Source organism: Shinella sp. GW835-FHT14H05 (assembly GCF_058793575.1).
On sequence record NZ_JBXAFY010000003.1, the window covers coordinates 452,475 to 567,817 of the forward strand.

At 62.4% G+C, this 115,343-nt stretch carries 104 protein-coding genes and 1 pseudogene (2 of these 105 cut by a window edge); 68 read left to right on the top strand and 37 right to left on the bottom strand.

Translation table 11 applies throughout. The annotated features are described in order from the left end of the window. The 5 genes from AC1Q6Z_RS13300 to AC1Q6Z_RS13320 all read right to left on the bottom strand — a co-directional run. Positions 1-146, bottom strand: partial view of an SDR family oxidoreductase gene (locus tag AC1Q6Z_RS13300; RefSeq protein WP_492648162.1) — the 5' end (the start) only. It extends 619 nt beyond the left edge of the window; the window shows 146 of its 765 coding nt (coding positions 1-146); it begins with the start codon at positions 144-146; its stop codon lies beyond the left edge, outside the window. A 1-nt stretch (position 147) separates the two neighbouring features. After that, positions 148-876: an SDR family oxidoreductase gene (locus tag AC1Q6Z_RS13305; protein ID WP_439630264.1), complete on the bottom strand. Its 729-nt coding sequence runs from the start codon at positions 874-876 to the stop codon at positions 148-150. 17 nt (positions 877-893) lie between these two features. Next, a complete protein-coding gene (locus AC1Q6Z_RS13310) occupies positions 894-1,988 on the bottom strand; it encodes a glycerol dehydrogenase (RefSeq protein ID WP_492648163.1) in 1,095 nt (364 codons plus the stop codon). A gap of 32 nt (positions 1,989-2,020) precedes the next feature. Beyond that, positions 2,021-2,791: an SDR family NAD(P)-dependent oxidoreductase gene (locus tag AC1Q6Z_RS13315; protein ID WP_492648164.1), complete on the bottom strand. Its 771-nt coding sequence runs from the start codon at positions 2,789-2,791 to the stop codon at positions 2,021-2,023. A 237-nt stretch (positions 2,792-3,028) separates the two neighbouring features. Then, entirely contained in the window at positions 3,029-3,739 is a 711-nt protein-coding gene (locus tag AC1Q6Z_RS13320) for a GntR family transcriptional regulator (protein WP_492648165.1), read from the bottom strand. Between the two features lie 121 nt (positions 3,740-3,860). On the opposite strand from AC1Q6Z_RS13320, the gene AC1Q6Z_RS13325 reads away from it, so the two are divergent. The 18 genes from AC1Q6Z_RS13325 (at position 3,861) to AC1Q6Z_RS13410 (ending at position 23,267) form a co-directional block, all read left to right on the top strand. Then, positions 3,861-4,949, top strand: coding sequence for an Ldh family oxidoreductase (locus AC1Q6Z_RS13325; protein WP_492648166.1), 1,089 nt, complete (start codon positions 3,861-3,863; stop codon positions 4,947-4,949). A gap of 60 nt (positions 4,950-5,009) precedes the next feature. Next, positions 5,010-6,365, top strand: coding sequence for an ABC transporter substrate-binding protein (locus tag AC1Q6Z_RS13330; protein ID WP_256116657.1), 1,356 nt, complete (start codon positions 5,010-5,012; stop codon positions 6,363-6,365). Between the two features lie 145 nt (positions 6,366-6,510). Further along, entirely contained in the window at positions 6,511-7,410 is a 900-nt protein-coding gene (locus AC1Q6Z_RS13335) for a carbohydrate ABC transporter permease (protein WP_492648167.1), read from the top strand. Between the two features lie 10 nt (positions 7,411-7,420). Further along, positions 7,421-8,281 carry a carbohydrate ABC transporter permease gene (locus tag AC1Q6Z_RS13340; protein ID WP_256116660.1) on the top strand — a complete coding sequence of 287 codons (861 nt, stop codon included), beginning with the start codon at positions 7,421-7,423 and terminating at the stop codon, positions 8,279-8,281. Positions 8,282-8,285: 4 nt separating this feature from the next. Continuing rightward, positions 8,286-8,528, top strand: a complete 243-nt coding sequence (locus tag AC1Q6Z_RS13345) for a hypothetical protein (protein WP_256116661.1) — start codon at positions 8,286-8,288, stop codon at positions 8,526-8,528. Continuing rightward, positions 8,528-9,637 carry an ABC transporter ATP-binding protein gene (locus AC1Q6Z_RS13350; RefSeq protein WP_492648168.1) on the top strand — a complete coding sequence of 370 codons (1,110 nt, stop codon included), beginning with the start codon at positions 8,528-8,530 and terminating at the stop codon, positions 9,635-9,637. Before AC1Q6Z_RS13345 ends, AC1Q6Z_RS13350 begins: the two co-directional genes overlap by 1 nt. Positions 9,638-9,641: 4 nt before the next feature. After that, positions 9,642-10,736: an ABC transporter ATP-binding protein gene (locus AC1Q6Z_RS13355; RefSeq protein WP_492648169.1), complete on the top strand. Its 1,095-nt coding sequence runs from the start codon at positions 9,642-9,644 to the stop codon at positions 10,734-10,736. Continuing rightward, a complete protein-coding gene (locus tag AC1Q6Z_RS13360) occupies positions 10,733-12,394 on the top strand; it encodes a GMC family oxidoreductase (protein ID WP_492648170.1) in 1,662 nt (553 codons plus the stop codon). Before AC1Q6Z_RS13355 ends, AC1Q6Z_RS13360 begins: the two co-directional genes overlap by 4 nt. Positions 12,395-12,405: 11 nt before the next feature. Beyond that, complete coding sequence (locus AC1Q6Z_RS13365; protein ID WP_492648171.1) at positions 12,406-12,933, top strand: 2,4'-dihydroxyacetophenone dioxygenase family protein; 528 nt, start codon at positions 12,406-12,408, stop codon at positions 12,931-12,933. Continuing rightward, positions 12,911-13,702 (top strand): SDR family NAD(P)-dependent oxidoreductase, encoded by a 792-nt coding sequence (locus AC1Q6Z_RS13370; protein WP_492648172.1) that lies wholly within the window; start codon positions 12,911-12,913, stop codon positions 13,700-13,702. The genes AC1Q6Z_RS13365 and AC1Q6Z_RS13370 overlap by 23 nt, the downstream gene beginning before the upstream one ends. An 8-nt stretch (positions 13,703-13,710) precedes the next feature. After that, the gene (locus tag AC1Q6Z_RS13375) at positions 13,711-14,706 is read left to right on the top strand and encodes a zinc-binding dehydrogenase (protein ID WP_492648173.1); all 996 of its coding nucleotides are present in this window, start codon (positions 13,711-13,713) and stop codon (positions 14,704-14,706) included. A 29-nt stretch (positions 14,707-14,735) separates the two neighbouring features. Continuing rightward, positions 14,736-16,172, top strand: coding sequence for an aldehyde dehydrogenase (aldA, locus tag AC1Q6Z_RS13380; RefSeq protein WP_492648174.1), 1,437 nt, complete (start codon positions 14,736-14,738; stop codon positions 16,170-16,172). A 48-nt stretch (positions 16,173-16,220) separates the two neighbouring features. Continuing rightward, the gene (locus AC1Q6Z_RS13385) at positions 16,221-16,994 is read left to right on the top strand and encodes an SDR family NAD(P)-dependent oxidoreductase (RefSeq protein ID WP_492648175.1); all 774 of its coding nucleotides are present in this window, start codon (positions 16,221-16,223) and stop codon (positions 16,992-16,994) included. Positions 16,995-17,427: 433 nt separating this feature from the next. After that, complete coding sequence (locus AC1Q6Z_RS13390) at positions 17,428-18,615, top strand: sugar ABC transporter substrate-binding protein (RefSeq protein ID WP_492648176.1); 1,188 nt, start codon at positions 17,428-17,430, stop codon at positions 18,613-18,615. A 132-nt stretch (positions 18,616-18,747) separates the two neighbouring features. Beyond that, positions 18,748-20,232: a sugar ABC transporter ATP-binding protein gene (locus tag AC1Q6Z_RS13395; protein WP_492648177.1), complete on the top strand. Its 1,485-nt coding sequence runs from the start codon at positions 18,748-18,750 to the stop codon at positions 20,230-20,232. Between the two features lie 15 nt (positions 20,233-20,247). Beyond that, on the top strand, positions 20,248-21,291 hold the full coding sequence (locus tag AC1Q6Z_RS13400; protein WP_256116679.1) for an ABC transporter permease: 1,044 nt from the start codon (positions 20,248-20,250) through the stop codon (positions 21,289-21,291). A 14-nt stretch (positions 21,292-21,305) separates the two neighbouring features. After that, a complete protein-coding gene (locus AC1Q6Z_RS13405; protein ID WP_492648178.1) occupies positions 21,306-22,199 on the top strand; it encodes a sugar phosphate isomerase/epimerase family protein in 894 nt (297 codons plus the stop codon). A 126-nt stretch (positions 22,200-22,325) separates the two neighbouring features. After that, complete coding sequence (locus tag AC1Q6Z_RS13410; RefSeq protein WP_492648179.1) at positions 22,326-23,267, top strand: bifunctional helix-turn-helix transcriptional regulator/GNAT family N-acetyltransferase; 942 nt, start codon at positions 22,326-22,328, stop codon at positions 23,265-23,267. Positions 23,268-23,342: 75 nt separating this feature from the next. On the opposite strand, the pseudogene AC1Q6Z_RS13415 reads toward AC1Q6Z_RS13410, so the two are convergent. The 3 genes and pseudogenes from AC1Q6Z_RS13415 to AC1Q6Z_RS13425 form a co-directional block, all read right to left on the bottom strand. Then, positions 23,343-26,429 (bottom strand): annotated as a pseudogene (locus AC1Q6Z_RS13415) (efflux RND transporter permease subunit). Then, entirely contained in the window at positions 26,426-27,502 is a 1,077-nt protein-coding gene (locus AC1Q6Z_RS13420) for an efflux RND transporter periplasmic adaptor subunit (protein ID WP_492648180.1), read from the bottom strand. The pseudogene AC1Q6Z_RS13415 and the gene AC1Q6Z_RS13420 overlap by 4 nt, the downstream one beginning before the upstream one ends. Positions 27,503-27,589: 87 nt before the next feature. Continuing rightward, complete coding sequence (locus AC1Q6Z_RS13425; protein WP_492648181.1) at positions 27,590-30,226, bottom strand: glycosyltransferase family 39 protein; 2,637 nt, start codon at positions 30,224-30,226, stop codon at positions 27,590-27,592. 241 nt (positions 30,227-30,467) lie between these two features. Between AC1Q6Z_RS13425 and AC1Q6Z_RS13430 the strand changes: the two genes are divergently transcribed. The 9 genes from AC1Q6Z_RS13430 (at position 30,468) to AC1Q6Z_RS13470 (ending at position 41,458) form a co-directional block, all read left to right on the top strand. After that, the gene (locus AC1Q6Z_RS13430; protein ID WP_492648182.1) at positions 30,468-30,614 is read left to right on the top strand and encodes a MipA/OmpV family protein; all 147 of its coding nucleotides are present in this window, start codon (positions 30,468-30,470) and stop codon (positions 30,612-30,614) included. Positions 30,615-30,713: 99 nt separating this feature from the next. Beyond that, the gene (locus tag AC1Q6Z_RS13435) at positions 30,714-31,469 is read left to right on the top strand and encodes a response regulator (RefSeq protein WP_435265559.1); all 756 of its coding nucleotides are present in this window, start codon (positions 30,714-30,716) and stop codon (positions 31,467-31,469) included. Next, positions 31,466-32,854, top strand: coding sequence for a HAMP domain-containing sensor histidine kinase (locus AC1Q6Z_RS13440; protein WP_492648183.1), 1,389 nt, complete (start codon positions 31,466-31,468; stop codon positions 32,852-32,854). The genes AC1Q6Z_RS13435 and AC1Q6Z_RS13440 overlap by 4 nt, the downstream gene beginning before the upstream one ends. A 515-nt stretch (positions 32,855-33,369) precedes the next feature. After that, complete coding sequence (locus AC1Q6Z_RS13445) at positions 33,370-34,518, top strand: patatin-like phospholipase family protein (RefSeq protein WP_305111206.1); 1,149 nt, start codon at positions 33,370-33,372, stop codon at positions 34,516-34,518. A gap of 48 nt (positions 34,519-34,566) precedes the next feature. Then, positions 34,567-35,421, top strand: coding sequence for a DUF3313 domain-containing protein (locus tag AC1Q6Z_RS13450; protein WP_256116695.1), 855 nt, complete (start codon positions 34,567-34,569; stop codon positions 35,419-35,421). A 123-nt stretch (positions 35,422-35,544) separates the two neighbouring features. After that, positions 35,545-36,771, top strand: coding sequence for an efflux RND transporter periplasmic adaptor subunit (locus tag AC1Q6Z_RS13455; RefSeq protein ID WP_492648184.1), 1,227 nt, complete (start codon positions 35,545-35,547; stop codon positions 36,769-36,771). After that, complete coding sequence (locus AC1Q6Z_RS13460) at positions 36,771-39,836, top strand: efflux RND transporter permease subunit (RefSeq protein WP_492648185.1); 3,066 nt, start codon at positions 36,771-36,773, stop codon at positions 39,834-39,836. The genes AC1Q6Z_RS13455 and AC1Q6Z_RS13460 overlap by 1 nt, the downstream gene beginning before the upstream one ends. A gap of 173 nt (positions 39,837-40,009) precedes the next feature. Next, positions 40,010-40,627, top strand: coding sequence for a methyltransferase family protein (locus tag AC1Q6Z_RS13465; protein WP_492648186.1), 618 nt, complete (start codon positions 40,010-40,012; stop codon positions 40,625-40,627). Positions 40,628-40,735: 108 nt separating this feature from the next. Further along, positions 40,736-41,458 carry a response regulator transcription factor gene (locus AC1Q6Z_RS13470; RefSeq protein ID WP_435265551.1) on the top strand — a complete coding sequence of 241 codons (723 nt, stop codon included), beginning with the start codon at positions 40,736-40,738 and terminating at the stop codon, positions 41,456-41,458. A 199-nt stretch (positions 41,459-41,657) separates the two neighbouring features. Here the strand turns inward: AC1Q6Z_RS13470 and AC1Q6Z_RS13475 are convergent, their stop codons facing one another. Further along, positions 41,658-42,506, bottom strand: coding sequence for a MipA/OmpV family protein (locus AC1Q6Z_RS13475; protein ID WP_492648187.1), 849 nt, complete (start codon positions 42,504-42,506; stop codon positions 41,658-41,660). Between the two features lie 188 nt (positions 42,507-42,694). Between AC1Q6Z_RS13475 and AC1Q6Z_RS13480 the strand changes: the two genes are divergently transcribed. The 10 genes from AC1Q6Z_RS13480 (at position 42,695) to AC1Q6Z_RS13525 (ending at position 53,534) form a co-directional block, all read left to right on the top strand. Continuing rightward, on the top strand, positions 42,695-44,110 hold the full coding sequence (locus tag AC1Q6Z_RS13480; protein WP_492648188.1) for an ATP-binding protein: 1,416 nt from the start codon (positions 42,695-42,697) through the stop codon (positions 44,108-44,110). 47 nt (positions 44,111-44,157) lie between these two features. After that, entirely contained in the window at positions 44,158-44,556 is a 399-nt protein-coding gene (locus tag AC1Q6Z_RS13485) for a ribosomal maturation YjgA family protein (RefSeq protein ID WP_492648349.1), read from the top strand. Between the two features lie 86 nt (positions 44,557-44,642). Next, positions 44,643-45,665 (top strand): LacI family DNA-binding transcriptional regulator, encoded by a 1,023-nt coding sequence (locus tag AC1Q6Z_RS13490; RefSeq protein WP_492648189.1) that lies wholly within the window; start codon positions 44,643-44,645, stop codon positions 45,663-45,665. 168 nt (positions 45,666-45,833) lie between these two features. Then, on the top strand, positions 45,834-46,847 hold the full coding sequence (locus AC1Q6Z_RS13495; RefSeq protein ID WP_492648190.1) for an SIS domain-containing protein: 1,014 nt from the start codon (positions 45,834-45,836) through the stop codon (positions 46,845-46,847). 89 nt (positions 46,848-46,936) lie between these two features. Beyond that, the gene (locus AC1Q6Z_RS13500) at positions 46,937-48,262 is read left to right on the top strand and encodes an ABC transporter substrate-binding protein (protein ID WP_492648191.1); all 1,326 of its coding nucleotides are present in this window, start codon (positions 46,937-46,939) and stop codon (positions 48,260-48,262) included. Positions 48,263-48,277: 15 nt separating this feature from the next. Next, on the top strand, positions 48,278-49,243 hold the full coding sequence (locus AC1Q6Z_RS13505) for a carbohydrate ABC transporter permease (RefSeq protein WP_492648192.1): 966 nt from the start codon (positions 48,278-48,280) through the stop codon (positions 49,241-49,243). Further along, positions 49,240-50,100, top strand: a complete 861-nt coding sequence (locus AC1Q6Z_RS13510) for a carbohydrate ABC transporter permease (protein WP_492648193.1) — start codon at positions 49,240-49,242, stop codon at positions 50,098-50,100. Before AC1Q6Z_RS13505 ends, AC1Q6Z_RS13510 begins: the two co-directional genes overlap by 4 nt. 1 nt (position 50,101) lies before the next feature. After that, positions 50,102-50,965, top strand: coding sequence for a PfkB family carbohydrate kinase (locus AC1Q6Z_RS13515; protein WP_439615556.1), 864 nt, complete (start codon positions 50,102-50,104; stop codon positions 50,963-50,965). 2 nt (positions 50,966-50,967) lie between these two features. Then, entirely contained in the window at positions 50,968-52,371 is a 1,404-nt protein-coding gene (locus AC1Q6Z_RS13520) for an NAD(P)/FAD-dependent oxidoreductase (RefSeq protein WP_439615555.1), read from the top strand. Positions 52,372-52,418: 47 nt separating this feature from the next. Further along, the gene (locus AC1Q6Z_RS13525) at positions 52,419-53,534 is read left to right on the top strand and encodes an ABC transporter ATP-binding protein (RefSeq protein ID WP_492648350.1); all 1,116 of its coding nucleotides are present in this window, start codon (positions 52,419-52,421) and stop codon (positions 53,532-53,534) included. A gap of 42 nt (positions 53,535-53,576) precedes the next feature. Here the strand turns inward: AC1Q6Z_RS13525 and AC1Q6Z_RS13530 are convergent, their stop codons facing one another. Continuing rightward, positions 53,577-54,791: an NADP-dependent isocitrate dehydrogenase gene (locus AC1Q6Z_RS13530; protein WP_492648194.1), complete on the bottom strand. Its 1,215-nt coding sequence runs from the start codon at positions 54,789-54,791 to the stop codon at positions 53,577-53,579. Between the two features lie 48 nt (positions 54,792-54,839). Further along, positions 54,840-55,514: a FadR/GntR family transcriptional regulator gene (locus tag AC1Q6Z_RS13535; protein ID WP_256116715.1), complete on the bottom strand. Its 675-nt coding sequence runs from the start codon at positions 55,512-55,514 to the stop codon at positions 54,840-54,842. A 249-nt stretch (positions 55,515-55,763) separates the two neighbouring features. Here AC1Q6Z_RS13535 and AC1Q6Z_RS13540 point away from each other — a divergent pair, with 249 nt between their 5' ends. The 5 genes from AC1Q6Z_RS13540 to AC1Q6Z_RS13560 are packed head-to-tail and all read left to right on the top strand — an operon-like array spanning position 55,764 to position 59,872. Further along, positions 55,764-56,753 carry an ABC transporter substrate-binding protein gene (locus tag AC1Q6Z_RS13540; protein WP_439630184.1) on the top strand — a complete coding sequence of 330 codons (990 nt, stop codon included), beginning with the start codon at positions 55,764-55,766 and terminating at the stop codon, positions 56,751-56,753. Then, positions 56,753-57,595 carry an ABC transporter permease gene (locus AC1Q6Z_RS13545; protein WP_256116720.1) on the top strand — a complete coding sequence of 281 codons (843 nt, stop codon included), beginning with the start codon at positions 56,753-56,755 and terminating at the stop codon, positions 57,593-57,595. The genes AC1Q6Z_RS13540 and AC1Q6Z_RS13545 overlap by 1 nt, the downstream gene beginning before the upstream one ends. A 1-nt stretch (position 57,596) precedes the next feature. Next, a complete protein-coding gene (locus AC1Q6Z_RS13550; protein ID WP_256116721.1) occupies positions 57,597-58,403 on the top strand; it encodes an ABC transporter ATP-binding protein in 807 nt (268 codons plus the stop codon). 6 nt (positions 58,404-58,409) lie between these two features. Beyond that, complete coding sequence (locus tag AC1Q6Z_RS13555; RefSeq protein WP_439617364.1) at positions 58,410-59,162, top strand: ABC transporter permease; 753 nt, start codon at positions 58,410-58,412, stop codon at positions 59,160-59,162. Further along, positions 59,162-59,872, top strand: coding sequence for a fumarylacetoacetate hydrolase family protein (locus tag AC1Q6Z_RS13560; RefSeq protein WP_492648195.1), 711 nt, complete (start codon positions 59,162-59,164; stop codon positions 59,870-59,872). Before AC1Q6Z_RS13555 ends, AC1Q6Z_RS13560 begins: the two co-directional genes overlap by 1 nt. 419 nt (positions 59,873-60,291) lie before the next feature. Here the strand turns inward: AC1Q6Z_RS13560 and AC1Q6Z_RS13565 are convergent, their stop codons facing one another. Beyond that, positions 60,292-61,479, bottom strand: a complete 1,188-nt coding sequence (locus AC1Q6Z_RS13565; RefSeq protein WP_492648351.1) for an MFS transporter — start codon at positions 61,477-61,479, stop codon at positions 60,292-60,294. An 85-nt stretch (positions 61,480-61,564) separates the two neighbouring features. Here AC1Q6Z_RS13565 and AC1Q6Z_RS13570 point away from each other — a divergent pair, with 85 nt between their 5' ends. The 8 genes from AC1Q6Z_RS13570 (at position 61,565) to AC1Q6Z_RS13605 (ending at position 70,379) form a co-directional block, all read left to right on the top strand. Further along, positions 61,565-61,888 (top strand): ArsR/SmtB family transcription factor, encoded by a 324-nt coding sequence (locus AC1Q6Z_RS13570; RefSeq protein WP_256116725.1) that lies wholly within the window; start codon positions 61,565-61,567, stop codon positions 61,886-61,888. Between the two features lie 219 nt (positions 61,889-62,107). Then, the gene (locus AC1Q6Z_RS13575; RefSeq protein WP_256116726.1) at positions 62,108-62,905 is read left to right on the top strand and encodes an IclR family transcriptional regulator; all 798 of its coding nucleotides are present in this window, start codon (positions 62,108-62,110) and stop codon (positions 62,903-62,905) included. Between the two features lie 152 nt (positions 62,906-63,057). Then, a complete protein-coding gene (locus AC1Q6Z_RS13580) occupies positions 63,058-64,431 on the top strand; it encodes an MmgE/PrpD family protein (protein ID WP_492648196.1) in 1,374 nt (457 codons plus the stop codon). 73 nt (positions 64,432-64,504) lie between these two features. Beyond that, on the top strand, positions 64,505-65,695 hold the full coding sequence (locus AC1Q6Z_RS13585; RefSeq protein WP_492648197.1) for a mandelate racemase/muconate lactonizing enzyme family protein: 1,191 nt from the start codon (positions 64,505-64,507) through the stop codon (positions 65,693-65,695). 20 nt (positions 65,696-65,715) lie between these two features. Continuing rightward, positions 65,716-66,213: a VOC family protein gene (locus AC1Q6Z_RS13590; RefSeq protein WP_492648198.1), complete on the top strand. Its 498-nt coding sequence runs from the start codon at positions 65,716-65,718 to the stop codon at positions 66,211-66,213. 43 nt (positions 66,214-66,256) lie between these two features. Beyond that, positions 66,257-67,963: a thiamine pyrophosphate-binding protein gene (locus AC1Q6Z_RS13595; protein ID WP_492648199.1), complete on the top strand. Its 1,707-nt coding sequence runs from the start codon at positions 66,257-66,259 to the stop codon at positions 67,961-67,963. Positions 67,964-67,985: 22 nt separating this feature from the next. Continuing rightward, positions 67,986-68,939 carry a ketopantoate reductase family protein gene (locus AC1Q6Z_RS13600; RefSeq protein WP_492648200.1) on the top strand — a complete coding sequence of 318 codons (954 nt, stop codon included), beginning with the start codon at positions 67,986-67,988 and terminating at the stop codon, positions 68,937-68,939. Between the two features lie 129 nt (positions 68,940-69,068). Next, positions 69,069-70,379 carry an MFS transporter gene (locus AC1Q6Z_RS13605; protein WP_492648201.1) on the top strand — a complete coding sequence of 437 codons (1,311 nt, stop codon included), beginning with the start codon at positions 69,069-69,071 and terminating at the stop codon, positions 70,377-70,379. Positions 70,380-70,571: 192 nt separating this feature from the next. Here AC1Q6Z_RS13605 and AC1Q6Z_RS13610 read toward each other — a convergent pair whose 3' ends face one another. The 4 genes from AC1Q6Z_RS13610 to AC1Q6Z_RS13625 form a co-directional block, all read right to left on the bottom strand. Continuing rightward, on the bottom strand, positions 70,572-71,498 hold the full coding sequence (locus AC1Q6Z_RS13610) for a dihydrodipicolinate synthase family protein (RefSeq protein WP_492648202.1): 927 nt from the start codon (positions 71,496-71,498) through the stop codon (positions 70,572-70,574). Between the two features lie 132 nt (positions 71,499-71,630). Then, positions 71,631-74,180 (bottom strand): HWE histidine kinase domain-containing protein, encoded by a 2,550-nt coding sequence (locus AC1Q6Z_RS13615; protein ID WP_492648203.1) that lies wholly within the window; start codon positions 74,178-74,180, stop codon positions 71,631-71,633. Beyond that, positions 74,167-74,652 (bottom strand): biliverdin-producing heme oxygenase, encoded by a 486-nt coding sequence (locus AC1Q6Z_RS13620; protein ID WP_256116737.1) that lies wholly within the window; start codon positions 74,650-74,652, stop codon positions 74,167-74,169. Before AC1Q6Z_RS13620 ends, AC1Q6Z_RS13615 begins: the two co-directional genes overlap by 14 nt. A gap of 482 nt (positions 74,653-75,134) precedes the next feature. Next, positions 75,135-76,124 carry a zinc-dependent alcohol dehydrogenase family protein gene (locus AC1Q6Z_RS13625; RefSeq protein ID WP_492648204.1) on the bottom strand — a complete coding sequence of 330 codons (990 nt, stop codon included), beginning with the start codon at positions 76,122-76,124 and terminating at the stop codon, positions 75,135-75,137. 101 nt (positions 76,125-76,225) lie between these two features. Between AC1Q6Z_RS13625 and AC1Q6Z_RS13630 the strand changes: the two genes are divergently transcribed. Beyond that, entirely contained in the window at positions 76,226-77,122 is an 897-nt protein-coding gene (locus AC1Q6Z_RS13630; protein ID WP_492648205.1) for a LysR family transcriptional regulator, read from the top strand. Between the two features lie 110 nt (positions 77,123-77,232). Here AC1Q6Z_RS13630 and AC1Q6Z_RS13635 read toward each other — a convergent pair whose 3' ends face one another. The 5 genes from AC1Q6Z_RS13635 to AC1Q6Z_RS13655 form a co-directional block, all read right to left on the bottom strand. Continuing rightward, the gene (locus AC1Q6Z_RS13635) at positions 77,233-77,640 is read right to left on the bottom strand and encodes a cupin domain-containing protein (RefSeq protein WP_492648206.1); all 408 of its coding nucleotides are present in this window, start codon (positions 77,638-77,640) and stop codon (positions 77,233-77,235) included. Between the two features lie 11 nt (positions 77,641-77,651). Next, on the bottom strand, positions 77,652-78,683 hold the full coding sequence (locus AC1Q6Z_RS13640; protein ID WP_492648207.1) for an aldehyde dehydrogenase family protein: 1,032 nt from the start codon (positions 78,681-78,683) through the stop codon (positions 77,652-77,654). A gap of 2 nt (positions 78,684-78,685) precedes the next feature. Next, the gene (locus AC1Q6Z_RS13645) at positions 78,686-79,765 is read right to left on the bottom strand and encodes an Ldh family oxidoreductase (protein WP_492648208.1); all 1,080 of its coding nucleotides are present in this window, start codon (positions 79,763-79,765) and stop codon (positions 78,686-78,688) included. Positions 79,766-79,833: 68 nt separating this feature from the next. After that, positions 79,834-81,003: an alpha/beta hydrolase family protein gene (locus tag AC1Q6Z_RS13650; RefSeq protein ID WP_492648209.1), complete on the bottom strand. Its 1,170-nt coding sequence runs from the start codon at positions 81,001-81,003 to the stop codon at positions 79,834-79,836. Between the two features lie 25 nt (positions 81,004-81,028). Next, complete coding sequence (locus AC1Q6Z_RS13655; protein WP_492648210.1) at positions 81,029-82,108, bottom strand: Ldh family oxidoreductase; 1,080 nt, start codon at positions 82,106-82,108, stop codon at positions 81,029-81,031. A 390-nt stretch (positions 82,109-82,498) separates the two neighbouring features. Between AC1Q6Z_RS13655 and AC1Q6Z_RS13660 the strand changes: the two genes are divergently transcribed. The 9 genes from AC1Q6Z_RS13660 to AC1Q6Z_RS13700 all read left to right on the top strand — a co-directional run bounded on the left by AC1Q6Z_RS13660 (position 82,499) and on the right by AC1Q6Z_RS13700 (position 91,051). Next, on the top strand, positions 82,499-83,746 hold the full coding sequence (locus AC1Q6Z_RS13660; RefSeq protein WP_492648211.1) for a LysR family transcriptional regulator: 1,248 nt from the start codon (positions 82,499-82,501) through the stop codon (positions 83,744-83,746). A gap of 223 nt (positions 83,747-83,969) precedes the next feature. Further along, a complete protein-coding gene (locus AC1Q6Z_RS13665; RefSeq protein WP_492648212.1) occupies positions 83,970-84,938 on the top strand; it encodes an amidohydrolase family protein in 969 nt (322 codons plus the stop codon). Positions 84,939-84,967: 29 nt separating this feature from the next. Beyond that, entirely contained in the window at positions 84,968-85,771 is an 804-nt protein-coding gene (locus AC1Q6Z_RS13670; RefSeq protein WP_256116750.1) for an ABC transporter ATP-binding protein, read from the top strand. Positions 85,772-85,789: 18 nt separating this feature from the next. Then, complete coding sequence (locus AC1Q6Z_RS13675) at positions 85,790-86,650, top strand: ABC transporter permease (RefSeq protein WP_256116751.1); 861 nt, start codon at positions 85,790-85,792, stop codon at positions 86,648-86,650. Between the two features lie 102 nt (positions 86,651-86,752). After that, complete coding sequence (locus tag AC1Q6Z_RS13680; protein WP_435269641.1) at positions 86,753-87,784, top strand: ABC transporter substrate-binding protein; 1,032 nt, start codon at positions 86,753-86,755, stop codon at positions 87,782-87,784. Positions 87,785-87,864: 80 nt separating this feature from the next. Then, complete coding sequence (locus AC1Q6Z_RS13685; RefSeq protein WP_492648213.1) at positions 87,865-88,809, top strand: substrate-binding domain-containing protein; 945 nt, start codon at positions 87,865-87,867, stop codon at positions 88,807-88,809. Between the two features lie 28 nt (positions 88,810-88,837). Further along, entirely contained in the window at positions 88,838-89,857 is a 1,020-nt protein-coding gene (locus tag AC1Q6Z_RS13690; RefSeq protein WP_492648214.1) for an amidohydrolase family protein, read from the top strand. Between the two features lie 14 nt (positions 89,858-89,871). Further along, positions 89,872-90,726 carry an HpcH/HpaI aldolase family protein gene (locus AC1Q6Z_RS13695; protein ID WP_492648215.1) on the top strand — a complete coding sequence of 285 codons (855 nt, stop codon included), beginning with the start codon at positions 89,872-89,874 and terminating at the stop codon, positions 90,724-90,726. Positions 90,727-90,817: 91 nt separating this feature from the next. Beyond that, complete coding sequence (locus tag AC1Q6Z_RS13700) at positions 90,818-91,051, top strand: hypothetical protein (RefSeq protein WP_492648216.1); 234 nt, start codon at positions 90,818-90,820, stop codon at positions 91,049-91,051. A gap of 133 nt (positions 91,052-91,184) precedes the next feature. Here AC1Q6Z_RS13700 and dinB read toward each other — a convergent pair whose 3' ends face one another. Then, positions 91,185-92,273: a DNA polymerase IV gene (dinB, locus tag AC1Q6Z_RS13705; protein WP_492648352.1), complete on the bottom strand. Its 1,089-nt coding sequence runs from the start codon at positions 92,271-92,273 to the stop codon at positions 91,185-91,187. Between the two features lies 1 nt (position 92,274). Further along, positions 92,275-94,344: an ATP-dependent helicase gene (locus tag AC1Q6Z_RS13710; protein WP_492648217.1), complete on the bottom strand. Its 2,070-nt coding sequence runs from the start codon at positions 94,342-94,344 to the stop codon at positions 92,275-92,277. A gap of 220 nt (positions 94,345-94,564) precedes the next feature. Here AC1Q6Z_RS13710 and AC1Q6Z_RS13715 point away from each other — a divergent pair, with 220 nt between their 5' ends. Then, positions 94,565-94,822 carry a hypothetical protein gene (locus AC1Q6Z_RS13715; RefSeq protein WP_492648218.1) on the top strand — a complete coding sequence of 86 codons (258 nt, stop codon included), beginning with the start codon at positions 94,565-94,567 and terminating at the stop codon, positions 94,820-94,822. A gap of 172 nt (positions 94,823-94,994) precedes the next feature. Here AC1Q6Z_RS13715 and AC1Q6Z_RS13720 read toward each other — a convergent pair whose 3' ends face one another. Next, a complete protein-coding gene (locus AC1Q6Z_RS13720) occupies positions 94,995-95,951 on the bottom strand; it encodes a GlxA family transcriptional regulator (RefSeq protein WP_439617387.1) in 957 nt (318 codons plus the stop codon). A 123-nt stretch (positions 95,952-96,074) separates the two neighbouring features. On the opposite strand from AC1Q6Z_RS13720, the gene AC1Q6Z_RS13725 reads away from it, so the two are divergent. The 3 genes from AC1Q6Z_RS13725 to AC1Q6Z_RS13735 all read left to right on the top strand — a co-directional run bounded on the left by AC1Q6Z_RS13725 (position 96,075) and on the right by AC1Q6Z_RS13735 (position 99,761). Next, positions 96,075-96,884, top strand: a complete 810-nt coding sequence (locus tag AC1Q6Z_RS13725; RefSeq protein ID WP_492648219.1) for an SDR family NAD(P)-dependent oxidoreductase — start codon at positions 96,075-96,077, stop codon at positions 96,882-96,884. A 78-nt stretch (positions 96,885-96,962) separates the two neighbouring features. Then, on the top strand, positions 96,963-98,231 hold the full coding sequence (fabF, locus tag AC1Q6Z_RS13730; RefSeq protein WP_492648220.1) for a beta-ketoacyl-ACP synthase II: 1,269 nt from the start codon (positions 96,963-96,965) through the stop codon (positions 98,229-98,231). Positions 98,232-98,567: 336 nt separating this feature from the next. Beyond that, the gene (locus AC1Q6Z_RS13735; protein ID WP_492648221.1) at positions 98,568-99,761 is read left to right on the top strand and encodes a TCR/Tet family MFS transporter; all 1,194 of its coding nucleotides are present in this window, start codon (positions 98,568-98,570) and stop codon (positions 99,759-99,761) included. Between the two features lie 21 nt (positions 99,762-99,782). Here AC1Q6Z_RS13735 and AC1Q6Z_RS13740 read toward each other — a convergent pair whose 3' ends face one another. From AC1Q6Z_RS13740 to AC1Q6Z_RS13800, 13 genes are all read right to left on the bottom strand, one after another. Further along, positions 99,783-100,511: an esterase family protein gene (locus tag AC1Q6Z_RS13740; RefSeq protein WP_492648222.1), complete on the bottom strand. Its 729-nt coding sequence runs from the start codon at positions 100,509-100,511 to the stop codon at positions 99,783-99,785. Continuing rightward, a complete protein-coding gene (locus AC1Q6Z_RS13745) occupies positions 100,508-101,467 on the bottom strand; it encodes an acetylxylan esterase (protein ID WP_492648223.1) in 960 nt (319 codons plus the stop codon). Before AC1Q6Z_RS13745 ends, AC1Q6Z_RS13740 begins: the two co-directional genes overlap by 4 nt. Positions 101,468-101,529: 62 nt before the next feature. After that, the gene (locus tag AC1Q6Z_RS13750; protein WP_492648224.1) at positions 101,530-101,763 is read right to left on the bottom strand and encodes a tautomerase family protein; all 234 of its coding nucleotides are present in this window, start codon (positions 101,761-101,763) and stop codon (positions 101,530-101,532) included. A 138-nt stretch (positions 101,764-101,901) separates the two neighbouring features. Beyond that, positions 101,902-102,063 carry a hypothetical protein gene (locus tag AC1Q6Z_RS13755; RefSeq protein WP_256116771.1) on the bottom strand — a complete coding sequence of 54 codons (162 nt, stop codon included), beginning with the start codon at positions 102,061-102,063 and terminating at the stop codon, positions 101,902-101,904. A 164-nt stretch (positions 102,064-102,227) separates the two neighbouring features. After that, positions 102,228-103,415 carry a saccharopine dehydrogenase family protein gene (locus AC1Q6Z_RS13760; RefSeq protein WP_492648225.1) on the bottom strand — a complete coding sequence of 396 codons (1,188 nt, stop codon included), beginning with the start codon at positions 103,413-103,415 and terminating at the stop codon, positions 102,228-102,230. A gap of 42 nt (positions 103,416-103,457) precedes the next feature. Further along, on the bottom strand, positions 103,458-104,963 hold the full coding sequence (locus AC1Q6Z_RS13765) for an aldehyde dehydrogenase family protein (protein WP_492648226.1): 1,506 nt from the start codon (positions 104,961-104,963) through the stop codon (positions 103,458-103,460). A gap of 175 nt (positions 104,964-105,138) precedes the next feature. Then, a complete protein-coding gene (locus AC1Q6Z_RS13770) occupies positions 105,139-105,486 on the bottom strand; it encodes a cupin domain-containing protein (protein ID WP_064333342.1) in 348 nt (115 codons plus the stop codon). A 29-nt stretch (positions 105,487-105,515) separates the two neighbouring features. After that, positions 105,516-105,878, bottom strand: a complete 363-nt coding sequence (locus AC1Q6Z_RS13775; RefSeq protein WP_492648227.1) for a cupin domain-containing protein — start codon at positions 105,876-105,878, stop codon at positions 105,516-105,518. Next, positions 105,871-107,163, bottom strand: coding sequence for a nucleotide disphospho-sugar-binding domain-containing protein (locus AC1Q6Z_RS13780; protein ID WP_492648228.1), 1,293 nt, complete (start codon positions 107,161-107,163; stop codon positions 105,871-105,873). The genes AC1Q6Z_RS13775 and AC1Q6Z_RS13780 overlap by 8 nt, the downstream gene beginning before the upstream one ends. Positions 107,164-107,176: 13 nt before the next feature. After that, complete coding sequence (locus AC1Q6Z_RS13785) at positions 107,177-108,229, bottom strand: ABC transporter ATP-binding protein (protein ID WP_492648229.1); 1,053 nt, start codon at positions 108,227-108,229, stop codon at positions 107,177-107,179. Then, positions 108,226-109,017 (bottom strand): ABC transporter permease, encoded by a 792-nt coding sequence (locus AC1Q6Z_RS13790; RefSeq protein WP_492648230.1) that lies wholly within the window; start codon positions 109,015-109,017, stop codon positions 108,226-108,228. Before AC1Q6Z_RS13790 ends, AC1Q6Z_RS13785 begins: the two co-directional genes overlap by 4 nt. After that, complete coding sequence (locus AC1Q6Z_RS13795) at positions 109,014-109,814, bottom strand: ABC transporter permease (protein ID WP_492648353.1); 801 nt, start codon at positions 109,812-109,814, stop codon at positions 109,014-109,016. The genes AC1Q6Z_RS13790 and AC1Q6Z_RS13795 overlap by 4 nt, the downstream gene beginning before the upstream one ends. 166 nt (positions 109,815-109,980) lie before the next feature. Beyond that, a complete protein-coding gene (locus tag AC1Q6Z_RS13800) occupies positions 109,981-111,039 on the bottom strand; it encodes a polyamine ABC transporter substrate-binding protein (protein ID WP_492648231.1) in 1,059 nt (352 codons plus the stop codon). Between the two features lie 203 nt (positions 111,040-111,242). Between AC1Q6Z_RS13800 and AC1Q6Z_RS13805 the strand changes: the two genes are divergently transcribed. The 4 genes from AC1Q6Z_RS13805 to AC1Q6Z_RS13820 form a co-directional block, all read left to right on the top strand. Beyond that, a complete protein-coding gene (locus AC1Q6Z_RS13805; protein WP_492648232.1) occupies positions 111,243-112,184 on the top strand; it encodes a GntR family transcriptional regulator in 942 nt (313 codons plus the stop codon). A gap of 5 nt (positions 112,185-112,189) precedes the next feature. Continuing rightward, on the top strand, positions 112,190-113,479 hold the full coding sequence (locus tag AC1Q6Z_RS13810; RefSeq protein ID WP_492648233.1) for a glycosyltransferase: 1,290 nt from the start codon (positions 112,190-112,192) through the stop codon (positions 113,477-113,479). A gap of 17 nt (positions 113,480-113,496) precedes the next feature. Beyond that, positions 113,497-114,978, top strand: coding sequence for an aldehyde dehydrogenase family protein (locus AC1Q6Z_RS13815; RefSeq protein WP_492648234.1), 1,482 nt, complete (start codon positions 113,497-113,499; stop codon positions 114,976-114,978). Between the two features lie 183 nt (positions 114,979-115,161). Beyond that, positions 115,162-115,343: the 5' end (the start) of an AGE family epimerase/isomerase gene (locus tag AC1Q6Z_RS13820; RefSeq protein ID WP_492648235.1), read on the top strand. It continues 1,060 nt past the right edge of the window; the window shows 182 of its 1,242 coding nt (coding positions 1-182); the start codon lies at positions 115,162-115,164; its stop codon lies beyond the right edge, outside the window.

Here is a 115,343-nt window from a genome sequence, read left to right on the forward strand (position 1 = left end):
GGATCGCGGTCGAGCAGCGCGACGCGCGCCTTCTTCGCCGCGAAGGCTTCGGTGATTGCCCGGCCGATGCCGGTCGCCGCACCCGTGACCACCACGGTCTTGCCGCTGAAATCCAGCAGGTCGTCGAAGGAGGGGGTATCCGTCATGTCAGAATTCCTGGCCAGTATGGGTGATCGTCATCTCCTGCAGATTGACGTCCTGCGGAAGCTGGTAGGCAAAGAGCATGGTGCGCGCGATGTCGTTGACGTCGAGGCCGCCATCCAGCTGCTTGCGGCCGTTGTCCCAGAATTCGTAGGCGTTCTGGTGGGTGATGGTCTTGTCGATCTCCGACTTGGCGACGCCCGGCGAGATGACCATGACGCGCACCCGGTGGGCCGACATCGTCTGGCGCATACCTTCGCTGACAGCATGCACGAAGTGCTTGGTGCCGCCATAGACGTCATGGTGCGGATAGACCTTTCGGCCGGCAATCGACGAGACGTTGATGATCGTGCCGTGCCGGCGTTCCTTCATGCCAGGGGCGACCGCATGCATACCGTTCAGCACGCCGAGGCAGTTGATATCGACGAGATCGCGCCATTGTTCCGGGTCCTGCTCGTCGAGACGCGCGAGACGGGAGATGCCGGCATTGTTGATCAGGCAGTCGACCGGGCCGAACTTCGCCTCGCCCTCGGCGATCGCTGCGACCAGCGCCGCGTGATCGCGCACGTCGGCGTTGACGGCCAGCGTATCAGGAAGCCCCATCGCCTCGATCAGCTCGGGGCGACGGGCGATGAGGAGCAGCGGATAGCCGGCGGCGGAAAAGACCCGGGCGGTTTCCTGCCCGATGCCGGCGCTGGCGCCGGTGATCATCACGAGGGGTTTTCTGTCGGTCATGACTTACCTCCCGCCACTCAAGCGATGCTGCGCGAAAAGGCGTCGAGCGCCAGGATCGCATCGCGGACCGCAGGCACGGTGATGGTGACGGGCGTGGCATAGATGATGTTGCCCGGCCGGCAGGCGGCCTCCGCAACACGCTCGATCTTAGCGGGCACGTCTTCCACGATGCCGAGGTCGGAAAGCTTCGTCGGCAGGCCGACGCTACGGCAGAAGCGGATCATCGCCTCGATTTCGGCGTGCTCGCGGTTCTCCAGCATCAGCAGGCAGAGTGTGCCGAAGGCGACCTTTTCGCCGTGGAAATAGCCGTGGATTTCTTCGAGCACGGTCAGCCCGTCATGGATGCCGTGCGCGGCCGAGCAGCCGCAGTTCTCGAAGCCGAGGCCGGAAAGCAGCGTGTTCGCCTCGATGATGTTTTCCACCGCCTGGGTCAGCAGCCCGGCCTCGACGGCGATCTTCGCCTTGACGGCATCGCGCATCAGCACGCTCTGGCAATGCCTGGCGATTGCCATACCGGCTTCCGTGGTCGGAAAGCCGCCGGCGACATAATTGTTCGTGCGCGATTCGATGTTGGAGCGCGCCTCGAACCAGGTCGAAAGCGCATCACCGATGCCGGCGACAAGGAAGCGCGCGGGTGCTGCCGCGACCAGCGCGGAATCGACGACGACGACATCCGGATTGCGGGGCAGGCGGAGGGAATCCTCATAGACTCCGTGTTCCGAATAGCGCACGGCAATCGCGCTGCAGGGCGCGTCGGTCGAGGCAATGGTCGGTGCGATGACGGTGCGCGCACCGGTGTTGATGGCGACGATCTTGGCGGTATCCGCCGTCTTGCCGCCGCCGACGCCGACGAGCACGTCGCTGCCATGCTCGATGGCGATTGACCGCACACGCTCGATTTCAGACGTGCAGCACTCGCCGCCGAACCGCTCGAAGCGGATGTCGAGGGCGTCGCCGGCGCTCTTGCCGATGCGCTCGCTGAGCGTGTCGAACAGCACGCGGTCGATCAGCACGAGGGCGCGTTTGCCGAGCGGTGCCAGGTAGCTCGCCAGCTTGTCGATCTCGCCTGCGCGCTGGATATATTTGTTCGGACCGCCGAATGCGCGTGCCATTCAATTGCTCCCGTATCTCTTTGCTGTGAAGGTCAGTGGATGGTGTAGCCGCCGTCGATGGTGAGCACCGAGCCGGTGACGTAGCTGGCGGCATCGGAGGCGAGGTAGAGCACGGCGGTCGCCACTTCGCTCGGCTTGCCGGTGCGGCCCAGCGGCGTCATTCCGAGCCAGATCTTCGACCATTCCGGATCGTCCAGCCCGCCTTGCGTCATGGCGGTTTCGATATAGCCGGGCGCCACTGCATTGATGCGGATGTTGTTCTTGGCGAATTCGCCGGCCAGCGACTTGGTCAGCATGTGCACACCGGCCTTGCTGGCATTGTAGGCGACCTGGTTCTGCGGAAGATTGCTGATATAGCCGGAGATCGAGCCGATATTGACGATCGAGCCGCGCCCCGCTGCAACCATCGTCTCGATGGCCGCCCGGCAGCACCAGAAGAGGCCGGTGAGGTTGGTGTTGATCACCTCGTCCCAGGTCTCTGGCTTGACGTCGAGGCTGTCGCCATGGCGCGCGATGCCGGCATTGTTGACGAGGATATCAAGCCCGCCAAGCTCGGCGGCCGCCTGCTTTACGAGCGCCTGGGCGGCGCTCTCGCTGGAAATGTCGGCGGGCAGGTAGAGTGCTTCGATGCCCTTGCCGGCCAGGTGCCGCACCGCTTTTTCACCCTCGTCGCGAGAGCGCGCGGAGATGGCGATGCGTGCGCCGGCCTCCCCAAGCGCTTCGGCGCAGGCAAGCCCGATGCCTCGACTGCCGCCCGTCACCAGCGCGACACGACCATCCAATCTGAAAAGCTCAGCGTACACGATCCCCTCCCGGTAGCGCCCTCCTTGGCGCCTCTAAAAATGTAGTTTAGCTACCTTGACAATCGAGTGTCAATCCGAAAATCTATGCCTCAGGGATGGAATTTACCGAAATCAAAAGGAAGTGCGACCTAATTCGCGCCGTGATTTCGATAAAATGTAGCTTAGCTACGGGAGGGCAGCAAAATGGGTGTGCAGCCGCGCTACCGTTTTCGGTCGGGCGACGTGGGTGGCAATGTGTCAGCGGCGCGTCGTTCGGCGCCGTCCCTTGGCCGGCGTCACGGCGGCTTCCGCCTCCCGCGCCGTCACCGCAGCCAGATAATGTTCCCGCGTCGCCTCGATGTGCTGGCCCATGAGGTTCACGATGGCCTCGTCGTCTCCTGCCGCGACCAGCTCCGCCAGCCGCACATGCTCGTCGAACGAGGTGGCGTTGAGCGAGGGAGCGAGCGACAGGCGGTTGCGCAGGGCCTGCACCCGGAAGGCGATCAGCTCGTAGGCCTCCATGAGATAGGCATTGTCGGCCAGCTCGAAGAGCACCCGGTGGAAGCCGCCGTCGAGCGTGCGGTAGAGCTCCGCGTCGTTGGCGTCGAGCGACTTGCGCATCTTCTTGACGATGTCAGCCCACTGCTTGGCCAGCGCCCGGCGATCGGTCGCAAGCGCCATGCGAAGGGCGGCGAGTTCCAGCACCTCGCGCAGTTCGGAGAGTTTTCGGACCTGGTTTGCATCCATGTCGAAGACGAACGAGCCGCGCTGTGGATGCACCTCGATGAGACCTTGCCGCTTCAGCACCATCAGCGCCTCGCGAACGGGCGTCTTGGAGACGCCGAGCTCGGTGGCGAGTGCGATTTCGGAGAGCGGTTCGCCGAGCTGGAACACGCCGCGCACGATGCGGTTGCGTATTTCCTGCGCCGCCAGGTCGGTCAGCGACGGACCGCGGTCGAGTGTATTCATAGGGTCTCCCTTCCTTGCAGGGGTCGACGCAGGTTCACCGAGCCCCTCAACTATTTACACTGAGATATTAGATATGATACGCCAATTCTCGTCGTCTGCAATCTCCTAGGTTGGGTCCGATATGTCCGTCCAGACTCTAGTTGCCCCCGATTTGCTCCAAGCGCGAGTCGAAACTGCGCTGCGCAACGCCGGCGCGTGCGAAGCGTCCGCCACTGCCGCGGTGCGGGCGTTGATGCATGCCTCGCGCATCGGGGTCGACAGTCACGGCGTGCGTCTGGTGGTCCATTACGACAAGGTTCTGCGCGGCGGACGGGTCAACGGAACGCCGAACATCACGGTCCGCAAGACGGCGGCTGCGACGGCGATTGTTGATGGCGACAATGCGCTTGGCCACCATGCCGCCTATGTCGCGATGGACACGGCGATCGGGCTGGCGCGCGACAGCGGCATCGGTGCGGTCGGCGTCATCAATTCCTCGCATTTCGGTGCGGCCGGTGCCTATGCGCGGGTCGCCGCGGAAGCCGGTTTGATCGGCTTTGCGACCACCAATTCCGATAGCGTCGTGGCCCTCTTCCAGGGCCGCGAAGCCTTTCATGGCACGAACCCGTTGGCCTTTGCGGCACCCAGCGGCGGTGAAAAGCCCTGGCTGCTCGACATGGCGACCTCGTCGATCCCGCTGAACCGGCTGCTGCTTTATAAGTCGCTCGGTGTGCAACTGCCGCAGGGCGTGGCCGTCGACGAGGCGGGCGCGCCGACCACCGATCCGGCTTCGGGCAAGACGCTCCTGCCGCTCGGCGGCGTGGATTTCGCCTTCAAGGGGGCAGCGCTTGCCGGCGTCGCGACGCTGCTGTCGGCCATTCTTCAGGGCATGACGCTCGATCATGCCTTTATCCCCATGGTCGGCGGCGACGATTATTCGACGCCGCGCCAGATGGGGCATTTCCTTCTCGCCATCGATCCGGACCGTTTTGGCGGCCGGGACGTCTTCCATGCCGGCATGGCCGCCTATCTGGCGGCTTTGAGGAGCGCGCCGGTGCAGGAAGGCGGCGAGATTCTGGCGCCCGGCGACCGCGAATGGCGGGTCGAAGTCGAGCGTCTCGTGGCCGGCATTCCGGTCGATCCCGATACCGCGGCGTTCCTGGAACTGCCGCGGAGCCCGGCCGGACCGGCCGGACATTCCAAGGAGCCCGACATTCCAAGGAGAACGTAAGCGCATAGCCAATCACGCGCCGGGGCAGGGAGCCCACGGCCGTCAACCGGGAGGAATGAAATGAAATCCATGCTGAAAAAGGGTTTGCTGGTCGCAGCGCTGATGACCTCGACGGCGCCGGTCGCCATGGCGCAGGAATGCGTCGATGCTGACCGCGTGCCGATCACCTGGTCGACGATCGCCGGCTTCTACACCGATGCCATGGCGAACCTCGTCGCCGGCTTCGAGGCGAAGAACTGCGTCAAGGTCAATGTCGTCAACATCGACAACTCGCAGCTCTACAACAAGCAGGTCATCGAGATGGTCGGCCAGACCGGCGCCTATGACGTCGTGACGCTGGAAACCTCCGAAAAGGCCGAGTTCGCCGAAAACGGTTTCATCCTGCCGATGACGGACTACTTCGCCGACAAGAAGGCGCAGCTCGACGACGTGGCGCCGACGCTCGCAGCCCTCACGACGCAGTACAAGGGCGATGTCTGGGGCCTGCCCTACTACACCTACACGGCCGGCTACATCTATCGCGCCGACCTGTTCGAGGATGCGACCGAAAAGGAAGCCTTCAAGAAGCGCTTCAACTACGATCTGGCCGTTCCGACCACCTGGGCGCAGCACCGCGATATCGCCGAATTCTTCACGCGCAAGGCCGGCGAGAACCTCAAGGGTGAAGCGCTTGCCAAGGATTTTTACGGCGTCGGCCTGATGGCCGGTCCCTTCCCGGAAATCCAGGACGAGATGTCCGGCGTGCTCTGGTCGCAGGGCGCGGACTGGCTGACGGACGAGGGCAAGGTGCCGGTTGACGCGGTCGAAAAGGCGATGAACGACTATCTGGCGCTGATGAAATTCGCCCCGCCGGCGGCCCTCACCGTCACCTATGACGGCGTGATGAACCAGATGAAGGACGGGCAGATCGCCCAGACCTATTCCTTCTTCCTCGATCAATGGCCGAATGCCGTGACGACCGAAACCAGCGTGCCGGGCGCCAAGATGGGCGTTGCCGAAGCGCCGGAGAAGAAGGCCTATATCGGTGGCTTCCTGCTCGCCGTCTCCGCATCGTCCGCCCATCCGCAGGAGGCGATGGACTTCGTCGCCTATATCGGCGGCCATGACGCGCAGATGGAGTTTGCCAAGGCGGGCGGTACGTCGACGCTGATGAGCGTGCTCTCCGACCCGGCCTTCGCCGCGCCGGAAAGCCGCACGAAGACCGGCCACTTCTCGACGCTGCTGAAGATCTTCGATTCCATGAAGGGCTTCCGCTCGAACCTGTTCGACACGCCCTTCGGCGCGAAGATCTACAACACGATGCAGATCCCGCTGCAATCGGCGGCTGCCGGCCAGATCGACGCCCGCGCGGCGGCCGAACAGCTCGCAGCCGAAGTCGAGAAGATTTGCGGCGGCCCGTGCCCGATCGGCAAGTGATCGAAGCATCGATCTAAGCTTTGCATGGTGGGCACCCGCCCACCATGCAGTTTGATTTGAAAGGCGGGTTTGCCCGCCCAAAAGTTTCTTCTGGAGGAGTTTGATGTCGCAGTCGCTATCCGTGTCGGCGTCGCAGGAAAAAGGCGTGGCGAGCCCAACCGCCATGTCCGATCGCTGGTTCTCGATCCTTCTTGTCGTGCCTGCGATGTTGGTCATCCTTGTCTTCGCGCTGCTGCCGCTCGCCTATGCGCTCGACGTGTCCTTCCGGTTCGCGGACCTGACGCGCGGCCGCATCGGCGATTTCGTCGGGCTCGACAACTACCGGACGGTCCTGCATGACGGCGCCTTCTGGAGTTCCGTCTGGGTCACGCTGAAATTCACGCTGACGGCCGTCACGCTTGAAATGGTGCTGGGCATCGCCATCGCCTTCCTCATCCACGGCGCAACCGTCGGCAAGGGCGTCATCCGCAGCCTGATGATCCTGCCGCTGGCCACTTCGGCGGCGGTGACGGGCCTGTTCTGGCGCTATCTCTATGATCCGCAATTCGGGCTGATCAACTACTTCCTCGGCCTCATCGGCCTGCCGGAACCCAACTGGCTTGGCGACTATACGATCGCGCTCTGGTCGGTCATCCTGTTCGACGTGTGGCAGTGGACGCCCTTCGTGGCGCTGATCGCGCTTGCGGGTTTGCAGGCGCTGCCGAAGGAGCCGTTCGAGGCGGCCGAACTCGATGGTGCCAGCACCTTCCGCGTGCTGCGCACGCTGACCTTCCCGATGCTGAAGCCGGTGCTGTTCCTTGTCCTCGTGCTGCGCACCATCGATAGCGTGCGCCTCTACGACGCGGTGGCCGTGCTGACGCGCGGCGGGCCGGGCACGGTGACGGAAACCATGACCTTCTATCTTTACCGCACGGGGCTGAAGCTGTTCCGGATGGACTATGCCTCCACCATGGCGATCTTCTTCCTCTACGCCATGCTGGTCGCAAGCCTCTTCGCGCTTCGCCCGCTGCTCACCCAATTTTCGTCGCGCGCATCCGAAGGCTGAGGAGATCGCCATGCTGCAACGTGAATCAAGCTTCCCGAAAGAAGCGCTCCGCTACGGCCTGATCGTCATCGTGCTCGGCTTCATCGTGTTCCCGATCGCCTGGATGATCATCACGTCGTTCAAGCCGGCCGATGCCATCATGGTGTCGCCGCCGCGCTTCCTGTTCACCCCGACGCTGGATAATTACGTCCACGCGATCTACGACAAGAACTTCCTGTTCTACATCAAGAACACGCTGTTCATCTCCGTCGCCTCGACGATCATCGTCGTCATCACCGGTTCGCTCGCCGCCTACAGCTTCGCGCGCTACAATGTCGGCGACGGCCATATCCTGTTCTTCATCCTGTCGACCAAGATGTTCCCGGCCATCGCCGTCATACTGCCCTACTTCCTGATCTTCCGCGAAGTCGGCAGGACGGGGGCCGGTAAGTTCCTCGGCATCGGCCTCGACCAGCCGGGCGCGCTGATCATCTCCTATACGGTGTTCAACCTGCCCTTCGCCATCTGGCTGCTGGTGTCATTCTTCCAGGATATCCCGCGTGAACTCGAACATTCCGCCCGCCTCGACGGCCTGTCGCGGCTGAAGGTGCTGGCCAAGGTCGTCTGCCCGCTCGCCGCCCCCGGCATCGCGGTCACCGGCGTCTTCACGCTGATCTTCAGCTGGAACGAGTTCCTGTTCGCCTACATCCTGACCCGCAAGGCCGCGAGCACCGTCACCGTGGGCGTGGAATCCTTCTTCACGCTGCAGGGCATTCTCTGGGGGCCGGTTGCTGCGGCCGCCACCATCAGCGTCCTGCCGATGCTGGTCTTCGTGCTCGCCATGCAACGCTACATGGTGCGCGGCCTCACCTTCGGCGCTGTGAGAGGATAAGATCATGAGCTTCAGTCAAGGCTGGGATACCGGCTTCCGCGTCATCCTTCTCTATGTCGGCGTCGTCTTCGTCTGGCTCGGCTTCATCGAGCCGTATTTCGCCAGCCAGTCGATGTCGGTGGTCATCATGAACATCGTTGCTTTCGTGATCTCGGCGGCTTTCGTCGTGCGCGCCCGCAGCCGCTTTATCGCCGAGCGCCAACAGGCGGAGGCGGAAGTTGCCGCCCTCATGCAGGAGGACGTCTGATGTACGAACTGAAATCGGTCCACAAGCGCTATGGTCTCGCCAAGGTCGCCCTTCGTAAGATCGATCTTACGGTGCGCGACCGCGAATTCCTTGTGATCTACGGGCCCGCCGGTGCGGGCAAGAGCACGCTCCTCAACATCCTCGCCGGCATCACCAAGCCGACCAGCGGCGACGTGCTGCGCAACGGCATCTCCATTCTCCGCGTTCCGCCGGAAAAGCGCGATGCGGCGATGGCCTTCGAAAACTATGCGCTCTATTCGCATCTCTCGGTCGGCGAGAACCTGGCCTTTCCGTTGAAAGCCCGCGGCATCGGTCGTGCGGAAGTCGAGGAACGGGTCAAACGGATCTCCGGCATTCTGGGCATCGGCCACCTGCTCGATCGGCGCCCCGGCTTCCTCTCCGGCGGCCAGCGCCAGCGCGTGGCACTCGGCCGCGCGATCATCCGGCCGGCGGACATTTATCTGCTCGACGAACCGGTCGGCCATCTCGATGCGAAGCTTCGCCACAAGATCCGCGCCGAACTGAAGGCGCTCGCCGAGGACTTGTCGGCGACCGTCGTCTTCACCACGACGTCGTCACGCGAGGCCCTGGCACTCGGCGACCGGGTTGCGGTGCTGAATGCCGGCAAGCTGGAACAGCTCGGCAAGCCGGCCGATCTCTATCACCGCCCGGCAAACGCCTTCGTCGCCTCCTTCGTCGGCGATCCGCCGATGAGCTTCATTTCGGTGCAGCCGCGGCGCCATGATGGCAGGGTCGATTTTGTGACGGCGGATGGCATGCCGGTCGCCTCGCTTGCGGCCGAGGCCGTCAGCGACCTCAACGAGGAGGTCGGCTCGAAAATCCAGGTCGGCTTCCGCTCCAACGAGGTGCGGATCGCCCGGGAGGGTGATTCCTATGCGCTGCGCGGCCGCGTCGATGTCATCGAGAACCTCGGCTACATGAAGATCGCCCTTGTCGGCATCGGCAATGACCAGGTCTCCGTCTCGGTGCCCGCCGGCACGTCGCTTGGCGTGGGCGAAACGGTCGCCATCGCCTTCCCGCGCGATGCCGTCCACTTGTTTCAGAATGCCCGGGCGGTCACGCACGCCACGCCTTCCGCAGGAGTTTGACCCCATGGCCTCCATCAAAGCCGAAAGACTCGTCAAGCGCTATGGCGCCGTCCAGGCCGTGCATGGCATCGATTTCGAGATCGCCGATGGCGAGTTCGTCGCCATCCTCGGCCCGTCCGGCTGTGGCAAATCCTCGACCATGCGCATGATCGCAGGTCTGGAGACGGTCACCGAAGGCTCGATCTACTTCGACGGCAAGCGCGTCAACGATGTGCGCGCCCGCGACCGCAACGTCGCGATGTCCTTCGAATCCTACGCGCTCTACACGACCATTTCGATCTACGAGAACATCGCCTTCCCGCTGCGCTCGGCCAATGTCGATAGCAAGGAGATCGATCGCCAGGTCCGCGACATTGCCGACAAGATGGAACTGACGGCGCTGTTGCACCTGAAACCCAAGGGCCTTTCCTCAGGCCAGGCGCAGCGTGTGGGTCTCGCGCGCGCGCTGGTTCGCAAACCCGAAGTGTTCCTGCTCGATGAGCCGATCTCGCATCTCGACACGCGCCAGCGTTATCGCATGCGCCGCTTCATCAAGAGCCTGCACCAGAAATTCAACTACACGATGATCTACGTCACCCACGATCAGGAGGAGGCCTTGGCGCTTGCAGACCGGGTCATGGTGATGAGCGACGGCGAGATCCAGCAGATGGCGGTGCCGGATGAGGTCTATGCGCGGCCGAAGAACGCCTTCGTCGCCGGCTTCGTCGGCGAGCCGCCGATCAACTTCTTCGATTGCCGCGTGGCGGCGGCGGACGGCGGCTGGTCTATCGAGTTCGAAGGGCGCAAGCTTGCCTTGCCGCAGCGCCTGCATGCGGCGGCACAGGATATCGGCGACGGCGGGCTTGCCGCGATCCGCCCGCACTTCCTGTCGATCGGCGGCGACAGCCCGCTGCGCATCGATGGCAAGGTCTTCATCACCGAGGAATTGCAGGACCAGAACCTGATCTTCGTCGATGTCGGCGAGACGCGCTTCACGCTGGTCGCCCACCCGTCGGTGACGCCAAAGCGCGGCGAGGCGGTGCCGGTGTCGATAGATCCGGATCACCTGCTGCTGTTCCCGCGCTCGCAGGCCGGCAAGGTGGAGAGTATCGTCGCATGAGCTACGACCACATCGTCGTCGGCGGGGGAACGGCGGGCTGCCTTGCGGCGGGCAAGCTTGCGGGCGAGCACGGCGCGCGCGTGCTCGTGCTGGAAGCCGGGCCGGACGATCGCAACCCGCTGATCCGCATGCCGGCCGGCTTCGTGAAGCTGCTCGGCGTCGAGAAATATATGTGGTTCTACAAGTCCGTGGCGCAGGCGCGGCTCGGCGGCCGCAGGCCCATCGTGCCGCAGGGCCGGGTGCTCGGCGGCGGCTCGTCGGTCAATGCCATGGTCTATATGCGCGGCCAGCCGGCGGACTATGACGGCTGGGCCGACGAGATCGGCGATGAGCAATGGTCTTACGATGCGCTGCTGCCCTACTTCACCGGCATGGAGGACAATGCGCGGTTGAACGACGACTATCATGGCGTCGGCGGCCCGTGGAAGGTCTCCGATCTTGACCACATCTGCGAACTCTCCCGCGCCTTCGTGCTGGCTGCGCAGGGCGTCGGCCTGCCGCACAACAGCGACTTCAACGGCCGCAGCCAGCGTGGCGTCGGCGCCTATCAGGTGACGACCCGCGATGGCCGGCGCTGCTCCGCGGTCGATGCCTTCCTGCGCCCTGCCATGGCGGGCGGCCGGCTAGAGGTGAAGACCTCCTGCCTCGTGCATTCGCTGATCATCGAGAACGGCCGCGCCGTCGGCGTGCGCTATTCGCAGGGCGAGGGGCGGACGGTGGTGGAAGCCCGCTGCGACGGCGAGGTGCTGCTTGCCGCCGGTGCCATCGCGACGCCGAAGCTGCTGATGCTCTCCGGCATCGGCCCCGCCGATCATCTCAAAACCCACGGCATCCACGCGCTCGTCGATCTGCCGGGCGTCGGCGCCAATCTTCAGGACCATACCGAGACGCCGGTCGTGGCACTCTGCAATGGTCCCTACGGCTATTACGGCCATGATCGCGGCTGGAAGCAGATGCGCAACGGCCTCGAATATCTCATCAACCGCACCGGGCCGGTGACGTCCAATGGCGTGGAGGCCGGCGCCTTCTTCGATCCCGACGATCTCTCCAACGATCCGAAGATCCAGCAGTTCTGCGTGCCGACCGTCTATCTCGACAAAGACCATACCGACCAGCAGGCAAGCCACGGCCTGACGCTGAATTCCTGTGTGGCGAAGCCGAGGTCGCGGGGCTCGGTGCAGCTTGCCTCCGCCGATCCGAAGGACCAGCCGCTGGTCGATCCGAATTATCTGGCCGATCCCGAAGACCTGCGCCTGTCGATCGGCGGCGTGCGCCGCGCCCGCGAAATTCTTCAGCAGGAACCGCTGCGTTCGATGATCGCGCGCGAAATCTTCCCCGGCCAGGACAAGATGTCCGATGTGGATCTCGCCGAACATGCGAAGCGCTTCGTCAAGACCGTCTATCACCCGGTCGGCACCTGCCGCATGGCGCGCGAAGGCGACGCCGGTGGCGTGCTTGGTGCCGACATGCGGGTGCGCGGCGTCGAGGGGCTTCGGGTCATCGATGCCTCCGCGATCCCGACCATCATATCCGGCAACACGAACGCAGCCGTGCTGGTCGTCGCCGACAAGGCGGTGGAATTCATCACCGGCGCAAAACGCCGCCAGCCTGCGGGCATCGCGCCACGGCGCGAGCCCAGCACCCTCCAGACAGCCTGAGGAAGACGCCGATGCCTCTCATGAAGACCGATCCCAACCCACGCATGCCCTACCAGTTCCCCATGCCAAAGGAGTCGCTGCCGGATATCGTCATTCCGGACGCCATTCCCCTCGACGACCGGGTCTGGGTGCCGCAGGGCACCAATGTCTGGTTCCGCCCGCTCTGCCTCAACCGCTCCGCAGGCTACTGGATGAACCTGTTGAAGGTGCGCAAGTCCGGCGTGCTGAGCCGCCACCGGCATCCGCAGGCGGTGCACGGCTTCGTGCTGAAGGGCCGCTGGCATTATCTGGAACATGACTGGGTCGCCGAAGAGGGCGGTTACGTCTTCGAACCGCCGGGCGAGACGCACACGCTGGTGGTCCCCGACGATGTCGAGGAGATGATCACCTTCTTCCAGGTCAACGGCATCATGTATTACGTCGATGCCTATGGCGAGCCGCTCGGCTTCGAGGACGTCTTCACCAAGATCGACATGTGTCGTGCGCATTACGAGGCGGTTGGGCTGGGAGCGGATTATGTCGACCAGTTCATCCGCTGACGGGCGGACCAGCGCGATCGGCAACCCCGCCGCCTACCTGCGCCCCGGCCTGTTCGAGGGCCGTCAGGTGCTGGTGAGCGGCGGGACTTCCGGTATCGGTGCCGCGATCTGCCAGGCCTTCGTCGCGCTCGGTGCGGACGTGGTGGCAACGGGCGTCACCGACGCCGAGATCGCCGCCGCCGGAGACCGGCCCGAGATGAAGGGCGTGCTCTTCGCCACGCTCGACGTGCGCGACAAATCGGCCGTCCATGCCCTCGTGGCGGGCTTGCCGCGGCTTGACCATGTAGTGAACTGCGCCGGCGTCATCCGCCGCAATGACGAGCTTGAGCCGGACGTTTTCGCCGAGGTCGTCGACATCAATCTCAACGGCTCGATGCGCGTCTGCGCTGCCGCCCGTCCGCGCCTTGCGGAAACCGGCGGAACGATCGTCAACACCGCCTCCATGCTGTCGTTCTTCGGCGGCGGGCTTGTGCCCGGTTATTCGGCTTCCAAGGGCGGCATCGCGCAGCTCACCAAGTCGCTGGCGATCGCCTATGCGGCCGATGGCATTCGCGTGAATGCGATCGCGCCCGGCTGGATCGCCACGCCGCTGACCAAGGGCCTGCGCGAAAACGCGGAGCGCAATGCGGCTATCGTCGCCCGCACGCCGCTCAACCGCTGGGGCGAACCGGCCGAACTTGCCGGCGGCGTCCTTTATCTCTCCTCGCCGCTTGCGAGCTTCGTTACCGGCAGCGTGCTGGTTATCGACGGCGGCTACCTGATCACATGAGGCACCCTATGAAGGCGATTGTTGTTTCCGATGCACAGGCCCGGCTTGACGATGTGGTCCTGGCCGACCTGCCGATCCCGGAGCCCGGCCCCGGCCAGCTGCGCCTCAAGGTCATTGCCGTCTCGATCAACCCGGTCGACTGGAAGCTGGCGCTCGATCACAAGCCGGAATGGACCTATCCCCATGTGCTGGGGCTCGATGCGGCCGGCATCATCGATGCGGTCGGGCCGGGTGTCGAAGGCTGGACGGTCGGCGAACGGGTGGTGGTGCACAACAACCTCTGGAAGTCCGGTGTCTTTGCCGAATATTGCCTGGCACCGGCGCACGCGACATCGCGCCTGCCGGAAGGCATCAGCTTTACCGACGCGGCCGCGGTTCCCTGCGCCGGCTACACCGCGTATCAGGCCCTCTTCCGCAAGGCGCGGATCGAGGCGGGACAGACCGTTCTCATCCAGGGCGCCAATGGCGGCGTCGGTGGTTTTGCGACGCAGCTCGCCCATCAGGCGGGCGCGAAAGTGATTGCGCTGACGCGGGCCGAGCACTTCGATGCCGTGCGCGCTTTCGGTGCCGATATCGTCTTCGATTATCGCGATCCGGACCTGCTGCAAAAGGTGAAGGCTGAGACGGAAGGCGGCTACGGCGTGGACGTCATGGTGGAGGTGGCCAACCCCGGCGATGCCCGCAAGTCGCTCGCTTTCGTGCATTATAACGGGCATCTCGTCTCGGTCGATCCGCTGCCCGTCATGACCGACGTGCCGTCCTATACCTATGCCGCCTCCATCCACGAGATCGGGCTCGGCGGCGCCTACAATGCCGGCCACGTGCCGACGCAGCGGGATTTCGCCCGCATGGGCGACGACCTGATGGTGCGGCTTGCGGCGGGCAAGCTCGATCCGATGGTGGAGGAGATCGTCACGCTGGAAGACATTCCGGACGCCTTGCAGCGCCTGCGCGCTCGCGCGGTGACGGGCAAGATCGTCGCCCGCGTCGCGCCGGATGCCTGATGACAACACAGCACTACGGGAGGAAAGACATGCCCAGGAACACCCATTACATCGACGGCCGGTTTGTCGAGGACAGCGCTTCCGACCGCATCGCCGTCTATAACCCGGCAACCGAGGAGCAGATCGCGGAAATTCCCGATGCGTCGGCCGAGACCGTCGACGCCGCCGTGGATGCGGCGCGCAAGGCACAGCCCGCCTGGGCCGATCTGCCGCCAATCGAGCGGGCTGGTTACGTCAAGTCGATCGCCAGCAAGATTCGCGACAAGGTCGATGTGCTGGCCGAGACGATCTCCCGCGAGCAGGGCAAGACGCTTGGTCTTGCGCGCGGCGAGGTGCTGGGCATGGCCGGGCTGATGGACTACATGGCCGAGTGGGCACGCCGCATCGAGGGCGAGATCATCGCCAGCGACCGCAAGGGCGAAACGATCTACCTGAACCGCGTGCCGATCGGCGTCGTCGCCGGCATCCTGCCCTGGAATTTCCCGTTCTATCTGATCGGCCGCAAGCTCGCGCCGGCGCTGGTGGCGGGCAATACGATCGTGGTGAAGCCGAGCGAAGAGACGCCGCTCAATGCCTTCCTCTTCGCGGAAATCGCGGATGAGGTGGGCCTGCCGAAGGGTGTGTTCAACATGGTCTCGGGCCGTGGCCGCACGACGGGTGTAGCACTTTCCGGCCATTCCGGCATCGATCTCGTCAGCTTCACCGGCAGCGTGCCGACGGGCGTCGCCATCATGGAGGCGGCGGCGAAGAACCTGACGCGGGTCAATCTGGAACTCGGCGGCAAGGCGCCGGCCATCGTGCTGAAGGATGCCGATCTCGACCTCGCGGTGGAAGCGATCACGGCGTCGCGCATCATCAATACCGGACAGGTCTGCAATTGCGCCGAACGCATCTTCGTCGAGCGGCAGGTGGCGGACGATTTTACCGAACGCTTCATCAAGCGCATGGCGGCCGTCACCTATGGCGATCCGCTGACGGAACGCGATGTTGATATGGGGCCGCTGGTCAATGCGGTACAGCTTGGCAAGGTGGAGGCCATGGTCGACCGGGCGCGGCAGGCGGGCGCTACCGTGGCGCTTGGCGGCCAGCGTGCTGACCGCAACCGCGGCCACCACTATGAGCCGACGGTGCTGACGGGCTGCACGCCGGACATGGAAATCATGCGCAAGGAGATTTTTGGCCCCGTCGCGCCGATCGCCGTGGTCAACGATGCCGACGAGGCGGTCTACCATGCCAACGACACCGAATACGGCCTGACATCCTCGCTCTACACGCAGGATCTCAACAAGGCGATGCAGGTCACGCGGCGCTTGCAATTCGGCGAGACCTATATCAACCGCGAGAACGGCGAGGCCTATCAGGGTTTCCACGCCGGCCGCAAGAAATCCGGCATCGGCGGGGCGGACGGCAAACACGGCTTCTACGAATATATGGAGACGCAGGCCGTCTACATCCAGCACGGGTGAGGGTGGCGGCGAGGCACGGGCCGCGACCTGCGGCCGGAAAGGAACGGTATGTATCTTCAGAAATTCGATCTGTCCGGCCGCGTGGCGGTGGTCACCGGCGCCGGGCAGGGGATCGGGCTCGCCTGCGCCGAGGCGCTCTGCGAGGCGGGCGCGCATGTCGTGATCACCGACATCAGCACTGAACGCAGCGAGGCCGGCCGCGCGACGCTGGCCGCCAAGGGCTATTCCGTCGAGGCTGACGTGATCGATATCGGCGACAGCGCGTCGGTCAATGCGGTGGCGGACCGGCTGGCAGGTGCCGGCCGGGCGGCGGATATCCTCGTCGCCAATGCCGGCATCGCCCAGGCGGGCGTGCCTGGGGAGGACCTGTCGGATGCCGACTGGGAGCGGATGATCAACATCAACCTCAATGGCGCCTTTCGCTCGTGCCGCGCCTTTGGAAAACACATGTTGGCGAAGGGCAAGGGATCGATCGTCACGATCGGCTCCATGTCCGGCAGCATCGTCAACCGGCCGCAGCAGCAGGTTCACTACAATGCGGCAAAGGCCGGCGTGCATCATATGACCCGCTCGTTTGCCGCCGAATGGGCGACGCGCGGTGTGCGGGTGAATTCCGTGGCGCCGACCTATATCGACACGCCGCTCCTGACCTTCGCCAAGGAGGACAAGCCGATGTACGAGCAATGGCTGGACATGACGCCGATGCACCGGCTCGGCCAGCCGGACGAGATCGCCGCGATCGTGCTGTTCCTCGCCTCCGACGCCTCCAGCCTGATGACGGGTTCGATCGTCACCGCGGATGCCGGTTACACCTGCTGGTAAGGCCACAGCCAGGAGCCGTCGCGCTGCCCGCGCTGCGATTTCATGGCGCGGGCACAAAATTTGCCGAAGCTTTCGGTCTTGAATCATTATCCTGACATGCTATACGTACAACATGACAAATTAGGCCTTTAGCCTGCGTGGTCCGTAGCTGGACAGAGCCAGCGCGCAAGAATTTGATGCGCCTCGCACCTGAAGAGAATTAAGTAGCTTAACTACATTATAGCGCGGCCGATTGGTTGAATCCGATCCGCCGCGGCGCCGGTTTTGCGCGAAATTCACCAAAAATCACGCAAGTGAGTGTGATTATAATCGCAAAAAATGTAGTTGAATTACTTTATCGCTTTGTCTAGCATCCAATCAACGTGAGGGGTGGGAGCGCCGATCGGCGCCCATTGCGCACGTTGGAGGAGATTTTTTCGACAGGGAGGGAGCTATGTTCAAGACGCTCGCAAAAGCATCATTGTTTGCTGCGGCCGCGACTGTTGCACTCTGGCCGGCACTGGGTGCCGCGCCGGCCGTGGCACAGGAAGGCGACAATATCGACATCACGATCGGCTGGGTGCCGCCGGACATTACCGGCGTCTTCAAGACCGCGACGAACTTCTTCGAACTGGCCGCGGCGGACGCCAACAAGAATGGCTTCAACGTCACGGTCCTGACCAAGTCGCCGACCAGCCCCACGGCCTTTGCCGAGCAGGTCAGCATCATCGAGGACATGATCCAGCGCAAGGTCGATCTGATCGCCGTGTCGCCGGCCGAAGTCGCGACCGTCAAGCCCGCGCTCGTGCGCGCCACCGAAGCCGGCATCCCGGTCATCATCGTCAACCTGCTGGAACCGATCGACGGTGTGAACGTCTCGTCCTATATCGGCTTCGACAACACGCAGGGTGCCGAAGTCAGCGCCTATTCGGTCGTCGATTATTTCGGCGGTCCGGGCGTGCTCGGTGCTGGCGAAAAGGTCACCGTCGAGCCCGGCGCCTATCTCGACCTGAAATTCTGGCAGGATCTCGCCGGAAAACTTTCCGATGAGGACAAGGCCAAGATCAAGGCGCGCGGCGCCATCATCGAGGGCGTTGCCGGCGGCTTCTTCTCGACGGCCCGCCTCAACGGCTTCCGCAAGGTGCTCGAACAGTTCCCGGGCATCGAGATCGTCGGCGGCACCTGTGCCGGCGACTGGAACCGCGAAAAGGGCACGCGTTGCGCCGAGGATATCCTTCAGGCCAACCCGGAAAACCTCGACTTCATCTGGGCGGCATCGAACGAAATGGGCCTCGGCGCCATGCTCGTCGCCGGCTCCAGCGGTCGTCTCGAAACCGTGCAGGACGGCGCGAACATCGGCGACAAGAAGGTGGCAGTCTTCACCAATGACGTGACGCCGGAATCGGTCGACCGCATTGCCGAAGGCAAGATGATTGCCGAAACGACCCACGGCTTCGCCGATTGGGGCTGGTTCGGCACCAAGTTCGCCGTCGAGCTCGCCTGCGGCCTCGAAGTGCCGAAGACCTTCGATATCCGCCCGCGCACCGTCTACGAGGCGAATGCCCGCAACTTCTACCCGGAGCCGAAGCTCGAAGCGATCAACTGGAAGACCATCCGGACGAATTGCAAGAAAGCCAACTAAGGTTTCTCCCAGGACGCGGGGCGCATCTTTTCGTGGAGAGGTGCCCCGCGCCGCCGTTCGCCTGCGAGGCGGGGCGCGGTGTCAGGAGATGAAGCGGCACGCTCGGTGCCGGTTGAATGGTAGTCGAGGCGCATGGACCAGCACGAAATCCTTCTGAAACTCGAAAATATCGAGAAGCGTTTTCCTGGCGTCGTGGCCTTGAAGTCGATCTCGCTCGACGTGCGCGCGGGCGAAGTGCAGGTGCTGCTCGGCGAGAATGGTGCCGGCAAATCGACGCTGATGAAGATCCTCGCCGGCGAACATGCGCCGACCGCCGGAGACATCGAGATCGGCGGCAAACGGGTTTCGGCGCTCACGCCGACGCTCGCCACGGAACTCGGCATCGGCCTTGTCCATCAGGAGCTGAGCCTTATCCCGGCGCTGAGCGTCACGGAAAACATCTTTCTCGGCCGCTTGCCACGCAATGCCTTCGGCAAGATCAACTGGGGCAAGGCGCACGAGGCCGCGCGGCACGCGCTGGAGGCGCTGGGTGTCGCCATCGATCCGACGGCCGAAGTGCGCACGCTCGAAGTGGCCGAACAGCAATTGATCGAGATCACTCGCGTGCTGGCGCGCGGCCCGCGCATCCTGCTGCTCGACGAGCCCACCTCGGCGCTGTCGGACAGCGAGCGCAGCCGTCTTTTCGATGTCATCCGCCGCCTCAAGCAGCGCGGCCACGGCATCATCTATATTTCGCATCACCTGTCGGAAATCCCGATGATCGCCGATCGCGTGACGATCCTGCGCGACGGCATCGTCGTCGACACGCTGCCCGCTGAACAGGCGGATGAGGAGACGGTGATCGGCCTGATGGTCGGCCGCAGGCTGGAAGAACAGTTTCCCAAGGAGACCGTGGCCCTTGGCGCGCCGGTGCTGGCGGTCGAAAACCTTGCCTCCGGCGGCACGCTGAAGGACCTGTCCTTCTCGCTTCGCCGCGGCGAGATCCTCGGCATCTATGGCCTGATGGGCGCGGGGCAGGCAGAAATCGCCGGCGCCCTATTCGGCTTGCAGACGGTCAAGGCCGGGTCGATCGAGGTCGAGGGCAAACGCGCCTACTTCCGCCATTCGTCGGATGCGATCGCGGCGGGCCTCGGCCTGATCTCGCGTGATCGCCGGCAGAGCCTGGTGCCCATGCAGCCGGTCGGCCCCAATCTCAGCCTGTCCTGGCTGGCCGGCAAATCGCTGCTGTCGCGGCTCGACCTGGGGCGCGAGCGCGAGGAGGGCAAACGCTACATTTCGGACCTGCGCATCCGGCCGGCCTCCACCACGCACAAGCTCTTCTTCTTCAGCGGCGGCAACCAGCAGAAGGTCATCCTGGCGCGCTGGATGTCGAGCGGTGCGCGGATCCTGATTTTCGACGAGCCGACGCGCGGCATCGATGTCGGCGCCAAGGCGGAAGTCTTTGCGGTGATGAGCCGGCTGGTGTCGGAAGGCGCATCGATCCTGATGATCTCCTCGGAACTCAACGAGTTGATCGGCATGGCGGATCGCGTGCTGGTCATGCGGGGCGGGCGCCTCTCTGCGGAGTTGCCGCGGGACGAGATTACGCAGCAGAACATGCTGCGCTATGCGAGCTAGGAAGTGGGAGACAGCATGAGTGCGGAAAAGAATTCGGACACGCCGGCAGCGGCCGTGGGGGGCCGCGGGGCGAAGATCAAGGGCATCGTCTTCCAGGCCGGTCCGCTGATCGCGCTCGTCCTGCTGATGGCCTATCTCGCTTTCGCCACGTCCAACTTCCTGACCTTTGACAACCTCTCCAACGTGGCGCGCCAGTCCGCCTTCGTCGCCATCCTGGCGGTGGGGCAGACCTTTGTCATCCTGACTGGCGGCATCGATTTGTCCGTTGCGGCCATCGCGGCGCTGGCGGGCTCGATCACGGCCGTCCTGCTCACCCAGTCGCTCGTGCTGTTCGGCGTCGATCTCGGCTTCGTGCCGCCGCCGGTGGCGATCCTGATCGGCCTTGCCGTCGGTGTCGTCGCCGGCGCGCTCAATGGCTGGCTGATTTCCACGTTCAAGATCCCGGATTTCATCGCGACGCTCGGCACGATGACCGCGTTCCGCGGCGCGGCACTGCTGGTGACGGATGGCATGCCGGTGCCTTCGTTTAACGCGACCCGCCAGCTGCCGGAAACGCTGACCTGGGTCGGCGGCGGCCAGCTCTTCGGCGTGCCGGTGAGCGCGCTGATCGCGCTCCTGTGCGCGGTCGCCGGCTGGTATGTGCTGCGCTACACGGCACTCGGCCGGGCCATTTATGCCGTCGGCGGCAATCGCGCGGCCGCCCATTCGTCCGGCATCAGCATCACCCGCACCAAGATCATGACCTATGCCATCTCCGGCCTGTTGGCCGCGATCGCCGGCATCATCCTCGTCGGGCGGCTCAATTCCGGCAATGCGCTGATGGCAGAAGGCGAGGAGCTGCGCTCCATCGCCTCCGTCGTCATCGGCGGCACCAATCTCTTCGGCGGCGAGGGCGGCGTCTGGGGATCGATCATCGGCGCCACCATCATCGGCGTGCTCGGCAACGGCCTCAACCTGCTCGATGTCAGCCCGTTCTGGCAGCGCATCGCGCAAGGGGTCGTCATCGTGGTCGTCGTCATCTTCGACCAGTGGCGCCGCCGCAGCATGACACGCGTCTGACGAGGGAGGACAGCATGAACAAGCTTGGGCTGCACGCCAATGTTTGGGTGCGCGACTGGAGCCGCGAGGAATGCGTTCTCGCGGTCAACAAGACCGCCGAACTCGGCTTCGACATCATCGAAATCTCCGCGCCCGACCCGAAGGCCATGGACATCGCCTTCACCGCAAAAGAGTTGCAGAAGGCGGGCATTAAGGCCAACCTGTCGCTCGGCCTCGATGCCGCAAGCGACATATCGAGCGGTGATCCGGACCGCATGCGTGCCGGCGAGACGCGGCTGCGCGAGGTCATCGCCGCTGCCGCCGAACTCGGCTCGTCGCATGTCTGCGGCATCCTCTATTCCGCCTTCCAGAAATACAGCGAACCGCCGACCGCCGCCGGCATTGCCGGCGCCGTCGACGTCCTGTCGCGCATCGGTGAGGAGGCCGCCCGGCACGGCATCACGCTCGGCCTCGAAGTCGTCAATCGCTACGAGACGAATGTGCTCAACACGGCCGGTCAAGGCGTCGAACTCTGCAAGCGGATCGGCCTGCCCAACGTCAAGGTCCATCTCGATTCCTACCACATGAACATCGAGGAAGCGGACGTAGAGATGGCAATCGTCGATGCCGGCGAGCACCTCGGCTACTTCCACATCGGCGAATCCAACCGCGGCTATCTCGGCGCCGGCTCGGTGGATTTCGTGGCGATCTTCAACGGGCTCGCCCGGATCGACTATGCCGGCCCCATCGTCTTCGAATCCTTCTCCTCCACCGTCGTCGGCCAGCCCCTCTGCGGCATCCTCGGCATCTGGCGCAACCTCTGGACGGACGGCGAGGACCTGGCCCGCCACGCGAAGGCCTTCATCATGGCGCACCAGCAGTCGGCCAGGGAAATCGGCAAAGAAGCGGCGAGATCGACTCTTCCGTAAGGATTGCGCGCCGTCGCCTCCGATGTGTCTAGCGGCTGTCTCCTTAGGCAAACTTCGAAGTTCTGCGTCCTTGCTTTCTCAATTAATATAGTTGTATCATGCAACCATATTAATTGAGAGTCCTGAATGATCACCTCCCCACGCCTGGTTGAAGAAATCCGCGCCGCCTCGCGTTCGATGGTGCGCGAATGGGGGTTTATGGGCGGCGATTTTGCTGGGACGGATCTGTCTCCGTCGGCCGTCCATGCGTTGATCGAGATCGAACAGGGCGGCATGACCGCGCGAGAGCTTGGGGTTCGCCTTCGTCTCGAAAAGTCGAGCGTCAGCCGGATGCTGCGCAAGCTGGTGGAAGCTGGCGATGTCAGCGAGGATGCGGGGGAAGAGGACGGCCGCGTCAAGATGCTTTCGCTGACACCCGCCGGCAGACAGCGCGTGCAGGCGATCCATGCCTATGCGGGCGCGCAGGTTGCCAATGCCCTCGGCCATTTGAAAACGGGGCAGGAGCGCACGGTGCTGGATGGTCTGCGGCTCTACACGGCGGCACTTGGTGCTGCGGCCGGCGAAGGGATTGCGGCTCCCGCCATCGAGATCGTCCAGGGATACCAGACCGGCCTCATCGCCCGCATCACCCAAATGCACGCGCTCTATTATGCAAGGACATCCGGTTTCGGCCAAAAGTTCGAGAGTGTCGTTGCCGGCGGCCTCGCTGAATTCTGCAACCGTTTGGAAAGCCCCCGCAATGCGATCTGGACCGCGACGCGTGGTGGCGAGATCATCGGCTCGGTTGCGATCGACGGTGAGGACCTTGGCGAAGACAAAGCGCACCTGCGCTGGTTTATCGTCGATGAGGGTGTGCGTGGCGGCGGCGTGGGCCGCAAGCTGCTTTCCGCCGCGCTCGGTTTCGTGGACGAGCAGGGTTTCGCGGAAACGCATCTCTGGACGTTCAGCGGTCTTCTGGCTGCCCGCCACCTGTACGAGGCTTTTGGATTCAGGTGTACAGAAGAACAATCTGGCGCTCAGTGGGGCAGACAGGTCATGGAGCAACGCTTCGTCCGGCCGCGTCTGTGACGGCAAGCCCTGCTTACGACATCGGTCACACCACCGCCTTCTTCTCGGGCACGCAGGGTGCGTTCGCCGAAACGGTCACGCTCGGCTGCGAGCATGGTCAAACGGCGCCACTTTCGTAACCCCGACAAGCCGCTTGAGCATCTCAAGGACATCGTCGACGAAGGTGAAGATAACCGGGATGACGACGAGGCTGAGCAGGGTGGAGGTCATCAGGCCGCCGATGACGACGATTGCCATCGGCTGGCGGAAGCTTCCGTCGCCGCCGCTGAGGCTGAGCGCCACGGGCAGCATGCCGCCGGCCATCGCGATCGTCGTCATGACGATCGGGCGGGCACGCTTGTGGCAGGCGTCGACGAGGGCGTCGAACCGGGACAGACCGGCGCGGCGCGAGACGATCGCGTATTCTACCAGCAGGATCGAGTTCTTCGTCACCACGCCCATCAGCATCAGCAGGCCGATCACCACCGGCATGGAGAAGCCGGTTCCGGTGACGACCAGCGGCAAGAGGGCGCCGCCGAGCGACAGCGGAATCGCCATGAGGATCGTCAGCGGCTGGAGGAAATCGTGGAAGAGCAGGACCAGGACGGCATAGATGCAGAAGACGCCGATCGCCATGGCGATGGCGAAACTGCCGAAAAGCTCGGAGCTGCGCTCCAGCTCCCCCTGTTCGACGAGTTTTACCCCATCGGGAAGGTCGCGAAGTGCGGGCGCTTCCTGGGCCTCGCGATAGACGTCGCCCAGGAAGCGCCCGTTCAGTTCGAGAGACAGCGTCACGTTTCGTGACCGGTCGATGCGGCTGATCTCCGACGGGCTGCCGCCGATGCGGATATCGGCGACGGAGCCGAGATCGACGCTGCCGCGGCTACCGGAAACGCGGATGTTGGCGATATCGTCGAGTGTCGTTCGATTGCCGGGATCGAACCGGACGCGGATGGCGAGTTGTCGTTGCGGCAGGTTGAGCTTGGCGAGTGCGACGGCGTAGTCGCCATTCGTCGCGACGCGAACCGCGTCAGAGATCGCCTCCGCTGTGACGCCGAGGGCCGCAGCGCGGTCGAGATCCGGGATGATCTGGATTTCGGGCGCCTGCAGGGCGGCGCTGGAGGTGACCGCTCCGATGCCCCGGAGCGTGCGCAACTGGTCTTCTAGCGCGCCGGCGGTCCGGTCGAGTGCATCGGGATCGTCGCTGGCAAGCGTGATCTGAAGCGTCGTGCCGTTGCCGCCCGTGCCGACCTCCACCCTGATGCCCGGAAGAACGGCGAGGGCCTGGCGGATGTCGTTTTCGATTTCGCTCTGCGTGCGCTCCCGTTCGCCGATTTTCTTGAGGTCGACGACGAGCGAGGCCGTAGCCGTATCGACGGTCGTGGACGCATCGAGCAGGTCGCCGGATGAGACGCTCCCGACGGCGGAGAACACACGGGTGACGCCGGGCAGGCCGGACACGATTTCCGCTGCCCGCCGCGTGGCCCTGTCCGTCTGCTCGATCGTGCTGCCGGGTTGCAGTGTCAGGGTGACCTGCGTCTGCGCATCGTCCGACGCGGGCAGGAAACTGGTGCTCAGCAATGTGATCGTCGAAAGCGAGAGGGCGAGAAAGATGCAGACACCAAGGATCGTCAGCTTGCGATGGCCGAGGCAGGTCTTCACGAGCGCCATATAGGTGCGCATGATCCAGCCGTCTTTTACAGAGACGGGATGCGCCTTCATCATGTAGGCGGCCATCATCGGGGTCAGCAGGCGTGCGACGAGCAGGGAGGCGAGAACTGCAACGGCGGCCGCCACGCCGAACTGGCGGAAGATGAGGCCCGGAATGCCGCTCATGAAGGCGGTGGGCAGGAAGACCGCGACGAGCGTGAAGGTCGTGGCGATGACGGCAAGGCCGATCTCGTCCGCTGCTTCGAGGGCCGCTTGCTTCGGCGTTTTGCCCATTTGCAGATGGCGGGCGATGTTTTCGATCTCGACGATCGCGTCGTCAACGAGGATGCCGACCACCAGCGAAAGCGCCAGCAGCGTCACCGTGTTCAGGCTGAAATCTGCAAAATACATGACGAGGAAGGTCGGAATGACGGAGAGCGGCAGCGCGACCGCCGAGAGGAAAGTCGCCCGCCAGTCGCGCAGGAAGAGCCAGACCACGACGACCGCCAGGATCGCGCCCTCATAGAGCATGTTCATGGAGCCGTCGTAGTTTTCGACGATCGGTCCGATCGTGCTATAGGCCTCGACGATCTCGACATCGGGATTGGCGGCGGAAAAATCCTTCATCGCCGTTTCGATGGCGGCTGCGACGCCGGTGTCCGAAAACCCGTTCGAACGCTTGACTTGGACGGCGATCACGGCTTCGCCGTCGAGATAGGCGATCGACGACCGGTCGGCAAAGCTGTCCGTCACGCTGCCGATCTCGTCGAGCCGCACCAGTTGGCCACTCGGAAGCGGGATGGGCAGCGCCTTCAGCGCCTCGATCGAGGACACGGCGCCGAGCGTGCGGATCGCCTGCTTGGCCCCGCCGATCTCCGCCCGGCCGCCGGAGGTGTCAGACTGCATCGACCTCAGACGATCGGAAACAGTCGCCGCGCTCAGATCGAGCGAGGCCATGATGCCGGCGTCCAGATCGACATGCACCTCGCGGTCGACACCGCCGAGCCGGCTGACCTCGCCGACACCGGGGACGGCGAGCAGCGCCTTCGTCATGTCATTGTCGACGAATCAGGAGAGTTCCGTCTCGTCGAGCTGGGTGGAACGCACCGCATAGGTGAGGAGAGGCGAGCCCTGCACGGTGACCTTCGTCACGCCGGGCGTCTGCATCTGCGAAGGCAGGTCGCCGCTTGCGCTGTCGACGGCGTTGCGCACCTCGTTCAGCGCCGCCTCGCTGTCCTTCTCCAGCTGGAAGGAGACGGTGATGGAGACCGAGCCGTCGGTGATCGTCGTCGTGATGTGGTCGAGCAGGCTCAGCGCGGCGAGCTTGTCTTCGATCTTGCGTGCGACTTCCGTTTCCAGCTGGGCGGGTGCCGCGCCTTCGAGCGTGGCGTTGATCTTGATCGTCGGCAGCACCATGTCGGGAAAGTTCTGCACCGCCAGCCGGTCAAAGGCGAGGAGGCCGCCCGCGGTCAGCAGGATGAACAGGAGTATGGCGGGAACGGGATTGCGGATCGACCAGGCCGAGACGTTCATCGGATGGTTTCCTCCACCCGGACGAGTGTGCGGTCCGAGAGAAACGCGCCGCCGGCCGTCACGACATCGGCCGCGCGATCGGCGCCGGAGAGGATTTCCACCTCGTTGTCCTTGCGGCGTCCGGTCTCCACGCGGATGCGGGATGTGCGCCGGCCCGCATCCACCGTGAAGAGGTAGCTGATGCCGTCCCGCAGCACGAGCGCCGATTCCGGTACGGTGAGGGCCGGCGTGCTATCGAGCTCGATCTGGCCGGTGGCGTAGAGGCCGACGGGCGGGCGGGCCTCGGAAGGCAGCGTGACATAGGCGAGCGCGCGTCCGGTATCGGTGCTGACCGTCGGCCCGACGAGCCGGACGGTTCCCTTCACGCGTCGGCCATCGGGACCGACGATCGTGGCGGTCAGGCCCGCCTTGATGCGCGGCAGATAGCGGGCGGAGACTTCCGCCTGCCATTCGACGCGCTGCTGGCGGATGAGGCGGAACAGCTCCGTGCCGGACGAAACGACGGCGCCAAGCTGGGCGGAGCGCGACGTGATCAAGCCGTCGTCGGGCGCCACGATGATCGTCTGGGCCAGCTTGATCGCCTGGCTGTCCAGCAGGGCTTGCGCCACGTCGACGCCTGCCGTCGCCGTCTGTTCGGCGATCAGATATTCGGTGATCTTCTCATCCGAGAGCGCGCCGCTTGTCTGCATCCGGCGAGCCCGGTCGGCATTGGCCTTTGCCTTGGCGAGGTCCGCCCTGGCGCTTGCCAGCGCCGCCTCTTCCTTGCGCAGTTCCGCCCGCACGGCCTCGTCGGCAAGCCGGACGAGGGGCTGTCCCTTGGAGACCACCGAGCCGACGTCGACAAGCACATCGGTCACGCGCAGGCCGCCGGTCTCCGCGGCGACGATCGCCTCGTGCCAGGGTTTCAGCCAGCCGCTGGCCGGCACCGTTTCGGGCCATTGGCGTTCCACGGGTTTTGCCACGGCGACGGTGAGTGCGACCGCCGCCTCATCCTGTGGCGCGAGCGCGGCTTCGGCGGCAGAAACGGGATTCACGCCGAGGAAAAGCGCAAGAAAAAGAGGTGTCGGTCGCATCGTGCGGGTTTCCTTTCGATTTTTGGGAAGGCTCGCACGGATGTAGCGGATCGCATGTGAAGTGCGGTCAAGTTCGGTTAAGATAGATTAAGTTGGCTGGCGAAATCCGTAGCCCACGCGATAGAAGAACGTGCCCGCCACGCTGCCATTCTTCTGCACGGCCCGTCTCTCGACGGGGCCGATAGTGTCGAACCACTTTGCGAACCCTTCGCCGGAAACGCTGTTTTCCTTCAGGCCGTACAGGATGACGACGCGGCCTGCGGATGCCTTCCCGGCGTGCCAGGTGGCGAACATCAGGCCGTTCTGTCCGAAAAGATTCTGGCTGGTGATGTCGTCCAGCGCCGTTCGCCCCTGGCCGTAGAAGCGAAGCTGGCTCGCGATATTGTAGGCGTCCATGCCGACGAGCAGCGGCGAATATCCGGTTTCGGCTGCGACCTTGGCCCTGATCTGCTCGGCGCCGGCGGAAAATTCCTCCCAGGCGACCGGCAGGCCACGCAAGGTGCCGGAATAGCCGATGAAAGGAAGGCCCAGCGCCAGGTAGTGCAGGAACAGGGCGAAGCAAAGGATGCTCGTCGCCGTGCCGACTTTCAACGCCGCGACCAGCCGTGCCCTGCGGCCTTGTTTCACGGCGTCTGCAACGATCTTCGCCATCGCCGGCAGCAGGGCAAGCCAGAGCGGCCCGGTCCAGTTCAGCTTGACGCCGTGCAGCAGGCTGAAACCAAGGAAGACGGACAGCGGGACGAGGGTGAAGACAAGGATGAATGTGGCAGCACCGCGCATGGCGAGATGGTCGGCAAGCCGCGGAAGTCTGGCCATCGTGATGCCTGCCAGTGCGAGCCCGACGGGACCAAGCAATGCCGTGATGAACATCGAAAGCGTGTGCGTGGAGAAGCGGATATCCGCCAGCCATCGCCGGCTTCCCTGGAATTGGAAGGACGCCCAGTCGTGGGTGGCGTTCCAGAGGATCACGGGCGAAAACAAAGCGACGGCGATGGCTGCGCAGAGATAGGGCCATTTCGACAGGAACCAGTGCCGGGATTGCGGATGGATGATCAGGAAAACGATCGTCGCCGGCCCAAGCAAGGCGATCGTGTATTTCGACAACATGCCGAGGCCGATGCAGATGCCCACCCCGAGCCAGGCTCTTCGGCGCCGTCCGATCAAGGCGCGCTCCAGAAAATACAAGGCTCCCGCCCAGGCAGCCGTCAGCGGCGCGTCCGGCGTCATGACGGTGCCTATCGCAAAGAAGAACGGGAGGATGGACACGAGCAGCAGGGCCAGGAAGGCCGATGTGCGGCCGAACAGGTTGTCGGTAAGGCGAAAGAGGAAGAACGCCGTCAGCAGCCAGCACAGGATTGCGCTTGCACGCACGCCGAACTCGGAGTCTCCGAAGATCGACGTGCCGAGCCATATCAGCCACGCGACCATCGGCGGATGGTCCAGATAGCCTAAGGCCGGATGCTGGGCATAATTCCAGTAATAGGCTTCCTGCGGGATGAGGTCGATGCTGCCCTGGTAGACGATCCGGATCATGACGACATAGACGGCAACGGCGACTGCGGCGAGTTTCCAACGGGTCGTCGACGGCAGGAACGTATCGCTGCGGAAGACATAGAATTCGTTTCCGACGTAGCTGACGATACCGCCGCCGGCGATGCCCAACATCAGCACCCACAGGAAGGGAAGCCCGAGGTCCGAGGCTGTCGCGATGAAGCCGCCGCGCATCGCCAGGGCCAGCACGGAGAGAAGCAGAAAACGCGCGAACCGCGTGCTGTTGCCTGCGCGGTCTTTGAAGGACCATTCCGCGTGGGCCAGGTAGTTGAAGAGGGCCGCAAAGCAGAAACCGGACATGTGCGCGACGGTGATGTCGGCGCCAAGAATGCGCATCATCGATACGATGGCGAAATCCAGCACGAAGCCGGCAAAGCCCACCACCGCAAAACGATGAAAGGTGTCCGAGGTGTCCGTTCCCCTGGAAAACCGCACCAGCTGGCCGAGATAGGCCGCGAACTGGCGCGCGCCGATCTTCGATTTCCCCTTGACCCGGTCGGTGAAGAAGATCGGGACCTCGGTGACCGTCAGCGCGTCGCCACCGGCGAAAATTGCCTCCAGTCCGATCTTGAAGCCTTCGGCATGGGAGCCGGCGGCCAGCAGGCGGTCCCGCTTCACGGCGAAAAAGCCCGAAAGCGGATCGTTCACGTCGGTGAAGGGCGAGGCGAATGCGCCGCCGAGCCGGGAGAGAAGGCGGCGGTGGAGCGGCCATCCGACGGTGCGCCCACCTTCGACATAGCGGCTGCCGACGGCCATGTCGAAGCGCCCGGACGAGAGAGGGCGAACGAGATCCGGAATGGAGCTCGCCGGGTGGCTGCCGTCCGCGTCGAGAACGACGAGGATTGGAAACCGCGCCTTTGCCGCTGCTGAAAACACATCCTCCGCCAGTCCGCCGGGACCGTCGTTCCTGACCAGGCGAACGGGGTGCCGCCTTTCCCAGCGGTTCGCGCTTTCGCATGTGCCGTCGGTCGATCCGCCATCCGTGACGATGATTTCGAAATTGAAGTGTTCACGCACGCTGTCGACGATGTCGCCGAGGATGCGGTCGATGTTCTCCGCTTCATTCAGCGTCGGCACGATGATCGAAACGGCGGGGCGGATGTCCTGGACATCCGATAGCTGGAAGGCCTTGACGTGTTCCGACTCATGCGACGGCATCCGATATGAAAACATGGAGCTCTCCGGGCAATGCAAACGCGCTGTCGGCAATTCGACGACGCCATTGCCTGGAACTAGCCGCTCCCCCGGCAGCATGGTTTTAAGACTTATTAACGTTTGCTCGGAGTTGTTGCCTTGGCAGGTGCGGGAGAAACATCTCTTAACAAGACAAAACCCATCCCAAAGCGAATCCCCACCAATGTTCGCCCCGCGGCCCCTGCGGCCTGTAGAATGCTAACGCACCCAGGAGTGAACATTGTCTTCCGAGACAAAACAGACGGGCAACTGGTTCGTAAGGAGCCAGACGGAACTCGTCATCCTGACCGGCGGTGCGAAAAACAGCCCCATCGTCCAGAAAGACACCCAGCCGTCCGTCATGATGTTCGTGGGCTACAAGTTCTGAGGCGCGGCAACGGCGGAGCCGCAGCAACAAAAATAAACACAATTGTTGCTGACAGCCACGATGGCGAGCGGGATAGTCTTTGCCGGGAGGGCGACAGGAATGGCTGAGGTCATGAACAACACTGCGAGCAATGTTCTCGCCCAGGCGTCCGCCCGCATCCTCGTCGTCGAGGATGACCGCGATATCGCGAGCATGCTCATCGAGCTTATGCGGGAGGCTGGATACGCCGCCGAGGCGGTCGGTTCGGCGCTCGAAATGGACCGCCTGCTGAGAAAGAAGGAGTTCCAGCTTATCATCCTGGATGGAATGCTGCCGGGTGAGGATGGCTTCAGCATCTGCAGGCGAATCCGGTCGTCCGATACGATACCCATCCTCATGCTGACAGCCCTTTCGAAAGAAATCGATCGGGTCGTCGGGCTGGAGCTGGGCGCGGACGACTATGTCACGAAGCCGTTCAATTCCAGGGAGTTGCTGGCAAGAGTAAAGGCGCTCCTGCGGCGTTCGTCCTATTCGATGCAGGTCAAGCCGAGCCTGGAAAGCATGACATTCGCCGGTTGGCGGATCGACCCCGTCACCCGCGAACTGACCGACAGCGACGGCGTGCATGTGTCGCTCACCACGGCGGAATTCGATGTGCTGCTCGTCTTCTGCCAGAACCCGCGGCGCGTCATGACGCGGCAGGACATCTTGACCCGCACGCATGCCGGATCCGCCGGGCCTGTAGAGCGCAGCATCGACGTGCATGTCAGCCGCGTCCGCCAGAAGATAGAGCCGAACTACAAGGACCCGACTTTCATTAAAACCGTTCGCCTCGGCGGCTACATCTTCACGCCGGAGGTGGAGGTAGAGACATGATCGACCGCTTTCGCAAGGCGTCCATACGGTGGCAGTTCATAGCGGTGGCGTTGTTTCCGATCCCGGTGATCATCGTGTTTATCATTGCCATGCTTCCCGAGCCTCTCATTTTCTACAATGAGAAGCTGCTGATGGTCAGGCGCACGCAAATCGAGATGATCGTCACGCAGTTCAGGAATGCGGGCGACAATCCCGAGGTGCAGGATCTCGTGCGCTCCAGCGCGCCTCTCGGCCTCGAATTGACGGTCGTGCCGTGGAGTGCCGCGAGCGAAGCGCAGGCGCGCGAGGAGGATACCCATGCCGTCTCGGACGAGCTGCGCCGCCTCCTGCCTGACGATTTCGAGGCGGTGGCGCTGCAAAACCCGCCGGGAAGCGAGCGGCACAATTCGGTGGCGGTGCGCCTTGATGCCAAGCGTGCCCTCGTCATCGGCTTCTCCAAGGCCTACGATTCCCCCTCGTTTCTCAGCCTGGTTCTGGAATTCGTCGCCAAGCTCACCATCCTGATGCTGCCGATGCTTCTGCTGGTGCTCTACATGGGGCGCATGATCACGTCGCCTCTCGTGCGTTTTGCGGATGCGGCAAAAAGATTGCGCCTCGACGACAACGAGGATGAGCTGTTCACGGCCGAAGGCGCCAAGGAACTCCATACGCTTGCGACGTCGCTCAACAACATGCGGCGACGCATTCGTAAAATGGTCGACGACCGGACGCGGATGCTGACGGCCGTGAGCCACGATCTGCGAACACCGCTGACCCGGCTGCGCATGCGCGTGGAGCGCTCCAGGGACCCGGCATCACGCGACGCGATGCTCGCGGATATCGACACGCTGACCACCATGATCGAGGAAAGCCTGCAATATCTGAGCAGCAATGCGACCGCCGAGCCGATGAAAAAGGTTGACATTTCCAGCCTGCTGCAGACGATCACCTCGGGATTCTGGGATCTCGGCCATACGGTGCGCTACAGCGGACCCGAGCGGCTCGGATATCTGTGCCGGCAAAAAGCGCTTGTCCGCGCGATCACCAACATCGTGGAGAATGCGGTGCGGTTCGGCACGGTCGTCAGCGTCGAACTGCGCAGCAATCCGCAAGGCGGCGCGGTGATCACCGTGAGCGACAACGGCCCCGGCCTTGAAGAAGGGCTTGAGGAAAAAGTGCTGGAGCCCTTCTTCAAGGCCGACGAGGCGCGGTCGCCGAATTCCAATAGCGGTTTCGGATTGGGGCTTTCGATCGCCGACGAAGTCGTAAAAGGCCATGGCGGTTCGCTCGCAATGGAGAATATCCTGCCGCATGGCCTGCGCGTAACGATACATCTGCCGGCGATCCAGGCCATCTCGGTTCAAAGCAGCACGCGCTTCGTCGCCAAAAGGAAGGCCATCGCCTAAGCCTCCGGCCTTGGCGAAGCCCTCTCCCGTGCGACCATCCCCGGAAAGGCGCAGGCGTGCCTCTCGGCCGCCCGGGCACGGGCTGCGTCGCGCAGCAGTTGCCGCATCTGCCTCAAGGACACTCCGTCTGCCCGCATCATCTGCCGGATGAGCGGGTCCTTCAGGATCTCTGCCATCGTCATTTCGCGCTCGGCCATCGTGATCTCCGTTCTGCTGCCGTTTGGATAGCCGCGGCACAAAACCTCGCGATGTCAAAACGGGGACGAAACCAAGGCGTTTGGTGAAGTTTTGTTGCCAGGCGCCAAAAGCCGGTGCGCGCCAATATCTCTTAACAACACGAAACCCAAGGCAATGATGAATCAGACCTAATGCCATCAGATGCGATTTCGAAGGAAGTTTGGCATGACACAACGGCGGCCTGCTGCGGCTGAAAACCAAAGCTCTATCGGCGCTCGACAGCCGTTTTCTTTCTTCACCTGAGAGCGGTGAACGTGCTTCGATGCATTGCCATCCTCATGCTGGTTTTCCTCGCCGGCTGCGTGGCGCCGGACCGCATCGCCTACGGGCCGCGTGCCGCGGCCAACGCGACGATCGAGGGCTTCGAGCATATCCGCATCTATGCGGATACCGGGCGAGACCTGCCCGATGCGCGGGGTTGGCTGCCGGTCCCGGCCCGCAACGAAATCAACTATCTCGTCCTGTCCGGTGGCGGCGCGGGCGGCGCCTTCAGCGTCGGCGCGCTGAAGGCCTGGTCGGATAAGGGCGGGCGACCGCAGTTCGACATCGTCAGCGGTGTCAGCACGGGCGCGCTAATTGCGCCTTACGCTTTCCTCGGCTCCGCCTACGACGACACCCTCGTCGACCTCTATACGAGCGGCGTCGCAAAAGAGCTGATCGATGCGGACTTCCTGCCGAAGGGCCTGCTCGGCGCGAGCCTCCTGAAGCAGGCGCCGCTTCGCACGATGGTGGAGCGCTACCTGACGCGCGACATTCTGGCGAAGATCGCTGCGGAGCATCGCAAGGGTCGGCGCCTGCTTGTCCTGACCTCGAACCTCGATTCCCAGCGGGCGGTGATCTGGAACATGGGCGCCATCGCCAATAGCGGCCGGGCCGATGCCCTGAAACTGTTCCAGGACGTCATCATCGCCTCGGCAAGCATCCCCGGCCTCTATCCCGCCGTCCTCATCAAGGCGACATCCGAGGGCAGGGCATTCGAGGAGATGCATTCCGACGGCGGTTCGGCCTCCCAGATCCTCACGATCCCCGAAGGCTGGATGGCAAGCTCCGACAAGGTCGACTGGCCAAAAGGCTTCAAGTTCAACATGTTCATCATCGTCAACAATACGCTCATTCCGGAATTCTCGACGACGACGAACAACACGTTTGCCGTCATGGCGCGGGCGAATTCCGCTCTCATCAAGGCGCAGACGCGCAGCGCGCTGCTCGCCACCTATGTCTATGCCCAGAAGACCGGCATCCGGTTTCATGTGGCCTCGATAGATACGCAGGTCCCATACAAGATGACCGACCCGTTCAACACCAACTACATGCGCGCCGTCTACAATCTTGGTTATGCAAAAGCGGCAAGCGGCAGCCTGTGGAAAGACAGGCCGTCCTTCAGCGAGCCGTTGAGGATCGCCCAGCCGTTGGAGCAGGCGCCATAAATGCACCGGCCCGTCCTCACTTTAAAAAATACCGACAGGAGACTGAAAATGCTACCTCTTTCCCTTGGCCAGCACCGAGTGTTCGGTGCCGCGCTTCTGCCCTGCCTCGTCGTGTCGATCCTTGGCGGGTGCGCCTCGGTGCCGCTGGAGCAGGCGAATTCGCTGGCATCCTATGAAGGCCTCACGCCGGTCGACGGGCGCCTGAGAAAGGCGAAGTATAAGGCCGTGCCCGGTGACCTCGGCACGATCCGCACGGTCTACATCGAGCCGACCCGGATCTCGCCGACCGCCGCACTGTCGACCCAAAAATCCTCGGAACAAGCCCTGGTGGCGAACGCCATCAGCCGCGCGCTGTGCATCGGCGTCAGCGACCGGTTCGCGGTCGTCGAGCGGAAGGAGGATGCGGACCTCGTCGTCCATGCCACCATTGTCCGCATCGTGCCGACCAATCCCACGGTCGCCGGCGTCTCGACGGTCGCCTCGCTCGGCTCCTCCTTCGTGCTTCCCGTGAGCGTGCCGAGACTGCCCTTCGGCCTCGGTGGGCTCGCCGTCGAGGCCGAGGCGACGACCAGGGAGGGTAAGCAGCTCGGCGCCATGGTCTGGGCCAAGGGTGCGAATTCCCTGACCACGGATGCGCGGGTGTCCCAGGTCGGCGATGCCTATTCGCTCGCAAGCAGTTTCGGCAACGATTTTTCAAAGATGCTCGTCACGGGCAAGACGCCGTTCAAGGGCCTGCCGAAGCTGCCGTCCTCGCAGAAGCTGAAATCCAATCTGGGCGGCAAGCCCAAATATCTTGCATGCGAACGGTTCGGCCGGGCGCCCGGCCTGAAGAATTTTGCCGGCGCGCAACTCGGCATGCCGCCCTCCTGGACCGACAAGGCGGGCGCGGAGCAGAAACGCTAGCACGCGCTGCCCAAACGCAATCTTTCGTAATGCGATGAAACACCGGCAGCGTCCTGGATCGGTAGCCTTTGATCCGGATCATGCCGGGGCGATGTGCCTTCGGATCAATCGGAAGGTGGTTTCATGCGTGAAAAATCCAGCTCACATTCAACGCGCGCCCGTCTGCTGCTGGGCGTCCTGCTGCTGTCTTGCCCCGTGACGCTGAAAGCCCAGGAACAGATGCCGGTGACCGTCGTCGTCGCCCGGCAGAGCACGGTGACCGAGCAGGTTTCCGTCATCGGCTCGGTGGTGTCGCGCGAGGAAGTGCAGGTGCATTCCTTCATCCAGGGGCAGGAGATACGGCAGATTCTCGTCGAGGTCGGGCAGTATGTCGAAAAGGGCCAGCCGCTCGCCGTGCTCGACACGACCGACGCCCGGATGCGGCTCGATCGCAATGCCGTCAGCATGCTGCGTGCCAAGGCCGCTGTCGCGGTGGAGGCCGCCCGGGTGGATGTGGCGCGGGTGACGGAAGCGGAAACCGCCAGCGTTTTCGAGCGCAGCCGCGTGCTGCATGCCAGAAACGTCATCTCGCAACAGGTCTTGGACCAGCACCGCAACGCCCATGAGAGGGCGGCGGCCGAACTGGGCCTGGCGCGTCAGTCTCTGGCCCTTGCGGAGGCGGAAGCCGCTTTGGTGACCCGCGAACGCGCGGAAATCGAGCTGACGATCGAGCGCAGCACGGTGCGGGCTCCGATGGCCGGGCTCATCCTCAGCCGCACGGCACGCCTCGGCGCGATGACGTCGGACGCCGCCACGCCGCTGTTCCTCATCGCGGAGGAGGGGAGCATGGAATTCGTCGCCTCCGTGGTGGAAACGAATTTCGTTCGCCTGCAAAATGGCATGCGCGCGGCCGTGACCCTTCCCGGCCACGAGGATCCCGTTTCCGGCACGCTGAGGCTGAAGGCCGCGCAGCTCGATCCCGCGACCCGCAGCGGTCAGGTTTATATCGCGCTCGACAGGCGGGAAGGCCTCACACCCGGCGTTTTCGCGCAGGGACGCATCGATGTTTCCGAACGCCAAAACATTCTTCTTCCGGGAAGCGCGGTCAAAACCGTGCGCGGCGCGGACACGATCTTCGTCGTAACGGAAGGCGCGGTGGATGTCAGGCCCGTAACGGTGGGTGCCCGTCAGGGCGGCCTGGTGGAGATCACGCGCGGCGTCGATGACGGGGAGATGGTGGTCCTGAAAGCGGGCGGGTTCCTGAAGGCGCAGGACAGGGTTCAGCCGGTCGTCGCCACGCTGGATGTCGCTCCGGCGGACAGACTGGCGGCCTCGCTGCCGAGCGTCGATGAAACGAGGGAGATCCGGTGATGAACGCCAATATTTCCGCCTGGGCCATTCGAAACCCGCTGCCGTCGTTCCTGCTCTTCGTGGTGCTGACCGTTGCAGGGCTCTACAGTTTCTCCCGGTTGCCCGTCACCTATTTCCCCGCGATCGTCACCCCGCTCGTGCGCATCACCGTCGAGCAGTCCGGCGCCACGCCGGTCGAACTCGAAACCGAAGTGACGCGGCCGATCGAAAACGCGGTCGCATCCCTGCCTGCCGTCAAGGAACTGACATCGACGGTCGACCAGGGCCGCTCGGTGACCACCGTCGAGTTCGAGCTCGGCCTGGTCTCGCCCGACCGCGCGATGGACGATGTCCGGGATGCGGTAGCGCGCGTGCGGGGCGACCTGCCTGATGGCATCGACGAGCCCGTAATCGAACGGCTGGAAGAGGAAGCCCAGTCCGTCGTCACCTACGCCGTTTTCAGCCAGGACATGACGGTCTCGGACCTGTCGTGGTTCGTCGACGACGTGGTGGCGCGTGATCTCCAGGGATTGCGCGGCGTCAGCCGGGTTGAGCGCATCGGTGGCGGCGACCGGGAGATCCGCGTCGAACTCGACGCCGACAAATTGCAGGCGCTGGCACTGACCGCCGGCGCGGTCAATGAAACGATCCGCCAGAGCCAGCTCGAGCGATCGGGCGGGCGCCAGGAGATCAACGGCCGCGAACAGGTCCTGACGACCGCCGCCTCCGCCGAGACCGTTTCGAGCCTTGCCGAACGACGTCTAGCGCTTGCCGGAGACAGTTCCGTGCGGCTTGCGGACATTGCAAGCGTTCGCGACACCATCGCCGAGCCGCGGTCCTTTGCGACCTTGAACGGTGAAGAGATCGTGAGCTTTGCCGTCTCGCGCTCGCAGGGCGCCAGCGAGGTAGGGGTCGCGGAAGTCGTTGCTGCCGCCGTCGCGGAACTGGCGGCGAAGAGCCCGGCCGTCCAGTTCCGGCTGGTGGATGACAATGTCTCCTACACGAAGGGCAATTACCGCTCGGCGATGAACACCTTGCTGGAGGGCGCAGCGCTTTCCATCGTCGTGGTGTTCCTGTTCCTGCGCGACTGGCGGGCGACCATCGTTGCCGCGGTGGCGCTGCCTTTGTCGATCATCCCGACCTTCTTCGCGATCGACCTTCTTGGCTTTTCGCTCAACATTCTCAGCCTGCTGGCCATCACGCTGGTGACCGGGATATTGGTCGACGATGCGATCGTCGAGATCGAGAATGTCGTCCGCCATCGCAACATGGGCAAATCCGCCTATCGGGCCGCGCTCGACGCTTCCGATGAAATCGGGCTTGCCGTCATCGCGATTTCCGCGACCATCATCGCTGTCTTTGCGCCCGTCGGGCTGATGAGCGGCATCGTCGGCCTCTATTTCCGTGAATTCGGCCTGACCGTCGCCATCGCCGTGTTCTTCTCCCTGCTGGTCGCCCGGCTGATAACACCCATCCTCGCCGCCTATTTCATGATCAGCCGCGCCCGAACGGAGGCGCGCGACGGTGCCATGTTGCGGGCCTACCAGAGCCTGTTGAGGGTGAGCCTGCGCTGGCGATGGGCGACGATCGGCGGCGCTTTCGGCCTTTTCGCGCTCTCCGTCATGTCGCTTGCATCGGTGCCGACGGCCTTCCTGCCGGAGGAGGACATGGGCCGGCTGACGCTGACTGTCGAGCTGCCGCCGGGCGCGACGCTGGAAGAGACCCGCGCCATCACCGATGAGATCGCGGCTCGCGCGGGTGCATTTCCAGAGGTCGAGGGTGTTTTCGCACGCGCAGGGGCGAGCATGAACGGGCAGCAGGATCTGCGCTATGCGGTGATCCTCATCGACCTCGTGCACAAGACGAAGCGGGACCGCTCCTCCTTCGCTGTCGAGGCGGGCATGGAAAACAAGCTCGCCTCCATCGCCGACGTGCGCCTGAGGTTCCTCAACAATCGCGGCGGCCGCGACCTGTCCTTCGCTGTTCTGGGAAGCGATGGAGAAGCGGTGCAACAGGCCGCCGATGCCATCCTGAACGAGATGTCCGGCGACCCGAGCTTCGTCAAGCCCGCAAGCGACAATGTCGCCACGCGCCCGGAACTGCGCATGTCCGTGTTGACCGACAAGGCGGCGCTGCTTGGCGTAACGCCCGCCGCGATCGCCGACACGATCCGCCTCTCGACGATCGGCGACACAGACAGCAGGCTGGCGAGCTTCATCGACGGCTCCCGCCAGATCCCGATACGCGTCGTGCTCTCGCCTGACGCACGCGACCGGCTTCCGATCCTGCAAATGTTGTCCGTGCCATCAGACAAGGGCAACCATATCCCCTTGTCCGCGGTGGCGGACATCGGCTTCGACGAGACGGTCGCCGCGATCGATCGTTTCGATCGCCAGCGCCGGATCGAGATCGGCGTGGACCTGAAGGACGGCATGACATCGGGACAAGGCCTCGACCGGCTGATGCAGCTGGAGAGCGTGAAGGCCCTTCCCGAGGGTGTGCGCCTCCAGGCGACCGGCGATTCCGATTCCGAGGGTGATGTCTTCGAGAGTTTCTTCGTGGCGATGGGATCGGGCATCATGCTGGTCCTCATCGTGCTGATCCTGCTGTTTCGCAGCGTTCTGGCGCCATGGACCATCCTCGCCTCGCTTCCGCTGTCGATCGGCGGCGTGGCCGCCGGGCTTCTCTTCAGCGGCAATGCGATGTCGCTTCCCGTGGTCATTGGCATCCTCATGTTGATGGGCATCGTGACCAAGAACGCCATCATGCTGCTCGATTTCGCGATCGAGCGCGAGGCGCATGGGCTTTCCCGCACGGAGGCCATCGTCGAGGCCTGCCTGGAGCGGGTGCGCCCCATCGTCATGACGACGCTTGCGATGGTGGGTGGAATGGCGCCCTCCGCCTTCGGATTGGGCGACGGCGGCGAGTTTCGCGCGCCCATGGCAATCGCCGTCATCGGCGGGTTGCTGGTGTCCACGGTGCTGTCGCTGATCGTGATCCCGTCGCTGCACCTGGTCATGTCCGGCCTGGGCGACCGCGTGAGCCGGACGTTCGGACCAATGGTCCGCCCGGCCGAGACGCAATAAGGCGTACAACTTCTTAATCCGTCGAAACAAATCTTTAAGCCGGTGCCGCCACGCCCGTGGGAAGGAAATCCATCGACTTTCCTTCAAGCACGGATGTTGCGACATGCTCTTCGTCGTTTGCCGATCACGGAAACTGCACCCAGCTACGGGCAAGCGGGCAGGGGAGACGGATCATGGCTGAGGCCCGGGCTCCCTTCCTGCAGCAATACCGCATCAATACGCTTTGCCTCTTTGGCGCCGTCGCGTTCGCACTGCTGGCCGTGACGGCGTCGCCTCCCGGGGCGCCGCTTGTTAGTTCCCTCTTCGAGCTGACGGGATTGCTGGCGATCTTCACGGCCATTGCCGGTCGCGTGTGGTCGCTATTCTATATCGGCGGCCGCAAGAATGCTGAGCTCGTCACCGACGGCCCCTATTCTATCACCCGCAATCCCCTCTACCTGTTCAGCCTGATCGGGATTGCCGGGCTCGGGGCGCAGACGGAGAGCCTGTTGTCGATGGTCGCGATGACGGGCATCGCCTATTTCGCCTTCGAGATGGCGATGCGGGGCGAGGAGGCCTTCCTCGCCAGCCGCTATGGCCACAGTTTCGAGCACTATCGCCAGGTGACACCAAGACTCCTGCCGGATTTCTCGCTCTGGCGGGAAGCCGACGATACTCCCCTGCGCTCCGTAAAAGCCGTCAGCGGCCTCAAGGACGGCGCCGTCTTCCTGGCCGCCTGGTTGGGCATCGAGCTCATCAAGATGGGTCAGGCGGCGGAATTGCTGCCGGTCTTCTGGACATTGCCGTTCTAGCGACTGCCGCGCAGCCGCCCCATTTCCTCGCAACAAAACGTAACAAAGCGAAATGTTTGTCGCCCGCGTGATAAGCATTATATGCGCGTTCAGGTTGGGAAGACGAGAATGCAATCGAGTTCCGCAAATGCAAGAATCCTGATTGTCGAAGACGATCCGGAGATCGGCAGTCTCCTCGCGCTGACGGTGCAGGAGAGCGGAATGATCGCGACCGTCGCGGAAGACGGGCGGGTGATGCAATCCCTGCTGCGCAACAACGAATTCGACCTGATCATCCTGGACGTGATGCTTCCCGGTGAGGATGGCCTCAGCATTTGCCGGCGCATCCGCTCGGAGAAGACCACGCCGATCATCCTGCTCACGGCGCTCGGGGAAGAGATCGATCGCATCGTCGGGCTGGAAGTGGGCGCCGATGACTATGTCACCAAGCCTTTCAGCCCCCGGGAGATCGTCGCCCGTATCCGCAGCCTTCTGAGGCGGGCGTCCTACGGCCTGGCGAACAATGTCGATCAGCGCAAGCTGCGCTTCGATGGCTGGCAGATCGATCCGCTGCGCCGGCAGCTGCACGATCCCAGCAATGCCAGGGTGGCGCTGACCACGACGGAGTTCGATCTGTTGCTGGCTTTTTGCCGGAACCCCGGCCGGATCATCACGCGTGAAGAGCTTCTGTCCCTGACCCATAGCGGCCTTGCCGGGCCGATCGAGCGCAGCATCGACGTGCATATCAGCCGACTGCGCCAGAAGATCGAAGCGGACCCGAAGACGCCGGCGCTGCTGCACACGGTGCGGCTCGGCGGCTACATGTTCACCGCCCGGGTCGAGCAATCCTAAGGCCAATCGACATTCAGCCCATGCCAGCCTGCAAACGGCAATTTTCCGCGCTTCCGGTGCTCACGTACCAAAAGTACGCTGCGCTCCGGATCGCGGAAGCTCACCATTTTCGGCACGGCCTGACGTGAATGTCGATTGATCCTGACCACTTGTTGTGGGCAAGAAGCCGGAATTGCTCCGGCTTCTTTGATCGCTTCAATCAGAATTTGTAGCCGACGAAGATCGAGGCCGAGGGCTGAAGCTTCTTTTCCACGATCGGGCTGTCGGCGGCGTCTCCGGTCAGGATGCCCAACGCCGCCTCGCCCCGCACGAACCAGTCTTCACTGAGCCCATAGGTGGCGGATGCCGATACGTTGACACGCTTGATACCGGCTTCCGCCTTGTATTCGGAAAGGCCGGATGCGGCCGCCTGCGCGGCGTTCACGCCAAAATAGGCCTGCATGTGCTTGTCGTTGGCAACGACAACCTCCGCCCCGGCACTGACCATCAGCCGTTCGGTCACGGGCGCCGAATATTCGACGCCGACCGTTCCGATGAGGCTCTCGCTTCCCTCGATCGTCTGGTCGAGCGTTGCGTAGAACTCGAAGGCGTTCCAGGTATAGGCCGCCTTGGCGCCGACGGTCGCGGCGAAGTCGATGTCGCCGAGGCCATTCAGGCGGTCATGGTCATCCTGGTCGCGCCCGGTTTCATAACCGACCTTGCCCGCGAGCGAGAAGCCGCCGTTGCGAAGCGCGGTAATGGTTGCGCCTGTCGGATCGATCTCCAGCCATTCGCCATAGGTGAAGATGACGAGCGGAACGGGGCTGACCTTGAACTCGTCGCCGCCTTCATATTCCGGTTCATAGATGCCGCCGGCACCGATGATGAGGCTCCAGCTCGGTTTGACGGCCTCGTTGTTGAACCGCTCCTGGTCGAAGGGCGGCTCCTGTGCCTGGTCCGCGAGGCTGGCATCGGCAGCCAGCACGGTGGATGCCGTTCCGAGCGATGTGAACGTGACGAACAGCGCGCTCCGGGTAAGGCGCCAGTCGATATACTTGGTACAAAACATGAGTGCTCCAGTGATTTGACACGGGATGCCGGCCGCAGCGGCGAACCGTGTGTGCAACCTCCTTGTCTTTTCATGGATCAGGATTGGACTGGATGTTGTTATGTTACGGTTTGTTGCCGGCGGGCGATGGCGTCGGATCAGCGGATGTCCGGCCGGCCTTAATAAATCGACACAAAACGTAACGCAGTTTGGCCGCGCGGACCTGTTTCCATTACCCTATCGATGACAGGGTCGGTTGGACAGGCAGAGTTTGTGCGCGGCGAAGGCCTGCGGGAGGAGGCGCGTTGAGGTTTCGCTTATCCAAGTTGATTTCGACGATTCATGGACAGATCACGATCATCGTCTTTCTCGCCCTCGTCATGGTCATCTCCGCCGGCTCCGCGCTGGAGCGCTGGATGCGTTCGGACTTCAAGATCATCGACCTCGAAAATATTTCCGAGCGCGTCTCCGCGATCGGCTCGGTGCTGGCTGAAGCCAAGCCATCGGAACGCGTGACCATTCTGGAGATCGCCAATCGCGGCGATTGGAAATTCTCGATTCGTCCTCTCTCCCTGTCGCAGCAGTTCACCACATCGTCGCCCACCGAGCCCTTTGTCGACGTGGTCGTGGACTGGCTGTTTCCCCCGGACGACGGCGCGGAGCCGCTTGGGGGCTGGCGAACCTTCATCGACGGCAAACGCATCATCGCCGCCAAGATCGACGACAGCGAGATGCTGGTTCTGGAAAGTCTGCCGGGGCCTTTCCTGCGCGGCGATGCCTTGAATTTGGGTTCCAACTACCTTCTCGCGGTTGTCATCCTGATGATCCTGTTTTCCGCCTTCGCTGTCTGGACGATCACGCGTCCGTTGCGCCGCATTGCGGCGGCGGCAATGCGGGCGGATCTCTCCGTCGGCCCGGCGCTGTTCGAGGAGCGTGGAAGCGAGGAGATCGTGGCTCTGGCACGCGCGCTGAATGGCATGCAAAGACGCATCTCGACGATGGTTGATTCGCGCACAAGAATGCTGCGCGGCGTCAGCCACGATCTGCGCACGCCGCTCACCCGGCTGCGGCTTCGCGTCGAGCGCGTGGACCAGGAGGAGGTGCGGGAGGCCTTGCTCGCCGATGTCGAGCGCATCGACCGTCTTCTGAAGGAAAGCCTCAGCTATCTGCGCGACAACCACCGGACCGAAGCGTTTGAACGCGCCGACCTCGCCTCGATCATCCAGACGGTGTGCGACGAATTCGAGGACATCGGCCATGATATTACCTATCGCGGACCGGCCCGGTTGATCGCGAATTTCAAGCCGCTCGCAATCACGCGCGCGGTGACGAACCTGTGCGAAAACGCGACCAAGTTCGGCAGCAGCGTCCACGTCGAGCTCGGCGCAAGCGCGGGCATGGCGACGATCGATGTTGTCGACGACGGCCCCGGCATTCCCGCCGAGCATCGCAGCCGGGTACTGGAACCGTTTTACAAAGTCGATGCGGCCCGCGGAGGAACCGGCGCCGGTTTCGGCCTCGGCCTCTCCATCGTCGCCGAGATCGTGCAGGACCACGCTGGGAAACTGGAGCTGCTTGATCGACATCCGAACGGGTTGATTGCGAGGATTGCAATCCCGACCTGACGGGGCGGGAACTCGACAGCCGAACCCGAGCGGACTAGATCGTGACCATGAGTTTACGCTTCGATCCCGCGTCTTTCCTGCGCGCTGCCCTCCTGTTCGTGATTTTGGTGTTGCTGGCGACGTTCGGCCGGGATCTGGGCTGGGTTCGCAGCTTTCTAGGCGATGTGCTGGCTGTGGCATGGGTCTTTTACGCCATACGGGCCGTGGTAAACGCGAGTGCCCGTTCGATAGCTGCAATCGCCTTTGCCACCGGCGCTGCGGTGGAACTGGTACAACTCCTTCTCGCCAGCTTTGATGTGCAAATACCCAACCGAATTCTCCGCATCGTCTTGGGGGCGACGCCGGACTGGTGGGATGTCCTGGCCTATGCCATCGGCGCGGCGCTTGTCCTGGGCGTGGATTTTCTGAGCTCCGCACGAGAGACGGAAATACAAGGCAAGTCCTGATCGCCTTTCCGCAGCGCCGTGACCTATGCGAAGCGGTCACCCGAAGCTACAAGGAGAATCCTGCTTGTGTGATCGCGAAGGGTGAAATGGTTCGGAAACCGGCGACTTTGAAGGATGTGGCGGCGCTGGCCAAGGTGTCGCGCGCAACCGCCGCCCGCGCCCTGAACAGTTACGGCTATGTCGGCGACGAGACCGCACAGAAGGTTCAGGCGGCGGCGGAACAGCTCGGTTATCGTGGCAACCGCCTGGCGCAGGCTCTGCGCAACGGGCAGTTGCCGATTGTCGGCTGCATCCTCGGCGATATCCAGAACCCGTTCTTCGCCCGCATCGCGCACGATATCGAGGTGCTTGCTCGCGAGCGGGGGCACAATCTCGTCATCGGCAGCAGCGAGGAAGAACTGGCGCAGGAAATCTCCCTGCTGGCGAGCCTCCAGTCGCTCAGCATCCGCGGCTTCATCGTCGCGCCGACATCGGCCGACAACAACGCCCATTTGCAGGGTCTGATTGCGGAAAACGTGCCGCTGGTGCTGATCGACCGCGTCGCCGAGGGCGTTGATTGCGACAGTGTTCTCGTCGACAACGAGGGTGGCGCGCGCAAGGCCGTCGAGTATCTCATCGGGATGGGTCACCGTCGCATCGGGCTGTTGCAGGACGACATGCGCATCTTCACCTCGCGTGAGCGCATGAGCGGATACCAGGCAGCGCTCGCCGCCGCCGGTATCGCGCCGGACGACCGGATGGTCTCCGTCTCGCAATCCACGGTGGAACATGCGGTCGACGCGACAATCCGTCTTTTCAGCCAGAAAAACCCGCCGACGGCGCTTTTCACGGTCGACAGTTTGATGACGCAGGGGGCTCTTCTCGCCTTCCGCTCCATGGGCATTTCCATTCCGCACGACGTTTCGCTGATCGGTTTCGACGACTTCAATCTGGCCACGTTCACCGATCCGCAGATCACCGTCGTCTCGCAGCCCGTCTCGGAAATCGGCCGTGCGGCGGCCCGCCTGTTGTTCGACAGGCTCTCCGGCAAAAACGAACCCCTCCAGAAAATCCGCTTTGAAACCAAGCTGATAGTGCGCGGCTCCGTCAGTCGGCGAAGCGGCGGCTGAGCGTCGTAAACAAGCCCTGAAAAAATTCCGGAACCCCACTTGCCAGCGCAAAATTCTTGTGCGGTAATAGATATGAGATCGATCTCACATCGTCTCAAAGATCATTTTCGCACTGGCGCCATCCCGCTTCGACAGCGATTTGGCGGAGCGCAAAACGGGAAGGTTCTAATGCTCAACTTCGATAGAGATCGCTTTGTGAAGATACAAAGCGGCGCAGTCGCCATCGCCGACGACGTGCGCGCCCTGATGCGCGATCTGCTCAACGACGGTCTGGAACGCATCTTCTTCATGGGAACCGGCGGCGTGCAGTTCCTCACCCAGCCGGCCATCGAGCTTGCGCGCGTTTCGACCGTGTTTCCGGTTTCGGCGGCCTATTCCGCGCAGGTCGTCCTGGAGCCGCCGGCCGGCCTCAACGAGAAGGCGCTTGTCGTGCTGCCGTCGCTCTCGGGCACGACCAAGGAAAGCGTGCAGCTTCTCGCCTTCCTGAAGGAGCGGGGCGTGAAGACGCTGTCGCTCACCGGCCACAAGGACACGCCGCTCGGCCGCGACGCCGACTACAATTTCACCAATTTTGCCGAAGACGACACGTCCTCGGAATCGTTCTATCTGCAAACCCTGATCATCGTGCTGGCGCTTCTGGCCGAGCGCGGCGAATACCCCGATTTCGACGCGACCGTCGCCGAACTCAAGCTTCTGCCTGAGTTGTTGGTCGCGGTGAAGGAAAGCTACGAGGCGGATGCCGCCACGCTTGCCCACGACATCAAGGACGAGACCTATCACATCTTCACGGGTGCAGGCTCCGTCTGGCCGGAAGCCCACTATTACGGCATGTGCATCCTTGAGGAAATGCAGTGGATCCGCACCCGTCCGGTCCAGGCATCCGACTTCTTCCACGGCACGCTGGAGCTCGTCGAACCGGGCGTCAGCCTCTTCATCTTCAAGGGCGAGGACGCCTGCCGGCCGCTGACCGACCGGGTGGAAAGTTTCGCCAAGCGTTACACCGACAAGGTGCGCGTGCTCGATGCGGCCTCCGCCAGCCTTGCCGGCGTTTCCGCCAAGACCCGCAGCCTGATTTCCCCGGTCATCCTGGCCACGATGCTGGAGCGCCTGAGCGCCCATCTGGAAGTCCTGCGCGATCATCCGCTGACGACGCGCCGCTATTACAAGCGCGTCGAATATTGAGTTTTTCCCGGTCCGGCGGTGACGCCGGACCGGGCTCCAGACTTTTGCATGCCCCCAAGAAACCAAAGACAACAGAGAGGAACTGCGAAATGAAAGCCAACACCTTCTTGAGCACGACGAGTCTCGGATCGCTTGCCGTCGCAGCATTCGTCATCGGCGCCGTCGGCAGCGCTTCTGCTGCCGATCCGGTCGTGGCCGACCCCAGCGCGACGGTCGAATATTCGGGCACGGTCAGCGTGCTGACGAAATTCGGCCTGCAGCAGCTTTCCCCCTTCTTCGTCAATGCGGCCAAGGAATATGAAAAGCTTCATCCGGAAGTGAAGGTCGAACTCATCCAGGAGAGCGACGACAGCGTGAAGGGCAAAACGAAGGCGCTCGTCGCATCCAATTCGCTGCCGGACGTCTATTTCACCTGGACGGGAAGCTGGGGCGAGAATTTCGTGCGCGGAAATCGCGCCGTCGATCTGACGTCGGTCATCGGCCCGGACACCGAATGGGGCAAGACGCTCGCCACCGCCGCGGTCTCCGCCTTCCAGTACAACGGCAAGCTCTACGGCATTCCGCTCTACCTCGACGCCAAGTTCATGGGCTACAACAAGAGCCTGTTCGAAAAGGCGGGTGTTTCCGAACCCAAGACCTTCGATGAACTGCTGACCGCCTGCGCGACGCTGCGCAAGTCGGGTGTGACGCCGGTCTCCTTCGGCAACAAGGAAGGCTGGCCGGGCGTGCACTATGCGGGCCAGTTGCTCGCCTATAACGTGCCGCAGGCGACGCTCGAGAAGGATTTCGTTCCGGCCACGGCCGACTATGCCGATCCCGGTTATGTCGTCAGCCTGACGCAGTTCAAGAAGCTGATCGATGAATGCTCCGACGGATCGGGCACGAATGGCTCGTCCTATGCCTCTGCCATACAGCAGTTCGGCAGCGGCAAGGCCGCCATGTATTATCAGGAGATCATCGAGTTCGATCAGGCAACGGCCGAAGGCGCGCTGAAGCGGGAGGATTTCGGTTTCTTCAAGCTGCCGGCGCCTGCCGATGCCAAGGGCGACGTCAAATCCATCGAAGGCGCGCCGGAAGGCTACATGATCAGCGCGGCCTCGAAGAACATCCCGCTCGCGATCGATTTCATGCGTTTCGTCACTTCGGCTGAAAACGGCAAGGTTCTCTCTGCGCCGCCCTACGGCCAGCCGAGTGCCACGGTCGGCGGCTATTCCGCCGACAGCATGAACCCGGCCGTCGTCGATGGCCTGAAAGTGATCGCGGATTCCTCCTATCTCATGCCCTGGCTCGATACCGCCAATCCGCCGCGCGTGGCGGCTGCCTGGCTCTCGGGCCTGCAGGCGCTGGTCGGCGGCACCATGAGCCCCGAAGAGGTCATGGAGCGCGTCAAGGAAGCGGCGGCTTCGTCCAAATAAGGGATAGGGCCTGCAATGGCTGTCATGAAGCATGAACACGAAGGTGAAGCCGCCAAAATCGGCTTCACCGGGCCGGGCCGGGTCGACAAAGACCGGTTCGGCCCGGTCGCCGGGGTCCTGTCGTTCCGCTGGGTCCTCATCGCCTTCGTCCTGATCCTCTGGTTCGTCTACTACCCGATCATCGACAATTTCATCGTCAGCACGAAGAACCAGGACATCTTCACCGGCGAGACCGCCTTCATTGGACTGGACAATTACCGTCGCCTGCAAGGCGATCCGGTCGTCTGGACGGCGATCGTCAACAACACGCTCTATGCCGTCATCTCCGTCGTCTTCCAGGTTTTCGGCGCCTTCGTGCTGGCGGCCCTCATCGAGGGGCTGAGCGAGGAGAGATGGCGTCGGTTCTGGCGTGCGGTCTACTTCGTGCCCTCGGCCATCTCGATTACCGTCACCGGCCTCCTGTTCTATTTCATCTATCAACCCGATATCGGCCTTTTGGATTCGGCGCTGACGCAAATCGGGCTTGCGGACTGGTCGCGCGCCTGGCTCGGCGAGGAAGGAACCGCGATCTACGCCATCATCGTCATGAGCCAGTGGCAGGGTTTCGGTTATTCGACGCTGCTCTTTGCCATCGCGATCCAGAAAATCCCGCGCGAACTCTACGACGCCGCGATCATGGACGGGGCAGGGACTTGGCGGCGGCTGTGGAACATCACCTTCCCACTCACCCGCGAAATGACCGGCCTCATGGTGATCGTCACGATCACCGGCGCCTTCCAGGTCTTCAACGAGGTCATGGTGATGACCGGCGGCGGGCCCAACAACAGCAGCCAGGTGCTCGGCACATGGCTTTACCAGCAGGGTTTCATCGAAAACGACTTCGGTTATGGCGCGGCCATCGCAACGGTCATTTTCGTCATCACGCTGATCACCGGCTTCGCGCAGCTTTGGTACACCAAGAGACGGAGGGTCGATCTGTGAGCGTCTCCCATCACCCGCGGGAAACCGAACGCACAGACTTCGTCGCCGTTCTCGCGAAGACCTGCCTCGTCACCTTCCTCATCAGCCTCGGCTTCGTTGTGCTCTATCCGCTGTTCTGGATGGCGATGAACGGCTTCAAGACCAATGCCGAAATCTTCGGCAACCCCTTCGCGCTGCCGAGCGGCTTCAGCATTGCGAACTATATTTCGGCCTGGAACCAGGGTATCCGGAACTATATCGCGACAAGCGTTATCGTCACGCTCGGGTCGGCCGTTTGCACGGTGCTTGTCAGCGCCTGGACAGCCTATGGCCTGACCCGCTCGAAACTGCCCGGAAAGCCGTTCTTCGTCGGCATCGTGCTCGGCGGCCTCATGCTGAGCCCGACGGTGGCCGTCATCCCGCTCGTGCGCATGATGCAGGATCTTGGCCTCTACAACACCTATTGGGCGCTGATCATCCTCTACACTGCGTTTCGCATTCCCTTCACGACCTTCCTCATCCGCGCCTACATGCTCGGGCTGCCGCGCGATCTGGACGAGGCGGCCATCATGGATGGCGCCAGCGAGGGGCAAATCTTCTGGCGCGTGACGCTGCCGCTCTGCAAGCCGATCCTGGTGTCCTGCGTGATCCTGCACGTCCTCTTCGCGTGGAACGAATATCTCTTCGCGATGATCTTCACCAGCGGCGCGGACCTCCAGACGCTGCCCGTCGGCCTCACCTCCATCATGGCGAAGCATGGAACGAACTATGCCGTCGTCTTCGCGGCGATGACGCTCTCCGCCCTTCCCATCGTCATCACCTTCTTTGCGGCCCAGCGCTTCTTCATCCGAGGGCTGGCCGAAGGCATCGGGAAATAGAATGAACAAGGCCAATCCCACCCTGATCGCCGTCGGCGACAATTGCCTAGACGCCTATCTCACCAAGGGTTTCGTCACCGTGGGCGGCAACGCCCTCAACGTCGCCGTGCAATGGCGGCGGCAAGGACTGAACGCCCGCTATTTCGGCGCGCTGGGTCTCGACGAGGAAGCCGAGATCATGTTCGGTGCCATCGAGGATGCGGGTCTCGACCGCGGCGACATCGAGATACGCCCGGGCTCATCGGCCGTCACGCTTTTGACCGATGATGCCGGTGAGCGGCGCTTTCTCCTCGAATCCCTCGGCGTCGGGGAGGAATATGTTCCAAGCACCGAACGCTATGCGGCACTGCGCCACGCGGACTGGGTGCATCTCGGCACCAATTCCAGCGAAAGATTGGTCCGCCGGCTCGTTGCGGATGGCGCGCCGTTCAGCATCGACGTCTCCACACGGCATTTCGACGTTTCCCTGGAAGGCGTGCCGCTGGTTTTCGCCTCCGGCCCGGATGATCCGGCGGAGCCCGTCGAGCCGCTGATAGCACGGTTCAGGGCGGCGGGCGCGCGCCAGGTCGTGATCACCTGCGGCAAGCGCGGCTCCTTCTATGACAACGGCAGCGCCCTGTTTTCCGCGGGCTCGGTGCCGGTGGCGGTGGTCGATACCTGCGGCGCGGGGGACAGGTTCATCGCGAGTTTCGTCGTGTCGCGCCTGTTCGAAAACCAGTCGGAGCAAGCCGCCCTTGAGCGAGCTGCGGCCGAGGCTGCGGAAACCTGCACCCATCTCGGCGGATTTCCCCAGCCGATCCTCGCGATCCCGCAATGGCTGCTCGACAAATATGACGGCGTCATCCGCACGGCACAGAGGGCCTGAGCATGAACACTATCACGATGAGGCCGCCCGTGACGGCGGCGAAGGCGGATCGCTCCTTCTGGCTGCAAAGCATCGATGCGGACGCCGTCACCGCGCCCTTGTCGGGAAGCGAGACCTGCGACGTGGCGATCGTCGGCGGCGGCTATGCCGGCCTGTGGACGGCGCTCCGAATCAAGGAACAGTCTCCGCAGACGGAGGTGACCGTGCTCGAAGCGGATTTCTGCGGCTCCGGCGCCTCCGGCCGCAACGGCGGGCAGGTCCACACCTGGTTTGCCGAAATCGACATGCTGCGCGCGCTAGTCGGCGAGGACGATGCGCTCATGCTCTGCCGGGCGACCGCTGATGCCATCGAGGAACTGCACAGCTTGCAGGCCTCCGGCACCATCGACATGGACCTGAGGCTCGACGGCTGGCTGTGGACGGCAAGTTCGACTGCGCAGGAAGGTGCATGGGCGCAAGCCGAGGCCCTCAGCCGTTCGTTGGGCGAAGTGCGCTTCCAGCCGCTCCAGCGCGCCGACATCTTGCGCCGTACGGGCTCTGCCGCATCTTATGTCGGTATCATGGAGAGGAGGGCGGGCACTGTGCAGCCGGCAAAACTCGCCCTCGGCCTGCGCCAGCTCGCCCTATCCAAGGGCATCGTCATCCACGAGCACAGCCCAGTCATCGAAATCGCTCCGGGTCCGCGACCGCAATTGCGCACAGCGAAGGGCGCGCTGTCCACCGGCAAGGTCGTGCTTGCCGCGAACGCCTGGCTCTCCGCTATCCCGGAATTGCACCCCTATCTCTACGTGGTCAGCAGCCAGGTTATCGCCACCGCACCCGCGACGGATATCCTGGAGCGGATCGGCTGGGTCGACGGTGCGTCGATCTGCGATGCGCAGCATCACGTGCTCTATTATCAGCGAACGCCGGCCGGCAACGTCATCTTCGGGCGCGGCACGGGCGGCATCGCCTATCGGGATCACATCGACGGTCGTTTCAACCGCAGCGGCGATGCGGGGGCGGACAATATCCGCGAACTGCACCGGGTCTATCCGCAGCTCAAGGACGTGCCCGTTCTCTACGACTGGAGCGGCCCGATCGACTGCACGGCGCAGCACCTGCCGGTCTTCGGACATCTCAAGGACCACGCGAACATCTTCTACGCCATGGGCTTTAATGGCACCGGCATTGCGCAGGCGCCCGTCGCCGGCCGCATCATGGCGAGCCTCGTTCTCGGCCGCGACGACGCCTGGTCCCGATGCGGACTGGTCGGCCTTGACAACCGCACCAAGCTGCCGCCCGAACCCTTCCGCTATGTCGGCGCGAAGGTCGTGCGCCGGGCCATTCGGCGAAAGAACGATCTCGAAATCCTCAACCGGAAACCGGATCGACTGACGCGGTTCCTCGCCGGGCTCGCCCCCTGACGGCGCGCTGCCCGCAAGGGTGAAATCAAGAAAATGGAATGGGAACGATGGTCGATTTGTCGCTGAGAAACATCCGCAAGGCCTATGCCGATCTCGAAGTCCTGCACGGCATCGATCTCGACATAAAATCGGGCGAGTTCATCGTCTTCGTCGGCCCATCCGGCTGCGGTAAATCCACCCTGCTGCGCTCCATTGCCGGCCTCGAGAGCATCACCTCCGGCGACCTCGTCATCGCCGGCGAGCGGATGAATGCCGTCGCGCCCTCCAAGCGCGGCATCTCCATGGTGTTCCAGTCCTATGCGCTCTATCCGCACATGACCGTCTACGAGAACATGGCCTTCGGTCTGCGCATCGCCGGCACGCCGAAGGCCGAGATCGACACGCGCGTGCGCCGCGCCGCCGGGATCCTGCAACTCGACAAATATCTGCAAAGACAGCCGAAAGCGCTATCGGGCGGACAGCGGCAGCGCGTCGCGATCGGCCGCGCGATCGTGCGCAATCCGCGCGTCTTCCTCTTCGATGAACCGCTGTCCAACCTCGACGCGGCGTTGCGCGTTGCAACGCGCATCGAGATCGCCAAGCTGAAGCAGAGCATGCCTGATGTGACGATGATCTATGTCACCCATGACCAGGTGGAGGCGATGACGCTAGCCGACCGCATCGTCGTCTTCAAGGACGGCTATGTGGAACAGGTGGGTACGCCGACCGAACTCTACAGGAAACCCGCAAACCTGTTCGTCGCCCAGTTCATCGGCTCGCCGGCCATGAACATCCTGAAGGGAAAGATCATCGACCGCTCGGGCGAGGTCGCGCGCTGCCAGCTCGACTGCGGTCTTCTCCTCGATATCGAGGAAGGGCAGGGGAGGCTTTCCAAGGGCGAAACGATCAGCATCGGCATCCGCCCGGAAAACACCCGGACCACTGGGGAAGACGCATCCGATCCGGCCTTCTCCGGCACTATCGATCTGGTAGAGCACCTCGGCGATGTGCAGATCCTTTACGTGGACCTGTCCGGCCACGGCGAAAAATTCCTAGTCAAGGCGGATGGCGAGAGCGCCTTGACGCGCGGGCAGAACATCCGCTTCACGCCGCGCCGCCAGGATATCCACATTTTCGACGCTGCCGGTGCTGTCGTCGCCTGCCGGGTCCTGCCGCCAACTTGAACGAAACGGCGGGGAGGGTGCCCCGCCGTTTGTTGGAATGGCTCAGGCCGCCATGGCCTTGCGGAGGTTTTCGTCGATCTTGTCGAGGAAGCCGGTGGTGGAGAGCCAGGGCTGGTCGGGACCGATGAGAAGGGCGAGGTCCTTCGTCATGAAGCCGGATTCGACCGTGTCGATGCAGACCTTTTCCAGCGTGTCGGCAAAGCGCGCCAGCTCCGCATTGTTGTCGAGCTTGGCGCGGTGCGCGAGGCCGCGCGTCCAGGCGAAGATAGAGGCGATGGAGTTGGTCGAGGTTTCCTCGCCCTTCTGGTGCTGGCGGTAGTGGCGCGTCACCGTGCCGTGCGCGGCTTCCGCTTCCACCGTCTGGCCATCCGGCGTCATCAGCACGGAGGTCATGAGGCCGAGCGAGCCAAAACCCTGGGCGACAATGTCGGACTGCACGTCGCCGTCGTAGTTCTTGCACGCCCAGACGTAGCCGCCCGACCACTTCAGCGCCGAGGCGACCATGTCGTCGATCAGGCGGTGTTCGTACCAGATCTTCGCTTCCTTGAACTTGTCGGCGAATTCCTTGTCGAAGACCTCCTGGAAGATGTCCTTGAAGCGGCCGTCATAGACTTTCAGGATGGTGTTCTTGGTCGAAAGATAGACCGGCACCTTGCGCTGCAGGCCGTAGTTCAGCGAGGCGCGGGCGAATTCGGTGATCGAATCGTCGAGGTTGTACATGCCCATGGCGACACCGGCGGACGGCGCTTCGAACACGTCGTATTCGATCTCCTTGCCGTCCTCGCCGACGAACTTCATCGTCAGCTTGCCCTTGCCGGGGAACTTGAAATCGGTGGCGCGGTACTGGTCGCCGAAGGCGTGGCGGCCGACGATGATCGGCTTGGTCCAGCCGGGTACGAGGCGCGGCACGTTCTTGCAGATGATCGGCTCGCGGAAGATGACGCCGCCGAGGATGTTGCGGATCGTGCCGTTCGGCGACTTCCACATCTTCTTCAGCTTGAACTCTTCGACGCGTCCCTCATCGGCGGTGATGGTGGCACATTTTACGCCGACGCCGTGTTTGCGGATCGCATGCGCCGCATCGATCGTTACCTGATCGTCCGTCGCGTCGCGGTTCTCGATGCTGAGGTCGTAATAGTCCAGATCCACGTCGAGATACGGGTGGATCAGCTTGTCCTTGATGAACTGCCAGATGATGCGCGTCATCTCGTCGCCGTCGAGCTCGACGACCGGGTTGGCGACCTTGATCTTCGTCATTCCATGTTCTCCCTTGGGCCGCTTTTGCCGCCCCTCCTCGGATTTCGTTCAGCGCATGTCGCGCATATGGCCCTCGACGCTGCGCAGGTGCCGGCGCATCGCATCCGCCGCGGCAGCGCCGTCGCGGTTGGCGATCGCCTCGACGATGCGCTCATGTTCCGCGAAGGAATGGTGGTCCGGCGGCGGGCGGACCGGCGTGTCGCGCAGCCGCCCCCAGGTGACGGCGCGGCGCACCGCATTCAACGTGTCGAGCAGGCCGAGCAGCAGCGAGTTCTGCGAGGATTCGCCGATCAAGCGATGCAGGCGGTTGTCCCACTGCTCATAGAGCCGCCACGTCGGCGCCTGCTGCGCCTTCAGCATGCAGCTGCGCAACTCGGCGATCTGGCTCGGCGTGGCGTTGAGTGCGGCGCAGCGCGCGACCTCCGGCTCGAAGGCGATGCGCGCGCCCATGACCTCCAGCGGATTGGTCCGCTGCACCATGGCATTGATGTCCGCGACGGTGTCGATCGGCCGCTCGCCGGTAAAGGTCCCCTTGCCGACATGACGCCAGACGACGCCCTCCGCCTGCAAGGTCGCCAGCGCCTTGCGCAGCGCGCTGCGCCCGACATCCAGCGATTCCGCGAGGTCGCGCTCCGGCGGCAGGCGTCCGCCCTCGGCGAGCTGCGCCGTTGCAAGGAAGTCTCTGAGCCGGGAAAGCACGGTGGCATCGGTGTTTTCAAGCATGGTATAGTCCGAACCAATTCAGGATTGGTTTGCTTATATTGAACATATTGGCTGCTGTCAACGCGCCGTTATCGAGACCTCAAGTCGGAAATTTTTATAGCGTAAAATCAATATATTAAATCAATTAGAGGCCAGAAGTAGCCTGCCGATCCCGCATCGCAGCATGTTTAATTGGTTGACACAATTCTCGTTTAATGAAGAATTGGTTTTATATTGGGTTGGGAGAACCCGATTTTGGGAGGAAGAAAAATGAACATGTTTGCCAGACGAATGAGGGCGTCCGCGGTCGCCGCCGCACTTTGCCTTTCTGCCGCGGTGCCCGGATTGGCCTTCGCCGATCCGATGCGTGTTGCTTTCGGCGATATCGCGACGGTCGAATCCCTCCATTTGCTTGCGGCGCTGGAACGCGCGAAGGAAAAGGGCGTCGACGTGCAGGTGACGTTCCTGAAGAGCGAAGACATCGCCGCACAGGCCGTCGTCAGCGGCCAGGCCGATATCGGCATCGGCGGCCCCTATGCGCTGCTCCAGAAGGTGAAGGCGCCGATCCGCATCTTCCTGCAACTCTCCAAGCTCCAGTTCTACCCGGTGGTCAACACCGAATTCTACAAGGAGTGGAAGGATCTCAACGGCCAGGAAATCGCCGTGCATTCGCGCGGCTCCGGCACCGAGGCGATCATGCAGCTGATGGCCGACAAGAACGGCATCGCCTATTCCAACATCTCCTACGTGCCGGGTGCGGAAGTGCGCACGGGCGCCCTGCTTCAGGGCAACGTCAAGGCGACGATCGTCGATTCTTCCGGCAAGCGCATCCTGGAAAAGGAAGCGCCGGGCAAGTTCGCCTTCCTGCCGCTGGGCGAGGTGGCCGCGACCGACGAGGCGCTCTTTGCCAATACCGATTATCTCTCCAAGAACACGAAGGACGTGGAAATCCTGGTCGAGGCGATCCTGACCACCTGGCGCGAGGTCGCGGCGGACCCGAAGGCGACCATTGCGCTGCGTGAAAAATACAAGCTGCTGCCGGATGCGACGCCGGAAATGGTCGCCGACATCGACCCGTACTTTGCCGAAGCCGCAGCCACCCTGCCGCTCAACGGCGGCGGCGAGGATGCCGCGAAGGACGATTTCGACTTCTACACCGTCTCCGGCGCGCTCGAAGGCAAGGCCGCGGACCTGAAGGTCGAAGACTTCTGGGACCTCACGGCACTCAACGCGGTGCTTGCCAAAATCGGAACCAAATAATGCACATGGCCGCTACACCCCACAAGGTGAGCGCGACGGGAGGAGCCGGCAGCGGCTCCTCCACCATCGTCGAAACGCTCGCCGAATTCGCCCGGCGCCGGAAGTCCTTCTGGGTCGTGCTGTCGCTCGCAATTCTCTTCACCGCCTGGGAAATCGCCGGCCGCGTCCCGATCAGCTTCGCCTTCCCGACCTTCCTTGAAACCTTCGCAGCCCTGATAGAAATGACGCTCGACGGCACGCTGCTGCCGGCCTATGCCATTACCTTCCAGCCGCTCCTCATCGGCGTCGCTGTCTCCGCGGTGCTCGGCATCGGGCTCGGCATCGCCATGGGCCTGTCCGACAAGGCGGAGTGGCTGTTGGCGCCGGTCTTCATCGTGCTCCAGGCAGCGCCGATGGCAGCGCTCGTGCCGCTCGTCACCTTCGTCTACGGCATCGGCCTCGTTGCCAAGACGCTTGCCGTCATCATGCTGGCGCTGCCGGTGATCGTGCTCAACTCGTACAAGGCGGTGCGCCACGTCAATCCGTCGCTCGTCGACATGTGCCGCTCGTTTCAGGGCACGCGCTTGCAGCAGATCTTCAAGATCATCATTCCGGATGCGACGCCCGTGCTGTTTGCCGGCCTGCGCCTCGGCATCGCCGCCGGCTTCATCGGCGTCATGCTCGCCGAACTCCTGATCACGCCCACGGGCATCGGCGACCTCATCACCTACCACCGCTCGATCGCCAATTACGCCCACATGTACGCGGCCGTTGCCTCCATCATCGCCGTCTCGACGATCACGCTTGCCGTCCTGCAATATGTCGAGGTCCGCTTCCTGCGTCCCGAAAAGAGGAGAAAGTGACATGGCCAATCCCATGCCGGCCCGCGCGGCCGAACAATCCGGAACCGCCACGTCCGATGCCATCGTCGAGGTGCGCGACATCTGCAAGCGCTACGGCGATATCGAGGCGCTGCGCGGCATCAATCTCGAATTCGAGCGCGGCAAGCTGACGACGCTGCTCGGCCCGTCCGGCTGCGGCAAGACCACGCTGCTGAAGATCATCGCCGGCCTGGTGCCCGCCACCTCCGGCCAGATCCGCATCAACGGCAAGGTCGTCACCGGCCCCGGCCCCGAGCGCGCCTTCGTCTTCCAGGATTTCGCGCTGATGCCCTGGGCGACCGTGCTGCGCAATGTCAGCTTCGGCCTGGAACTGAAGGGCGTGCCGCAGGCGGAGCGCCACCGCATCGCCAAGCACTATATTAGCGAAGTGGGCCTCTCCGGCTTCGAGGAAAAGTACCCGCACGAGCTTTCGGGCGGCATGCGTCAGCGCGTCGGCATCGCGCGCGCCTTCTCGGTCAATGCCGACGTGCTGCTGCTTGACGAGCCCTTTTCCGCGGTCGACGAGCAGAACCGCCGGAAATTCCAGGAAGACCTGCTCCAGCTCGTCGAGAAGGAGCGCAAGACCTTCCTCTTTGTCACCCACTCGATCGAGGAGGCGGTCTACGTTTCCGACCGCATCGTGCTGCTCTCGCCGCGTCCCGGCCGCGTCTCCCAGATCATCGAACCCAATATCGATCGCTCCGCCGCACCGGACGTCATCCGGCGCGACAAGGGTTATCTCGATGTGGTGGAGGAGATCTGGCAGGGCCTCCGGCAGTATGCGGAGTAGGGCGCCATGAAACTCTTTGGCTTCAAGGTCCCCATGATGACGTCGCTCCTGTTCTGGGCGCTCGTCTGGGAAGTCGTCGGCCGGATGGATGTGATCTTCCTGATCCCGCCGATGAGTGCAATCGTTTCGGCCGGCTTCGAGCTCGTCGCGACGAATTCCTGGCAGAACGCCTCGCTGGTGACGCTGCGATCCTTCTTGGTCGGCATGGCGCTGGCGATCGGGGTGGGGGTACCGCTCGGCATCGCCATGGGACGCTTCAAGATCGTCGACAACATCTTCGGCCTCTGGGTCAACATGTTCGTCAGCGCGCCACTCTCCGCCCTCGTGCCGGTGCTGATGATCCTCTTCGGCCTTGGCGAGACGACGGTCGTCGTGACCGTCTTCCTCTTCGCCGTCTGGATCATCGTGCTCGATGCACGGGCCGGTGTCATGCAGGTGCCGCCGTCGCTGATCGAAATGGGGCGCTGCTACGGCGCTTCAAGCATCACGATCTTTTCCAAGATCATCCTGCTCTCCGCCCTTCCGGAAATCCTCGCGGGCATCCGCATCGGTCTCATCCGCGGGGTGAAGGGCGTGGTGATCGGCCAGATCCTCGTGTCGATTATCGGGTATGGCGAACTCTTCGAGCTCTATTCCCGCTCCTTCGACATGGAGCGGTTCTGGGCCCTGACAATCATCCTCTTCGCGGCAGCCATGCTGTTGTCCGCGGCCGTGGAACTCTTTGAAAAACGCATCGAATATTACGCAGGAGCGCGATAATGAACGACATGTCCTCCATCAATGCCGCTTACGTCTTCAAGCCGGCAGCCGTCCCCGCGCTGCCCGTCGTCGACAGCCAGGCGCTCTTCCCGGTGCACCGCATCTACTGCGTTGGCCGCAACTTCGCCGACCACGCCATCGAGATGGGCCACGACCCGGACAAGGAGCCGCCGTTCTTCTTCCAGAAGAACCCTGATACGCTTGTCCTGCCCGGCACCGATTTCCCCTATCCGGCCGAGACGAACGACGTGCATCACGAGGTTGAGCTCGTCGTGGCGCTGAAGAGCGGCGGCGACAACATCCCGCTCGATAAGGCGCTCGATTGCGTCTACGGCTATGCCGTCGGCCTCGACATGACCCGGCGCGACCTGCAAGGGGAGGCCAAGAAACTCGGCCGCCCGTGGGAGACCGGCAAGGCCTTCGAAAGCTCCGCGCCCTGCGGCCCCGTCCATCCGGTCGAAAAGGTCGGACACCCGACGGACGGCGCGATCTGGCTCAAGGTCAACGGCGAGACCCGCCAGGAGGGCGACCTCAACCAGATGATCTGGAAAGTCCCGGAAATGATCTCCTACCTCTCACGCCTCTTCACCCTGCAACCCGGCGACCTCATCTACGCAGGCACCCCCGCCGGCGTCGGCGCAATCGTCAAGGGCGACGTGATGGTGGCCCATGTGGACGGTGTCGACGAGGTCTCCTTCAAGGTTGGCTGAACACGAGGCGGCGCGCTCCGGCGCGCCGACCTTTCTTATTTGGCCCGCAAAGCTTGGGCAGGGAAGATAGAAACTTCGGCGATTATTTTTCCCAAAGCCGCACTTCATTTTTGAACCAAACGGTGACGTTTATCGTCCAGCCTCTCCGACCATCGATCACCGAAAAACAGAGGATGTCGCAGCGGCCACATGCTCCGCGCCCGACCATCGGTTCGTGATGGTATCAGTTCAAGGATACTTTGGGCTGTAGTCGGCGTAGACACCCCACTCCGGCAGGGCAGAGTAGGCGAGCGATCCGCGCACGAAGGAATTCTTGTCGAAGGTGCTTTGAGGATAGCTGATATGACGTGCGGAGCGGCCAACACCAGCCGCGTGAATCTGATTGTGTGCCAACCCGCTACGAATCCAGTTAGACAAACTCAAGACGACGTTCCGAACTTCCGCAGCAGGCCCGCCGCCGCCGAGAACAACACGATCAGCGTGCCATAACCGAGCGTCGTCGCCGTCAGGCCGAAAGCGCCGACGGCGATGCCGGCCAGCAGGGTGGGTAGGCCGAAGGCAAGGTAACTCAATGTGAACAGGGCGGCGAAGAGTTCGCCGCGCTCGTCTGGTCGAACGGTCGGGACGATGGACCGCAACACGCCGTAGAAGCATGTCCCGAAGCCGGTCCCGGCAATGACGAGGGCGGCGAGATAGGCCGGCAGGGACTGCCAGGCGATCGCAGCGAGTGTCAATGCCGTGCCGATCGAGAGCGCTGTGGTTCCGTAAAGCGTCACCTGCCGCGAGGAATGGCCGCGCGCGGCATAACAGGCGGCGGCGCCGGCAGCGCAGAGCAGCACGATGACGCTCGCTTGCGTCAGATGATGCTCGGCGCCGAAGACGTGCCGGATGATCGGCGCGCCGAGTGCAAGATAGAGCCCACCCGTCGCCCAGCCTGCAATAACGGCCGGTGCGCTCCGCCAGAAGGCCTTGGCAGCCGTAGCTGGTACGCCGATCCGCGGCCGAAGCGAGGCCCATACACCCCCATGCCGCGGCGCGGTCTCGGGGATGGACCAGATCACCGCGGCAAACAGCACATAGGCGGCGACGAGGGTGCCGAACACATCCGCTTCCGCCATCTCGGTGACGTCCATCAAAATGCCCGCCGCGAGAGCCCCTATCGCAAGCCCACCCAGTGGAATAACCGAGTTCCACACCGAGGCGCTTCCCGGCCTGTCCTGCGGCTCGAAATCGACCACCGCCGCAGAGAGCGCCGACAGCAGCATCCCAGCCGCGATGCCCTGCAGCACCCGCGCCACCATCAAACCGGCCACGTCGCCCGCCTGCCAGAACAGCAGCAGGCTCAGCGCCATCAGCGCAAAGCCCCCGGATATGACCGGCCGCCGGCCGACGTGATCAGACAGCGATCCCGTAACAAGCAAGGATGCGAGCAGCGCAACGGTATAGACGGCGAAGATGCCGGTCAGCATCGCCGCCGAAAAGCCGATCTCCTGCTGAAGCACGGGATAGAAGGGCGAGGGCGCGCTGGCGCCAGCCATCATGACGGCCATTCCGGCAAGGGTAATGCGAAAGCCCGTGAGGCTGCGCAGCGGCATGGATTGCGTCATATCCGTCAAGGTGCACCTGATAGTTCGAATAATTTCGAACAATTCTCTACTATCATTTTCACGACGGTTCAACTAAATTCGAACCATGGCGTCCGATACCGACCTTCACCACCCCGCCCGCCACGATCTGCGGCTGACCGACGTGCTCTTCGCCTTGAGCGATCCGGAGCGCCTGGCCATCGTACGCCAGCTTTCCGATGGACCGCTTGAAATGGCGCAATGCTATCTCTCCGACCCTTCGATGCCCAAATCGACCAAGTCGCATTTGATGAAGGTTCTGCGCGAGGCGGGTGTCATCCGCAACGAGCCCCTGGGCCGCGGCCGCCGACTCAGCATCCGCCACGACGACCTAGAGGCGCGGTTCCCGGGATTGATCGGTTCAGTGCTCGGCGCTTCCGTCGATGCTTAGCGGAGGTATGACCTGATGGGCGCTGAGGGGACTCAGGGCGGATTTCCGACCAATTGCTCCGAATGCGGGTCACATCGTTCTGTATTTGGAATGGCAGTCGAAATATAGAACAATATTCGATTTTCTATTTGACATGCCGGACGGTTGTTCCTCTTATTGTTTGTATCGGGACAGAAACCCAAGGGGTGGAGGCCGATGAAGTAGAGGGAGGAACTGGCTTTGATACTCAACGAAGCAGTCGTTCGTGCAATCGACATCATCAGCCTGATCGCCGCTTCAAGCAGGCCGCTGACCCTCTCCGAGATATGCAAGAAGACCGGAATTCCGAAGACGAGCGCTTTCGGTATCGTCAACACGTTGGTGCACAAAAGGGCGCTCGAAATTGCTGACGATCAGGTGAAATCCTTTCGCATCGGATTGGGGATCCTCGAAACCACACTGGCCGCGCTTTCGGAATCGGATCTCCTGAAGGCGGCGCGGCCGACACTGGAAGAACTGAACGGACTCATCGGGGAGACGATCCTTTTCGCGGTCGAAGACAACGGCCAGATGGTCTTTCTCGACATGTTGCAGGGTGAGGCCTATCTGCGCGCCATCGTAAAGCTTGGTACACGCGTCGAGATGCATTGCTCGGCAATCGGCAAGGCCGTTCTAGCAGCGATGCCCGAGATTGAACTTCTGACGTTCCTCAACGACTCGCCCCTGATGAAGAAAACCACGCACACGATCACCAGCCGCGCGGAACTTATGAAGGATTTGCAGGCGACGCGTCAGCGGAAGTTTTCTCTGGACGACGAAGAGAATGTTGAAGACGTACGTTGCGTCGGTGCCCCGATCTACTCGCGATCCCGCAAAGTGATTGCCGGCGTCAGCATCACGACTCATGCTTCCCGGGTGGACCGGGACAAACTCGAATACTACGGGGCGCTGATCCACAATGCCGCGCTGAAGATTTCGCGGCGCATGGGATTTAGCGAAACGGACCTCTACTGGAATGAACTGGCATCCACCGGCTGACCATCCTTCGATCGATGGTTTTCCGGGGACGACCGGGCCGTCGCTGAACGGCGGCCCGAAGCCGAACTGAGTCTTCTTCTCAGGAAGATCGGACGAGCCTGCGCCCACCGGCGCCGGAAAGCCCACCTGTGTGCAAAAATGGAGGAAAAACAATGGGTTTGAAAACCACCCGCGAGATCGCTGACTACGTGCACGACTTCAAGTATGAGCAGTTGCCGTCGGATCTCGTCTCACATGTCAAGGACATCGTCAGCGGCTATATGTCGTCCACGCTGGCGGGTTCGATCCTGCCGATCGGGCGGGTCGCGACGGCCTATGCAAGGCAGCAGGCCAGCAGCCAGCAGGCCGGCGTGTTTGGCGGCGGATTCAAGACGACGCTCGAAGCAGCGGCGGCGGCGAACGCTACCATGGCGCATGCGACCGAACTCGAGGATGTCGCCTTTCCAGAGGGGCTTTATACGCTCACCGTTCTTGCACCGGTCTTTGCCATCGCAGAGCATCAGCGGATGACGGGCTGCGAGGCCATCGAGGCGTTCGTTCTCGGATATGAAGTTGCGGGAAAGCTCGGAGTGGCTTGTGCCGACGCCGGAGCGAAGGGCTGGATGCTGTCCGCCGTCTTCGCATCTGTCGGCAATGCCGCGGCGGCCGCCAGGCTCTTCAAGCTCGACCGTGAGCAGACACTCAATGCCATCAGCATTGGTGCTTCGCAGGGCACGGGCCTGGTCAAGCAGGCCGGCATGGGCGCCCACACATTCGAGGCAGGGTTCGCCGCTCGCAACGGCATTTGCGCTGCCACGCTCGCCAAGCTGGGCCTGGACGGTGCACCCGGTATTCTCGAAGGCGTCGGCGGAATGGCGGACCTCATCGGCGGGATGGCGGATTTCGAGCTGGTCGAAGGATTTCGGACAGCGGAGATCGGTATTCGCAAATATCCATGCTGCGGGCTGCTCCAGCGGACGATCGACGGTATGTCCGACCTTATCGCGGCAGAGAAGCTGACGATCGATGCGGTGGAAAGCATCGAGGTCGAAGTAAACCACACCTTTGCGATGTACATGAAGTACGCCGATCCCCGCACAGCCGCCCAGACGCGCTTCAGCATCGAGCATGCCATGGCCGCCTGCTTCATCGAGCAACCGGTCTTCCTGGTATCCTTCACCGACGAGGCGGCTCATGATCCACGCTACGCCGCAATCCGCCGGAAGGTGACAATGAAGGTTCACCCCGAATGGGAACGCGGTTACTTCCCGCAGCCCGCCATTATCACGGTCACAAAGAAAGACGGAACGGTTCTCAAGCGCGAGTGCGTCTTCGCCCGGGGAGATGCGGGCCATCCCGCTTCTCGCGAAGACATCGGCGGCAAGTACCAGGGTGCGATAGATTTCGTCGGTGTCCTCTCGCAGGAGCAGGCCGACAAGGCTTCGCGCATCATCGAAACGCTCGACGACATTGAGGATGTCTCGGAGCTGACGACGATCTTTGCTTTCCCCGACCAGCTCAAGGCATCGGAACGCAAGGTCGCGTGAGGATGAATGGTCGGCGGGCGCCGCTGGCGTCCGCCGATGTTCGAAAGGTGGGAATGATGAGGGGAGGCATCGCATGAAAATCACCAATGTCGAAGCGCTTCTATGCGATGGTGGCTGGTGGCCCTGGATATTCATCAAGGTCCAGACCGACGAGGGGATTGTCGGCTATGGCGAATGCAGCGACAATCGCGTCAATCCCTACGGAATCCTTGGCTGTGTCGAAGACCTGAAGCCGCTGCTCGTGGGCTCGGACCCTTCCGCGGTCGAAGCCCTGTACTGGCAAATGTTCCGGCTGACGCGCCCCAACCTCGGGGGCGTGGTACAGAAGGCGATCGCTGGCATCGAGATCGCGCTCTGGGACATCAAGGCGAAGGCGCTCGGCGTGACGGTCAGCGAACTGTTCGGCGGGCCGATCCGCGACAGAATCAGAGTATATTGGAGCCATTGCGGCACCTATCGCGCGCTCTACCCCGACATGGTTGGTTCGATGCCGCTCCGCTCGCTCGGCGATATTGCCGAACTCGGTGCGGAAGTCGTGGAGCGCGGGTATACCGCACTAAAGACCAACATGGTGGTGCCGGGGGAGCCTGCGTCGACGATCTGGAGCGCCGACGGAAACGTCACGACCGAGACCTGCCGTTCCATCGAGAAGCTGCTCGGGACGTTCCGCGATGCCGTCGGCGATACGGTCGACATTGCCCTCGACCTCAACTTCAATTTCCGGGCGGACGGAAACATTCGCATCGCCCGCCTCGTCGAACAGTTCGATCTGATGTGGCTGGAGCTCGATTGCTACGATCCCGTAGCACTTCTGCAGGTGAGGAACGCCGCACGCACACCCATCTGCTCGGGCGAAAGCCTCTATACGATGCGGCAATACAAGCCTTTCCTGGACGCCCATGCGGTGGACGTAGCGATGGTTGACGTAGCTTGGAACGGCCTGTCCGAATCGAGGCGCATCGCGGCGCTCGCCGATATCTGCGAAACGCCGGTCGCCCCGCACAATTATTACAGCCATCTATCGACGCTGCTGAGCGCGCATTTCTGCGCCGCCGTGCCGAACCTCAAGATCCTTGAGGTCGATGTCGACAGCGTTCCATGGCGCGATGACCTTTTGACCGAACCGCTCGAGATCAAGGACGGCTATCTGACGCTGCCAAAGAAGCCCGGCCTGGGTGCCGACCTCAACGAGGCTGAAGTCCGGAAGCGCCCCTGGGTACCCAAAGCAGATCCCCTCAAACTTCGACGCGTGCGCGGCGCCTGATCGCGGCTGGAGAGAGAACCATGAACGACACCCGCCAAAGTCAGCATTCTGAACCGCTCGGTCCGCAGGATGCACGGATTTTCGATCCCGCACGGCTCTATCACGTAGGCATCTGTGTGAGGGACATCGCTGCGACGGTCCGGTTCTACAGCGACGCCTTCGGAATCGGTCCGTTCACCTATCGAGATGTCCGCTTCGAGGACGCCACCTACTACGGAAAGGTCGCCGGCTACAGCGGCAAACGCGCCTTTGCCCAGCTCGGTCCGATGATGCTGGAACTCATCGAACTTGGCGAAGGGCCGACGATCCAGAAGGATTTCATGGAACAGCACGGCGAGGGTCTGCACCATCTCGGGTTCGAGGTCGACGACCTCGCCACGGCGATGGACGAGGCCAGCCGCAAGGGATTGACGATCACGCAGAGCTTCACACGTCCAGACGGGACCGGATTCGCCTATGTCGATTCCGACCGGGTGGGAGGCACGATTTTTGAAGTCGTCGAGAAGGTACGGCCGTGATGCACGGCGACTTTGCGGCAGCAACGCGAACGGAAGACAGGACATGACCATCGCCGAAAGACAGATAGAGGCCTCGACAACGTCGGGAGCGGAGCTAATCGCCTCGACGCTGAAAGGCTATGGCGTTACCCACGTCTTCTTCATGGAGTCGGTGCTGCGTCAAACGCTGATAAGGCTGGAAGAGCTGGGCGTGAAACGCGTGCTGGCCCATAGCGAGGCCGCCGCCGTTTACATGGCGGATGGCTATGCGCGCATAGCCCGGCGACCTGGTGTCTGCCTGGCCCAGTCGGTGGGTGCCGCGAACCTTGCCGCTGCCTGCCAGGACCCGTTTCTCGGAAAATCGCCTGTGCTTGCACTCACGGGCAAGAAGGCGCCGCATGCACAACACCGCAACGCCTATCAGGAGATCGACCACCGATCGATGTTCGAGGCGGTCACGAAATTCAACGCGGCCGTAGAGACGTTCGAGCAGTTGCCGCGCCTTCTCCGGCAGGCGCTCCGTGAGGCGATGTCCGGTTCGCCCGGACCGGCGCACCTCGATATTGCCGGCGGTTTTGCGGGGGAACTGATTGAAACGGCGACGGGCGTCTCGAACGTCATCGTCGATGCGCCTTTTACCAGCTATCCCACGCATCGTCCCGGCGCCGATGTGGACGGCATCGCGCTGGCGGCACGCCTCGTGACAGCGGCGAAGCGCCCCGTCATTCTTGCAGGAGGAGGCGCGCGCCTCTCCGATGCGGGCGCCGCGATCCGGCGCCTCGCCGAGCAGCATGCCATCCCGGTCGCAACGTCTCTGAATGCCAAGGATATCATTCGGGGTGATCATCCATTCTCGGTGGGCGTCATCGGAACCTATTCGCGATGGACCGCCAATCGCACCGTCCACGAGGCCGATCTCGTCATCCTCGTCGGCACGCAGACGAGCGATCAGGTCACTGCAAACTGGACAATCCCCGCTGTGGGCACGCCCGTCATCCAGATCGACATCGATCCGCGCGAGCTGGGGCGGAACTATCCCAACACGGTTTCGATCTGCGGTGATGCGAGGACGTCGATTGAACAGTTGACCGAAGTTTTGCAGGAGCCGGTGCAGCGACAGGCGTGGACCGAACACTGGCGTGCGCTCAACAAAGCTTGGGACGAGGCGTATGACGGCCCTTGCACGAGCGACGCTATGCCGATCAAGCCCGAGCGTCTCTGCCGTGAGATCACTGAAGCACTGCCCGAAAACGGCATCCTTGTTTCCGACACCGGTTATGCTGGAATCTGGACCGGGGCGTTGGTCGATCTGAAGCATGAGAGCCAGAATTATATCCGCGCAGCCGGCTCGCTCGGCTGGGGTTTTCCTGCTTCTCTTGGTGCAAAATGCGCGGCGCCGGACCGACCCGTCTTGTGTTTTACGGGCGATGGCGGCTTCTGGTACCACATGAGCGAGCTTGAGACGGCGCGCCGCTGCGGCATCAACACGGTGACCGTGATCAACAACAACAGCGGTTTTGGACAATGCATCGATGCGATCCATCGAAACTATGGCAGTCGGCCGGGACACCCGACCGATCTCTATGAATTCAGGAACACGGACTTCGCACGGATCGCCGAGAATCTCGGATGCATCGGCATGCGCGTCACTGATCCTTCGGATTTGCGGGAATGCTTGTCACAGGCGTTCGCAGCCGAGCGACCCGTGGTGATCGACGTGGTGACGGACCAGGCCGCGCGGGCGCCCGCACCGTGGTTTCCAGCAAATTGAGCGTACCTGGGGAGGGACCGAAATGACGAATTACGAGAATCCGGCGGTTGTCATTGTCGGTGCCGGCGCAATGGGATGCCTGTTTGGCGGGCTTCTGGCGGAGGGCGGTCTGAATGTCACACTGGTTGATGTCTGGCAGGACCATGTCGATCGCATAAACCGTGACGGCCTGAAGGTCGTCGGGTTCGGGGGCGATCGCCATATCAGGATGCGTGCCGTGCCGAACGGTGCCGAAGTCCAGCGTGCAGATGTCGTCTTCTTCCAGTGCAAGGCGACCGCCAACAAGGCAGCGGCGGGCAGTGTCCGGCACCTCTTTTCGGGCGGAGAGACCGTCGGCATCAGTTTCCAGAATGGTATGGGCAGTGAAGACGAGATCGGCGGCATTGTCGGTCCCCAACAGATGCTGATGGGACTAACCGCCCAATCGGCGATGCTGGAAGAGCCCGGTGTCGTCCGTGGTTTTGCAGATCTGCCGAGCTATATCGGAGAACTTCAGGGTGGAGCCTCGGAGCGCGCGACCCGGGTTGCATCCGTGTTGACGCGACCCGGCCTCAAGATCGTCGCGAGCGAGGATATCCTGCGCGAAAAATGGTCCAAGCTGCTCGTCAACATCGCCTTCGCGGGCACAAGCGGCACCACCGGGCTGACACTCGGTGAGGTGATCGAGCACCCCGAACTCCGCGCCGTCGCAGAGGCAGCGATGGAGGAAGCGGCGATGGTCGCAGCGGCAAAGGGCGTCGTGCTGGATCCAGCGGCTCGCACGAAAACGTTCGACCAAATCCTGTCGGGTGCGGCACGAAACAACAAGGCCAGTGTCCTGGCTGACCTAACCGCGGGTCGCCTAACAGAAGTGGATTACATTTACGGAACCGTGATCCGCTATGCCAATGAACTCGGCATCGCTGTGCCAACCATGAGGGCGCTTGCGGCGTTGATCAAGGGCCGCGAGGCAGCGGCAAAGCCCCCTGCCGCCTAGTCGGGAAAATACGCATATCGAGATTATCAGAGACCCATGGTGGGGAGTGACCGTGGTGATCGAGTGCATTTGCGTCGCGAGACCGGCTCGAAGCAAATGTTGGGCTTACCGGTTTTTGGAGGAACACCGATGACTACGCTTGTGGAGAGGACCACTATCAACAAGGTCGCCTGGCGACTGATGCCCTTTCTGTTCATTTGCTACTTCTTCAACGTGATCGACCGCGTCAATGTCGGCTTCGCGGCGCTGACGATGAATGCGGACCTGAAGTTCACCGCAACCGCTTTCGGGACGGGCGCGAGCATATTCTTCGTCTCCTACGTGCTGGCCGAAGTGCCATCCAATGTCCTGATGCACCGCTTTGGTGCCCGGATCTGGATCGCTCGTATCATGATCACCTGGGGCATCCTGTCTGGTGCGCAGGCGTTCGTCTGGGACGAATTTACTTTCTATTCTGTGCGGTTCGCTCTGGGCCTTGCCGAGGCCGGTTTCTTCCCAGGCATGATCTATTATCTCGCGCAGTGGTATCCGGCACAGTACCGTTCGCGGACCTTCGCACAGCTCATGGCTGTCAGTCCGTTCAGCAGCGTGGTCGGCGCTCCGGTCTCCGCCTGGTTGCTTGGCTTTACGGCATTCGGCTTCGCCGGCTGGCAGCTCATGTTCATCATCGAGGCAGTCCCCTCCGTCATTCTCGGCGTCATTTGCCTCATCTTCCTGACCAATCGTCCCGAGGATGCGCACTGGCTGACCCGCGAGGAGAAGACGTGGCTGACGCAGACGCTGAAGGCCGAGGAAGAGGCCAAGCAGAAGGTCCGCAATTTCACCTTCTGGCAGGCCTTGCTCAATCGGAAGGTCCTCATGCTTGCCGTTCTGGAATTCGGCCTTGTCATGGCCAATTGGGGCATGAGCTTCTGGCTTCCGCAGATCGTCAAAGGATTCGGCGGCCTGAGCAATATCCAGGTCGGCTTCATCAGTGCCATTCCATTTCTCGGAGCCCTGGTCGGCATGCAACTCTGGGCACGCAGTTCGGATCGCACATTGGAGCGCCGCTTCCATCTCGCCTTCGCCTGTCTGGTTGCCGCGCTGGGTATTGCTGCCGGAGCGCTTATCGCCAGCCCCGTGCTCAAGATCATCGCCCTGTCGATCGGCATCATGGGCTTTTGGTCAGCTCTCTCGGTCTTCTGGACGGTGCCGACCGCCTTCCTGGGTGGTTTGGCGGGTGCCGGCGCAATCGCGCTCATCAACTCGCTTGCGCAGTTCGGCGGAATCATATCGCCATGGCTCATGGGCTATTCGAAGGATGCGACGGGTGACTTCACCGTCGGCCTTTTGGTGATCGCCGGGTTCTGCATGGTCTCTGTCATTCTTTCGCTCTTTGTCACCAATGATGAGCGCGATCAGAAGGCGGGCAAGCTTGTTGCCGCGCCCGCAGGAGAATGACATCCGGATTAGGAAGCCCTGAACTTGCGAACCGCACCCGGGAAACCGTGTGCGGTGTCGCCGCAGATAGAGCCGGCGGCACCCTGCGTTTCAGGGATTGACCCATCGCCAATCAGAAACCGTACCTGCCTCATCACAGGCGATAGCAGCACTTCAGGGTTTTAGCCGCTCCTTTCGGCTCCCTGTCAATGCCTACAGCGCGGCGCGCTTGTCATATCGCGCAAGGCGAGACAACAGATAATCCACCTCCGCCTTGGCAGTCGAAGATAGCGACTGAGCGGGCTTGCGCTGAGTATCGGTCGTGATGACGCCGCGGCGTTTGAGGACATGCTTGCGGACGGCGAGCCCCACGCCGAGCTGCTGTTCGTAACGGATGAGCGGCAGGTGGGCATCGAAGAAATCATGTGCTTCATCCCGCTTCCCGGCGGCAAAAAGGCCGATCAGCTCCGTCAACATGTCCGGGAAGCCGTAGCCGGTCATCGCGCCGTCGGCCCCACGTTCCGGTTCGAAATCCAGGAACATGCCTCCGTTACCGCAGAGAATCGAGAATGGCCTGAGCTCGCCGGCAATTTGCAGGCTGCGCAACGTCGAGATTTTTTCCAAACCCGGCCAATCTTCGTGCTTGAGCATCAGGCAGGAGGAATGGTTCGTCATGATCCGCGCGATCACGCCCGGCGACATAACGACCGTCAAGGTAAGCGGATAATCTTGCAGCACCCACGGCACATCGTCTCCAATGGCATCCACCGCGCCTGCGAAATAACCGACGATCTGGTCATCGGTTCGCAGCGCCGGCGGAGGGGCGATCATAACGCCGGCAGCTCCCATCTCCATGGAGTCGCGTGCCAGAGACCGCATGCCTGCGAAGCCGGGAGCCGAAACGCCAACGATGACCGGGACCTTGGCTCGGGAAACCACCCGCTTCACGATGGCACGGCTTTCCTCGGGCTCCAATTTAGGCGCCTCGCCCATGATCCCGAGTATCGTGATGCCGGTGCAGCCGCTTTCCTCGTAAAAGTCCGTCAGTCGATCGATAGAGGTAAAATCGACCGATCCGTCGTTGAGAAAAGGTGTTGTCGCGATTGCGTATACGCCTTTGGAGCTCACGCTGAATGCCATTTTTACGGTCCTCCCGAACCCGTCAATGCGCCTCTGTTTGGCGTCCATTGAATCGTGGCGGTTACTCGATCCGTCATCGTTTATAGCAGTCAGGCAGCACTGATCGGCCTCAAGCTCGTGATGAGCTTGCCCCTATTTTGAACGGCGCCTTTCGATCAGCGACGAGAGCGCTGTAACAATTGCATTTCGGTTATAGGGTTTTCGGACAATCGGCACACCCGTCAGTGTCTCAGGAAGTTCAGCGCCCTCTCCGTAGCCAGTCGCAAATACAAAGGGAGTGCCCCTTTTTCTCAGCTCCTCGGCAACCGCGAAGGAATTCGTGGCGCCAAGATTGATGTCCAGGATGGCGAAGTCGGGTGGACTGGCTTCGATCTGCGCCATTGCCTGTTTGACGGAACTGGTGGTGGCGACCTGCGACAACCCCTCGTCGGCAAGCATGGCTTCCAGATCGAGGGCAATGAGGATCTGATCCTCGACGATGAGGACCGAAGGATCTGTTGCACTCAGCCCCTTTGGGCGAGGGGAGGCATCCTCCTCCAACCGCACCGCCATTCCCGAGCCTGGTGCCGTTAGCCTGACATGGGGAGGGGGAATTTTGAATGTTGCCTCCAGTCCGGATGCTTCGAAGCGGATCGCGCTTTCGCCATTGAGGTCGTAGGGAACACTTCGCTCGATGAGTGCACTGCCAAAGCCGCTGCGGGAGGGCACATGCACGACAGGGCCTCCGTGCTCGCGCCAGCGGATTTCGCAAGCATCATTCTTCGCCATCGACCAGGAAACGTCCACCATACCCGAAGCGACGGAAAGCGCGCCATATTTAGCGGCATTCGTCGCGAGTTCGTGAAACACCAGCGCCATGACGGAGAATGCGCGGCTGTCGAGCCATACGGCCGGCCCAGCAAGGCTCACGGTCGATGCTTTCGATCGGTAGGGCTGAAGCTCTGCTTGCAGGAGATCGCTGAGAATGCCACCGCCATCGCCGCGAACCACCTGGTCATGGGCGACCGACAGGGCTTCGATGCGACCTTGAAGGGTGGCGACATAGTCTTCGAGCGTGCTCTTGTGCTGCTGCGGGCTCGTCACGAGCGACTTGATGACAGCCAGGATGTTTTTCACGCGATGACTGAGCTCTTGGTTCAACATGCGCTGCCTCACCTCGGACTTGCGCCGTTCCCCAGCCATCAGTTCGTTGTGCCTCAGCACGATTTCGACGATGGAGATGCGTGCAATGTCGGCAATTTCACGATCCGCATCCGTCCAGGCCTGGGCTTGGGCCTTCACCGTCTCCTTCCAGATCGCGAAGCTCTTGCGCGGCGTGAGCCGGTCACCGAGGGGGCCGGTATCGTAGGTCTTTTCCGGATTGCCCGCCCAGTCGAGGGTTTGCACCAGCTCCTTTCGAAAGAAGAGGAGGCAGTCCGATCCTGTTTGGGAGAGCGGAATGGCAAGCACCCCGGACACGCGATCGCTGTAAGATGCAGCCTCCGGCAATTTTTGCGACAGTGCGTGGGTTGCCCATACACGACCTTCGCTGATGATCCTGATGAACTCGAGGAGATGGGGGACCGCTTCGTCCGGCGGAGTGGTGCCATAGCCGGCCCATTTTCCGTCAAACATCACGCCGATGCCGTCGTTTGGCAGGAGTTGGGCGAATTCCTGCAAGCTCTGCCTCAGAAGCTCACCGACATTTTCATGGTGGGACGAAAGAATGAGGAAACGATCGAGCGCCTCCCGGATACCGGCAACGGCCGCGACCCGCTTGCGCTCCTTCAGTGACTTGAGATGAAGCGAGAAAAACTCGCCGAACACCTCCATCGCCACGCGTTGCGCCATGGGCAGGGCTTGGGGAGAGTAGTGGTGACAGGCGATCAGGCCCCAAAGGGCGCCATCGAGGATAATGGAGATCGACATAGAGGCCGCGACACCCATATTGCGCAAATATTCGCAATGGATAGGCGAAACGCTGCGCAGATGCGCGAAGCTGAGATCGAGCGGCTCGCCGGACGCATCCAGCAGTGGATTGACAGGCACTCGCTCGCCACTGGCGTCGGCGATGACGCGGATCGTGTTCTTGAGGTACAGCGCGCGCGCCTGCTGTGGAATGTCGCTCGCCGGAAAATACTGGCCGAGGAAGCTTTCAAGATCGGCGCGTTTTGTCTCGCTGACGACCTTTCCTGAACCGTCCTGCTCGAAACGATAGATCATCACGCGGTCGTAGCCGGTCGCGCCGGCAACGATCCGACCTGCCCGTTGCACGAGACGGTCGACATCGGTGATGTCGCTGATGCGGCCGATCATCTCGCGTGCGATATGCAGGGGCTGGCCAATCGAAGGCGCCTGTTCGAACTCGACGATGACCGCGGATTTGTGGTGATGGATGGCAATGTCGAACACACGCTCCCCGCACACCATGTCGAGAAGAAGCGCTGGCCGCGACGCAGTCGAGACGGTTGCGAGCGCGTTGCGCAGGTCGTGTAGCAGTTGTTGTCCGACCACGTCGCCGACATCGCGGCCGAGAAGATCACCGTCATAGCCGAGGACGGTCCGTGCGTTTTCGGAAGCTCGCTCGATGGTCGTCAGGCCGATATCACAGGCGAGAAGGCATCCGTGCGACTGAATGCTGCCTGGTATGTGGATGGGCTCGCGATCGCAGGTATCGAGATTGACGGGTTCAGTCGGCGACAAGAAGTTCACTTTCAAAGCATTGCAGCGCAAGGGCGAAGACGGCATTGGCAGACGTGGCCGCCCGCTCGATATCGAAGTCAGAGGCCTCGTCCAAGAGTACGAGAAAGGACTGCCACTGCGCTATGTCCTTTGACATAACGGCGAGATGCCGCGCTCCAAAAGCCTCATCAAGGCCGAGGGCAGCCGCCCGCTGGCGAAGAACTCGGGCTCCAAGCGTGGAGCCTTCCAGCACATAAAGCGCACCAAGCAAGACACTGTGGTCATTCAGGTCCATGTCGTGAGCGGCATTTCCAGCCGCTGGCAAGCCCAGGTCGATAGCGTCTCTGTTAAGAGACTTTGCAAGCGTTATCGGGCGCCAGGACCAGCCGGCCGGCCAGACGACATGCTGCAACGCGCCCTCCATTGCAGCGCGGAACCTGCTCACGCTCGTCAGATAGCGCCCATATTCGTCGACGGTATTGAAACTGCCCACGGAAGCGTCCAGTCGCTCATGTGCCGCCTGTGTGCGTCTCCTGAGAGAAAAGCGTCGTTCGCTACCTGCCAATCTTTCCTCCAAAGTGGGACCGCCAACATCTCCCCAAAGCGGCGTCGCAACGAAACACGTCTTAAGCGATGGATCGAACACAAAAATCGTCGTGGAATCTATGCGCTCCCATCTTGTCGGGCAAGGGCAAGGCTGCACTGCTGGGCCAGCTCAATAGCAGTTTTTGCTCATGCGAGCACGAAAGTGGAGTCTCACAAGAGTCACATCTGGACGCTTCAAACCGGAAGATCTGCTATAAACAACGCCGCAATTGCCAATACATTTTGATCATCTTTTGTCCGCTGCTCGCATCGTTCTTTCACGGATTCCACCTTGTCTATGACATCACGCTGGGTCGTGAACTCCGAACGGTGGGTTTTGTTCCGATACAGATTTCATCGCGCCTATCGAGGCGTCGGATAGCCTCGCGTCTAAAGAGTGACGACGACTTTACCGAACTGACTGTTCGATTCGAGATAGCGGTAAGCTTCCACGATATCATCGAACGCAAAGGTCCTGGCGATTGTCGGAACAAGTGTGCTGGAGGCCAGGCCATCGACAATAAAAGCCTTAGCGTGTTCCAGCCGGTTCGGATCCCGAATGAGTTCGTGCACCAGATAGCCGCGCAGGGTCAGGGTCTTCGACAAGGCTGCGAGCAGCGGAAATGGCGTCGGCTGCGGGTCGAGACCACCATATTCAATGAGGATGCCGCCTTTTGACATGGCATCCGACAGAGCGCCGACCATGGGGCCTCCGACCGCGTCGAGAACGACCCGGATATTCTCACATCCTGTAATCTGCCGCAGCCGCTGTGAAAGCGGCTCCTCGGCCGTTGCGATCACATATTCCGCTCCCGCATCGAGCAGTCCCTGCCGCTTCGCCGATGTGCGGGTGAGTGCTACAGGGACGGCGCCGATCTTGCGGGCAATCTGGATCGCCGCGATGCCGACGCTGCTCGATGCCGCCGTTATGACGACGGGTTCGCCCGGTTGCAGTTGTGCCAAATCCACAAGGGCGCCGTAGGCGGTCAGGTAGGGCATCCAGACGGCCGCAGCCTCCGTCCAGCCAAGGTTCGCAGGGTTTTTGACGACATGGTTGGCGGGAAGGACGGCAAACTCGCCGTGCGTGGGATAAGTGGTCATCGATATAGGAGGTATGACGCTGACCGCATCGCCCGACGAGAACCCGTCGACGCCTGCGCCGACGGCATCGACAACGCCGGATGCCTCAAGCCCCAGCCGGGCAGGCAATGTCGGTGTTTCGATATAAGTACCCGCCCGTATCAATGTTTCGGCACGATTCAGCCCCAAGGCCTTTACGCGAATGCGAACCTCGCCGAAGCCAGGCCCCGGAATGTCGATTTCCTCGATCTGCAGGACCTCCGGTCCGCCGTGCCGGTGGAATACGATAGCGCGTGCCATAGGGTCACTCCGAAATAATGATTTGGAATGATCTATGAATGATGCGGACCTCGCGATAAATGACGAATACTTTATGTCAGAAATAATCAGTGGTTATGAATATGGACCGTTTGACAAGCATGGCAATCTTCGTCAAGGCGGTCGACCTCGGGTCGTTCGCTGCAACTGCGGACGCCTTCGAGATTTCCGGGCCGATGGTGGGGAAGCACATAAAATTTCTCGAAGATCGGCTCGGTATTACCCTGCTGCATCGCACCACGAGAAAGCAAAATTTGACGGAGCCTGGCAAAGCTTATTACGCGCGATGCCGTTCGATCCTTGCTGAGGTGGATTCCGCCGACGCCTTGGTCGCCGGGGATCTGACACAACCCCGCGGGCGACTGAGGGTGAGTTTGCCCGTCCATTTCGGAAGACGCTGCGTGGCGCCCATACTGCTGCAGTTGACGCGCCGCTTTCCGGGGCTCGAACTTGACCTATCCTTCACCGATCGCATCAGCGACCTCGCGGAAGAGGGGTATGACTTCGCCGTACGTACCGGGGAACTGGAGGATAGGACGGACCACATCGCCCGACGGATTGCCACGCAGAAGATGATCGTCGTCGCATCTCCCGCCTATCTCCAAGCGAACGGGACGCTGGAGACGATTTCTGACATCGCGGCGCATGTGGTGGTTCTCTACCGCCGCTCGGGGATTGTCGCTCCATGGGTTTTTCCACGTGGATCCGAACCGGATGCTAAGGTCTCTGTTACCGGACGTCTGCGTCTTGACGATTTAAATGCGATCGCCGATGCAGCGGCCGACGGCGAAGGCTTGGCGTGGCTGCCGCTGTGGTTGGTAAAGGACAGGCTAGAGGCTGGAACTCTCATCAATGTGCTGCCGACCGAGAGGCCGTTTCTATATCCTGTGCATGCGGTATGGATGAAGACAGCGCATTTGCCATTCAGCGTGCGGCTGGCGATCGACGAGTTGGCCAAATCTCTACCCGACAAGATGTAGTCTCGCCGCTTCGACACTAGGGGCATTTTATGCCTCGGCACTCTGGGCGCAGCTTTTTCCCTGCCTTGCTGTGGTGTGATCGGCTTATCGGTCGAGCACGCCAGCAGGGGTCATGTCTTGGCCTTCCCATGCTCGGCGTCGATCGAGCGGGTTTCGCCGGTTGCGATCATGGTGCGTGTTGCGTCGATGGAGGCATAGGTCCAGAAGATGCGCATGGGCTTGTCCGAGGCGTTGATGAAGCGATGCGGGACGTTGGCGGGGATCCAGGTCGTGTCGTTGGTATCGAGCTGATGTTCGACACCGTCGATCTCCGCGATCGCCCGGCCTTCGATGACCATGACGCTTTCCTCGCAATTGTGGCTATGCAGCCCGATCGCCGCCCCCGGATCGAAGGCCGTGATGCCGTTGATCATGCTGGTGGAGCCGCAGGCGCGGGTGACCAATGGCGTGGTGCGCGCGCCGCCGCCGCGGTTGTTGGTCTTCATCTCTCTCGGGCGAAGGATGGCGGCTCCGGTCATGCTTGGTCTCCTCATGCTGCTGGCTTGGCTGGACCGATCCAGACGGACTTGATGTTGACGAATTCGCGGATGCCGTAGACGCCAAGTTCGCGCCCGTAGCCGGACCGCTTGATGCCGCCGAAGGAGTAGCGTGGGTCGGAAGCGACCATGCCGTTGATGAAGGCGGCACCGGCGTCGATGTCACGGGCAAGCGTGCGTGCGCGGGCGATGTCCCGCGTCCAGATTGCCGATCCCAAGCCAAATTCGGTCTGGTTCGCCAGCCGCACAGCGTCTTCTGCATCCTTTGCCCGGATGATCGCGGCGACGGGACCGAACGTCTCCTCGCAAAAGGCGACCATGTCGGGCGTTACATGATCGAGCGCGGTCGGCGCATAGAAATAGCCCGGACGGTCGACCGGCGCGCCGCCGGCCTTCAGTTCGGCACCGGCAGCAATTGTCTTCTCGACCTGCGCGTGAAGTGCGGCCATCAGGTTTTCGCGCGCCATCGGGCCGATATTGGTGTCGCGCTCGGTGGGGTCGCCGACCTTCGACTTGGCAACCCCTGCGCAAAATAGCGCGACGAAACGATCGGCGATGCTGTCCTCGACAATGAAGCGCTTCGCGTTGACGCAGGACTGGCCGACATTGATGTAGCGTGCTTTTACAGCAACGGCGACAGCCTCGTCCGGATTGGCATCGGCGAGCACGATGAACGCGTCCGATCCGCTGAGTTCGAGCACCTGCTTCTTCAGCGCCTTGCCGGCCTGCGTGGCGTAGAAATCGCAATTGTAGGCGCATTTCTCGATCTCGGCTTCCGCTTCCACAATCGGCTTGCCCATTTCCTGCGTGATCGGGGCCGCATATTTCGGTTTGCCCGCCCGCGGAACACGCGCCATGCCGGCGAGGAGCTTGACGCGATCGTCGACCGACACTCTGCGCCACGCCTTCTGTGCATCCGCCGCCGCCGTCAAAGCCCTGTCTACGTAGGCATCGTCATGGGGTTCGAATGCGGCAATCTCCGCGCCGGTTGCGGGGTTGGTGGTGACGATGGCTTTCTCCTCCATCGTCACACCCTTGCGCTAAGCGTGGCAATGCCGAGCTCGGTAGCAAGCGCATCGAGTTGCGTGAGGAGAGGGGCGGCGAGGGGAACACCCGTCGACGAGCGCTCTGCGCGGCGCGCCGTGCGTTGCTCACCCGGCATGCGGATTCGCATGCCGGCGATTGTCTGGCCGGACCGCAGGTTGGCCAATTGCTCGCTCAGCACCGCCGCGAATACGTCCGGTGGCATGAAGCGTGCAATATCCAGCGCAAGGATGAAATGACCGGTATTGGTGGCCGACGTGTTGTCGGCGTTGAAGTCGATGACCTCTTTGCCAAAGGCGGCGCCATTGAGAGTTCCGGCCAGAATGCCCAGGACAAGGGCAAGGCCGCTGCCCTTGTATCCGCCGATGGGAAGAAGCACCCCGTCAGCCGTGCGCGTCTGGTCGGTCAAAGGAGCTCCATCCTCCTTCGAGACCATCCAGCCCTCCGGCAGGGGTTTGTCTTGAAGGACCCGCCCTTTGACCGTGCCATAGGACACGACGGTCGTTGCGATGTCGAGGAGCACGGGAGGGCCGTTTCCGGCGGGGATACCCACCGCAAGGGGGTTCGTTCCCAACAACGCCTCCGTGCCGCCCCAGACGGCCATGTGGTTTGCACTTGCAACGGCGGAGTAGATACCGATCATTCCGGCCTTCACCGGCATCTCGGCGTAAAGCGCGCCGGGGCCGGCATGGTTCGATCCTCGCACGCCGACCCATCCGATGCCGGTTTCCCGAGCGAGAGAAATGGCAGTCTCGGCCGCTTTGCTCATCACCAGATGGCCCATGCCGTTATCGCCATCAACGACTGCAACGGATGGCCCCCGTATTTCGGCGCGAATATCGGGTGTTGTATTAACCGCATCGCCACGGATACGGCGGACATATTGCGGCAGCCTGAAGATGCCATGACCATCGGCGCCGGTTAGGTCCGCCTCTGCCATCAACTCCGCGACCCGGTCAGCGTCTGCAGCGGACAGGTTGCAGGCGCGCATCGCATCGCGAATGAGGCCGTGGATGGCAGCGATGGGCGTGGCGATGGTGGCGGCGGAGCTGTTCACGCTCATCACGCTTCTCCATGTCTTGTATTCTAAGAAGGATTGGCCCCGACTTGGCTTTGTCGTGGCCGTATCGCTCAACGGCCATGGACCAGCTTGTCTTCGAACCAGCTCCACATCGTGGCGGTGCCGTAAGTGAGATAGTCGCGCTGGCAATGCTGTGCCCCGCCTTCCTCGCCATCGAAGACGCGGATGGTCTTGTCCGCGGAACCGATGGCGTCGAAAAGGGCCTGGGCGTCTTTGAGCGGCACCTGCTCGTCATCCGCGCCATGGGTGACGAGGAAGGGGCATTTCATGTTCTGCACGACGCCGTCGAGCCGGAAAGGCTCGAGCTTTTCGAGTGCCTCTTCGAGGGTGTCTACGCCGAGGATCCAGGTGATGTGGTGGCCCGGCACGGACATGGAGGCGTTGAACGAGGCTTCGATGCGGCGCTTCCACACCGCGTGGTAATCCCAGATAGCACCCCAGGCGACACAGGCGGCAAAGCGCGGCTCCATGGCTGCGCAACGCGGGGCGTAATATCCGCCGAGGCTGATGGCTACGACGCCGATTTTCTTCGAGTCGACGTCTTCACGCGTTTCCAGGTAATCGATGCAGGCGCCGCCGGCGGCTTCGTAGTCGTGGCGCAGATGAAGGCCGCGGAAGCGGATCGCCTCGCCCGTGCCGGGGCCGTCCATGACGAGAACCGAGATGCCGCGCTTGATGAGGTCAGGCACCCCGAGCACGAACTGAATCTCCTTGGTCACATCCAGGCCGTCGAAGAAGACTACGCAGGGCGTCCGTTCGGATTTCGCATTCTGCGCCGGGACGAAATAGCCCGGCAGGCTGCCGCCTTCCAAGGGAACCTCGACGATCTCGATCTTGTAGTCACCCAGTTCCGCGAATTTGTGGAAGCATTCGACGCCAGTGCGATAGGCATCGAGCGCACGCTGGTCTTTGGGCGTGCGGAAGCGTTCGCCCATCTGATAATAGTGGCATGCCCTCAGATAGAATGCTGCGGCCGAGACCGGATGGCCGGACGCCTCGAAGGCTTCGCCGCGCTGCCGCACTTCATCCGCGACGGGGATAAAGGCATTGAACCAGGCCTCGTCATCGTCCGCTCTTTTCCCCTGCAATTGACGCCCAACCTTGTGCAACTCGCTGATGTCTGTGCCGCCATAGGGGGTTCGTCCAAGCATGTTGATGAAGGCGGAAGACCATCGGTAATTGCCGGGGAAGTACATGAAATACTTGGGCACGTCGGACATTGTCTGTTCCTGTAGCTGTTGCGATTTATAGCGAGAAGGGGATCGGGCAATCGAGTTGGTGCGCAAGGTCCGCAAGTCGTTTCGCGACGCTGCGGTCGAGCGGGATGCCTCCCTCCGAGCGTTTGGCACATATTGCGGCGCGGCGGGCACCAGGCCAGCGAACAGCGCTTGCCCCAAGTGTTGGCGTGCTTTCGGCAAAACTATCGAGATGGCGGGCGACTTCGGCCTCGAACTGTGCCCGTTGCATGAAGCGACCGGGATCGACGGCGATGACCATATGGCCGACATCCGCCGGAGCGTCGGCGGGCTGATCGAAGGGGCGTATGTCGCGGCCGAACGCCGCGCCGCTCATCACGCCGGCTAAAAGCCCAATCGCGAGGGCGAGCCCGCTGCCCTTATGTCCGGCGATGGGGGCAAGCGTGCCTTGTGAAAGCTTTGTGGGATCGGTAAGCGTCTCGCCCGTCATGCGATCGAGAACCCAACCACCCGGCAAGCTTTGGCCGGCCATGGCAAGCGTCTTCACGGCGCCGAACGCGGCCACTGATGTCGCGAAGTCCAATACGAAGGGCGCTTGGCCCGCCGACGGGACGGCAATCGCCAGCGGATTTGTGCCGAGAAGCGGCTCAGCGCCACCCCACGGCGCCATATGGTTGGCGGCAGCAACAGATGCGCATATGCCAACAAGGCCTTTGCGGGCGATATGTTCGGCGTAGATTGCCGTTGCGCCCGCATGGTTTGAGCGTCTCACGCCGACCCAGGCGACGCCCGCTGTCAGCGCAAGCTCGCCCGCCAGTTCTGCCGCGCGCAAGGCCGAGAGATGGCCGATGCCGCCATCGCCATCCACAAGCGCGACCGCAGGGCCGCGTATATCCGATGTTACCAACGGGCGGGGATTGATGAGGCCTTTCCGAAGGAGCGCGGAATAGTCCGGAAGACGGAAAACGCCGTGAGCATCCGCTCCGCAAAGGTCGGCCTCGACGATCAGGTTGGCTGCGGTCGCCGCATCCCCGTCGCCCATCCCGCTTGCCGCGAGAATGCCGGCAGCCAGCGCTGCGAGCCGATCATGCGAAACGAGCAATGCGCTCTCAACGCCAAGGGTACTCATCAGCTAATCCAATGCCGGCTCGTACGAGCGGTGCACTTGCTGCTGCAATACGGGTTCATGGTCAGGCTCCTCCCTGATCGGGTGGTATCAGCCCAGGCCATGAAAGGCGGAAGGAGGACAGTCCCGATGTCGGAACAGTGCGGCAATTGCCTGTCCTCAACAAATTCGAACAGCCACAATGTCCATAAAAAAAATCTGAACCCTTCTTTGGTGAATGGAGAAGAATTGGCATAAGCTGATGGGGAGGAGAGGCAAGGAACGGCCGAAAAAATCGGCAAATCCCCATAAAGCCACAGACCTGGCCATGCCTTGAGAGACTGCGTGGCATAGGATTTTGTGAAGGGTGGCCATTTGTTGGTAGCGATACCTCGATGCCTGGGAGGGCGCATCATGAAGGATTTGGACGATCTCGACACACTGCATACGGGCCTTCCCGCACTGCCCAATCCTCGGCATCTGCGTGTGATGGAGGCCGTTGCGAAGCATGCCAGTGTCAGCCGCGCAGCAGAGGATGTGGGGCTCTCCCAGCCTGCGGTTTCGCAGGCGATTTCCGTGCTGGAGGAGCGTTATGGATGCCCGCTGTTCGACCGGTCGCGCAACGGCACCTTTCCAACTCCAGCCGGAGACGTATTGCTCAAACGCGTCAGGCGGGCATTGGCGCAGATCGAGGCTGCCATCGCCACTTTGTCCCGGGGGCAGGCAAATCCTGCCGTTGTGCGCAATATTACGAGCACGCAGATCCGCTGCTTGATGGCAATCGCCGGGCGCAATTCGTTTTCGCAGGCGGCGCGTGATATCGGTGTTTCGATCGCCTCGCTGCAGCGCGCTGCGCGCGAGCTGGAGGCCAACGTCTCGGTCTCCCTATACACGGCGTCGAAGAACGGCCAGCAGGCGAATGGCGCCGGCATGGAACTGGCGCGCCGCTTTGCTCTCGCGCTTCGTGAGATGGACGCGGCGGTTGACGATATCCGCTTTCTGGACGGCGTCGAAAGCGGGCGCGTGCTGGTCGGCACGCTGCCGATGTCCGGCGCCTATCTTATAGGCACGACGATCGCAAAGCTGACGAATGCGGTCCCGGATGCGCAGGTATATGTAACCAACGCCCCATACGACATGCAGATCGACAATCTGCGTCGCGGTGAGATCGATCTGATTTTCGGTGTGCTGAGGGCGGGTGATACCGCGGATGAATTACAGACAGAAATGATGTTCACGGACCCCTACTGCCTGATCTGCCGAAGCGGGCATCCGCTGACGGAGCGGTCCAGCGTTACGGCCGACGATCTCCGCGTCTATAACTGGGTCGTGCCTAAGGCGGGCAGCCCGCGCCGCAGCCAGTTCGATTGGCTGCTGCGCAAGCTTGGCGTCACGGCAACGCTCGGCATCGAGGCAAGTTCGCTGAACACGATCCTCGCGGTTTTGAACTCGAGCGACCGGCTGGCGCTCGTCAGCCGCCATGAAGCTGACACCGCGCTTATGCTCAAGCTGGTACACGTCATCGATTCCCCCATTCCCTTCGCTTCGCAAGAGAAGGGCGTCACAATGCGGCAGGGATGGGTACCGACACCTGTCCAGGCGCGTTTTCTCAATATTCTTCGTGCGGAGGCTTCAAACTTCTCCGGGAGTGGCAATCGTTGAGCATCCCGAGACGGCGATCGCCGTCGTTGGTGCTTCTGCTTTTTTTTATACGGGGCAGACCAATTCCAATTGGAGAACTTCCACCGACTGCGCGTAACGTACATCGTGTCGTCGCAGGACGTTTTCGGACGGAGGAGGTCCCGAAAACGCCGGCCCAGCGCCAATCGCTTCAAAGAAATTTGTTCGCGCAAGCGCCAAGCCAGGCACTGCTTCAGACTTGCTGATGAGCGATCTTATGCCGCTCGTCGTCCCAGCCCCTCCTCAAAGTATCTCGGCGAATGGTGTTGTCCTTCGTCACCGGTCCCGCGTTCGGCGGGGCGACAAGAGGATCAAAATGAACGTGCCAGTCATAGACATCCACCCTCATATCATTTCAGACGACCAGCAGCGCTATCCGCATGCACCGATCTTCGGTGAGCGCTCCGAGTGGTCCCGCCATCAGTCGCTCACGATCGAGCAGCTTATCGAGGCGATGGACGAGGCGGGCGTCCGCAAGGCCGCCGTCGTGCAACCCTCGACCTGCTACGGCTACGACAATTCCTATGTCGCCGATGCGACGGCGCATCATTCCGACCGTTTTACAGGTGTCGGAGCCATCGACATGGCGGCGCCGGACGCGGAAGAAAAGATCCGCTACTGGGTCGGGCGCAACCTGAGCGGCGTACGGCTCTTCACTGGTGGCGGCAGCACGAAGTCCTTTGACAATAATGCGCTGGACGACCCGGCATCCTTCCCAGCCTGGGCCTTGTGCACCGAACTCGGTTTGCCGGTGTGCATCCAGACCGTTCCGTCCGGGCATGCGCAGGTCGCCGGCATGGCCAAGCGTTTTCCAGGGGTCAACATCATCCTGGATCATCTCGGCCGGCCCGACGTGCAGGATGGCCCGCCCTACAATGGAGCACGAAGCCTTTTCGCTCTGTCCGCTTTCGAGAACATCTACTTGAAGCTGACGCCGCGCGGTGTGCGCGAGGCACGCAAGGCGCCGGCGAGCTGCGAGACCTTCTTTCCGAAGCTCGTTTCCGTCTTCGGGGCGAACCGCATTGCCTGGGGCTCGAACCATCCGGCAACCGCAGGCGTGCTCAAGGAGAATCTCTACGACATGAAAATCGCCCTCTCGTCGCTGACCGACGGCGATCGAGACGCGATTTTCTCGACAACCGCGCAAAAGCTGTACCCTTCTCTTAGGGATTGAGCCGCTTGGACCTATTGGAGGAGGAACCAATGGAACACAGGATCAAACTATCCGCGGAGAAGGTCTCGAAGACCTTTCGAATCCGCGGAGGGGGAGGGACGCCTGACAGTTTCCTGCCCGTGCTTCGTAATGTCAGCTTCGACATCTTCGAAGGCGAGATCGTCTCGATCATCGGCGAGAGCGGCTGTGGCAAGACAACGCTTCTCAGGATCATCCAGGGGCTCATCCGCCACGATGCCGGCGACGTGAAGGTCGATGACAAAGTGGTGGTCAAACCTGGGCGCGACCGCGGCTTCGTCTTCCAGCAGGCAAGCCTGCTTCCCTGGCGCACTGCACGGGCCAATGTGGAGTTCGGTCTTGAGCTGCAGAACATCCCGCCGGCCAAGCGCCGCGAGAAGGCCCAGGACCTGCTTGCGCTCGTCGGTCTCAGCCATGCACAGGAGCAGTTTCCGCACGAGCTTTCCGGCGGCATGCAGCAGCGTGTCAACCTTGCGCGGGCGCTCGCTATCGACCCGGCCATCATGCTGATGGACGAGCCCTTCAGCGCCCTCGATGCACAGACACGCGAGGTTTTGCAGGCAGAGCTTCTGCGAATTCAACAGGAGGTCGGCAAAACCACAATCTTCGTCACCCATGACCTCGACGAGGCGATCTATCTCAGCAATCGCGTCATCGTTCTGGCTGCAAAGCCGGGTCGGGTGAAGGAAGTGATCGATATTCCCTTCGACCACCCCCGCCCGCCGCTTCCCGAGCTTCGCGGCGACCCGCGTTTCCAGGAATTGCGCGGCCGCATGTGGGAGCTGATCCGCTCGGCTCCCGCTGTCGCGGCGTAAATCGAAGGGAACAGAACAATGACAGTACAATCCATATCCGGCGAGCTCGACATAGGTTCGGCCAAGACTACTGAAACCAATCCTGTGCCGAATATCGACTACGAGGACATCGAGCCGCCAAAGGTCAAAAAATCCCACCTGTGGGCCGTACGGCTCGCTTCGATTGTGTTTACGGTCGGCAGCTGGGAAATCCTTGGCCGGCAAGTCGATCCGCTGTTCATGTCCTATCCGTCGGCAATTGCCGCAGCCGCCGTGCGCCTCACCGCATCAGGTGAACTGATCAGCGCTACCTATTCGAGCCTGCGCATCGTCGCGATTTCTTTTGGCCTTGCAACGATCATCGGCCTTGCACTTGGTCTTCTGATCGGTCGTTACCGCTATGTCGAGGCCGCGGCGGACTGGCTGGTCAATGCCCTTTACTGCACGCCGAAAGTGGCGATTGTTCCGCTCGTCATCATCTGGTTCGGTCTCGGCGACAGCGCCAAGATCTTCATCGTCACGCTGCTGACTGTGTTCCCGATCCTCATCAATGCGATTGCCGGGGTAAAGAACGTTCCCCGCAACCTCATCGATGTCGGCGCGGCATTCGATGCGACCGAACCGGAAATCTTTCGCAAGATCATCCTGCCATCAGCTCTGCCTTACATGATGACTGGTCTGAGGCTTGGTATCGGCCGCGGTCTGATCGGAATGGTCGTCGCGGAGTTCTACACCGCCATCAACGGTCTCGGCGCGATGATCGTGAAATACGGCAACCAGTACGACACCGCATCTATGTTCGTGCCGATCCTCGTGCTGATGTTGCTGGGCGTGACGCTCACGATCGCGCTGAGAAGCCTCGACAAATACTTCGCGCCCTGGCGCTACGTGGACGACTAGACCGGACGGCGGCGTCCTGCGGCGTGCCGTAGCTCTCCGCAGACCCGCAAGCCGAATGCCCGGCATGCTTCATTTCCATTTCAACGGTCAGGGAGGACCCAGATGAAACAGGAATCCTACACCATCAGTCGCAGAAATTTCCTCGCGGGAGCCGCAGGTCTTGCAGGCGGCATGCTCGTCGCACGTGTCGGCTGGGCGCAGTCCGGCTTCTCGGGTCACGTAAACATTGCCACCGCCTCCAGTAATCTCGCCACCACCATGCAGACGCTGCTGCAGCAGGGTGGTTTCCTGAAGCGGTTTGGTCTTGCCGCCGATCTGACCTTTGTGCAGGATGGTAACAAGCTGATGGGCAGTGTCCTTGCGGGTGATATCGATCTGTGCCCGCTTTCCGGCTTTTCGCAGCTTTTCCCTGCAGTCAGCAAGGGTGCGGCGGTAAAGCTCGTGAACGGCTCCGTCCGTTATGGTCAGCAAGCAATCTTCAGCAAGAATCCCGACGTCAAGTCGATCGCCGACCTGCGTGGCAAAAGCATCGGCATCGGCGCGATCGGCGCTCAGTTGCACCAGGTGACACTCGCCCTGTTGCTCAAGAACGGTGTCGACCCCGATGAGGTGACATTCGCCAATGTTGGAAGCAGCGCCGACGTTTTCCGGGCGATTGTCGCAGGCGTCGTCGATGCAGGCTCGAGCCAGATCGACAACATTCCGATCGCCGAGGAAAAGGGCGTCCACATCGTCGAAGGCGGCCGTATGTGGATCGATCTCAAGGAATTCCCGTTCCAAGGCGGCTATGCATCCGATGATGCGATCACATCCAAGCGGGAGTTGCTGGTGCACACGCTAGCCGCCTATGCAGCCCTGTTTCGCCACGTATCGAGTCCCGATTCACTCGAAGCCTTCAAAGAGGCGCGCCGCACTGCCTTGAGTGGAACGGGTGCCGATTTTGACGCTGCATCCGAGTTCCAATGGAAATTCATGCAGGAGAACCAACCCTTCGCCAACGACCTCGAAATTACGCCTGAAGGCGTGGATTACGTTCAGGACCTGAACATCCGCGTCAAGGTGCAACAGGAGAAGCTCCCCTTCGACAAGACCGTCGACATGTCGCTGGCGGCGGAAGCGATCAAGCTTCTCTGATCTTCTAGACAATCTCCTGGCGCCCTCGGGCGCCGGGGCCACTAGTCCCTGCCGACCGCTCTGCGGCGGACGGCATTTCTTTGACCAATTTGATCCTTCAGGTGGCGTCCGTGTTCGAACCGAGATCCTATCCCAGCCAAGGCAAGGTGCGTCTCCACACGCTTCTTGGCGACAATCCCAGTACCCGTTCGCTCAAGGATGGGACGCTGAAAAGCGAGCTTTTGAGTTTCGATTTCGACGACAGCTTTAAGATCACGCATGACGGGTTCAAGCCGATGGTCCGTGAGGGCCGGTTCGATTGCGGTGAGCTTGCCATCGTCACCTATCTGCAGGCGCGCGCGCTCGGGCGCCCGTTACTGCTTCTGCCGGCTCCGATCGGCGGACGGTTCCAGCACCATACGCTCGCGCATGACGCCTCGCGCGGCACGCTGTTGCCGCAGGGCCTTGCTGGTAAGCGCATCGGTATTCGCTCCTACACGCAGACGACGGTCACCTGGGTGCGCGGCATCCTGCGCACCGAATATGGCGTGTCACCGCAGGATGTGCATTGGATCGCACAAGAAGACGCGCATATGGCCGAGTATCGCGAGCCCGACAATGTCAGTCGGATCGAGGATCGCTTACTGTCCCAACTGCTGCTCGACGGTGATGTCGATGCGGCAATCCTCGGCAACAAGAAGCCGGATGACCCGCGTCTGCAGCCGGTGATCGCCGACCCGGAAGCAGCCGCGTCCGACTGGAACTACCGAACCGGCATCGTGCCGATGAACCACATTTTCGTCGCGCGGGCCGATCTCAGCCGTCAGCGGCCGGACGTGATCCGTGCGCTCTACGACTTACTGCTTGAAAGCCGCGATCGCGACATTCCCTCGGATCAAGGGCGGCAGATGCGGCCGTTCACACTTGCTGCGCTACGCCCTTCGCTGGAGGCAATCATCGACTTCGCCCTGTTCGACGGCCTGATTGATCGCCGTCTGTCGGTCGATGAGCTGTTCGACGAAACGACCGCTGCGCTCGGCGCCTGATTTTTCCACACAACATGCGAGACGGACGATGATCATCGATTGCCACGGCCATTATACCACCGCACCTGCGCAGCACGAAGGCTGGCGCAAAGCGCAGATCGACGCGAAAGGCGACCTGTCGCAGCTTGGCGGGCGTGAAGGCGCGGTCATCACCGACGACGAAATCCGCGAGAGCCTGGAAAAGACGCAACTTCGCATGCAGCGCGAACGCGGGACCGATCTCGCGATCTTTTCGCCGCGCGCCGGCGGTATGGGCCATCATATCGGCGACGAGCGGATGAGCCAGCAATGGTCCCGCGTGTGCAACGATCTCATTCGACGGGTGTGCGATCTATATCCGAAAAACTTCGCCCCTGTCTGCCAGCTCCCGCAATCCCGGGGTTGCCGGCCGGAAAACGCAATCCCGGAACTCGACCGTTGCGTCGAGGAGATGGGGTTCATCGGCTGCAACCTCAATCCCGACCCGTCCGGTGGCCACTGGACGGAGCCGCCGCTCACTGATCCATGGTGGTTCAAACTCTACGAGCGATTGGAGGAACTTGGTGTACCGGCGATGATCCATGTCAGCCAATCCTGCAATCCCAATCACCATTTTACCGGTGCCTATTACATCAACGCCGATACCTCCGCCTTCATGCAGATCCTCGAGTCCGATCTGTTCGAGCGTTTCCCCGGTCTGAAGATGATCATCCCGCATGGTGGCGGAGCGGTGCCCTATCACTGGGGCCGCTACCGCGGCATGGCGCTTGACAGGAAACGCCCAGAGCCGGCGGTTATTATGGGCGAGAACCTGTTCTTCGACACCTGCGTCTACCATCAGCCCGGCATCAATCTGCTGGCCGAGGTCATTCCAGTCGATAACGTTCTTTTCGCCTCCGAGATGCACGGCGCGGTGCGCTGCGTGGACCCGGACAGCGGCTACTTCTTCGACGACACGAAGCGCTATATCGATCGTCTCGACCATCTCGATGAGGATGGCCGCCGCAAGATCTTCGAGGGTAATGCCCGGCGCGTCTTCCCCCGTCTCAACCAGCTTATTGCACGTTAAGAGGAGGACCCACCATGACCCGCCTCAACCAGCTTATCCGCACACTGGAATCCGGCAGCAAGGCCTTCGCCACCTTCGCTCCGGCAGAACCCGAAGCCGCGCTCTGGGTAAGCGCTGCGCGCTATGACGGCGTCATCTATGAGATGGAGCATCGGCCATGGGATGCCGTGCGCCTGCGTGACACCTTGCAATATATGGTCAATGCCCCGCGCGCGATCGCGACCGGCCTGCCGTCGCCCGCCGTTACCCCGATCGTGCGCATTCCCGCCAATGGCGGCGAAATGAACCAGTGGCTTGCAAAGCAGGCGCTGGACATGGGTGCCTTCGGCATCGTCTGGCCACATGTCAGCACGGCGGAACAGGCCTACAATGCTGTCTCGGCTTGCCGGTATCCGCGGCTGAAATCCGTACCGGGCTACGAGCCCGCGGGTCTTCGCGGCGACAGTCCGGGAACCGCTGCGCGCATCTGGGGCGTTGGCACCGACGAATATTACCGCAAGGCCGATGTGTGGCCGCTGGCACCAGAGGGTGAAATACTCGTGGTCCTGATGATCGAGGACACGCTGGCGATCGACAATCTCGACGAAATCCTCTCACGAGTTCCCGGTATTGGCGCGGTGATGATCGGGGAGGGAGATCTGAGCCAGGAGTTGGGCTATCCGCGCCAGTACGAACACCCCGATGTCGTTCGGGCGATGACGGAAATCGTGCGCATTTGCAAGGCGCATGCCGTCCCGGTCGGTCATCCGCACGTCGGCTCGAAGAACCTTTCCGCCGTCTTGGAGGCGGGCTACGATATCCTCGTCGCAGGTGCTATTCGCTCTTTTGGGACGTTGGAAAGGGGTCTCGAGATGTCGAACAGGCTGTAGCGACCGAGCCAGCTTCTGGGACGATAGGGTGGCAACCTTTTGAAATTGCAATGGGGTCTCTTACGTAGACTCATATTTTGAGGAGGCGTTCGTGGACCACATTTTCGTCAAGACAGCATTTCAGCCGGAAGAATTAAGCGCCCTTAAATTACTATTCGAAGGAATTACATCGCAACCGTGGTTTGACCTGTCAGATGGTGCGAAGGAGGCCTTCGCTAAGTATCTTATCGAGACATTTCCGGCGGGCGCCTTCGACGCAACGAAACATCGCTCGGTACTCGAGGCGTCGGCGAGGATGTTCTACAGTCGAGACACGGCCGCCTAGATGTTCACTGCGGGTGTTCATCGCCGATGTAACAAGGCTAACCACGCAGTAGTCTACGATCCCTATCATTTCGAGACCGTTTCGAATTAACATTGTGTCAGTGGCAATGCTGGGAGCGCCAGAGGTCAATCACCTAGATTTGCAGTTCGAGCTGGTCCGCATCGCTTGCCTCGTCGTCAACGAAAGACGAAAGCGTCACGCCGAGCAGACGGATGCCTTTCTCGGTGGGAAACAGAGGATCAAGAAGGGACTGACTGACGGCTTCGAGAACACCCATCGCGCCAATCGGCGCCGCGGTTGTTTTGCTTCGGGTAATGATCTGGAAGTCGGCGTATTTGACTTTCAGTGTCACTGTACGGCCATGGACGCCGTTGATCTCACAATGACGCCAGACCTTGGCTGCGAGCGGTGCGATTTCGTTTCGAGCAGCATCGAGGTCGAAGATATCGACCATGAACGTGTCCTCTGCGCCGACGGATTTGCGGGGTCGATCCGGCTGGACTGCCCGACGATCAATGCCGCGGGAGATATCATAGTACCAAGCGCCTGACTTGCCGAAATACTCCTGAAGAAAGGCAAGCGATTTCGCTTTGAGGTCTGCACCGGTCAGGATCCCAAGCCGCTCCATTTTTGCGGCGGTCGCCGGCCCAACGCCGTGGAACTTCTTCACCGCGAGCGCCTCAACGAAGGCCGGTCCATTCTTCGGCGTGATCACCGCCTGGCCGTTGGGCTTGTTGAGGTCCGATGCCATCTTGGCGAGGAACTTGCAATAGGAGATGCCTGCGGAGGCGTTGAGGCCGGTGACCTCCTTGATGCGCGCCCGGATCATGGTGGCGATCTCGGTTGCGACAGAAATCTCCCGCTTGTTGTCCGTGACGTCGAGATAGGCCTCATCAAGCGATAGGGGTTCGATCAGGTCTGTGTGTTCCGCAAAAATTTCCCTGATCTGCTTGGAAACAGCACGGTAGACATCAAAGCGAGGCGGCACGAAGATCAAGTCCGGGCAGCGCCGTTTCGCCGTCACCGAGGGAAGTGCCGAGCGAACGCCAAAGGCGCGGGCTTCATAGCTCGCCGCGGCAACAACGCCGCGCGCGGCCGACCCGCCGACGGCGACGGGCTTGCCGCGAAGCTCCGGATTGTCGCGCTGTTCGACAGACGCATAGAAGGCATCCATGTCCACATGGATGATCTTTCTGACTATCGTTTGGATCTCATAGCTCATTTCACTTCCACATGGACCGCATGCGGGCACCCACGTCGATCCTGATCTGCCGGGCGCTGCGCTCGCTGGCGGCGGCAGAGACCTTCGGCCAACTCGTCACTTCGAAATATTGCAGCAAGGTCACGGGAATGAACCGGGTCCGCGAAGCATAGACATGGCGGTCACCCTGAGCGTTCTGGCCATGGGTGAAGAACCGTTGCGGCGTGATGAGCGAAAGATTGTCGCGCGCTCGAGTCATGCCGACGTAGAGCAGACGTCGCTCTTCCTCCATCTCCGCGGTCGTGCCTACGCCGAGATCGGACGGAATGCAGCCGTCGACGACGTTAAGCATGAAGACCGAGCGCCATTCTTGACCCTTGGCGGAATGGATCGTCGAAAGGATCAGATAGTCCTCGTCGAGAAGCGGAACGCCCGCCTGATCACTGGTCGCGCTCGGCGGATCGAGCGTCAGCTCGGTCAGAAACCGTTCCCTACTTAGGTAGCCTCCCGCAATCTGCTCGAGTTGCAGGAGATCGGCTTTGCGGGTGTCGGCATCTTCATGGATACGATCAAGGTGAGGCTCGTACCACGACCGCGCCGTCGCAACCTCGCCCGGCCACCCGCTATCGGCGTTCCTCAGGCCGGAAAGCAGCGTGATGAGGGCAGGCCAGGCCTCGCCTGTCTTGGGCGGCGGCGGGATCTCGGCAAGCGATAGCAAGGGCTCAGGATCAGCGCTGATCGTGTCGAGGATTTTCGCTGCCGTCTGCGAGCCGACCCCCGGCAATAGCTTAAGAAGGCGGAAACCCGTCATCCGATCGCGGGGGTTCTGCGCAAAACGCAGGATAGCAAGCAGATCTTTGACATGCGCGCTGTCTAGGAATTTGAGCCCCCCGAATTTCACGAAGGGAATGTTGCGCCTTGTCAACTCAACCTCGAGGGTGCTGCTGTGATCGGAAGCGCGGAACAGGACGGCCTGTTCCTTCAGCGTCATGCCGTCCTCGCGGTTCGCCAGCACCTGCTCGACGATGTAGTTCGCCTGGTCCGTCTCGTCCTTCACGGTCACGAGCATGGGCCGTTGTTCAGATTCTCGGTCCGTCCAGAGGTTCTTGGTGAAGCGCTCGCGAGCGAGGTCGATCACGCCGTTGGCCGCGGCAAGGATCGGCTGTGTCGAGCGATAGTTGCGATCGAGCGTGATGACATCGGCCGGCTTCGGCGAGAACTGGTTCGGAAAGTCGAGGATGTTGCGCACGGTCGCGGCGCGGAAAGAATAGATCGACTGGGCATCGTCACCCACGACCGTCAGGCCGCGACCGCCCGGCTTCAGACCCATCAGGATTGAGGCCTGCAGGCGATTGGTGTCCTGGTACTCGTCGACAAGAACGTGGTCGAAGCGCCCACCGATATCGTCGGCAAGCTCCGGGTCAGACATGACCTGCGCCCAGTAGAGCAGCAGGTCATCGTAATCGAGGACATTCTGCATCTGCTTGGCCTCGACATAGCCGGCGAAAAGCTGCTTCAGCTGCTCCTCCCACCCCAGCACGTAGGGATAGGATGCCTTCAGGACTTCGTTGATCGAACTCTCGGAATTGACGACTCGCGAGTAGATAGCAAGGCACGTCCCCTTGGTCGGAAAGCGGCTTTCCGTCTTCGAGAATCCAAGCTCATGGCGAACGAGATTCATCAGGTCGGCGCTGTCCTCGCGATCATGGATCGTGAAATCGACGTTGAGGCCGATTTGTTCGGAATACATGCGCAGCAGCCGTGCGCCGATGCCATGGAAGGTGCCGGCCCAGGCCATGGCGTCGGTCATGACCGCAGCATTTTCGCCGAACACCTGCCGGCAGATGCGCTGAACACGCCGCGCCATTTCCGAAGCGGCGCGGCGAGAAAAGGTCATCAGCAAGATACGGCGTGGATCGGCGCCATTGACGATGAGATGGCCCACGCGATGGGCCAGCGTGTTGGTCTTGCCCGAGCCTGCGCCGGCGATGATCAGCAAAGGGCCACCGGTGACTCCATCGGGCAAGCCAATGCCATGCTCGACTGCCTCGCGCTGACGGTCGTTCAGTTTCTCAAGATAGGCTGCCGTCATGTGAAACCAATTTTCCTAAGAAAAAATTCCGGACCCGTTCGGGTTTCCCATTCTTTTGATTGGCCGTGTGGCGTTCACAAATTCGATTTGTCAAAGGCAGCCACCGCGATCGGGAACGCGAATCTTTGCAAGACCATTGTACGGGCGAATCGCTGTCATGCTAAGCGGTATGGATCCATCAATAGGCCTATTGGGAACGGCGTGCGAGAGCAGCCTGCCGATGAGCAACAAGCTGCCTTTTCCAGTAAATATCGCCACGACAAGGACGTTTGCCAGACGAAAAGGATTGGTGGCGCAGCAGCAAACACTCCAACCTGGTCTTCGATCGAGAGTTGAACGGTCGCTCTTGCAAATGCTGCGACGCCAGATCAATCTGGGAGTGGGTGCGCTTCAGGGTTCGTTCCTTGCAAGCGATAAACCGTTGTTATCTGTTGCAAGTCGCACTTCATCCTTGAATCCACCCGATCGAGGTTTATGAGTCACATAAGCTGAATTATGGAACAATTGCTGCATTACTCTTCAGCCATGGAAAAAGTGGTCTGGCGTGAAACGCAGATCGGGGAATCGTATGGAACTTGATATCTTCAAGATCTCGTCGAGTGGGTGCGGCCACGCATCAGCAGATGCGCTGATCGAGAGAGCGAACTGCCCTAGCCTGGAATATCCTCCGCCATCGCGCCGCGGGCGTTGCGGCGGATCGCCTGGGGTGGCTGGCCGAAGGTGCGCACGAAGGCGCGGCGCATTCGCTCGCGGTCGGCAAAGCCGGTCTCGGCGGCGACCACGTCGACCGGATGCCGGCTCTGCGCCATCATCATGCGTGCCGCCTCCAGCCGCAGGTTCTCGACCGCCTTGGCCGGGGTCTGGCCCGTCTCCGCCCGGAAGGCGCGGCTGAACTGGCGGGGGCTCAGATGCGCCACCTCGGCTAACTCCTCCACGCTCAGCGAGGAGCGTAGGTTGCTTCGCGCATAGGTCAGCGCGGTCTGGATTCGATCCGATTTTGGGGTCAGCGCGAGCAGTTCGGAATGCTGCGACTGGCCGCCGCCGCGACGATGGTAGAGCACGAGGCGCTGGGCCACCGACTGCGCCAGGTCCGCACCAAAATCCTTTTCGATCATGCCCAGCGCCATGTCGATGCCGGCGCTCATACCCGCCGAAGTCCAGATCGAACCGTCGATGATGAAGATCCGGTCCTCCTCGACGCGGATCCGCGGATAGGCCGCCTGAAGCTTGCGGGCTGCCAGCCAATGGGTCGTCGCGCGCCGGCCGTCGAGCAGCCCCGCTTCGGCGAGCACGAAGGCGCCAACGCAGATCGCCGCGACGCGGCGCGTCGTATGAAACGCCTCCCGTGCAAAGGCGACGAGGGCCGGCGGCGTGGGCTGAAGAGCGACACCCGTACCGAAGATCAGCGTGTCGTGCCCGAGGCCGCCGATCGGTTTCGTGTCGATCGTGTTGCCCAGCGAGGTGGCGAGCGGGCCGCCCTCTGCGGACAGGAAATCGATCGAGTAGAGGGGTTCGCCGGCCGTGAGATTGGCGAATTCGAACGCCGAGGCTGCCGCGAGGCTCATCATCTGGAAGTCGGGCGACAATACGAAACCGATCCTCAACACGGGTCTGTCCTCTTCGTGGGCTATGTCCTTAATAGTGGCATATATGACATTTGAGACAATGGTAAGGCGGCCTACTCTCCTCCCATGCCCTGGAACTGGTCCGGGCCTTCAAGGAGATCCAACATGTCGACTACACATAAGGGTACGGCGCTCGTCACGGGTGCATCGTCGGGGATCGGCGCCATCTATGCCGACCGGCTGGCCAAGCAGGGTTACGACCTGATCCTGGTGGCGCGCAGCGCCGACAAGCTGAGGAGCCTCGCCGCCGCGATCAGCGATGCCACCGGCCGATCGGTCGAGGTGGTGCAGGCGGACCTTGGCCGCGGCGACGACCTGCGGCGCGTGGAACAGGTGCTCCGCACCGACCAGAGCATTACGATGCTGGTCAACAATGCCGGCGTCGGCGCCGCCGCACCGCTGCTCGACGGCGATGTGGACGCGATGCAGGCCATGATCGACCTCAACGTGACCGCGCTGACGCGGCTGACCTATGCCGCGGCGCCTGCCTTCGTGGCGCGCGGCGGCGGCACGATCGTCAATATCGCGTCCATCGTGGCTGTTGCGCCCGAACTGCTGAACGGCGTCTATGGCGGCAGCAAGGCTTTCGTCCTCGCCTTCTCCCAATCCCTCCACCATGAACTCGCCGACAAAGGCGTGCGCATCCACGCGGTGCTGCCGGGTGCTACGGCGACCGATTTCTGGGCGGTTGCGGGCGTACCGATCGAGCATCTGCCGGGCGAAATCGTCATGCCGGCCACGGCCATGGTCGACGCCGCCCTCGCCGGCTTCGCCGCCGGGGAACTGGTGACCATTCCCGCCTTGCCTGACGCCGCCGATTGGGAGCGCTTCGAGGCCGCGCGCGTGGCGCTCAAGCCCAATCTTTCGCACTCAAGCCCCGCCGCGCGCTACGCCGCCCAACCGGCGATCGCCTGAATTCTCACGCAGGAGATCTGAAATGCGTAACGACAGTAAAAGCGGATGGGCGCGCCTGTCGCACAGTCAGGAGCAGCAATGCGTCGCATCGTGATAACGGGAATGGGCGCGCTCAGCCCTTTGGCGGCAGGGGTCGAGGCGACATGGTCGCGACTTCTTGCCGGACAATCGGGGGTTCGGCGTCTTCCCGAAGACATCGTCGCCGATCTCGGCTGCAAGATCGGCGGAACGGTGCCCTCGCTGGCGGATGATCCTGCGGCCGGCTTCGACCCCGACCGGACCGTCCCGCCAAAGGATCAGCGCAAGATGGACCGCTTTATCCTCTTCGCCCTGGCGGCGGCGGCCGAGGCACTGGAACAGGCGGACTGGAAGCCGGTTACACCGGGCGAACAACAACGCACGGCCACGGTGATCGCCACCGGCGTCGGCGGTTTTCCGGCGATTTCGGAAGCGGTGCGCACGGCAGACCAGCGCGGCGTGCGGCGGCTATCGCCCTTCACCATCCCCTCATTCCTGGCAAACCTAGCCGCCGGCCAGGTCTCGATCCGCCACGGGTTCAAAGGGCCGATCGGCACGCCGGTGACGGCCTGCGCCGCCGGTGTCCAGGCGATCGGGGACGCCGCACGCCTCATCCGGGCGGACGAGGCCGACATCGCCATCTGCGGCGGGACGGAAGCCTGCATCAACCCCGTCAGCCTGGGCGGTTTTGCAGCGGCACGCTCCGTATCCACGGGTTTCAACGAGACGCCGCAGCGCGCCTCGCGGCCCTTCGATGCCGATCGCGATGGCTTCGTCATGGGCGAAGGCGCCGGCATCCTCGTGATCGAGGCGCTGGACCACGCGCTGACGCGCGGGGCGAAACCGATCGCGGAGCTCGTCGGCTATGGCACGACGGCCGACGCCCACCACATCACCTCCGGCCCGGAGGACGGATCGGGCGCGCGGCGCGCCATGGAACTCGCCATCGCGCAGGCGGGCATCGCGCCCCGGGACATCGGTCACCTCAATGCCCACGCCACCTCCACGCCCGTGGGCGACAGGGGTGAAATCGAGGCCATCAAGGCGGTGTTCGGGCGCGACGGCCGGATCGCCGTGAGCGCGACGAAATCCGCAACCGGGCACCTGCTCGGTGCGGCGGGCGGGCTGGAAGCCATCTTCACCCTGCTCGCGCTCCGCGACCAGATCGCGCCGCCGAGCCTGAACCTCGAAACGCCCGACCCTGCCGCTGAGGGGATCGACTTCGTTAGTGGCCGGGCACGGGCGATGGCGTTCGACCATGCCATTTCCAACGGTTTTGGTTTTGGTGGCGTGAATGCCAGCGTCCTGTTTCGCCGATGGGTGGGGTGAGCGACACGAGATAACGCGGCCGGCCCATGAACGGGCCGGCCTCGGCAGAGGCGACACCGGGTCGTATTGTTCATAAAAAAGGGACTTGCCGCGCACCGCCGTCAGGCGTAAATGGCGATTGTCGCGAAAAGCGGCTGCTTCCCTCGATCCGCCTCCGTGGCGGAGTAAACAGGTGGACGAATTGTCGTCCAGGCGGCCAAGCACACGCCCTCCATGCGTTTTTAAGCATGGTTCGGCCAGCGTTCCCAAGAAACCCATCGCCTGAGATCCCTCAGGCCCAATCGCAAGTCATCCGCGCCTCGCGGCGTCGTGCGCTTGCGTCGACCGGAACCCGCTATGAACAAATCCCTCATTGTCATCTTTACCGCCATTGTCCTTGACGCCGTCGGTATCGGCCTCATCTTTCCCATTCTCCCCTCGCTGCTGCAGGAGGTGACGCACGCCGACAACGTGGCGCCCACCATCGGCCTCATGACGGCGCTCTATGCGATCATGCAGTTCATCTTCGCACCGGTGCTCGGCTCGCTGAGCGACCGGCTCGGCCGGCGCCCGGTCCTGCTGATCTCGCTCGCCGGTGCGGCCATCAACTACCTGTTCCTCGCCTTTGCGCCCAGCCTCTGGATGTTGCTGCTCGGCCGCGCCATTGCCGGCCTGACGAGCGCCAATATCTCTGTCGCGACCGCCTACATCACCGACATTTCCCCGGAGGACAAACGCGCGCGCCGCTTCGGCCTCTTCAACGCGATGTTCGGCATGGGCTTCATCATCGGTCCCGTGCTCGGCGGCGCGCTGGGGGATTACTGGCTGCGGCTGCCGTTCGTCGCCGCGGCCGTGCTGAACGGCTGCAATCTCCTGCTGGCGTTCTTCGCGCTGCCGGAATCGCGCATCCCGACCCGCGAGAGGATCGACCTCGCGGCGCTCAATCCGCTCCGACCGCTGCGCTGGGTCTTCTCGATGAAGCGCCTGCTGCCGATCGTCATCATCTTCTTCGTCTTCAGCGCCACCGGCGAGGTCTACGGCACCTGCTGGGCGCTCTGGGGCAGCGACACCTTCCACTGGAACGGGCTCTGGATCGGCCTTTCGCTCGGCACCTTCGGTGTCTGCCAGACGCTTGCTCAGGCCTTACTTCCCGGCCCTGCCGTCAAACATTTCGGCGAGCGTGCCACCATCCTGACGGGCGTCGCCGGCGCCTGCGTGGCGCTTATCGTCATGGCCTTCGCCACGGAAGGCTGGATGATCTTCGCGATCATGCCGGTATTCGCGCTTGGCGGCATCGGCGTACCGGCGTTGCAGTCTCTCGCAACCCGCCAGGTGGACGAGAGCCAGCAGGGCCAGTTCCAGGGCGTGCTGGCGTCGGCCGTAAGCCTCGCCTCGATCGTCACCCCGCTGGGATTCTCAAGCTTCTATTTCGTCGTCAGGGAGCAATGGCCGGGCGCGATCTGGCTGTCGGTCGTCGTCGTTTACGCGATCAGCGTGCCTCTCGTGCTCGGCTTGCGCTTCAAGAGACCCGTGGCGGCTCCGGCACTTTAGAAAAGTGCTGCCAGGCGCCGCTTAAATATAGAGCGGCGCCATCCTGCGCCACGCGCCGGCACGGTGGGCGCGGCCGTCCCAGAAATGCAGCCGGTGGCCAACGCCCTTGTCGGTCAACACCTGGCTGAGATGGCGGTTGTTGTCGAGGAACGGATCCTCGTTGCCGATGGTCAGGACGATGTCCACCTGCTTGAGCCTGTCCAGCCGCCAGTCGCAGGAAAGCTGCGGCAGGAAATGCGTCGGCGTGTGAAAATAGATGGTGTCGTCGTAGTAGCCGCTGAAGAGGTCGTCGAAGCTTTCCACCTTCAATGTCAGGTCATAGCGGCCTGAAAAGGCGACGAGCTTGCGGAACAGATGCGGGTGGCGGAACACCAGGCTGGCAGCCTGATAGGCCCCGAGGCTGCATCCCTGCACGATGGTGCAGTCATGCGCATTCTTCTGCGCCATCAACGGCAGGACTTCGTTGAGAATATAATCCTCAAGTGCGGCATGGCGCCGGATGCGATCTGCGGGATGCCGGTGGGAACCGTAAAAACTCTCGTTGGCCAGTCCATCGATGCAATAGAGCTGGAGATGGCCGGCCGAGAGCTTGTCGCCGAGGCTGCCGACGATGCCGAGCTGTTCATATTCCCAGAACCGCCCGTCCCGTGTCGGGAACATCAGCACCTTGGCACCGGCGTGGCCGAATACCAGGAGTTCCATATCGCGATGAAGCCTGGGGCTGTACCAGCGGAAATATTCGCGGTTCATGGCGCCTTGAAGAGTTTTCCAATCTTCTCTCGCAACAAAGCTCTCTGTGCTGCGGCGCCAACGTAGTCGAAATGACCTGCGTCCAGTATGAAACTTTCGTTAAATTTCGGCGGTGCATTTGCGACGGCGAACTGACAGGGCGGGGCCACTGCGGGATCAAAAAGCGCCGGCGCCATCAGCATCGGCACGCTAATGCGCGATGCCGCTGTCGCCGCATCGAACAGGCGCAGATTTTCAAGCACGTCGGGATGCCGCCGCTGGTAGATCTGCACGGCCTGCGCGCTGCCGGTGGTGGGCAAGGTCAGCCACAGCGGCCGATGCCCGAATGTCGGCACTTCCAGGTATCCACGGTCGATCCTCTCGTCGAAGGGAATGGCAAGCGCCCCGATGCCGCCGCCGAAACTGATGCCGCTATAGCCGATATGCCCGGCGGTCTCGGGAAAAAGGCGGATGAGCGCGGAGACGGCAAGCCACAGGTCTTCGACGCAACCGGCGATGATGTAGTCGTCGGGTTTGTCGATGTCGTTGAGGACGTGCCATGCCGGGCTTTCAGAAATCGGCGGCCTTGCGCTGCGCGACAATCCCCGGAAACACGGAAACAGGATCGCCGTCTCCTCGGCCGGGATGTCGAAATCCGGCTGCTCGCGGCCACCGTAGCCATGGCCGACCACGAGGGCGCGCCGGACGGTGCCCGTGCGGGGTACAAGCAGCCATCCGCCGATCTGGAACGAGCCCGTCGAGGTATAGACGATGTCGCTGACCTGCCAGTCCGGATGGCTTGCCGTGCTGCTACTAAGGGATGGCATCGGGTCGATGGCAAGCGCCTTGCGATAGCGCCCTTCCCAGAAGGCCTCAAAACCCTCCGGCGCCGGGGGCGGCCGGATGGCGAGAAGCTGTTCGAGCGTCATGCCATAGGTCGGATCGAAGTCGAAAGGATGGGTCGTCGGAACGCTCATGGGGCGGGCTTTGCTGCGGAATCGGACAACCTGAATACCATGAGTTGCCGATCCGGCGGATATCAGGCTTCGGGGCCGTATCCCGGCATTCTGTATATCGTGGCGGAGCGCTCCTGGATGTCCGGCCCATAGACCTTGGCCATCCACTCCTCGTCCTTGAAATCCTCGATCGCGACGGACACGAGATCCTCGCCGCAGCCCAACGATTCCGTCACGGCCCTTGTCAGCGCTTCGGTGAGCGCTTGCTTCTGCTCTTCCGTGCGACCTTCGAGCATTTTCAATATGACGTGCGGCATCGTGGCCTCCTCAACAGCCAAGCGTGCGTTCGACGCTCAGCGGCGATTCTTATCGCCGTATCGACAAGCTGAGAAGGGGCCGCTCAAGTTTAGCGGCACAAGACCGAGATTTGGATCTGAAATCAGGGGAAAGGAGTGTCAGCCGACGAGGCCGAAGACGACGGCGCTGACGAAGAGGAAGGCGACGACGACGGCGATGTTGCTCACCAGGACCTGCCGCTCTGCGCGGCGCGCCCTACGGTCGCTCGTTGCGCTGAAGGAACCATAGGTGGAACGGCCGCCGAGTTTCGCATTGCTCATTCGCAATCATCCCTTGCTGTGGAGGCCGGATTTTCCAGTCTCTCCGTGGCGGACATTCATGCCCGCCCGTTCTCTGGAGATGATTTATATATTATCCCTATAAGATTGGTAGGGTATTTTTTCTCATTTTCGCCACACTCGTGAATTCGCCTTTCACACTTTCGTCATGAGACAATTTTTGCGATGCGGAATTTCCGTTTTTCCAGTTCCGGAAAATAGGTCGCGACGTCGAAATAGCTTTCCGGCGCGTGCACGCCCGGCTTCTTCGGATTGGCGAGAATGAGCTGCGCGGCGATGGAAGCGTTCATCGACGTGCAGGCATCGACATAGGGTCCATACATCGGATCCGGCGAGACCGTCACCTCGACCCGAACGGTGCGCTCCACGCCGTCCTTCCGGCCGCGGCCGATGGCGAAATGGATTTCGTGGCTGTCCTGCGCCGGGATCTTGTCAGCGTTCCTGCGGATGTTGCGCTCGATAACCTTGTTCAGCACATCGAGCGGCTTGACCTTGACGCCGCCGATCTCGACCGGCTCGTCGAAATCACCGAAGCCGGCCTTCACCAGGCCGATCCACGCCTCGTGCTCGCGATGCGGCAGGTGCAGCTTCCAGGAGAACTCCCGGATGCCCTTCTCGCGGATGCCGTCGGCGAGCGGCACGGTGAGCTGCTCGGAATGCGGCGAATGCAGGAATTCGCAGCGCCCCCACGGCTCCGGCAGGTCGAGGAATTCGCTGCCGCTCATCGGCGCGCATTCGACATGTTTGCCATCATAGAACTGCGTGCTCGGATGGGCATATTCGGCAAGCACGGTCGAGACGCTGTAGGGCGGCACGAGCACGGGGTTCTCATCGCCGGTGAGTTCTGCCGCCCAGTAGAGGTTGATCCTGTCGATCTCGTCCAGTTCATCGGCGACCGCCCGGCAGATGACGTTCGACATGCCCGGATCCGCACCGCAGCCGATGACCGCCGGCACGCCCGCCGCCTTGAAGCGCTCGTGCTCGGCAAGCTGCTTGACGGTGTAGGTGCCGAGGCCGCCGAGGTCCATGTAGGGCACCTTGAGGGCGAGTGCCGCCTCGAAAATCCTCATCTGGAAGCCGAGCAGGGTCGGCACGCAGTTGATGCAGATGTCTGCGCCGGCAATCGCCGCATTCAGCGCGTCCGGGTTCGTCACGTCGAGATCGACGAGCGTGATGCGCGGGTCGCCGAGCTCGCTCGTCAGCGCCTCCATCTTCTCCCGCGAGGCGTCGCAGAGGCGGATGATGGTAATATCGATGATGGCGCGGTCGGAAACGAGGTCGCGCACGATGCCCGCGCCCATGAAACCCGCGCCGCCGAGAAGGGTGATGATCATTGTGTTTTCCTCAAAGAATTGCCTGCTTCGGACGTGCTTGTGTCAGACGTGCTTGCGCCCGCCCTCCTTGTAAAACCAGTCGTCCGGATAGGGATACCACCAGCTCTGGATCGTCGGCTTGTGGTCGATGATGACCATCTTGGAGCGGCGGAAGGCATCGAGGCCGAGTTTCGAAAGCTCGCGGCCGAGGCCGGATTTCTTCCAGCCGCCGAAGGGCAGCGCGTCGTTGTCGATCAGCGGATTGTTGACCCAGACCATGCCCGCCTCCAGCCGGTCCGCCGCCTCCATCGCCTCTTCCAGCGAGGTGGTGAAGATGGAGGCGCCGAGGCCGAATTCGCTGTCGTTCGCCCGCTCGATCGCCTCGTCGAAATCGGCGACCCGCATGACCGCCGCGACGGGGCCGAAACATTCTTCCCGCAGGATCGCCATGTCCGGCGTGCAGCCGGTGAGAATGGTCGGCTCGTAGAACCAGCCGATCGGCTCGCTCTCGGGGATCTTTCCGCCGATCACGACGGTGGCACCCTTGGCCTTCGCATCCTCCACCAGCCGGATGACCTTCGCCCGTGCCGCCTCGCTCACCAGCGGGCCGATTTCTGCGCGGGTCAGGCCGTTGCCGATGCGCAGCCGCTTCGTCTCCGTCGTGAATTTTTCGATGAAGGCATCGTGCACCGCATCGACGACGAAGAAACGCTCGGCCGAAGTGCAGACCTGGCCGGACATGTGGAAAGCAGCGGTCACGGCGCCGGCGGCTGCAACGTCGAGCGGCGCATGTGCCGTGACGATCATCGGATCGGACCCGCCGGCCTCGATCACCGCCGGCTTCATCTCTCCCGCCGCCGCCATCGCCACGGCTCTGCCCGCGGCAACCGAGCCGGTAAAGGCCACCGCATGGGTTTTGGGCGAGGCGATCAGCGCGCTGCCGAGTTCGGCGCCGCCCGGCAGGCAGGCGATCAAACCATCCGGCAAGGCCTCAAAGACAGCCATGAATTCCAATGTGGAGAGCGTGGTCGCGGGTGCCGGCTTGATGATGCAGGCATTGCCGGAGGCAAGCGACGCGGCAACTGTCCAGCACATCAGCAGGATCGGGAAATTGAACGGCATGATATGCACGCTGGTGCCGAGCGCCTCGTAACGCGCATGCTGGAAGGAGCCGGCCTGCGTCGTGCCCGCCACCTTGCCCGCCTCGTCGCGCGCCATTTCCGCAAAATAGCGGAAGGCGCCGGCGCAATTCGCCACCTCGCCGATTGCCTCCGGGTACGGCTTGCCCATCTCGCGCGACATCAGTTCCGCGCAACGCCGCATGTCGGTCGCCTCGATGCGGTTGGCAATGCGGTGGAGGACGGTCGCCCGCGTCTTGGCATCGAGCCGCTTCCAGTCGCGCTGCGCCTTTGCGGCGGAGTCCAGCACCGTCTCCATCTCCGCCAGCGTGGTATCGGCGATGGTGCCGACAGTCGCAAGCGTCGCCGGGTCGATCACCGTGTGGCGCTGGCCGGTGCTCGGGAGATAGGCCGGATGCCGGTAGAACACGGGTTCGGCGGGGTTGAACATGGCATTTTCCTTTGCTGTCGGCGGGAGCAGCAGCCCCCCTCACCCTGCCCTCTCCCCGAGGGGAGAGCGGGATGCCGCATGTGCGGCCCTGGCGAACATCCCCTCTACGGTCACATCTCCCCTTCTCCGTGGCGGGGAGAAAGTGCCCCGAAAGGGGCGGATGAGGGGTGTCCTGCTACCGGATCATGTAGACCTTCTTCACCGTCTCATGGACCGTGCACTCGCCCTTCCAGTCCTTCGGGAAGAAAGCAGCGGTGTCGGGCGTGATCTCGATCACCTCGCCGCTTTCATGCACATAGGTGCAGCGGCCTTCGAGGAAGTGGCAGAACTCGTCGCTCGTGACGTGGCAGAACCATTTGCCGGGCGTGCAGATCCACAGGCCGCTTTCGGATTCACCATTCGGGCCTTTGTAGATGACCTTGCCGGAGGTGCGGCTTTCGCCCTCGATCATCGTGGGGATGACGCCCCAGTCCTTGAGGTCGGTTTCTTCCAGCGGCTTGCGCATCAGGGGTGTCGCGGTCATTGGGGGTTTCCTTTCAGTTTCTTCTTGCGTCAGGCCAGCATGTAGATGTTGCGCATGGTCTCGATGACAGTGCATTCGCCGGTCCAGCCGGCCCGAAACAGCACGACGGTGCCGGCGTCGACCTCGATCACCTCGCCGTCATCCGAGCGATAGACAGCCCTGCCCGCCACGAAATGGCAGAATTCGTCGCGCGGGATCGACAGCCGCCAGCGGCCGGGTGTGCAGACCCAGATGCCGGATTCCGGCTGGTTGTTCGGCCCCTTGAAAACCAGTCGGCCGGAGGAATGGGATTGCCCCTCAAGACTGTCCGGCTGGCTGCCCCAGTCGACGAGGTCGGAAAAGGTGGTGGCTCCGTAGATGTGCGGGGCGGAGGAATTCGTCGTCTCAACCATGGTAGGCGCCCGTCTTCACGAGTTCGTCGAGAATGCCGGCCGCCTTCTTCGGGCCGTTGCGCGCCTGCATATGCGCGCTGGTGGCGGCGAGGCGCGTCTTCATGGTCGGGTTGTTGACGCAGGCGTCGAGCTTTGCCGCGAGGTCCGCGTCCGTCCAGTCGTAGCGCGGCATCTTGAAGCCGTGGCCGGTCTCGTCGACGCGCGTCGCATTGTCGTGCCCGTCCCAGACATAGGGCATGATGATCGCCGGCTTGCCGAAATAGAGGCATTCCGTGAACGAGTTGTTGCCGCCGTGATGGATGACCGCATCGACCTGCGGGATGACGGAGGGCTGCGGAAACCAGCTGTCGACGATGATATTGCCCGGCAGGTTCTCGTACTGATCCTTGTAGTCGCCGACATTGACCAACGCGCGATAGGGCAATTTGCCGATCGTCGCGATCAGGCGCTTCAGGAGATCGGTGTCCCCTGCCCCGAGCGATCCAAAGGAAATATAAAGCAGCGGCTTGTCGTTGTTCTCCGCAAATTCCGGCACCTCATAGGGCTTCTCCTTGCGCACGCAGCCTTCGAGATACTGGAACTGCTTGGGATCGAGCGGATGTTCGCGATCGAACTTCACCGCCTCGGGATAGAGCAGCAGGTTCATGAAGGGTGAGGCCTCGAAGAACTGGCCGATCGGATAGGCCGCCTCGCCGTTCTCGCCCAGGAAGCCGTTGAAATCGTCGTGGATCGGCTTGATGACCGCGTTGAAGTGATCGCGATAGGCGGCATGGCCGGCGAAATCCTTCTCGCCACAACCGGAAAGATGCGGCGGGATTTTCGGGTCCTCGATCTCGTTTTCCGAGCAAGAGATGATGCGCACCCAGGGCTTGCCGAACTGCTTGATCGCCGGAAAGAGGATGACATTGTCGACGCAGATGAGGTCCGGCTTGATCCTTGCCAGCACGCCCGGCAGATCCTTCTGCGCCCATTTGGCGCTGTCGACGATCGCCGTCCAGCAGTCCTTCACATAGTTGTCGACCTGGTCGTAGGGGGATTTGCGAAAATTCGGGATGTGGCCGTTGATGAAATCCTCCCAGAATTTCGCCATCTGCTCGGCCGGCATGGGCTCGGAGAGGTTCACGGCATGCGCCTCGAAACCATAGCCTTCATAGACGGAGACGAAGCCGGGATCGGACAGGAAGACCGCCTTGTGGCCGAGTGCCTCTACGGCTTGGGCGATGCCGACGGAGTTCAGCGCCGGGCCGAAGGCCGCTTCCGGGAAGAATGCTATCGTCTTGGACATGGTGTTTCCCTCTTTATGCATTGAAGAGCCGGCATTTCGCCGGGTCGATCTTGAGGCTCAGCGCGTCGCCGATCTTCCAGTTGCCCGCCCCGTTTGCGGGAATGCGGATCTGAAGCGGCGTTTCGGAAGCGGCCGTTTTGACATGCAGCACCCGGTCGAGCCCGTGATAGGCGATATCGGTGATCGTGCCGGCGACCGGATGATCGCCCGGCGGCCCGATGACGATGTTTTCCGGGCGGATGGCGAGCGTCGCCGGTCCGGTTTTTGCGCCCGCGGCCTTAACCTGAAGGCCTTCTGCCGCGAAAAGCCCATCGGCGCCCACCTTACCGTCGATGAAATTCATCACGCCGATGAAGTTCGCCACGAACCGGTCGGCCGGCCGCTCATAGACTTCTTCCGGCGCGCCGACCTGCAACAGGCGCCCATCCTTGAGGATCGCCATGCGGTCGGCCATCACCAGGGCCTCTTCCTGGTCGTGCGTGACGATGATGAAGGTGATGCCGGCCTCGTGCTGCATGCGCTTCAGCTCAAGCTGCATGCGCTCGCGCAGCTTCTTGTCGAGCGCGCCGAGCGGCTCGTCGAGCAGCAGCACCTTGGGGCGCTTCACCAGCGCGCGGGCGAGCGCCACGCGCTGTTTCTGGCCGCCGGAAAGCTGTTCCGGCTTGCGGTCGGCGAAGGGGGTGAGGTCGGTCATCGCCATGGTCTCGTCGACCCGGCGACGGATTTCGGCCTTGGCGAGCCGCTCCATTTCGAGGCCGTAGGAGAGGTTCTGCCGCACCGTCATATGGGGAAACAGCGCGTAGGATTGGAACATCAGGTTGAGCGGCCGCTTTTCCGGCGGCAGGGGCGAGATATCCTTGCCTTCGAGCAGGATGCGGCCGGCATTCGGGCTTTCGAAGCCGGCGAGCATGCGCAGGAGCGTGGTCTTGCCGCAGCCCGACGGACCGAGCAGCGCGAAAAACTCGTTCTCGCGGATATCGAGCGACACATTGTCGACGGCCGTCACCGGCCCGAACGACTTGCCGACGCCCTCGATGCGCAGGATCGGGTTGCTCGATGAATTCATGGCACCTGCTGTTCTTTGTTGAGCCATTGCGAGATCAGGAGCGCCGTCGCACTGACGCCCATCACGATGGTGGCGAGCGCGTTGACCTCCGGCGTGATGCCGAAGCGGATCATCGAATAGATCTGCATGGGAAGGGTGATCGACGAGCGCCCGGCGCCCGCCGTGAAGAAGGCGATGATGAATTCATCCACCGACAGCGTGAAGGCGAGCAGCGCACCCGCGACGATCGACGGCAGCAGCACCGGGAAGGTGACGCGCCAGAAGGTCGTCCAACCGGAGGCGCCGAGATCGCGCGAGGCCTCGACGATGGAGAAGTCGAAATGTTTCAGCCGCGCGCGCACCACCGAGCAGACGAAAGCGAGGTCGAAGATCACATGGCTGATGACGATGGTGTGCAGGCCCATCGCCAGGCCGAGGCGCGAGAAGAAGGTGAGCAGCGCCACGGCGAGCACGATATCGGGAATGACCATCGGCGCGAAGGCGAGCGCCTCCAGCCCGTTGCTCTTGCGCCGCCGCGTCTCCATGCCGAGCGCCAACAGGGTGCCGAGCACCGTCGAGATGACGGTGGCGAAGACGGCGACGATCAGCGTGTTCCAGGCGGCGCGCAGGATATCGGTATTGGCAAGCAGCGCGCCGTACCAGCGGGTGGAGAAGCCGGACCAGGAGGTCGGCAGGCCGCTGTCGTTGAAGGAGAGCAGCACCAGCACGGCGATCGGCAGGTAGAGGAAACCGAAGACCAGCACGAGAACGATGCGGCCCGGCAGCTTGCTGGAAAGCGCAGCACTCATCGTTCCGCCTCCCCTTTCCGCTCGCCGGAGGCATGCGCGCTGGCGCGGGCCTGCAACAGCAGAAGCACGATCATCGTGAGGATCAGGGCCGCACCCAGCGCCGCGCCGAAGGGCCAGTCGTTGGCGGTCAGGAACTGGTCGTAGACGAGATTGCCGACCATCTGGAACCGCCCGCCGCCGAGCAGTGCCGGCGTCACGAAATTGCCGATGGAGAGCACGAAGACGAAGACGCCACCGGCGGCCACGCCCGGCAGGGTGAGCGGGAGCGTGACGCGCAGGAAGGTGCGGACGGGGCCGGCGCCGAGATCGCGCGAGGCTTCCATCAGCTCCGGATTCAGCCTCGACAGCGTGGAATAGATCGCAAGGATGACGAAGGGCAGATAGTTGTAGACGAGGCCGGTAATGACGGCGCTCTCGGTATAGAGCATCGAGAGCGGCTCGCCCGTATAGCCGAGCGTGCGCAGCAGGTTGTTGATCAGGCCTTCGCGGTTGAGCAGCACGATCCAGGCATAGGTGCGGATCAGGTAGTTGCTCCAGAAGGGCAGCACGGCGAAGAACAGCAGGATCGGCTGCGTCATTCTTGGCGCGCGCGAGATCGCGTAGGCGGCCGGATAGGCGATGAGGATCGCGACGACTGTCGCCGTCAGCGCGATGCGGGCGGAATTGAGGAAGATCTTCGCGTAGAGCGGATCGACGACGCGGGCGAAATTTTCCAGCGTGAACGTATATTCCACCCCACCCCAAACGCCGCGCTGGAAGAAGGCGTAACTCAGCACCAGCAGGCACGGCACCACCATGAAGGCGACGAGCCAGGCGACGCCGGGCGCGGCGAGCAGGGTCGGTCTGGTGGCGTTGAAGGACACTATTTCACTCCCACGGGGCCGCAACCGGCACCCGCGCATCAATGGCTTCAGGACTGGAATTGCCCGTGGCGGCACAAACCGCCACGGGAGGGACGCGCGATCAGTTCGCGGCCTTGATCTCGCTCACGATGCGCGAATAGTCTTTTTGCGCGGTCCCGAGGTCACGCAGCAGCTCGTATTTCACGAGGTCGGCGGGCGCCATCGCCATGTTCGGATATTGCTCGGCCAGCGCCTTGTCGAGGCTTTCCATCGCGGCCTTGTTCGGCACCTTGTAAAGGATGTTCTGCGCGGCCCAGGCATGGTTCTTGGCGTCCAGGATGAAGTTGATGAACTTCATCGCCGCTTCCTTGTTTTCCGAACTCTTCATCACGACGATCGTGTCGATCCAGAGGTCGGAACCTTCCTTCGGCACGACGAACTTGATGGCCTTGTTCTCGGTGATGCCGTAGTTGCACCAGCCGTCCCACGCCTGCACCAGCGACGCTTCCCCTGAAACGAGCTTGGAATAGAAGGTCGTGTCGTCATAGGCGAGCAGGGTCTTCTTCGCCTCGACCAGGAGGTTCTTGACCTCTTCCAGCTTCGCCGGGTCCTTCTCGTTGACCGAATAGCCCTTGGCAAGCTCGCCTGCGGCCATCAGCCAGCGGTCGGTCGCGAGCATCGTGGTCTTACCCTTCAGCGCGTCGGTCGGCTGGAGCAGGTTCATCCAGCTGTCCGGCGTGCCTTCCACGAGGTCGGAGCGGTAGCAGAGGCCCGTCGAGCCCCAGGTATAGGGCACGGAGAAGGTGTTGCCGGGGTCATAGGCAAGCGTGGTCGCTTCGGGATAGAGATTGGCGAGGTTCGGTACGGCTGCCTTGTCGATCGGCTCGGCGAGCCCCTGTCCGTTCAGGATTTCGGCAAACGGCGAGGAGACGAAGACGACGTCGTAGCCCTTGCCGCCGCTCGCCATCAGCTTGCCCATGACCTCTTCGTTGGTGGCGTGGTTGACCACCTCGATCTCCAGCCCCGTCGCGGCCTTGAAGGCATCGGCGATGTCAGGCGCCATGTAGCCATCCCAGTTCGAGATGACGAGATCGGCGGCGGAGGCCGCGCCCGCCGCAAGGCTTGCGGCAATGAGTGCCGCGGCCGCGCAGGTCGCAGTCAGTCGGTTCTTCGCGTTCACGGAAGACTCCCTTGTTCGATTGTTCCAACCTCTTCGACGGGCGCGCCGGTTCTCCGGTCTCATTCCTGTCGAAGTGGCAGTATTATTTATAAAAAAAATACGTCAATAGGCTTTGGCGATTTTGTGCACGGAAACGAAATCCGCGTGCGGCGGACTTGCGAAAAGCGGGCGCAAAGGGCAGCATGCGCGGTGATGGATGTGAGATGCCGCAGATGACCCCGGAGCCTAAGCGCACCAATTTCCGCCATGTCGAACTGGCGCAAAAAATACTGGACGTCGCCGGCGAGCGCGGCATGGCGCCTGGCGAGCGGCTTGCCGAACAGGCGCTGGCCTCCCTCTGCAATGTCTCCAGAACGCCGATCCGCAAGGCTTTGCAGATACTTGCCGAGCGTGGCGTGGTGACGGCGGATGCCGAGGGCGGGTATCTTCTGGCCGTGGACCCGGTGGCGACAGCACGCCTCGAGGACACAGCGGAGGGCGATGGCGAGAGTGAAATCTACGCCGCGATCCTGCGCGATCTTTCCGCCGGACGCATCACCGAGAACCAGACGGTCGCCGCTCTCCAGCGTCGTTACGACGTTTCGCGCCAGACGGTACAAAATGCGTTGATGAAACTGGCGGAGGAAAATCTTGCCGAGCGCGGTGCTGGGCAGCAATGGCTGCTGAAGCAGTTTGCGATCAGCGGCGATGCGGCGGCGAAGAGCTATGAGTTTCGGCTCGCGACCGAGCCGCTCGCGCTGACGCTGCCGGATTTCAAGCGCGACATTCCGGCGATGACGGCGCTGCGCCAGTCCATGCTCATCCTGCGCGGCATGAACGAGACAAGCTTCGACCGAAAACTCTTCGACAGGACGGATTTCGATTTCCACCTCTCGATCGCACGCTCCTGCGGCAATCCCTTCATGGCCGAAGCGCTCGTCAACCACCATCGCCGCCGCCGCGCCAGCCCGCCGGCCGGCCATGTCAACGCCTTCCGGCTGATGCAGTCGAATCTCGAACATATCCAGATCCTTGAGCAAATCGAGCGCGGCCAAATGGAGCTTGCCGCCGATCTGATGCGTGTGCATATACAGCTCTCCCAATCGCAGCGCCCGCGGCTTGCCGGCCGCGGCGTTCCCCCCGCCTTCAAGCTTGTCGTGCGTTAGCCCCCATGGCGCCAGCAAAGACCATCGCCCTGTTTCCTGAAGCGAGTTACGGCGCGGCGCTGAACTGCGTCGGCATCGCGCAGGAGCTGCGGCGTCTGGGCCATAGGCCGGTCTTTATTTGCCATCCGGGGTTTTCCGGCGTCTTTGCCGAATATGGTTTTGCCGAATATCAGCTCTCGGACGCCGAGGCCGGCGCGCCGACCGACTGGACCGATTTCATCGAACGCCACCAGGATGCCTTCCGCCAGGCGCCGCTCGACCAGCTCGAAAGCTACGTCGGCCCGACCTGGGAGGCGATCGTCGACACGGCGATGCGTGTGGAAGAGCCGCTGCGCCAGCTTCTCGGCCGCCTGAAGCCCGATGCGATCGTGCTCGACAACGTCGTGATGTTCCCGGCCATCGCGAATGCCGGCGTGCCCTGGATCCGCATCGTCTCCTGTGCCGAGACCGAGATTCCGGACGACAACGTGCCGCCCTATCTTTCCGGCCGCGGTGACGATGAACGCGCGGCCTGGGCAACCTTCGCCGCTGGCTATGAAAAGACCGTTGCGCCGGCGCACAAGCGGTTCGCCGGCTTCCTCGCCGATTGCGGCCTCAAGGCACCGTCGGCGCCGAACTTCCTCGACCCGTCGCCCTGGCTGAACCTGCTGCTCGCGCCAGAAATCATCCGGCACGAGCGCCATCAGCCACTTGATCCGAAAACCTTCGTCTTCCTCGACGGCTGCGTGCGCGATGAGGCGCCCTATACGCCGCCGCGTTTTGCCAGTCATAATGAGGCGCCGCTGGTGCTGACGAGCTTCGGCTCGCTCGGCGCGATGGACGTGGCGATGATGAAGCGCATGATCGGCGTCTTTGCCACTTTGCCATACCGTTTCCTCGTCAATGCCGGGCATTGGCGCGACGACTATCGCGAGGTGCCGGACAATGTCTTTATCGACAGCTGGTTCCCGCAGCCCTCGGTGGTCGAGCAAGCGGGCCTCTTCATCCACCACGGCGGCAACAATTCCTTCTGCGAGGCGCTCTATTACGGCGTGCCGTCGCTCGTCATGCCCTATTGCTGGGACGGCCACGACAATGCGGCGCGCGCCGCCGAAACCGGCGTCGGCCAGCGGCTCGCAAGATACGACTGGGGTGATGCCGAACTTGCGGCCGCAATCGAAGGCTTGCTCGGCGATACGGCGATGCATACGCGCCTGAAGGCGAATGCAGCGAAGATGCACAAGGCGGCGGGCGTAACGCTGGCGGCGGAGGAAATCGTGCGTGTCGCGACCGGCGCAGTACGGGCCTCCAGCTAAAGAACGGGAGACAGGGGATGCGCGAACAACTCTTCATCGACGGCAAATGGGTATCGCCTGCGAAGGGCGGCACTTTCCCGGTCATCGATCCCGCGACCGAAGAGGTCGTGCATCACGCCCCGGCCGGCACGGCCGAGGATATCGATGCCGCGGTGAAGGCGGCGCGGCGGGCGTTCGATGAAGGCCCGTGGCCAAAAATGTCCGGCAAGGAGCGGGCCGCCGTGCTGCGGCGCATCTCGGAGATCATCCTCGCCCGCAAACACGACCTCGCTCGCCTCGAAGTGATCGACAACGGCAAACCGATGCCGGAAGCGGTCTGGGACATGGAGGATACGGCCGGCTGTTTCGCCTTCTATGCCGGCCTCGCCGAGGAACTGGACGACAAGCCGGAAGAGACGATCGCGCTTTCCGAGCCGCGCTTCTCCTCCAAGGTGGTGCGCGAGCCGATCGGCGTCGCGGGCGCGATCATCCCGTGGAACTATCCGCTGCTGATGGCCTCGTGGAAGGTGGCGCCGGCGCTGGCCGCCGGCTGCACCCTGGTGCTGAAACCCTCCGAACTGACGCCGCTCACCGCGCTGGAACTCGGCGCTATCGTCACGGAGGCCGGGCTTCCGGCGGGCGTGCTCAACATCGTCACGGGGCTTGGCCCCGAGGCCGGCCAACCGCTCTCCCAGCATCCCGGCGTCGACAAACTCGCGTTCACCGGCTCGGTGCCGACGGGTGCGAAGATCATGGCGGCGGCGGCGCGCGACATCAAGAATGTCAGCCTCGAACTCGGCGGCAAGTCGCCCTTCGTCGTCTTCGCCGACAGCGATATCGAGAAGGCGGTTGAGTGGATCCTGTTTGGCATTTTCTGGAACCAGGGCCAGGTCTGCTCCGCCACGTCGCGCGTGCTGGTCGAGGAAAGCCTCTATCCGGCGCTTCTGGAGCGGCTCGTCGCGGAAGCGGCAAAGATCCGCATCGGCAATGGGCTTGAGGAGGGAACCTTGCTCGGCCCGCTCGTCTCCAAGGGTCAGTATGACAAGGTGCTCGCCGCAATCGAACGCGGCAAGGCGGAGGGCGCGACGGTTGCCGGCGGCGGCAGGCGCCCGGCCGGGTTCGACACCGGCTATTTCCTCGAACCGACCATCCTCACCGACATGGTGGAGGACAGTTTCGTGTGGAAGGAGGAAATCTTTGGGCCGGTCGTCTGCGTAAAGCCGTTCAAGGACGAGGCGGACGCGATCCGCATGGCGAATGACAGCCGTTTTGGCCTCGCCGCCGCCGTCATGTCGAAGGACAAGGCGCGCTGCGAGCGGGTGGCGCGGGCGTTTCGCGCGGGCATCGTCTGGATCAACTGCTCGCAGCCCACCTTCACCGAAGCGCCGTGGGGCGGCTACAAGCAGTCCGGCATCGGGCGCGAACTCGGCCGCTGGGGCCTCGCCAACTATCTGGAAGTCAAGCAGATCACCTCCTTCAACAGCGACGAGCCCTGGGGCTGGTACATCAAACCCGCCTGAGCGTGGGTTGCGACGCCAGCCGTTCTGGGCCATAAATCCCCTCCCCACCTGTCGAGGCCAGCCGTCATTGCGAGCGTTGCGGGCCGTGCGTGATCTTCACGCCACGGTATCTCTCCCCGCGCTCCGGCTGTCCGAGGCTCAAGGGCACGATAAATGCGGACCGATCAAAAAGGAGAACGCATCATGGGCGCAACGGGACATCTTGGCACGGCTTGGCGCAAGCGCGACTATCACCGCCAATGGCTCTGGCGGGAAGCAAACCGCCTGTTCGATTTCTTCCAGAACCGGGCCTTCAATCCGGTCGGCGGCTTCCACGAGCTCGATGCGGACGGTCGTCCGCTCAATCCCGGCAATCCGGTGCGCGG

Coding starts and splice junctions, on each gene's coding strand:
- AC1Q6Z_RS13740 (WP_492648222.1), bottom strand. CDS start 100,511: ATGAACCGCGAATATTTCCGCTGGTACAGCCCCAGGCTTCATCGCGAT.
- AC1Q6Z_RS13750 (WP_492648224.1), bottom strand. CDS start 101,763: ATGCCGCACGTCATATTGAAAATGCTCGAAGGTCGCACGGAAGAGCAG.
- AC1Q6Z_RS13690 (WP_492648214.1), top strand. CDS start 88,838: ATGATCATCGATTGCCACGGCCATTATACCACCGCACCTGCGCAGCAC.
- AC1Q6Z_RS13390 (WP_492648176.1), top strand. CDS start 17,428: ATGTTCAAGACGCTCGCAAAAGCATCATTGTTTGCTGCGGCCGCGACT.
- AC1Q6Z_RS13790 (WP_492648230.1), bottom strand. CDS start 109,017: ATGAGTGCTGCGCTTTCCAGCAAGCTGCCGGGCCGCATCGTTCTCGTG.
- AC1Q6Z_RS13455 (WP_492648184.1), top strand. CDS start 35,545: ATGCGTGAAAAATCCAGCTCACATTCAACGCGCGCCCGTCTGCTGCTG.
- AC1Q6Z_RS13450 (WP_256116695.1), top strand. CDS start 34,567: ATGCTACCTCTTTCCCTTGGCCAGCACCGAGTGTTCGGTGCCGCGCTT.
- AC1Q6Z_RS13435 (WP_435265559.1), top strand. CDS start 30,714: ATGGCTGAGGTCATGAACAACACTGCGAGCAATGTTCTCGCCCAGGCG.
- fabF (WP_492648220.1), top strand. CDS start 96,963: ATGCGTCGCATCGTGATAACGGGAATGGGCGCGCTCAGCCCTTTGGCG.
- AC1Q6Z_RS13375 (WP_492648173.1), top strand. CDS start 13,711: ATGAAGGCGATTGTTGTTTCCGATGCACAGGCCCGGCTTGACGATGTG.
- AC1Q6Z_RS13440 (WP_492648183.1), top strand. CDS start 31,466: ATGATCGACCGCTTTCGCAAGGCGTCCATACGGTGGCAGTTCATAGCG.
- AC1Q6Z_RS13530 (WP_492648194.1), bottom strand. CDS start 54,791: ATGACGAAGATCAAGGTCGCCAACCCGGTCGTCGAGCTCGACGGCGAC.
- AC1Q6Z_RS13320 (WP_492648165.1), bottom strand. CDS start 3,739: ATGAATACACTCGACCGCGGTCCGTCGCTGACCGACCTGGCGGCGCAG.
- AC1Q6Z_RS13425 (WP_492648181.1), bottom strand. CDS start 30,226: ATGTTTTCATATCGGATGCCGTCGCATGAGTCGGAACACGTCAAGGCC.
- AC1Q6Z_RS13520 (WP_439615555.1), top strand. CDS start 50,968: ATGAACACTATCACGATGAGGCCGCCCGTGACGGCGGCGAAGGCGGAT.
- AC1Q6Z_RS13325 (WP_492648166.1), top strand. CDS start 3,861: ATGTCCGTCCAGACTCTAGTTGCCCCCGATTTGCTCCAAGCGCGAGTC.
- AC1Q6Z_RS13340 (WP_256116660.1), top strand. CDS start 7,421: ATGCTGCAACGTGAATCAAGCTTCCCGAAAGAAGCGCTCCGCTACGGC.
- AC1Q6Z_RS13550 (WP_256116721.1), top strand. CDS start 57,597: ATGGCCAATCCCATGCCGGCCCGCGCGGCCGAACAATCCGGAACCGCC.
- AC1Q6Z_RS13535 (WP_256116715.1), bottom strand. CDS start 55,514: ATGCTTGAAAACACCGATGCCACCGTGCTTTCCCGGCTCAGAGACTTC.
- AC1Q6Z_RS13810 (WP_492648233.1), top strand. CDS start 112,190: ATGGCGCCAGCAAAGACCATCGCCCTGTTTCCTGAAGCGAGTTACGGC.
- dinB (WP_492648352.1), bottom strand. CDS start 92,273: ATGAGCTATGAGATCCAAACGATAGTCAGAAAGATCATCCATGTGGAC.
- AC1Q6Z_RS13515 (WP_439615556.1), top strand. CDS start 50,102: ATGAACAAGGCCAATCCCACCCTGATCGCCGTCGGCGACAATTGCCTA.
- AC1Q6Z_RS13715 (WP_492648218.1), top strand. CDS start 94,565: ATGAGCAACAAGCTGCCTTTTCCAGTAAATATCGCCACGACAAGGACG.
- AC1Q6Z_RS13695 (WP_492648215.1), top strand. CDS start 89,872: ATGACCCGCCTCAACCAGCTTATCCGCACACTGGAATCCGGCAGCAAG.
- AC1Q6Z_RS13445 (WP_305111206.1), top strand. CDS start 33,370: ATGCTGGTTTTCCTCGCCGGCTGCGTGGCGCCGGACCGCATCGCCTAC.
- AC1Q6Z_RS13565 (WP_492648351.1), bottom strand. CDS start 61,479: ATGACGCAATCCATGCCGCTGCGCAGCCTCACGGGCTTTCGCATTACC.
- AC1Q6Z_RS13640 (WP_492648207.1), bottom strand. CDS start 78,683: ATGGAGGAGAAAGCCATCGTCACCACCAACCCCGCAACCGGCGCGGAG.
- AC1Q6Z_RS13655 (WP_492648210.1), bottom strand. CDS start 82,108: ATGAGTACCCTTGGCGTTGAGAGCGCATTGCTCGTTTCGCATGATCGG.
- AC1Q6Z_RS13590 (WP_492648198.1), top strand. CDS start 65,716: ATGAACGACACCCGCCAAAGTCAGCATTCTGAACCGCTCGGTCCGCAG.
- AC1Q6Z_RS13605 (WP_492648201.1), top strand. CDS start 69,069: ATGACTACGCTTGTGGAGAGGACCACTATCAACAAGGTCGCCTGGCGA.
- AC1Q6Z_RS13555 (WP_439617364.1), top strand. CDS start 58,410: ATGAAACTCTTTGGCTTCAAGGTCCCCATGATGACGTCGCTCCTGTTC.
- AC1Q6Z_RS13465 (WP_492648186.1), top strand. CDS start 40,010: ATGGCTGAGGCCCGGGCTCCCTTCCTGCAGCAATACCGCATCAATACG.
- AC1Q6Z_RS13745 (WP_492648223.1), bottom strand. CDS start 101,467: ATGAGCGTTCCGACGACCCATCCTTTCGACTTCGATCCGACCTATGGC.
- AC1Q6Z_RS13600 (WP_492648200.1), top strand. CDS start 67,986: ATGACGAATTACGAGAATCCGGCGGTTGTCATTGTCGGTGCCGGCGCA.
- AC1Q6Z_RS13540 (WP_439630184.1), top strand. CDS start 55,764: ATGAACATGTTTGCCAGACGAATGAGGGCGTCCGCGGTCGCCGCCGCA.
- AC1Q6Z_RS13660 (WP_492648211.1), top strand. CDS start 82,499: ATGAAGGATTTGGACGATCTCGACACACTGCATACGGGCCTTCCCGCA.
- AC1Q6Z_RS13400 (WP_256116679.1), top strand. CDS start 20,248: ATGAGTGCGGAAAAGAATTCGGACACGCCGGCAGCGGCCGTGGGGGGC.
- AC1Q6Z_RS13670 (WP_256116750.1), top strand. CDS start 84,968: ATGGAACACAGGATCAAACTATCCGCGGAGAAGGTCTCGAAGACCTTT.
- AC1Q6Z_RS13395 (WP_492648177.1), top strand. CDS start 18,748: ATGGACCAGCACGAAATCCTTCTGAAACTCGAAAATATCGAGAAGCGT.
- AC1Q6Z_RS13675 (WP_256116751.1), top strand. CDS start 85,790: ATGACAGTACAATCCATATCCGGCGAGCTCGACATAGGTTCGGCCAAG.
- AC1Q6Z_RS13525 (WP_492648350.1), top strand. CDS start 52,419: ATGGTCGATTTGTCGCTGAGAAACATCCGCAAGGCCTATGCCGATCTC.
- AC1Q6Z_RS13560 (WP_492648195.1), top strand. CDS start 59,162: ATGAACGACATGTCCTCCATCAATGCCGCTTACGTCTTCAAGCCGGCA.
- AC1Q6Z_RS13580 (WP_492648196.1), top strand. CDS start 63,058: ATGGGTTTGAAAACCACCCGCGAGATCGCTGACTACGTGCACGACTTC.
- AC1Q6Z_RS13770 (WP_064333342.1), bottom strand. CDS start 105,486: ATGACCGCGACACCCCTGATGCGCAAGCCGCTGGAAGAAACCGACCTC.
- AC1Q6Z_RS13470 (WP_435265551.1), top strand. CDS start 40,736: ATGCAATCGAGTTCCGCAAATGCAAGAATCCTGATTGTCGAAGACGAT.
- AC1Q6Z_RS13680 (WP_435269641.1), top strand. CDS start 86,753: ATGAAACAGGAATCCTACACCATCAGTCGCAGAAATTTCCTCGCGGGA.
- aldA (WP_492648174.1), top strand. CDS start 14,736: ATGCCCAGGAACACCCATTACATCGACGGCCGGTTTGTCGAGGACAGC.
- AC1Q6Z_RS13310 (WP_492648163.1), bottom strand. CDS start 1,988: ATGGCACGCGCATTCGGCGGTCCGAACAAATATATCCAGCGCGCAGGC.
- AC1Q6Z_RS13625 (WP_492648204.1), bottom strand. CDS start 76,124: ATGGCACGCGCTATCGTATTCCACCGGCACGGCGGACCGGAGGTCCTG.
- AC1Q6Z_RS13420 (WP_492648180.1), bottom strand. CDS start 27,502: ATGCGACCGACACCTCTTTTTCTTGCGCTTTTCCTCGGCGTGAATCCC.
- AC1Q6Z_RS13505 (WP_492648192.1), top strand. CDS start 48,278: ATGGCTGTCATGAAGCATGAACACGAAGGTGAAGCCGCCAAAATCGGC.
- AC1Q6Z_RS13725 (WP_492648219.1), top strand. CDS start 96,075: ATGTCGACTACACATAAGGGTACGGCGCTCGTCACGGGTGCATCGTCG.
- AC1Q6Z_RS13610 (WP_492648202.1), bottom strand. CDS start 71,498: ATGGCATTCAGCGTGAGCTCCAAAGGCGTATACGCAATCGCGACAACA.
- AC1Q6Z_RS13460 (WP_492648185.1), top strand. CDS start 36,771: ATGAACGCCAATATTTCCGCCTGGGCCATTCGAAACCCGCTGCCGTCG.
- AC1Q6Z_RS13760 (WP_492648225.1), bottom strand. CDS start 103,415: ATGATCATCACCCTTCTCGGCGGCGCGGGTTTCATGGGCGCGGGCATC.
- AC1Q6Z_RS13595 (WP_492648199.1), top strand. CDS start 66,257: ATGACCATCGCCGAAAGACAGATAGAGGCCTCGACAACGTCGGGAGCG.
- AC1Q6Z_RS13780 (WP_492648228.1), bottom strand. CDS start 107,163: ATGTCCAAGACGATAGCATTCTTCCCGGAAGCGGCCTTCGGCCCGGCG.
- AC1Q6Z_RS13630 (WP_492648205.1), top strand. CDS start 76,226: ATGGACCGTTTGACAAGCATGGCAATCTTCGTCAAGGCGGTCGACCTC.
- AC1Q6Z_RS13500 (WP_492648191.1), top strand. CDS start 46,937: ATGAAAGCCAACACCTTCTTGAGCACGACGAGTCTCGGATCGCTTGCC.
- AC1Q6Z_RS13370 (WP_492648172.1), top strand. CDS start 12,911: ATGTCGACCAGTTCATCCGCTGACGGGCGGACCAGCGCGATCGGCAAC.
- AC1Q6Z_RS13665 (WP_492648212.1), top strand. CDS start 83,970: ATGAGCGATCTTATGCCGCTCGTCGTCCCAGCCCCTCCTCAAAGTATC.
- AC1Q6Z_RS13545 (WP_256116720.1), top strand. CDS start 56,753: ATGCACATGGCCGCTACACCCCACAAGGTGAGCGCGACGGGAGGAGCC.
- AC1Q6Z_RS13330 (WP_256116657.1), top strand. CDS start 5,010: ATGAAATCCATGCTGAAAAAGGGTTTGCTGGTCGCAGCGCTGATGACC.
- AC1Q6Z_RS13355 (WP_492648169.1), top strand. CDS start 9,642: ATGGCCTCCATCAAAGCCGAAAGACTCGTCAAGCGCTATGGCGCCGTC.
- AC1Q6Z_RS13645 (WP_492648208.1), bottom strand. CDS start 79,765: ATGAGCGTGAACAGCTCCGCCGCCACCATCGCCACGCCCATCGCTGCC.
- AC1Q6Z_RS13490 (WP_492648189.1), top strand. CDS start 44,643: ATGGTTCGGAAACCGGCGACTTTGAAGGATGTGGCGGCGCTGGCCAAG.
- AC1Q6Z_RS13410 (WP_492648179.1), top strand. CDS start 22,326: ATGATCACCTCCCCACGCCTGGTTGAAGAAATCCGCGCCGCCTCGCGT.
- AC1Q6Z_RS13495 (WP_492648190.1), top strand. CDS start 45,834: ATGCTCAACTTCGATAGAGATCGCTTTGTGAAGATACAAAGCGGCGCA.
- AC1Q6Z_RS13475 (WP_492648187.1), bottom strand. CDS start 42,506: ATGTTTTGTACCAAGTATATCGACTGGCGCCTTACCCGGAGCGCGCTG.
- AC1Q6Z_RS13350 (WP_492648168.1), top strand. CDS start 8,528: ATGTACGAACTGAAATCGGTCCACAAGCGCTATGGTCTCGCCAAGGTC.
- AC1Q6Z_RS13735 (WP_492648221.1), top strand. CDS start 98,568: ATGAACAAATCCCTCATTGTCATCTTTACCGCCATTGTCCTTGACGCC.
- AC1Q6Z_RS13365 (WP_492648171.1), top strand. CDS start 12,406: ATGCCTCTCATGAAGACCGATCCCAACCCACGCATGCCCTACCAGTTC.
- AC1Q6Z_RS13785 (WP_492648229.1), bottom strand. CDS start 108,229: ATGAATTCATCGAGCAACCCGATCCTGCGCATCGAGGGCGTCGGCAAG.
- AC1Q6Z_RS13485 (WP_492648349.1), top strand. CDS start 44,158: ATGAGTTTACGCTTCGATCCCGCGTCTTTCCTGCGCGCTGCCCTCCTG.
- AC1Q6Z_RS13385 (WP_492648175.1), top strand. CDS start 16,221: ATGTATCTTCAGAAATTCGATCTGTCCGGCCGCGTGGCGGTGGTCACC.
- AC1Q6Z_RS13765 (WP_492648226.1), bottom strand. CDS start 104,963: ATGTTCAACCCCGCCGAACCCGTGTTCTACCGGCATCCGGCCTATCTC.
- AC1Q6Z_RS13805 (WP_492648232.1), top strand. CDS start 111,243: ATGCCGCAGATGACCCCGGAGCCTAAGCGCACCAATTTCCGCCATGTC.
- AC1Q6Z_RS13775 (WP_492648227.1), bottom strand. CDS start 105,878: ATGGTTGAGACGACGAATTCCTCCGCCCCGCACATCTACGGAGCCACC.
- AC1Q6Z_RS13650 (WP_492648209.1), bottom strand. CDS start 81,003: ATGTCCGACGTGCCCAAGTATTTCATGTACTTCCCCGGCAATTACCGA.
- AC1Q6Z_RS13710 (WP_492648217.1), bottom strand. CDS start 94,344: ATGACGGCAGCCTATCTTGAGAAACTGAACGACCGTCAGCGCGAGGCA.
- AC1Q6Z_RS13570 (WP_256116725.1), top strand. CDS start 61,565: ATGGCGTCCGATACCGACCTTCACCACCCCGCCCGCCACGATCTGCGG.
- AC1Q6Z_RS13405 (WP_492648178.1), top strand. CDS start 21,306: ATGAACAAGCTTGGGCTGCACGCCAATGTTTGGGTGCGCGACTGGAGC.
- AC1Q6Z_RS13815 (WP_492648234.1), top strand. CDS start 113,497: ATGCGCGAACAACTCTTCATCGACGGCAAATGGGTATCGCCTGCGAAG.
- AC1Q6Z_RS13795 (WP_492648353.1), bottom strand. CDS start 109,814: ATGGTGGTGCCGTGCCTGCTGGTGCTGAGTTACGCCTTCTTCCAGCGC.
- AC1Q6Z_RS13755 (WP_256116771.1), bottom strand. CDS start 102,063: ATGAGCAATGCGAAACTCGGCGGCCGTTCCACCTATGGTTCCTTCAGC.
- AC1Q6Z_RS13360 (WP_492648170.1), top strand. CDS start 10,733: ATGAGCTACGACCACATCGTCGTCGGCGGGGGAACGGCGGGCTGCCTT.
- AC1Q6Z_RS13585 (WP_492648197.1), top strand. CDS start 64,505: ATGAAAATCACCAATGTCGAAGCGCTTCTATGCGATGGTGGCTGGTGG.
- AC1Q6Z_RS13635 (WP_492648206.1), bottom strand. CDS start 77,640: ATGACCGGAGCCGCCATCCTTCGCCCGAGAGAGATGAAGACCAACAAC.
- AC1Q6Z_RS13345 (WP_256116661.1), top strand. CDS start 8,286: ATGAGCTTCAGTCAAGGCTGGGATACCGGCTTCCGCGTCATCCTTCTC.
- AC1Q6Z_RS13305 (WP_439630264.1), bottom strand. CDS start 876: ATGACCGACAGAAAACCCCTCGTGATGATCACCGGCGCCAGCGCCGGC.